98 protein-coding genes and 2 tRNA genes (2 of these 100 running past the window's edge) are annotated in these 115,343 nt (G+C 56.3%); 72 read left to right on the forward strand and 28 right to left on the reverse strand.

What is annotated here, in order from left to right; all coding sequences use genetic code 11:
- A protein-coding gene (locus OZ410_RS02185; RefSeq protein ID WP_277706267.1) for a urocanate hydratase crosses the window boundary here: on the forward strand, positions 1-956 show its end. The gene continues 1,087 nt to the left of window position 1, outside the view; only the last 956 of its 2,043 coding nucleotides appear in the window; its start codon lies off the left edge, out of view; the stop codon is at positions 954-956.
- Positions 953-1,909: a formimidoylglutamase gene (gene hutG, locus OZ410_RS02190; RefSeq protein ID WP_277706268.1), complete on the forward strand. Its 957-nt coding sequence runs from the start codon at positions 953-955 to the stop codon at positions 1,907-1,909. The genes OZ410_RS02185 and hutG overlap by 4 nt, the downstream gene beginning before the upstream one ends.
- Here the strand turns inward: hutG and OZ410_RS02195 are convergent.
- Positions 1,901-3,058 carry a homogentisate 1,2-dioxygenase gene (locus OZ410_RS02195; protein ID WP_277706269.1) on the reverse strand — a complete coding sequence of 386 codons (1,158 nt, stop codon included), beginning with the start codon at positions 3,056-3,058 and terminating at the stop codon, positions 1,901-1,903. The genes hutG and OZ410_RS02195 overlap by 9 nt on opposite strands.
- Before the next feature lie 462 nt (positions 3,059-3,520).
- On the opposite strand from OZ410_RS02195, the gene OZ410_RS02200 reads away from it, so the two are divergent.
- Positions 3,521-4,666, forward strand: a complete 1,146-nt coding sequence (locus OZ410_RS02200) for a hypothetical protein (RefSeq protein ID WP_277706270.1) — start codon at positions 3,521-3,523, stop codon at positions 4,664-4,666.
- 132 nt (positions 4,667-4,798) lie between these two features.
- Here the strand turns inward: OZ410_RS02200 and OZ410_RS02205 are convergent, their stop codons facing one another.
- Complete coding sequence (locus tag OZ410_RS02205; RefSeq protein ID WP_277706271.1) at positions 4,799-5,656, reverse strand: universal stress protein; 858 nt, start codon at positions 5,654-5,656, stop codon at positions 4,799-4,801.
- A 104-nt stretch (positions 5,657-5,760) separates the two neighbouring features.
- A complete protein-coding gene (locus tag OZ410_RS02210; RefSeq protein ID WP_277706272.1) occupies positions 5,761-6,453 on the reverse strand; it encodes a Crp/Fnr family transcriptional regulator in 693 nt (230 codons plus the stop codon).
- 140 nt (positions 6,454-6,593) lie between these two features.
- Between OZ410_RS02210 and OZ410_RS02215 the strand changes: the two genes are divergently transcribed.
- The 11 genes from OZ410_RS02215 to OZ410_RS02265 all read left to right on the forward strand — a co-directional run bounded on the left by OZ410_RS02215 (position 6,594) and on the right by OZ410_RS02265 (position 19,666).
- Positions 6,594-8,969 carry a heavy metal translocating P-type ATPase gene (locus tag OZ410_RS02215; protein ID WP_277706273.1) on the forward strand — a complete coding sequence of 792 codons (2,376 nt, stop codon included), beginning with the start codon at positions 6,594-6,596 and terminating at the stop codon, positions 8,967-8,969.
- Positions 8,970-9,043: 74 nt separating this feature from the next.
- Positions 9,044-9,238: a cbb3-type cytochrome oxidase assembly protein CcoS gene (ccoS, locus tag OZ410_RS02220; protein ID WP_277706274.1), complete on the forward strand. Its 195-nt coding sequence runs from the start codon at positions 9,044-9,046 to the stop codon at positions 9,236-9,238.
- Between the two features lie 10 nt (positions 9,239-9,248).
- A complete protein-coding gene (ccoN, locus tag OZ410_RS02225; RefSeq protein ID WP_277706275.1) occupies positions 9,249-11,450 on the forward strand; it encodes a cytochrome-c oxidase, cbb3-type subunit I in 2,202 nt (733 codons plus the stop codon).
- 3 nt (positions 11,451-11,453) lie between these two features.
- Positions 11,454-11,645: a CcoQ/FixQ family Cbb3-type cytochrome c oxidase assembly chaperone gene (locus OZ410_RS02230; RefSeq protein WP_277706276.1), complete on the forward strand. Its 192-nt coding sequence runs from the start codon at positions 11,454-11,456 to the stop codon at positions 11,643-11,645.
- Complete coding sequence (locus tag OZ410_RS02235) at positions 11,642-12,571, forward strand: cbb3-type cytochrome c oxidase N-terminal domain-containing protein (RefSeq protein ID WP_277706277.1); 930 nt, start codon at positions 11,642-11,644, stop codon at positions 12,569-12,571. The genes OZ410_RS02230 and OZ410_RS02235 overlap by 4 nt, the downstream gene beginning before the upstream one ends.
- A gap of 33 nt (positions 12,572-12,604) precedes the next feature.
- On the forward strand, positions 12,605-14,023 hold the full coding sequence (gene ccoG, locus OZ410_RS02240) for a cytochrome c oxidase accessory protein CcoG (RefSeq protein WP_277706278.1): 1,419 nt from the start codon (positions 12,605-12,607) through the stop codon (positions 14,021-14,023).
- A gap of 7 nt (positions 14,024-14,030) precedes the next feature.
- The gene (locus OZ410_RS02245) at positions 14,031-14,477 is read left to right on the forward strand and encodes a FixH family protein (RefSeq protein ID WP_277706279.1); all 447 of its coding nucleotides are present in this window, start codon (positions 14,031-14,033) and stop codon (positions 14,475-14,477) included.
- Between the two features lie 211 nt (positions 14,478-14,688).
- Entirely contained in the window at positions 14,689-15,393 is a 705-nt protein-coding gene (locus OZ410_RS02250; RefSeq protein WP_277706280.1) for a sulfite exporter TauE/SafE family protein, read from the forward strand.
- A gap of 42 nt (positions 15,394-15,435) precedes the next feature.
- A complete protein-coding gene (locus tag OZ410_RS02255) occupies positions 15,436-16,905 on the forward strand; it encodes a vanadium-dependent haloperoxidase (RefSeq protein ID WP_277706281.1) in 1,470 nt (489 codons plus the stop codon).
- Positions 16,906-16,935: 30 nt separating this feature from the next.
- On the forward strand, positions 16,936-18,201 hold the full coding sequence (locus OZ410_RS02260) for an acetyl-CoA hydrolase/transferase family protein (protein ID WP_277706282.1): 1,266 nt from the start codon (positions 16,936-16,938) through the stop codon (positions 18,199-18,201).
- A 76-nt stretch (positions 18,202-18,277) separates the two neighbouring features.
- The gene (locus tag OZ410_RS02265; RefSeq protein ID WP_277706283.1) at positions 18,278-19,666 is read left to right on the forward strand and encodes a Gfo/Idh/MocA family protein; all 1,389 of its coding nucleotides are present in this window, start codon (positions 18,278-18,280) and stop codon (positions 19,664-19,666) included.
- Between the two features lie 66 nt (positions 19,667-19,732).
- Here OZ410_RS02265 and OZ410_RS02270 read toward each other — a convergent pair whose 3' ends face one another.
- From OZ410_RS02270 to OZ410_RS02280, 3 genes are all read right to left on the reverse strand, one after another.
- Positions 19,733-20,554, reverse strand: a complete 822-nt coding sequence (locus OZ410_RS02270; protein ID WP_277706284.1) for a universal stress protein — start codon at positions 20,552-20,554, stop codon at positions 19,733-19,735.
- A gap of 16 nt (positions 20,555-20,570) precedes the next feature.
- Positions 20,571-21,929, reverse strand: coding sequence for an oxygen-independent coproporphyrinogen III oxidase (gene hemN, locus OZ410_RS02275; protein ID WP_277706285.1), 1,359 nt, complete (start codon positions 21,927-21,929; stop codon positions 20,571-20,573).
- A 101-nt stretch (positions 21,930-22,030) separates the two neighbouring features.
- A complete protein-coding gene (locus OZ410_RS02280; protein WP_277706286.1) occupies positions 22,031-23,386 on the reverse strand; it encodes a Gfo/Idh/MocA family protein in 1,356 nt (451 codons plus the stop codon).
- 102 nt (positions 23,387-23,488) lie between these two features.
- Between OZ410_RS02280 and OZ410_RS02285 the strand changes: the two genes are divergently transcribed.
- Together OZ410_RS02285 and OZ410_RS02290 are read left to right on the forward strand one after the other, a co-directional pair.
- Positions 23,489-24,376, forward strand: coding sequence for a nucleotidyltransferase family protein (locus tag OZ410_RS02285; RefSeq protein ID WP_277706287.1), 888 nt, complete (start codon positions 23,489-23,491; stop codon positions 24,374-24,376).
- Between the two features lie 9 nt (positions 24,377-24,385).
- A complete protein-coding gene (locus OZ410_RS02290; RefSeq protein ID WP_277706288.1) occupies positions 24,386-25,426 on the forward strand; it encodes a phosphotransferase enzyme family protein in 1,041 nt (346 codons plus the stop codon).
- A gap of 3 nt (positions 25,427-25,429) precedes the next feature.
- Here the strand turns inward: OZ410_RS02290 and OZ410_RS02295 are convergent, their stop codons facing one another.
- On the reverse strand, positions 25,430-26,608 hold the full coding sequence (locus tag OZ410_RS02295) for an acyl-CoA dehydrogenase family protein (RefSeq protein ID WP_277706289.1): 1,179 nt from the start codon (positions 26,606-26,608) through the stop codon (positions 25,430-25,432).
- A 96-nt stretch (positions 26,609-26,704) separates the two neighbouring features.
- On the reverse strand, positions 26,705-27,793 hold the full coding sequence (locus tag OZ410_RS02300; RefSeq protein ID WP_277706290.1) for an aromatic ring-hydroxylating oxygenase subunit alpha: 1,089 nt from the start codon (positions 27,791-27,793) through the stop codon (positions 26,705-26,707).
- A gap of 92 nt (positions 27,794-27,885) precedes the next feature.
- Here OZ410_RS02300 and OZ410_RS02305 point away from each other — a divergent pair, with 92 nt between their 5' ends.
- Positions 27,886-29,154 carry an amino acid permease gene (locus OZ410_RS02305; protein ID WP_277706291.1) on the forward strand — a complete coding sequence of 423 codons (1,269 nt, stop codon included), beginning with the start codon at positions 27,886-27,888 and terminating at the stop codon, positions 29,152-29,154.
- A gap of 15 nt (positions 29,155-29,169) precedes the next feature.
- Here the strand turns inward: OZ410_RS02305 and OZ410_RS02310 are convergent, their stop codons facing one another.
- On the reverse strand, positions 29,170-29,880 hold the full coding sequence (locus OZ410_RS02310) for a tRNA1(Val) (adenine(37)-N6)-methyltransferase (RefSeq protein WP_277706292.1): 711 nt from the start codon (positions 29,878-29,880) through the stop codon (positions 29,170-29,172).
- Positions 29,881-29,882: 2 nt separating this feature from the next.
- Positions 29,883-31,358 carry a sulfatase family protein gene (locus OZ410_RS02315; protein ID WP_277706293.1) on the reverse strand — a complete coding sequence of 492 codons (1,476 nt, stop codon included), beginning with the start codon at positions 31,356-31,358 and terminating at the stop codon, positions 29,883-29,885.
- Positions 31,359-31,453: 95 nt separating this feature from the next.
- On the opposite strand from OZ410_RS02315, the gene OZ410_RS02320 reads away from it, so the two are divergent.
- Both OZ410_RS02320 and OZ410_RS02325 read left to right on the forward strand, forming a co-directional pair.
- The gene (locus OZ410_RS02320) at positions 31,454-34,234 is read left to right on the forward strand and encodes a DUF7133 domain-containing protein (RefSeq protein WP_277706294.1); all 2,781 of its coding nucleotides are present in this window, start codon (positions 31,454-31,456) and stop codon (positions 34,232-34,234) included.
- Positions 34,231-35,271, forward strand: coding sequence for a sugar phosphate isomerase/epimerase family protein (locus OZ410_RS02325; protein ID WP_277706295.1), 1,041 nt, complete (start codon positions 34,231-34,233; stop codon positions 35,269-35,271). The genes OZ410_RS02320 and OZ410_RS02325 overlap by 4 nt, the downstream gene beginning before the upstream one ends.
- On the opposite strand, the gene rimM is transcribed toward OZ410_RS02325, so the two are convergent.
- Positions 35,268-35,804, reverse strand: a complete 537-nt coding sequence (gene rimM / locus OZ410_RS02330) for a ribosome maturation factor RimM (RefSeq protein ID WP_277706296.1) — start codon at positions 35,802-35,804, stop codon at positions 35,268-35,270. The genes OZ410_RS02325 and rimM overlap by 4 nt on opposite strands.
- A gap of 7 nt (positions 35,805-35,811) precedes the next feature.
- A complete protein-coding gene (locus tag OZ410_RS02335) occupies positions 35,812-36,396 on the reverse strand; it encodes a 30S ribosomal protein S16 (RefSeq protein ID WP_277706297.1) in 585 nt (194 codons plus the stop codon).
- Positions 36,397-36,672: 276 nt separating this feature from the next.
- Here OZ410_RS02335 and OZ410_RS02340 point away from each other — a divergent pair, with 276 nt between their 5' ends.
- The 6 genes from OZ410_RS02340 (at position 36,673) to OZ410_RS02365 (ending at position 44,535) form a co-directional block, all read left to right on the forward strand.
- Positions 36,673-37,143 carry a ferritin-like domain-containing protein gene (locus OZ410_RS02340; RefSeq protein ID WP_277706298.1) on the forward strand — a complete coding sequence of 157 codons (471 nt, stop codon included), beginning with the start codon at positions 36,673-36,675 and terminating at the stop codon, positions 37,141-37,143.
- 132 nt (positions 37,144-37,275) lie between these two features.
- Complete coding sequence (dnaE, locus tag OZ410_RS02345) at positions 37,276-41,637, forward strand: DNA polymerase III subunit alpha (protein ID WP_277706299.1); 4,362 nt, start codon at positions 37,276-37,278, stop codon at positions 41,635-41,637.
- 131 nt (positions 41,638-41,768) lie between these two features.
- Complete coding sequence (trxA, locus tag OZ410_RS02350; protein ID WP_277706300.1) at positions 41,769-42,086, forward strand: thioredoxin; 318 nt, start codon at positions 41,769-41,771, stop codon at positions 42,084-42,086.
- A gap of 84 nt (positions 42,087-42,170) precedes the next feature.
- A complete protein-coding gene (locus OZ410_RS02355; RefSeq protein ID WP_277706301.1) occupies positions 42,171-43,100 on the forward strand; it encodes a DUF58 domain-containing protein in 930 nt (309 codons plus the stop codon).
- Between the two features lie 134 nt (positions 43,101-43,234).
- Positions 43,235-43,308, forward strand: a tRNA-Asp gene (locus OZ410_RS02360).
- A 561-nt stretch (positions 43,309-43,869) separates the two neighbouring features.
- Positions 43,870-44,535 carry an ATP-binding cassette domain-containing protein gene (locus OZ410_RS02365; protein ID WP_277706302.1) on the forward strand — a complete coding sequence of 222 codons (666 nt, stop codon included), beginning with the start codon at positions 43,870-43,872 and terminating at the stop codon, positions 44,533-44,535.
- 60 nt (positions 44,536-44,595) lie between these two features.
- On the opposite strand, the gene OZ410_RS02370 is transcribed toward OZ410_RS02365, so the two are convergent.
- Complete coding sequence (locus tag OZ410_RS02370) at positions 44,596-45,573, reverse strand: sugar phosphate isomerase/epimerase family protein (RefSeq protein ID WP_277706303.1); 978 nt, start codon at positions 45,571-45,573, stop codon at positions 44,596-44,598.
- Positions 45,574-45,657: 84 nt separating this feature from the next.
- Here OZ410_RS02370 and OZ410_RS02375 point away from each other — a divergent pair, with 84 nt between their 5' ends.
- The 9 genes from OZ410_RS02375 to OZ410_RS02415 all read left to right on the forward strand — a co-directional run bounded on the left by OZ410_RS02375 (position 45,658) and on the right by OZ410_RS02415 (position 56,452).
- A complete protein-coding gene (locus tag OZ410_RS02375) occupies positions 45,658-46,383 on the forward strand; it encodes a DUF6090 family protein (RefSeq protein WP_277706304.1) in 726 nt (241 codons plus the stop codon).
- 240 nt (positions 46,384-46,623) lie between these two features.
- Positions 46,624-47,259 (forward strand): CPBP family intramembrane glutamic endopeptidase, encoded by a 636-nt coding sequence (locus OZ410_RS02380; RefSeq protein ID WP_277706305.1) that lies wholly within the window; start codon positions 46,624-46,626, stop codon positions 47,257-47,259.
- Between the two features lie 183 nt (positions 47,260-47,442).
- A complete protein-coding gene (locus tag OZ410_RS02385) occupies positions 47,443-50,271 on the forward strand; it encodes a M16 family metallopeptidase (protein ID WP_277706306.1) in 2,829 nt (942 codons plus the stop codon).
- 71 nt (positions 50,272-50,342) lie between these two features.
- Positions 50,343-50,729: a hypothetical protein gene (locus OZ410_RS02390; RefSeq protein WP_277706307.1), complete on the forward strand. Its 387-nt coding sequence runs from the start codon at positions 50,343-50,345 to the stop codon at positions 50,727-50,729.
- Positions 50,730-50,783: 54 nt separating this feature from the next.
- A complete protein-coding gene (locus tag OZ410_RS02395; protein ID WP_277706308.1) occupies positions 50,784-51,380 on the forward strand; it encodes a DUF998 domain-containing protein in 597 nt (198 codons plus the stop codon).
- 151 nt (positions 51,381-51,531) lie between these two features.
- The gene (locus tag OZ410_RS02400; protein ID WP_277706309.1) at positions 51,532-53,724 is read left to right on the forward strand and encodes a PAS domain-containing sensor histidine kinase; all 2,193 of its coding nucleotides are present in this window, start codon (positions 51,532-51,534) and stop codon (positions 53,722-53,724) included.
- Entirely contained in the window at positions 53,721-54,128 is a 408-nt protein-coding gene (locus tag OZ410_RS02405; RefSeq protein ID WP_277706310.1) for a response regulator, read from the forward strand. Before OZ410_RS02400 ends, OZ410_RS02405 begins: the two co-directional genes overlap by 4 nt.
- Positions 54,129-54,162: 34 nt before the next feature.
- Positions 54,163-54,543: a response regulator gene (locus OZ410_RS02410; protein ID WP_277706311.1), complete on the forward strand. Its 381-nt coding sequence runs from the start codon at positions 54,163-54,165 to the stop codon at positions 54,541-54,543.
- 88 nt (positions 54,544-54,631) lie between these two features.
- The gene (locus tag OZ410_RS02415) at positions 54,632-56,452 is read left to right on the forward strand and encodes a PAS domain-containing protein (protein ID WP_277706312.1); all 1,821 of its coding nucleotides are present in this window, start codon (positions 54,632-54,634) and stop codon (positions 56,450-56,452) included.
- 14 nt (positions 56,453-56,466) lie between these two features.
- Here OZ410_RS02415 and OZ410_RS02420 read toward each other — a convergent pair whose 3' ends face one another.
- On the reverse strand, positions 56,467-57,372 hold the full coding sequence (locus tag OZ410_RS02420; RefSeq protein WP_277706313.1) for a helix-turn-helix domain-containing protein: 906 nt from the start codon (positions 57,370-57,372) through the stop codon (positions 56,467-56,469).
- Between the two features lie 150 nt (positions 57,373-57,522).
- Between OZ410_RS02420 and OZ410_RS02425 the strand changes: the two genes are divergently transcribed.
- The 6 genes from OZ410_RS02425 to OZ410_RS02450 all read left to right on the forward strand — a co-directional run bounded on the left by OZ410_RS02425 (position 57,523) and on the right by OZ410_RS02450 (position 66,183).
- Positions 57,523-58,317 (forward strand): hypothetical protein, encoded by a 795-nt coding sequence (locus OZ410_RS02425; protein WP_277706314.1) that lies wholly within the window; start codon positions 57,523-57,525, stop codon positions 58,315-58,317.
- A gap of 84 nt (positions 58,318-58,401) precedes the next feature.
- Positions 58,402-58,863: a (2Fe-2S)-binding protein gene (locus tag OZ410_RS02430; RefSeq protein ID WP_277706315.1), complete on the forward strand. Its 462-nt coding sequence runs from the start codon at positions 58,402-58,404 to the stop codon at positions 58,861-58,863.
- 32 nt (positions 58,864-58,895) lie between these two features.
- A complete protein-coding gene (locus OZ410_RS02435; protein ID WP_277706316.1) occupies positions 58,896-61,154 on the forward strand; it encodes a xanthine dehydrogenase family protein molybdopterin-binding subunit in 2,259 nt (752 codons plus the stop codon).
- Positions 61,155-61,156: 2 nt separating this feature from the next.
- Positions 61,157-63,388, forward strand: a complete 2,232-nt coding sequence (locus OZ410_RS02440; RefSeq protein WP_277706317.1) for a xanthine dehydrogenase family protein molybdopterin-binding subunit — start codon at positions 61,157-61,159, stop codon at positions 63,386-63,388.
- A 118-nt stretch (positions 63,389-63,506) separates the two neighbouring features.
- Positions 63,507-63,965: a (2Fe-2S)-binding protein gene (locus OZ410_RS02445; RefSeq protein WP_277706318.1), complete on the forward strand. Its 459-nt coding sequence runs from the start codon at positions 63,507-63,509 to the stop codon at positions 63,963-63,965.
- Positions 63,966-63,984: 19 nt separating this feature from the next.
- Positions 63,985-66,183, forward strand: a complete 2,199-nt coding sequence (locus OZ410_RS02450; RefSeq protein ID WP_277706319.1) for a xanthine dehydrogenase family protein molybdopterin-binding subunit — start codon at positions 63,985-63,987, stop codon at positions 66,181-66,183.
- Positions 66,184-66,285: 102 nt separating this feature from the next.
- Here the strand turns inward: OZ410_RS02450 and OZ410_RS02455 are convergent, their stop codons facing one another.
- Positions 66,286-67,725 carry a sulfatase family protein gene (locus tag OZ410_RS02455; RefSeq protein WP_277706320.1) on the reverse strand — a complete coding sequence of 480 codons (1,440 nt, stop codon included), beginning with the start codon at positions 67,723-67,725 and terminating at the stop codon, positions 66,286-66,288.
- Positions 67,726-67,817: 92 nt separating this feature from the next.
- Between OZ410_RS02455 and OZ410_RS02460 the strand changes: the two genes are divergently transcribed.
- The 3 genes from OZ410_RS02460 (at position 67,818) to OZ410_RS02470 (ending at position 73,306) form a co-directional block, all read left to right on the forward strand.
- On the forward strand, positions 67,818-69,305 hold the full coding sequence (locus OZ410_RS02460) for a sulfatase family protein (RefSeq protein WP_277706321.1): 1,488 nt from the start codon (positions 67,818-67,820) through the stop codon (positions 69,303-69,305).
- Positions 69,306-69,577: 272 nt separating this feature from the next.
- Positions 69,578-70,918 (forward strand): toll/interleukin-1 receptor domain-containing protein, encoded by a 1,341-nt coding sequence (locus OZ410_RS02465; RefSeq protein ID WP_277706322.1) that lies wholly within the window; start codon positions 69,578-69,580, stop codon positions 70,916-70,918.
- Between the two features lie 21 nt (positions 70,919-70,939).
- The gene (locus OZ410_RS02470; RefSeq protein ID WP_277706323.1) at positions 70,940-73,306 is read left to right on the forward strand and encodes an nSTAND1 domain-containing NTPase; all 2,367 of its coding nucleotides are present in this window, start codon (positions 70,940-70,942) and stop codon (positions 73,304-73,306) included.
- A gap of 75 nt (positions 73,307-73,381) precedes the next feature.
- Here the strand turns inward: OZ410_RS02470 and OZ410_RS02475 are convergent, their stop codons facing one another.
- From OZ410_RS02475 to OZ410_RS02485, 3 genes are all read right to left on the reverse strand, one after another.
- Complete coding sequence (locus OZ410_RS02475; RefSeq protein WP_420917740.1) at positions 73,382-73,948, reverse strand: fasciclin domain-containing protein; 567 nt, start codon at positions 73,946-73,948, stop codon at positions 73,382-73,384.
- Between the two features lie 223 nt (positions 73,949-74,171).
- Positions 74,172-74,498, reverse strand: coding sequence for a TerB family tellurite resistance protein (locus tag OZ410_RS02480; protein ID WP_277706324.1), 327 nt, complete (start codon positions 74,496-74,498; stop codon positions 74,172-74,174).
- 143 nt (positions 74,499-74,641) lie between these two features.
- Positions 74,642-74,971: a TerB family tellurite resistance protein gene (locus OZ410_RS02485; protein WP_277706325.1), complete on the reverse strand. Its 330-nt coding sequence runs from the start codon at positions 74,969-74,971 to the stop codon at positions 74,642-74,644.
- A 466-nt stretch (positions 74,972-75,437) separates the two neighbouring features.
- Between OZ410_RS02485 and OZ410_RS02490 the strand changes: the two genes are divergently transcribed.
- Genes OZ410_RS02490 through OZ410_RS02500 form a run of 3 tightly spaced genes read left to right on the forward strand, consistent with a single transcriptional unit; the run spans position 75,438 to position 79,930 of the window.
- On the forward strand, positions 75,438-77,426 hold the full coding sequence (locus OZ410_RS02490; protein WP_277706326.1) for a tetratricopeptide repeat protein: 1,989 nt from the start codon (positions 75,438-75,440) through the stop codon (positions 77,424-77,426).
- Between the two features lie 10 nt (positions 77,427-77,436).
- A complete protein-coding gene (locus OZ410_RS02495) occupies positions 77,437-79,683 on the forward strand; it encodes a caspase family protein (RefSeq protein WP_277706327.1) in 2,247 nt (748 codons plus the stop codon).
- A 7-nt stretch (positions 79,684-79,690) separates the two neighbouring features.
- Entirely contained in the window at positions 79,691-79,930 is a 240-nt protein-coding gene (locus OZ410_RS02500; RefSeq protein WP_277706328.1) for a hypothetical protein, read from the forward strand.
- 21 nt (positions 79,931-79,951) lie between these two features.
- Here OZ410_RS02500 and OZ410_RS02505 read toward each other — a convergent pair whose 3' ends face one another.
- The 3 genes from OZ410_RS02505 to OZ410_RS02515 form a co-directional block, all read right to left on the reverse strand.
- Positions 79,952-80,404: a DUF4231 domain-containing protein gene (locus tag OZ410_RS02505; protein ID WP_277706329.1), complete on the reverse strand. Its 453-nt coding sequence runs from the start codon at positions 80,402-80,404 to the stop codon at positions 79,952-79,954.
- A gap of 100 nt (positions 80,405-80,504) precedes the next feature.
- Positions 80,505-81,686, reverse strand: a complete 1,182-nt coding sequence (gene uxuA, locus OZ410_RS02510) for a mannonate dehydratase (protein WP_277706330.1) — start codon at positions 81,684-81,686, stop codon at positions 80,505-80,507.
- The gene (locus OZ410_RS02515) at positions 81,686-82,426 is read right to left on the reverse strand and encodes an SDR family NAD(P)-dependent oxidoreductase (protein WP_277706331.1); all 741 of its coding nucleotides are present in this window, start codon (positions 82,424-82,426) and stop codon (positions 81,686-81,688) included. The genes uxuA and OZ410_RS02515 overlap by 1 nt, the downstream gene beginning before the upstream one ends.
- A 237-nt stretch (positions 82,427-82,663) precedes the next feature.
- Here OZ410_RS02515 and OZ410_RS02520 point away from each other — a divergent pair, with 237 nt between their 5' ends.
- Both OZ410_RS02520 and xylA read left to right on the forward strand, forming a co-directional pair.
- Positions 82,664-84,157 carry a xylulokinase gene (locus OZ410_RS02520; RefSeq protein WP_277706332.1) on the forward strand — a complete coding sequence of 498 codons (1,494 nt, stop codon included), beginning with the start codon at positions 82,664-82,666 and terminating at the stop codon, positions 84,155-84,157.
- Complete coding sequence (gene xylA / locus OZ410_RS02525; RefSeq protein WP_277706333.1) at positions 84,154-85,479, forward strand: xylose isomerase; 1,326 nt, start codon at positions 84,154-84,156, stop codon at positions 85,477-85,479. The genes OZ410_RS02520 and xylA overlap by 4 nt, the downstream gene beginning before the upstream one ends.
- A 284-nt stretch (positions 85,480-85,763) precedes the next feature.
- On the opposite strand, the gene OZ410_RS02530 is transcribed toward xylA, so the two are convergent.
- Together OZ410_RS02530 and dinB are read right to left on the reverse strand one after the other, a co-directional pair.
- Entirely contained in the window at positions 85,764-88,772 is a 3,009-nt protein-coding gene (locus OZ410_RS02530; protein WP_277706334.1) for a DNA polymerase III subunit alpha, read from the reverse strand.
- A gap of 168 nt (positions 88,773-88,940) precedes the next feature.
- A complete protein-coding gene (gene dinB, locus OZ410_RS02535; protein ID WP_277706335.1) occupies positions 88,941-90,155 on the reverse strand; it encodes a DNA polymerase IV in 1,215 nt (404 codons plus the stop codon).
- A 649-nt stretch (positions 90,156-90,804) separates the two neighbouring features.
- Here dinB and OZ410_RS02540 point away from each other — a divergent pair.
- The 3 genes from OZ410_RS02540 (at position 90,805) to OZ410_RS02550 (ending at position 92,268) form a co-directional block, all read left to right on the forward strand.
- Entirely contained in the window at positions 90,805-91,263 is a 459-nt protein-coding gene (locus tag OZ410_RS02540; protein ID WP_277706336.1) for a LytR/AlgR family response regulator transcription factor, read from the forward strand.
- Between the two features lie 5 nt (positions 91,264-91,268).
- Positions 91,269-91,394, forward strand: a complete 126-nt coding sequence (locus tag OZ410_RS02545; protein WP_277706337.1) for a hypothetical protein — start codon at positions 91,269-91,271, stop codon at positions 91,392-91,394.
- 148 nt (positions 91,395-91,542) lie between these two features.
- The gene (locus OZ410_RS02550; protein WP_277706338.1) at positions 91,543-92,268 is read left to right on the forward strand and encodes a nitroreductase family protein; all 726 of its coding nucleotides are present in this window, start codon (positions 91,543-91,545) and stop codon (positions 92,266-92,268) included.
- Between the two features lie 243 nt (positions 92,269-92,511).
- On the opposite strand, the gene OZ410_RS02555 is transcribed toward OZ410_RS02550, so the two are convergent.
- A tRNA-Leu gene (locus OZ410_RS02555) sits at positions 92,512-92,595 on the reverse strand.
- A gap of 202 nt (positions 92,596-92,797) precedes the next feature.
- Between OZ410_RS02555 and OZ410_RS02560 the strand changes: the two genes are divergently transcribed.
- From OZ410_RS02560 to pth, 3 genes are all read left to right on the forward strand, one after another.
- Complete coding sequence (locus OZ410_RS02560; protein ID WP_277706339.1) at positions 92,798-93,739, forward strand: ribose-phosphate pyrophosphokinase; 942 nt, start codon at positions 92,798-92,800, stop codon at positions 93,737-93,739.
- Positions 93,740-93,758: 19 nt separating this feature from the next.
- The gene (locus OZ410_RS02565) at positions 93,759-94,388 is read left to right on the forward strand and encodes a 50S ribosomal protein L25/general stress protein Ctc (RefSeq protein WP_277706340.1); all 630 of its coding nucleotides are present in this window, start codon (positions 93,759-93,761) and stop codon (positions 94,386-94,388) included.
- A gap of 135 nt (positions 94,389-94,523) precedes the next feature.
- Positions 94,524-95,090, forward strand: coding sequence for an aminoacyl-tRNA hydrolase (gene pth / locus OZ410_RS02570; protein ID WP_277706341.1), 567 nt, complete (start codon positions 94,524-94,526; stop codon positions 95,088-95,090).
- Here the strand turns inward: pth and OZ410_RS02575 are convergent, their stop codons facing one another.
- Both OZ410_RS02575 and OZ410_RS02580 read right to left on the reverse strand, forming a co-directional pair.
- Positions 95,091-95,783, reverse strand: a complete 693-nt coding sequence (locus OZ410_RS02575) for a hypothetical protein (protein WP_277706342.1) — start codon at positions 95,781-95,783, stop codon at positions 95,091-95,093.
- Positions 95,780-99,562: a reprolysin-like metallopeptidase gene (locus OZ410_RS02580; RefSeq protein WP_277706343.1), complete on the reverse strand. Its 3,783-nt coding sequence runs from the start codon at positions 99,560-99,562 to the stop codon at positions 95,780-95,782. Before OZ410_RS02580 ends, OZ410_RS02575 begins: the two co-directional genes overlap by 4 nt.
- A gap of 51 nt (positions 99,563-99,613) precedes the next feature.
- Between OZ410_RS02580 and OZ410_RS02585 the strand changes: the two genes are divergently transcribed.
- The 18 genes from OZ410_RS02585 to OZ410_RS02670 all read left to right on the forward strand — a co-directional run bounded on the left by OZ410_RS02585 (position 99,614) and on the right by OZ410_RS02670 (position 112,810).
- On the forward strand, positions 99,614-100,537 hold the full coding sequence (locus OZ410_RS02585) for a bifunctional riboflavin kinase/FAD synthetase (RefSeq protein ID WP_277706344.1): 924 nt from the start codon (positions 99,614-99,616) through the stop codon (positions 100,535-100,537).
- A 112-nt stretch (positions 100,538-100,649) separates the two neighbouring features.
- Positions 100,650-101,927, forward strand: coding sequence for a serine--tRNA ligase (gene serS, locus OZ410_RS02590; RefSeq protein ID WP_277706345.1), 1,278 nt, complete (start codon positions 100,650-100,652; stop codon positions 101,925-101,927).
- Positions 101,928-101,991: 64 nt separating this feature from the next.
- Positions 101,992-103,782 carry a tetratricopeptide repeat protein gene (locus tag OZ410_RS02595; RefSeq protein WP_277706346.1) on the forward strand — a complete coding sequence of 597 codons (1,791 nt, stop codon included), beginning with the start codon at positions 101,992-101,994 and terminating at the stop codon, positions 103,780-103,782.
- An 11-nt stretch (positions 103,783-103,793) separates the two neighbouring features.
- Positions 103,794-104,108 (forward strand): DUF4286 family protein, encoded by a 315-nt coding sequence (locus tag OZ410_RS02600; RefSeq protein WP_277706347.1) that lies wholly within the window; start codon positions 103,794-103,796, stop codon positions 104,106-104,108.
- The gene (locus OZ410_RS02605; RefSeq protein ID WP_277706348.1) at positions 104,105-104,440 is read left to right on the forward strand and encodes a gamma-glutamylcyclotransferase family protein; all 336 of its coding nucleotides are present in this window, start codon (positions 104,105-104,107) and stop codon (positions 104,438-104,440) included. The genes OZ410_RS02600 and OZ410_RS02605 overlap by 4 nt, the downstream gene beginning before the upstream one ends.
- Positions 104,437-105,300 (forward strand): 16S rRNA (adenine(1518)-N(6)/adenine(1519)-N(6))-dimethyltransferase RsmA, encoded by an 864-nt coding sequence (rsmA, locus tag OZ410_RS02610; RefSeq protein WP_277706349.1) that lies wholly within the window; start codon positions 104,437-104,439, stop codon positions 105,298-105,300. Before OZ410_RS02605 ends, rsmA begins: the two co-directional genes overlap by 4 nt.
- Positions 105,287-106,639: a magnesium transporter gene (gene mgtE, locus OZ410_RS02615; protein WP_277706350.1), complete on the forward strand. Its 1,353-nt coding sequence runs from the start codon at positions 105,287-105,289 to the stop codon at positions 106,637-106,639. Before rsmA ends, mgtE begins: the two co-directional genes overlap by 14 nt.
- 42 nt (positions 106,640-106,681) lie before the next feature.
- Entirely contained in the window at positions 106,682-107,617 is a 936-nt protein-coding gene (locus OZ410_RS02620; RefSeq protein ID WP_277706351.1) for a carbon-nitrogen hydrolase family protein, read from the forward strand.
- Positions 107,604-107,969, forward strand: a complete 366-nt coding sequence (locus OZ410_RS02625) for a cupin domain-containing protein (RefSeq protein WP_277706352.1) — start codon at positions 107,604-107,606, stop codon at positions 107,967-107,969. The genes OZ410_RS02620 and OZ410_RS02625 overlap by 14 nt, the downstream gene beginning before the upstream one ends.
- Before the next feature lie 5 nt (positions 107,970-107,974).
- Positions 107,975-108,913: a 2-hydroxyacid dehydrogenase gene (locus OZ410_RS02630; protein ID WP_277706353.1), complete on the forward strand. Its 939-nt coding sequence runs from the start codon at positions 107,975-107,977 to the stop codon at positions 108,911-108,913.
- A 103-nt stretch (positions 108,914-109,016) separates the two neighbouring features.
- Positions 109,017-109,541 carry a DUF4199 domain-containing protein gene (locus OZ410_RS02635; RefSeq protein ID WP_277706354.1) on the forward strand — a complete coding sequence of 175 codons (525 nt, stop codon included), beginning with the start codon at positions 109,017-109,019 and terminating at the stop codon, positions 109,539-109,541.
- Between the two features lie 13 nt (positions 109,542-109,554).
- Entirely contained in the window at positions 109,555-110,010 is a 456-nt protein-coding gene (locus OZ410_RS02640) for a DUF1801 domain-containing protein (RefSeq protein ID WP_277706355.1), read from the forward strand.
- Between the two features lie 94 nt (positions 110,011-110,104).
- Positions 110,105-110,494 (forward strand): VOC family protein, encoded by a 390-nt coding sequence (locus tag OZ410_RS02645; RefSeq protein ID WP_277706356.1) that lies wholly within the window; start codon positions 110,105-110,107, stop codon positions 110,492-110,494.
- 47 nt (positions 110,495-110,541) lie between these two features.
- A complete protein-coding gene (locus OZ410_RS02650; RefSeq protein ID WP_277706357.1) occupies positions 110,542-110,976 on the forward strand; it encodes an NINE protein in 435 nt (144 codons plus the stop codon).
- Between the two features lie 78 nt (positions 110,977-111,054).
- Complete coding sequence (locus tag OZ410_RS02655) at positions 111,055-111,378, forward strand: ArsR/SmtB family transcription factor (RefSeq protein WP_277706358.1); 324 nt, start codon at positions 111,055-111,057, stop codon at positions 111,376-111,378.
- Between the two features lie 15 nt (positions 111,379-111,393).
- Positions 111,394-111,867, forward strand: a complete 474-nt coding sequence (locus tag OZ410_RS02660) for a DUF6428 family protein (protein ID WP_277706359.1) — start codon at positions 111,394-111,396, stop codon at positions 111,865-111,867.
- 10 nt (positions 111,868-111,877) lie between these two features.
- Positions 111,878-112,366 (forward strand): GNAT family N-acetyltransferase, encoded by a 489-nt coding sequence (locus tag OZ410_RS02665; RefSeq protein WP_277706360.1) that lies wholly within the window; start codon positions 111,878-111,880, stop codon positions 112,364-112,366.
- Positions 112,367-112,384: 18 nt separating this feature from the next.
- Positions 112,385-112,810 carry an arsenate reductase ArsC gene (locus OZ410_RS02670; protein WP_277706361.1) on the forward strand — a complete coding sequence of 142 codons (426 nt, stop codon included), beginning with the start codon at positions 112,385-112,387 and terminating at the stop codon, positions 112,808-112,810.
- Here the strand turns inward: OZ410_RS02670 and OZ410_RS02675 are convergent.
- Entirely contained in the window at positions 112,807-114,618 is a 1,812-nt protein-coding gene (locus tag OZ410_RS02675) for a lysophospholipid acyltransferase family protein (protein WP_277706362.1), read from the reverse strand. The genes OZ410_RS02670 and OZ410_RS02675 overlap by 4 nt on opposite strands.
- A gap of 79 nt (positions 114,619-114,697) precedes the next feature.
- A protein-coding gene (locus tag OZ410_RS02680) for an aspartate kinase (protein WP_277706363.1) crosses the window boundary here: on the reverse strand, positions 114,698-115,343 show its 3' portion. Its footprint extends 605 nt past the window's final position; the window shows 646 of its 1,251 coding nt (coding positions 606-1,251); its start codon lies beyond the right edge, outside the window — the gene reads right to left on this strand; its stop codon occupies positions 114,698-114,700.

Below are 115,343 nucleotides of genomic sequence, written 5' to 3' on the forward strand. Positions count from 1 at the left end.
TTGAAGCATCCAACCGGATGATGGCCGAAGCACCAGACCAATTCCGTGAAGCCGTACAGGCCTCCCTGCGCCGGCATGTGGCCGCCATAAACCGGCATACCAAAAAGGGCACCTATTTCTTCGATTACGGCAATGCTTTTTTGCTGGAGGCCTCACGGGCCGGCGCCGATATCATGGATACCGCGGGCAATGGCTTCCGCTATCCCTCCTATGTGCAGGACATCCTCGGGCCCCTCTGTTTTGACTACGGGTTTGGCCCCTTCCGGTGGGTATGCACCTCCGGGCGGGAAGAAGACCTCCATACAACAGACCAGATTGCCCTGCGTGTTTTGCGGGAGCAAAGCGAAACTGCCCCGGAGGACATCTCGGGCCAGCTCCGCGACAACATTCGGTGGATGGAACAGGCCCGGGAAAACCGCCTGGTGGTGGGTTCCCAGGCCCGGATTCTCTATGCCGATGCCCTGGGGCGCATCCGAATTGCCAAAGCCTTTAACCAGGCCCTGGCCCGGGGAGAGATTTCCGCCCCGGTAGTCCTGGGCAGGGATCACCACGACGTAAGCGGTACGGACAGCCCGTTCCGGGAAACCAGCAACATTTACGACGGCAGCCAGTTTACGGCAGACATGGCCATCCACAACGTGATCGGCGACAGTTTCCGCGGGGCCACCTGGGTTTCCATCCACAATGGCGGTGGCGTGGGCTGGGGCGAAGTCATCAACGGGGGCTTCGGGCTGGTCCTGGATGGCAGTGAAGAGGCCGGGCGCCGCCTGGAGTCCATGCTCTTTTTCGACGTGAACAACGGGATTGCCCGGCGCAGCTGGGCGCGGAACCCGGAAGCCATGCAGGCTATGCAGCGGGAACTGGACCGCAGCCCGGGGTTATCCGTAGCTTTACCGCACCGGGTAAACGCAAGCCTGCTTCAAGACCTCTATCCTTCAGAAAACCAGGAACCATGACCTACGAAGCAGCCCAACCTTCCTGGTGGTCCGGTCGGCAGGCACAGCACCCCGACTACCTCTACCAGCACATCCGGTTGCTGAACCTGGAAGACAGTCCTGCCCGCCTGACAGAAACCCGCCTCCCGGCCCTTTTGGGCTATGCCTGCGAAGCGGGGGTGGCCCGTAACCAGGGCCGTGTGGGCGCCGCCGAAGGGCCAAATGCCATCCGCGAAGCCCTGGGAAAACTCCCCCTCCTGCACGGCGGCCCCGTTGCCCTTGCGGATGCAGGCAACATCAGGGAAAACACGGATATGGAAGGCGCGCAAAAGGGTTTTGCCAACTGCCTCAAAACCTTACTGGAAACGGGGTATTTTCCGATAGGCCTGGGTGGAGGCCATGATATGGCCTACGCCCACTACATGGGTCTTCGGGGCCTGATGCCCGGCAAGGGCCGCCTGGGGATGATTAATTTTGACGCCCATCTGGACCTGAGGCAACCCGTGCCCAGGGGCCATTCGGGTAGCCCGTACCATCAGATGGCCGCCGATTGCGAAGCGCGGGGCGACCGCTTTTCCTATGCATGTGTGGGGGTACGCGCAGACGCCAATACCCAGGAACTCCTGGACCGGGCTTCCCAATGGGGGGTCCTGTGCCTTTCCCGCGACAGCCTGGGAGATACCGGGGCGGCGGAAACTCGCCTGCTTGCGTTCTGCGAAAGCCTGGATGCCATTTATCTCAGCATTGACCTGGACGGTTTTACCTCGGCCTTTGCCCCGGGGGTAAGCGCTGCCTCCCCTATGGGATTTACCCCACAGGAAATCCTGCCCTTACTGCGCGCGGTTTGGGATACGGGAAAGGTGGTAAGCATGGACCTGGCCGAGATGAACCCCGGCCTGGACCGCGACGGGCAAACCGCCCGTCTGGCAGCCAGCCTGATTCATACCGCCCTGCACCACCCGGGCTTACTCTAACCAGGACTTATAGTAGTTTCCGTTATCCAGGTCCAACGCGGTTTGGGTAACCTGTAACGGCTTGAAGGTGTCGACCATTACCGCCAGCTCCTCCGTCCCCTTTTTGCCGATACTGGCTTCGTAGGTCCCCGGGTGCGGCCCGTGCGGAATGCCGGCCGGGTGGAGCGAGATATACCCTTTATCGATCCCCTTGCGGCTCATAAAGTCCCCATCTACATAGTAGAGGACCTCATCGGAATCGATGTTGGAATGGTTGTAAGGGGCGGGGATGGCCTCGGGATGGTAGTCGTAGAGGCGGGGCACAAAGGAGCACACCACAAAAGCCCCGGTTTCGAAGGTTTGGTGCACGGGCGGCGGTTGATGCACCCGCCCGGTAATGGGTTCGAAGTCGTGAATGGAGAAGCCATAGGGATAATTGTACCCATCCCAGCCCACCACGTCAAAGGGGTGGGTGGCATAAACCAGTTGGTGCAGCTGCCCCTGTTTTTTGATCTTCATCAGGAATTCCCCTTTTTCATCATGGGTCTGCAGGTTTCGGGGCAGTTTGAAATCCCGTTCGCAGAACGGACTGTGTTCCAGGTGCTGGCCAAACCAGTTTCGATAGCGTTTGGGGGTATAAATGGGATGGTAGGATTCCACCACAAAAAGCCGGTTATCGGGGCCGTCAAAATGGATCTGATAGATCATCCCCCGGGGAATCAGGAGGTAGTCCCCATATTCAAAGGGGATTTCCCCCATAAAGGTTTTCAGGGTGCCGGAGCCTTCATGCACAAATAACAGTTCGTCTGCATCGGCATTTTTGTAAAAGTAATCGGTCTGGGAGCGGCGGGGCGCAGCCAGCGCAATATGGACATCGGAGTTGAACAAAATTACTTTCCGACTATCCAGGTAATCGTCTGCCGGCGGCAATTCCAGCCCTTTCAAGAGGCGGGAGTGCATATTATGGGCCACCGCTGCCTGAGGGCTCAGGTCTGTGGCTTCCAGGATTTCCTTCACCTGGGTAGGGCGGTGCAGGTGGTACAGCAGGGAGGACATCCCATCAAAACCAATGGTGCCGAACAATTGTTCGTAATGCAGGCTGCCGTCGGCTTTGCGAAAGGTGGTATGGCGCTTGTGGGGCATCTTCCCCAGCTTGTGGTATAAGGGCATATGGACTCTATTTTTTCCACCTTAAAAATACGACATTTTCAGGGCATCGAAAAGGATGCCGGACAGAAGACGGGAAGGCGATTTTCCGCCGGGAAGGTGGAAGAGGGAGAACCGGGTGTCAACAAAAAAAGCCTCCCGTAATGGAAAGCCTTTCATTGGAAGCGGCTTTTAACCGCTGACCATTGTTCCCGGTTAAGGGAACACAACACAACAAGACAAAGATAGGAAACTTTTGGAATTTTTGCTTTTCCGCTTCCGGAATTCTCAGAGCTGCCTTCCGCAGAAATCCTGCCATTCGCCGAAAAAATGATCGGCCAGTGGTGCCCTTTTTCGGCCAGTGGCAGTCGATTTGGCATCAAACGATGCCTCGGCGGCATTAATCGATGGATAGGCGAAGCTGAGCGCAATCCTCCCCGGAAGCCTGCTTCCTTAAACTACTTTCGTCCTATAAGAATTACCGTCATGAATAAGCGTTTCTATCTTTTCCTGCTGAGTTTTGCCCTGTTCCTGGGATGTCAGAAAACCGAACTGTCCGAAGGGGTTCCTGCTTCCAGTGCTCTGACACTGGAACTCCCGGGTTCGGCAGCCCTGGCCCTGGAATGGGTACGTGGGATGCAGGCTGGCAACGGCCTGATGGAAAGTGCAGAGGGTACCGGGTTTGTATCCCTCTACGACAACGCCCTGGCGGCCATCCTCTTCACCAAAACCGGACATACAGCCCAGGCCCGCCACATTTTCGATTATTTCAACAATCGCCTGGTTTCTGAATTCGCCCAAACCGGGGGCGGGTTCTACCAATTTCGACACCTTTCAGGCAGCGAACCCTCCCATGTATGGATTGGCGATAATGCCTGGCTGCTGATGGCCCTGCGCCACTACCGCGACACCTACGCCGACCCTACTTATGATGCCCTGATCGGGGCCCTGGACCACTGGCTGCGCTCTATGCAGGACACGGACGGGTCCCTGTTTGGGGGCACTAATGCAGACGGCACCCTGATCCCCAAGGTTACCGAAGGTATGATTACTGCCTATCAGGCGGTTTCCGGCAATGATGCTTTCCACGAGCGCCTGCTGCAGTATCTGCAGGCAAATCGCTGGGATGAAACCGGATCCCAGCTGCTGGCCGAGGACCAACCCTCCCGCTACGCCAACGCCCTGGACCTGCATTCCCTGCCCGCCCTGATCTGGGCCAACACCGACCTGCCCTTTATCGAAACTGCAGAACAATTTATGACCGTACAATCCCATAGCGTTAATGGCACCCCGGTATCTGGATATTGTTTTGACCGCGACCTGGATGTAGTATGGCTGGAAGGCACCTCCCAAATTGCCCTGGCCATGGCCGAAAACGGCATGACTGCCGGTTTCCGGGAAACCCTGAAGCACCTGGAGGCCTCCCTGGTTCCCGGTCAGAAGAACCAGGACACCCTGGGCCTGCCCTATGCGGCAAACCAGGGCAGCTCCTACGGGGCGGTAAGCCTGTGGGACCATGCAGACCGCCAGGCCGCTTTGTCTTCTACCGTTTGGTTTGTCTTTGCCCACCTGCAGCTGAACCCCTTCCGGATGGATGAGCCTGCCAAACCGGCCCCTTCCCCCCTCTCCTGAAGCAGCGCTTCAGCACCCTTTTAGCCGCACCGAAGCAGGCTATTCCGGTTCTTATAAAAAATAAAAGCTTTCTGCTTTGTGCTGGCTTGCCCCTTTTTTTGAAGACCACCCGATTGGGCGTAGGCGGGCGTTTTAAAGGCTGGCCGGAGGAAGCACCAGCATGGGTACAGGCGTGTGGAAAGCCACCCGTTTGACTACCGGCTCGCGCAGGAGTTCCTCCAGGGTGCTGCGCTCATTGCGGACCATAACCAGAAGCTTGATACCGGAATCCCTGATATAGCGCTCGATGAGCTGTGCCTTTCCGGCTTCCGGGGGCAACCAGCACAGATGCGGGTCCAGGGCATCCAGTTCCAGCAACAATTGCTTGCGGTGAAAGGACTGAAGTTCGGTCTGGGTATCCGGGCGCCCGATATGCATCACCTCCAGCCCCGCTTCAAAACGCGTAACGGTAGCGTGTAGCCATTCCAGTTGCCGTACGGTATACGGCCGGTTGAAATCGGTTACAAAACCGATTTTGGGGATGCCGCGGAAGCGGGCCTCCCTGGGCACCACCAGCACCGGGGTCTGGTTGGCTACCCGCAGCATCCGCACCGTATTGCTGCCCAGAAAGACTTCCTTCAGGCCACTGGCCCCGGAGGTCCCGGACACAATCATGTCAATGCCGCGCAGGCTTACCTGTTGGCGTATTTCCTCGGTTAGCAGGTTAAAAGAGGAGGTGGTGGTGTACTGGAACCCCTGGCCATGGCTCTGCCGGCTCAGGGTATCGACCAGTTGTTCCAAGCCTTCCCGGGAGGAACGCTCCATCCGGTCTTCCCCGTAATTGGCATTATAGGTTACCGCCATCACCCGACTGTTCACAAAATCCGGGGTGTAGGTGTTCAGAAAGTGGATGGTACATGGCGTCCCTGCAAAAAACGCCAGGGCATAGTCAGTGGCGTTTCGGGCAGTATCCGAAAAATCGGTTGGTATTAAAAGCTCATGAATCTCCATGACACGTGGGGGCTATCATGGGGTAAAGATAACCGGCCGGCCAAGCGGAAATAATGATAATGATCAGGTTTCAAAAAAAATGGAATCGGCTTGTCGAATGGGCTTCAGAAGCCCTCTGCCAGGTCGCGGAGCTTGCGCTCGTCCGCAATGCGCATCCGTTTTCCGGAGGTTTTGATAAAGCCTTTGGAACGAAATTCCGAAAGGATCCGGATGCAGGATTCGGTGGCCGTCCCCACCACATTGGCAATATCTTCCCGCGAGAGCACCAGGGCCAAATAGCCCTCCTGATCTTCCCCGAAATTGTTTTTCAGGTATAACAGCGCTTCTGCAATCCGCTGCTTCACGGTTTTCTGAGACATGTTTACAATCACATCGTCTGCTTCCCGCAGGTCGTGGGCCATGTGCCGCAACACTTCGAAGGTAAAATCCGGATTCTTGTGAAGCGTACTGACAATGGCCTCTTTGGGGATAAAACAAACGTCCATATCGTTCACTGCGGTGGCACTCAGGTTGGACGTTTCCTCGGCCACCACGGAGCGCTGCCCGATCACTTCCCCCCGGGAGGCGAGCTTCACGATCTGGTCCTTGCCATTGGCGCTCAGCTTGGAGAGTTTGGAGACGCCACCGCGAACACAATACACGCCGTTAAGCTTTTCCCCCTCTTCAAAAAGGGCTTCGCCTTTCTTGACCTGTTTGGAAACTTTGGCATCCGAAACGGCCTTGAGTTCCTCCTTGGACATGGCGCGAAGGGCGTTGAATTTGCGCACAATACAGTTTTCGCAACGATTTTCCTCCATATGCTAAGCTAAGCTTAGGTAAAGGTAGCCAAAATCGGCCACTTCTGAAAGTTGACGGATGTCATCTTTTTACCCAACCGGGAACCCCATTTTTGCCGGGTTTTTAAAAACGTTTACCTTAGAATGGAACTACCTGACCTATGAAGCAGCACCCGTGTTTTCACTGCGGGGACCCCTGCGGGGCCGATGCGGTACCCTATGACGGCAAGGATTTTTGCTGTACGGGGTGTAAAACCGTCTATCAGATCCTGAGGGACCACCAGCTGGATTACTACTACGAACTGGAAGCCGGTGCCGGCCGCACTCCCGGTGCCACGGAAGGGAAATACGATTTCCTGGACGACCCTGACATGGCCGGAAGATTGCTCGATTTTCAGGACGATACCCACCAGGTCATTACCCTGAATATCCCGGCCATCCACTGCAGCTCCTGCATCTGGATCCTGGAAAACCTGCACCGGCTTAACCCCGGGGTTCTGAGCAGCCAGGTTGATTTCCCCCGTAAGGAAGCCCGTATCCACTTTAACCCCGAACGCATCGGGCTCAAGACCCTGGTGCAATTGCTGGCGGCTATCGGATACGAACCCTCCATTACCCTGGAGCAGTACAGCAGCGCCAAACCCCGTCGCAACCGCAAGCTCATTTACCAATTGGGGGTAGCCGGGTTTGCCTTCGGGAATATCATGTTCCTGTCCTTCCCGGAATATTTCGAGACCGGGGAATACTGGATCGAACAGTATAAAGGGTTTTTCCGATGGCTGATGTTTGCCCTTTCCCTGCCGGTGGTCCTGTATTCGGCCTCGGGCTACCTGACCGCGGCCTACAAAGGCCTGCGCAGCCGCCTGCTGAATATAGACGTGCCCATAGCCCTGGGCATCCTGGTCTTGTTTATGCGCAGCACCGTAGAGATTGCCATGGACTGGGGCAGCGGGTATTTTGACAGCCTTACCGGCCTGGTCTTTTTCCTGCTGCTCGGGAAGTATTTCCAGCAGCGCACCTATGCCTTCCTTTCCTTTGAACGGGACTACCGCTCCTATTTCCCGATTGCGGTTACCCGGCTCAGGCCGGATGGGGCGGAGGAAAACGTCCCGGTCTATGAGGTAGCCCAGGGAGACCGCCTGCTGATCCGCAGCCAGTCTTTGATTCCTGCAGATGCCATACTTCAAAAAGGGCAGGCCGAAATCGATTACAGCTTTGTGACCGGGGAGGCGCGGCCAGTGCACAAGGCCCCGGGAGAAAAGATCTTTGCCGGGGGCAAACAACTGCAGGGGGCTATTGAAATTGAGGTCCTCAAACCCGTCTCCCAAAGCTATCTGACCGAACTCTGGAGCGATTCCGCCTTTTCCAAAAACCACCGGTCGGCCTTCAGGAACCTGACGGACCGCATCGGCAAACGCTTTACCCTGGCTGTGCTGACCATCGCCTTTACAGCCGCGGGGGTCTGGCTCGGGATTGCCCCGGCCCGCGCCCTGGACGTGCTCACTGCCGTGCTGATCATTGCCTGCCCCTGCGCCATTGCCCTGGCAGCCCCCTTTACCCTGGGCAACCTGTTGCGCCGTTTCGGGCGGAAGGGATTTTATGTGAAGGACACGGATGCCCTGGAGCGCATGGCCCAGGTAGACACACTGATCTTCGACAAAACAGGCACCCTGAGTACCACCCGGGAAAACAGCGTATCCTATACAGGGATAGAACTCACCGAGGCCGAAGCCGGGGCATTGCGGAACCTGCTGCGCGCATCCGGCCACCCCCTAAGCCAGACCCTCTACCGGGAACTGGCCCCTTTCCGCATCGTGCCCCTGGATCATTTTGAGGAACACCTTGGGCTGGGCCTGGAAGGCGAGGCCCTGGGGCAACACCTGAAGGTAGGCTCCCGATCCTTTGTAAAAGGCGGGGCTTTGGACCCGGCCCAGGGCACTGAAGTTCATGTGAGTGCCAATGACGCCTACAAAGGGTGTTTCCACATCCACAATAGCTATCGCAAGGGCATGGGTCCCTTGTTTGACCGCCTGCGAAAGGGCTATCGACTGGCCCTGCTTTCCGGGGATAACCCCTCAGAACAACAAGCTCTGGAAAACCTGCTGCCCCCGCTCACCCCTATGTATTTTGAACAATCCCCCATGGCCAAACTGCATTTTGTGCGGGAGTTGCAGCAGGAAGGGCAGAACGTTTTGATGGTGGGCGATGGTCTGAACGATGCCGGGGCCCTGGCGCAAAGCGATGTAGGGATTGCCATTTCGGAAGATGCCCACCTGTTCACCCCGGCCTGTGATGCCATCCTGGACTACCGGCACTTTGCTATTCTGGACCGCTTTCTGGCCGTGGCCCGCAAAGGGATGGGGGTGATCCGCATCAGTTTTGCGCTCTCCCTGCTCTATAACCTGGTGGGGCTGTATTTTGCCGTAACCGGGCAGCTGCAACCTGTGATTGCAGCCATCCTGATGCCGCTTAGCTCCATTAGTATTGTAGTCTTTACCACCGTAGCCAGTAACTGGATTGCCCGAAAACTCGAATAAATGGGAAACCCTGACTTATATCATGTTTTTCGCAGCAGCATCCGGTTAGTTTTACACCAAAATTACCAAAGGGTATGGGCGTAATTTATATGTTATTGGCTATCAGCCTCCTGGTAGCCCTGGTCTTTTTTGCGGCCTTTATCTTCTCGGTCCGCAATGGCCAGTTCGACGACGCCTACACCCCTTCCGTACGCATGCTTTTCGATGACGAGCTGGTCCAGGACCCGCCGGAAGAACCGTCCGAAGAACCCACTAAACAACCCAACTAAATTCGCTTTTATGGAAGTCCAACAATTTCATTACGACAACAAAATCGTACAGAAGTTTTTGTATGCCACCCTGCTTTGGGGGGTGGTGGGCATGTTGGTTGGCCTGCTGCTGGCCTTCATGTTCCTGTTCCCGAACCTCACGGACGGGATTTCCTGGCTGAGCTTTGGCCGCCTCAGACCGCTGCACACCAATGCGGTGATCTTTGCCTTTGTGGGCAATGCCATCTTTGCCGGGGTTTATTACTCCACCCAGCGCCTGCTCAAAACCCGCATGTTTAGCGATGCCCTGAGCAACATCAACTTCTGGGGCTGGCAGCTGATCATTGTGGCGGCAGCCCTGACCCTGCCCCTGGGATACACGACTTCCAAGGAATACGCAGAACTGGAATGGCCCATTGACCTGGCCATTGCTGCTGTGTGGGTGGTGTTTGGCTGGAATTTTATCGGCACCCTGCTCCGCCGCCGCCAGCGCCATTTCTATGTGGCCATCTGGTTTTACCTGGCCACCATTGTTACGGTGGCTGTGCTCCATATATTCAACAGCCTGGAATTGCCGGTTAGCGCCCTGAAGAGCTACTCCGCCTATGCGGGAGTACAGGATGCCCTGGTGCAGTGGTGGTATGGGCATAACGCCGTGGCCTTCTTCCTGACTACCCCTTTCCTGGGGCTCATGTATTACTTTGTGCCCAAGGCAGCCAACCGGCCCATTTATTCCTACCGCCTGTCCATCGTGCACTTCTGGTCCCTGATCTTTATCTACATCTGGGCCGGGCCGCACCACCTCCTCTACTCCGCCCTCCCGGACTGGGCACAGAACCTGGGCGTAGTCTTTTCCGTTATGCTGATCGCTCCCTCCTGGGGTGGGATGATCAACGGCTTGCTTACCCTTAGAGGCGCATGGGACAAAGTGCGGACCAACCCCGTATTGAAGTTCATGGTTGTAGGCATCACCGGATACGGGATGTCTACCTTCGAAGGCCCCATGCTCTCCCTGAAGAACATCAACGCCATTGCCCACTTCAGTGACTGGGTGATTGCGCACGTACACGTTGGGGCCCTGGCCTGGAACGGCTTTATGACCTTCGGGATGATTTACTGGCTGGTGCCGCGCATGTTCAAGACGCGCCTGCGCTCTACCCCCCTGGCCAACTTCCATTTCTGGATCGGCACCCTGGGGATTGTGCTCTATGCCCTGCCCATGTACGTGGCCGGCTTTACCCAGGCCATGATGTGGAAGGAATTCAACCCGGATGGCACCCTTACCTACGGAAACTTCCTGGAAACCGTGGAACAAATTATCCCCATGTACTGGATGCGCGCCATTGGCGGCTCCATGTACCTGATTGGGATGTTTGTGATGCTGTATAACATCATTGCCACCATCCGTTCCGGCAGCAGCGTAGAAGACGAGCTGGCCGAGGCCCCGGCCCTGGCCCGCGTGTCCCGCCACCGCCAGTCCGGGGAGAAATACCACACCTGGCTGGAACGCCTGCCCGTGCGGTTTACCGTCCTCACCACCCTGGCCATCCTGATCGGGGGCGTGGTGCAGATTATCCCTACCCTGTTGGTAGATTCCAACATCCCCACCATCAGTAGCGTAAAACCCTATACCCCCCTGGAACTCGAGGGCCGGGACCTCTATATTCGCGAGGGCTGCGTAAGCTGCCACTCCCAGATGATCCGCCCCTTCCGCGACGAGGTAGAGCGCTATGGCGAATACGCCAAGGCCGGGGAATTTGTGTACGACCACCCCTTCCTTTGGGGCAGCAAGCGCACCGGGCCTGACCTGCTGCGCGTTGGGGGCAAGTATTCGGACAGCTGGCACCTGAACCATATGTACGACCCGCAGAGTACTTCCTCCGGCTCCATCATGCCCGCCTACCAGTGGCTGGTGCGCAACGCCCACGACCGCAGCGCCATCCAGGATAAGATGCGCGCCATGGTTACCCTTGGGGTGCCCTATACCGATGCCGATATAGAGGGAGCCTTCGATTCCATGGCGGCCCAGGCGGCTTCCATTGAACAGAACCTGTATGCCGACCCGGAATTTGCCCGGAGTTACGAAGAACAGAAACAGGCCGCCCAGGAAGCCGGGGAGGACTTTGTGGAGATGCGCGACCGCGAGATCGTGGCGCTGATCGCCTACCTGCAGCGCCTGGGCACCGACATTAAAGTAGAACAGAATGCGAATATCGCATCCGAAAACCGCTAAGCCATGCTGAAATTCGTAAAAAGCCACCTGGAGACCATTGACGGGGTTGCCACCTACCCCCTGATCTCCCTGATGCTCTTCTTCGTATTCTTTGTGCTGCTGTTCTGGTGGGTGGCCACCACTTCCAAGGCACACATTAAGGAAATGAGCGAAATGCCACTAGACGACCAACCCCATAAACCTTCAGACCAATGAGACATTTCATCCCGTCCTGGATCCGGGTCCCCGTATTGTTCTTCACCATCTTTGCCCTGATGGAATACTTCATCGATTCCGGGGAACAGCCCGCCTTTATCGCCTTCCCGATCACCCTGTTCTTCCTCCTGATGGTGTTGCTGCTGCTGATCGCTATAGAGCTCATCCTGATCTCTATCGAAAACATCATGTTCAACACCCTTTCCGAGGAGGCGAAGCAACGTTACCTGGAGGCCCGGCAGCGCCCGCGCGAATGGACCTGGGGGAAACGGGTGTACCAGAAACTTACGGCCAGCCGCCCCATTCAGGAAGAAGGGGAAATTATCCTGGACCATGATTACGACGGCATCAAGGAACTGGACAACCGCCTGCCCCCCTGGTGGATCTACCTCTTTTACGCCACAGCCATTTTCGGGGCCATCTACCTGGTGCGCTTCCACATCTTTGATGACTATACCCAAAAGGAGGAATTTGAGCAGAATATGGCAGAAGCCCGCCTGGCTGTTGAGGAGTACAAGAAAACAGCCAAGGACCTGGTGGACGCCAGTACTGTGGAATTGCTCACAGAAGCCTCTGACCTGAGGGCCGGGGAAGCCGTTTTTACCGCCAATTGCGCCGTCTGCCATAAACCCGACGGGGGAGGCAGCATCGGCCCCAACCTCACGGACGATTACTGGATCCTGGGCGGGGGCATTAGCAACGTCTTCAACACCATTTCGGAAGGCGGCCGCGACGGCAAAGGCATGGTGGCCTGGAAAAGCACCCTGAAACCGGGGGAAATTGCCCAGGTAGCCAGTTATGTCATTAGCCTGCACGGCACCAACCCTCCCGATGCCAAAGCGCCGGAAGGAGATCTGTATACAGACCCGAATGCCGCCCCGCCGGCGGAGCCACAGGCAGAAGAATCCCAGCCGTCCGCAGAATAAGGCAGCGAAAATGTATCACAGAAGTAACCCGTAATGACCGAGGAAAAGGAACGGTTTCGCGACTCGATCGCCACCATTAATGAAGAGGGAAAACGGGCCTGGATTTTTCCCAAAAAACCCAGCGGGCGTTATTACACCTACCGCAAGTGGGTAAGCTATGCCCTGCTTGGGTTCCTCTTCGCCGCGCCTTTTGTGAAAGTAGGCGGCAACCAGTTCCTGATGTTCAACGTGCTGGAACGCCGCTTCAACATCTTCGGTTTTCCGTTCTGGCCCCAGGATTTCCACCTTTTTGTGATCTCCATGATCATCGGGGTGATCTTTGTGGCCCTCTTTACCGTAGCCTTTGGCCGGATTTTTTGCGGGTGGATGTGCCCCCAGACCATCTTTATGGAAATGGTCTTTCGCCGGATCGAATACTGGATTGACGGGGACCGGGGCGCACAAATCCGCCTGGCGCGCCAGCCCTGGAACGGGGAAAAGATCCGAAAGCGCCTCCTGAAGTGGGCGGTGTTCTTCCTGATTTCCTTTGGCATCGCCAATATTTTTCTGGCCTACCTGATTGGCAGCGATACGCTGTTGCGCTATATCTGGGACGGGCCGGCTGCGCATACGGGTACCCTGGCAGCCCTGCTGATCTTTACCGGCGTTTTCTATTTTGTCTTTGCCTGGTTCCGCGAGCAGGTGTGCATCATTGCCTGCCCCTACGGCCGGATGCAGGGCGTACTGCTGGACAATAAATCCGTGGTGGTCGCCTACGACCACAAACGGGGCGAGGCGGAACAGGGCCGCAAAAAATTCCGCAAGGGGGAAGACCGGCACGCCCAGGGGTATGGGGATTGCATAGACTGTAAGCAATGTGTGCACGTTTGCCCCACAGGTATTGACATCCGCAACGGCACCCAGTTGGAATGCGTGAACTGCACGGCCTGCATTGACGAATGCGATACCGTAATGGAAAAGGTGGGGCTGCCCACGGGCCTGATCCGTTACGCCAGCGAAGCCGAGATTTCCAACAAGGAAAAATTCCGATTCACTGCGCGTATGAAAGGGTATTCCGCCGTCCTGCTTATCCTTACGGGGGTGCTGGTCGGGATGCTTTTCCTGAGAAACGACGTGGAAGCCACCATCCTGAGGCTGCCAGGCCAATTATACGAACGCAAGGCAGACAACATCATCAGCAATGTTTACACCTATAAACTGATCAATAAAACCACCCATAACATCCCGGACATCCATTTTGGACTGTTGTCGCACCAGGGAACCATTACCCCCGTACAGGGCAGCGGATTTCAGGTGCCGGCACAGGATCTTTCCGAAGGGACCCTTTTTATCGAAATCAAAAGCGGGGAACTCACTGGCGACAAGGACCGGCTGGAAGTTGGGATATACAGCGGGGATACGCTTATCGAAACGGCCCGGACGCGCTTTTTGGCGCCGCGGACCTTTAAATAAATACGCTATGAAATTCAACTGGGGAACCGGAATCGTATTGGCCTTTACCGCCTTTATCAGTTTTATCCTATACTTCGTCTTTGTGGCCAGCACAGACCCAAAAGCAAACCACCATATGGTCACGGAGGATTATTACCAACAGGAACTCACCTACCAGGCGGACCTGAATGCCGCCGCCAACCTAAAAGCCTTCGGGGGGGACCTGCGCATCGAGCGCACGGCATCCGGATTGGGCATCCGTTTCCCGGAAGGCATGGAACCCGCCAAAATCAAAGGAACCTTGTCCCTTTACAGGCCATCCAATAAGCAATTGGATTTTGAAACGCCCATTCAAATATCCGATACGCTATTGCTCATACCCGAAAGCCGCTTGTTGGATGGTCGCTGGGACATACGCCTGGATTGGGAATACCAGGGTACCCCGTATTTGTATCGGGGACGGGTAACTTATTAATTAGAAAATGTGCCCATTTGAAAATTTGAAAATGGGGATTCGTTCAACCATAATAATGGCTCCCTGAAATCAACTATCAGGAAACGTTCCGTTTTAAGGGCCGCGGTCAATTAAGCTCCTTTTAAAGGAATGAACCATGAAGCTTGAATGCTGCAATTTCCAAATTCACAAATTTTCAAATTCACAAATTTTCAAATTCACAAATTGAAAAATGATCGCAACCGCCTTCATATTAGGTCTGATGGGAAGCCTGCACTGCATTGGCATGTGCGGCCCCATCGCTTTTATGCTGCCCCTGGACCGGGAGCGGCCGGTTGCCCGCTATGCCCAGCTGGGGCTGTACCATGTGGGGCGCCTGCTGGCCTACGGGGCTATTGGCCTGATCTTTGGGCTGGTCGGTCGCGGCCTCTACCTTTTCGGGTTCCAGCAATACCTGTCTATTGGGGTAGGGTTGATCATGATCCTTTCGGTGGTTGTGCCGTCCCACTGGTTTTCCCGCTGGCAACTGACCCGCCCGGCCTACCGCCTGGTGGGGCGCCTTAGAAATGCCCTGGGCAATCAATTGAAACAGCGCGGGCCGGACACCTTCCTCACCCTGGGTCTGCTCAATGGGCTGTTGCCCTGCGGCCTGGTATACATGGCCCTGATCGGTGCCATGGCCCTGGCCTCGGCGCCCGAAGGCGCCGCATATATGATGCTGTTCGGGGCCGGCACCATCCCGCTGATGAGTGCCGCCGCCCTTTTGGGCAAACTCCTGAAAGGCCGGTGGGCCCCGCTGCTGAGGCGCACCATCCCTGTGCTGGTAGTGCTGATCGGGGCGTTATTTATCTTGCGTGGGCTGGGGCTGGGCATCCCCTACCTTTCCCCCCCGCCTCCGGGCCAACACCTGAGCGCGGCAGCGGCCTGTCACCCCTAAATTTGTACTTTTGCCTTGCGAAACGCCAAACAACACGAATTCATGAAATTGCGCAACTATTTCCCCCTCCTGCTCTTGTTGGTTGCAGCCTGCAAACCGGCCCCGGAAGCGGCCCCCGCAATGGCCGAACCCACCGGCAAGGAAAACGTGGCTTATCAGTGGGGCGCCATGGCCCTGGAGGCCACCGCCCTGGACACGGAGCGTTTTAAACCCCGCCCGACCATCACCTCCCGTTACCTGGCGCTGATCTTTACGGCCGTTTTTGATGCCTGGTCCCGTTACGACGCCCATGCCCTCCCGGTTTACCTGCAAGGCGTAGAGCGGGTGCCCGCAGCCCAGCGAATCCGGGAAAACAAGGAAATTGCCATCAGCTATGCGGCCTATGGGGCCATGAAAGAATATTATTATACGGACAGCACTCTGTTCCGGGGCTTTATGATGGGCCTGGGCCTGGACCCGGATAACCACAATATGGATCCGGATAACCCCATTGGGATCGGGAACCTGGCGGCCCGGGCAGTGATCGAAGCCCGGAAAGGCGACGGGGCCAACCAGTATGGGGAAGAACCGGGTTCCGACGGTATGCCCTATTTTGACTACAGTGGGTACCAGCCGGTAAACAGCCCGGAGCAAAACACAGACATCAACCGCTGGCAGCCCAAATACTTCTCGGATGGCATGGGCGGGCGCTATGCCCCAGCTTGCCTGACCCCCTATTGGCAGGATGTGGCCCCCATCGCCCTGGATTCCGCCAGCCAGTTTCGCCCGGGCCCGCCGCCCATGGTCGGCTCCGAACAGCTGGAAAAAGAGGTGCGGGAAGTGATCGAGATGCAGGCCAACCTGACCGATGCGGACAAAGCCCTGGTGGAGTTTATGCGGGACGGCCCCAAATCCGTACAGCAGGCCGGGCACTGGCTCAACTTTGCCCAGGATGTTTCCCGACGGGATCAGCATACTCTGGACCAGGACGTGAAGATGTATTTCCTGAACCAGATTACCGCCATGGATGCCTTTATCGCCTCCTGGGACTCCAAGATGTTCTACGATTTTGCACGGCCTTACGCCCTGGTCCACGATTACTTTGAAGGCCAGATGATCAAGGCATGGGGCGGCCCCGGCAAGGGGATGATCGATATGAAGGGCGAGGCCTGGAGGCCGTATTCGCCCGAAACCTTCCTCTGCCCGCCCTTTCCCAGCTATACCTCGGGCCACAGCACCGTGAGCGGCGCCTGCGGGGAAGCCCTGAAACTCTTTACCGGAGACGATTACTTCGGGGAAAAAGTAACCCTGGTACCGGGAATCCTGACGGAAATTGACCCGGCATACTACGGCGACACGGTGGTCCTGGAATTCCCCACCTTTACCGAGGCCGCGGAAATGGCTGGGATTTCCCGCGTGATGGGCGGGTACCACATCCAAGCCGACAATATCGCCGGCCTGGAATTGGGGCGGGACGTAGCGCACAAAGCCTGGGAATTCTATCAGAAACACCTGGGCATGGACGGGGAATAAACCCCGCCCGCAACTTTTAATCTGCCGCCGATGAATCTTGTTTCCCTGGAAGAAGCCGCCGCCTTTGTGGCTTCCGGCAACCGGGTTTTTGTACAGGGGGCCGCCATGACGCCCAATACCCTGGTCAATGCCATCTGCCAGCGCCACAAAGAGCTGAAACAGGTGGAAATCATTTCCATCCACACGGACGGGGAGGTGCTCTTTGCCCAGGACCCGTACCGGGCTGCCTTCCGCATCAATACCTGTTTTGTGGGCAGCAATATGCGCCAGGCCGTAAACACCAACCAGGGCGATTACATTCCCATTTTCCTGAGTGAAATCCATTTATTGTTCCGCCGGGGCATCCTTCCGCTCGATGTGGCCGTGGTGCAGGTTTCGCCCCCGGACAAACACGGGTATTGCTCCCTTGGGGTTTCGGTGGATATCACCCTGCCTGCCGTGCAGCAGGCCAAAAAAGTCATTGCCCAGCTTAACCCCCACGTGCCCCGCACCCACGGGGACGGTATCATCCACATTAGCCAGATTGACGCCCTGGTGGAAGTGCCCGAGCCCATCCACCGGTACCCAGGGGCTCCCATTTCTGAAACTGAGGCCCGGATCGGGGCCCATGTGGCTTCTCTGGTGGAAGACGGCGCCACCCTGCAGATGGGGATTGGGAACATCCCGAATGCCGTCCTTCAAAACCTGGGCGGGCACCGGCGCCTGGGCATCCATACAGAGATGTTTTCAGATGGCATCCTTCCCCTGGTGGATTCCGGGGTGATTACCGGGGAGGAAAAGCGCCTGGACACCAACAAGATTGTTACCAGCTTTGCAGCCGGCTCCCAGGCCCTGTATGACTTTGTGGACGACAACCCCCTGGTCCACTTCCGGGAAGCAGCCTATACCAACGACACCGCCCATATCCGGGCCAACCCCAGGGTTACCGCCATTAACAGCGCCATTGAAATTGACCTCACCGGGCAGGTGTGTGCAGACACCATCGGGAGCTTCCAGTACTCCGGGGTAGGCGGGCAGATGGATTTCATCAGGGGGGCATCCCTTTCGGAAGGCGGGAAACCCATCTTTGCCCTCCCCTCCACCACGGCCAGGGGCATTTCGAAAATCACCCCCTTCCTCCAACACGGGGCCGGGGTAACCACTACCCGGGCACACGTGCATTACGTGGTCACGGAGTATGGGGTGGTAAACCTTTTCGGGAAAAACCTGCAGCAACGGGCCAAAGCGCTGATCTCCATTGCCCACCCCCAGCATAGGGAAGCGCTGGAAGCCGCAGCCCGGGAACGATTCGGATAAGAAGCCCACTCCTGCAGGTTGCGCCTGCCGGGGGAATCGCGTATCTTCAGCGGGCAAACCTCAAAACCTTACCCGCATGAAACCGGAACAAAACCCCCGCAGGAACTTTCTCAAAAAAGCAGGGCTGGCCACGGCAGGGCTCGCCACAGGCCCTTACCTGATGGCTGCCCACGGGCAAACCCGCCCCCTCACCCGCCTGGCCGGACAGGCCCCGATGGCCAACGACCATATCCAGTTGGGTCTCATCGGGTGCGGCATACAGGGCATTTACGATACCCGCTCTGCCCTGGAAGTACCCGGGGTAACCCTGACTGCGGTTTGTGACCTTTATACGGGCCGCCTGGAACGGGCCACGGAACTTTGGGGGGAAGGGCTGTTCTTAACCCAGGATTACCGGGAATTGCTGGCGCGTCCGGATATTGACGCTGTAATAGTGGCCACCCCGGACCACTGGCACAAACGCATTGTGATAGACGCCCTGGAAGCCGGAAAAGCGGTGTACTGCGAAAAACCCATGGTACAACAGGCCGCGGAAGGCCATGAGATCATAGCAGCCGAACGGAAAACCGGTGGTATCCTGCAGGTAGGCAGCCAGGGCATGTCTTCCCTGGGCAATGAAAAGGCACGGGAGCTATACCAGGCCGGGGCTATCGGGGAAATTGTAATGCTGGACATGTACAACGACCGCTATTCGGCCGAAGGGGCCTGGCAGTATCCCATCCCCCCGGACGCCAATCCGGATACCGTAGATTTTGACACCTTCCTGGGCCGTGCCCCGAAACGCCCCTACGACAATACGCGCTTCTTCCGCTGGCGCAATTACCGGGATTACGGTACCGGGGTAGCCGGGGACTTGTTTGTTCACGCCTTTTCCACCCTGCACTACATCCTGGACAGCCAGGGCCCGGTACGGGCGCTTTCCACGGGCGGGCTACGCTATTGGAACGACGGACGCGATGTGCCGGATGTAACCCTGACCTTCTACGACTTCCCCAAAACGGATACCCATGCCGCCTTTAATGCCTCCTTCCGCGTAAACTTTATTGCCGGTGGCGGTGGCGGTGGCGGTTTCCGGATGGTGGGGACCGAGGGCGCCATGGAAGTGGGGCAGCGCTCGGTAAAACTCAGCCGGACGGCACTGGGCATGGCCCCTGGGGGCTACTCCATGGTGGCCCAGACCGAAGCCAACCAGCAGGCCCTCAGGGAACAATTTGCCAAACAGTTCCCGCCAAACCGGGCAGAACAGCTGGAGTTGGGCGAAACGGTATGGGAGGCTCCCCGCGATTACCAGGGCGGGCATTACGACCACTTCCACAACTTCTTTGAAGCGGTGCGTGGCAATAAGAAGGTTGTACAGGACGCCACCTTCGGGCTTCGCGCTGCCGGAGCGGCCCTGCTGGCCAACGAAAGCTACTTCAAAGGGCAGCCTGTAGCCTGGGACCCTGTTAAGATGCGGTTGGTATAAGCACCATTGAAAAGGGAGGCCATCCCGCAGGATGCGCCTCCCCAATCGTAACAGCAACTAAAATCCTTATATCTTAAAGGTCATTACCGGAACGCCGGAATGGTTGGCAATGTCTTCCCCGATACTGCCCATAAAGAAATGGGAAATGCCCTTGCGGCCATGGGTCGGGATGCCAATCAGGTCTGCATGCATGGCCTCGGCGTAATTCAGGACGCCGCGTTCCACACTGTAATCGCAATAATGATCTACCTGCATACCGGCCTTGGCACGGTCCAGGAACTTCGAAATCTGGTCGTTCATATCCGAGCTGCTCAGGAAATGGTCGCCCGGGGTATTGATGTAAACCGCCTTAAAGGCCGCTCCCATCTTGTCTGCAAAAGCCCTGGCCTTCTGGAAGGCGGGAATGCTGTCTTCCCGGAAATCACAGGCAAAAACAAAGGTGCTGATCGCAAAATTCGGCCGGTCCTTTTTCAGGACCAGGACGGGGATGTCTGAGGTGCGCACCACCTTCTCTGCATTGGACCCAAAGAAAATTTCCTCCAGGCCGTCCGTGCCGTGGGACCCCATAATAATCAGGTCTGCCTCGTGTTTCTCGGCAATGTCGTTCACTTCGGAGAAGACCTTGTAATGCTTGATTACCGGAGTAACTTTTACCCCTTCCAGATAGGACTGATCCAGGAATTCCTCCAGGCGTTTTTCTGCCGCCTTCAGCAGGAATACAATTTGTTCGGGGTGGTAGGCCTCCGAAGAAGAAATCATGGCGTAATTCAACTCCAGCATATGCAGGACTATGATCTCCGCCCCGTGCTTCTTGGCCAGGGATGCCGCGGCCTTAAGCGCATATTCGGATTGTTGGGAAAAATCAACGGGAACGATAATGGTTTTCATGGCTTGGGTTTTAAGGTTAAACCGTCATAGAGAACAACCGCGTTTCCGGGGCTTTATTGTGTAAACGCAGGTCGAAGGCCATGCAGATGTTCCGGATAAACATCCGTCCCTTTTCTGTAACAGACAGCCGGTCCGGGCCCAGAACCACCAGGCCGTCCGATTCGGGTTCCCGCAAACGGGCTTCAATCTCCGCCCGTATTGCCTCCGGCAGCTCCTTGTCCCAGGCCGTTTCAAAACGGCACATGAGGTCCAGGATATGCCGGCGCACCTGCTGGTCCTGCTCGCTTAGCGCGTGACCGCGCATCAGGGGGATGATGCCGCAGGACACCAGGTGTTCGTATTCTTCAATGCTTTTGACATTCTGCGCAAAAGCATACCAGCTGTCGCCAATGCTGGATACGCCTAGGCCAATCATCAGCCGGGTATTGCTTTCCGTATACCCCATGAAATTCCGGTGCAATTGCCCGGCCTTCATGGCGCGGTACAGGCCGTCCGACGGGAGGGCAAAATGGTCCATCCCGATCTCGGCGTAACCGGCCTTTTTCAGGGCCTGTTTACCCAGTTCGTACTGCTGCAGCTTTTCGGCCGGGGAGGGCAGGTCGCTTTCCTTATAGCCCCGCTGGCCATTGCCTTTACGCCAGGGCACGTGAGCATAACTGTAAAAGGCAATGCGGTCCGGGCGGATCTCCGCCGTCTTGCGAAGGGTCTCCGACATATGGTCCGCCGTCTGCAGGGGTAGGCCATAGATGATATCGTGTCCTACGGAAGTAAAGCCGATTTCTCGGGAAATCCGGGTGATTTCAGCCACCTGTTCAAAGGACTGAATGCGGTGGATGGCCCGCTGCACGGATTCGCTGTAATCCTGCACCCCATAGGAAACCCGGCGGAAACCGGCATCGTACAGGACCTGCAGGTGTTCCCGGGTGGTGTTGCCGGGGTGTCCTTCAAAACTGAATTCCCAGGTCTCGGCCCGGTCCGCTTTACGGAAAAGCCCCCGGAGCAGCATTCCCAGGTTTTCGGGGGAAAAGAATGTGGGGGTACCCCCACCCAGGTGTAATTCCCGGATCATGGGACGGTTGTCAAACAGCTGGCAATAAAGATCCCACTCTTTTAACAAGGCCTTGATGTAGGGTACCTCCACACTATGCTGGCGCGTAATGCGCTTATGGCATCCGCAAAACGTACACATACTCTCGCAAAAAGGCAGGTGCAGGTACAGGCTGATGCCCTGGGTTTGGTTGGATTCCTGAAATGCTCTTTTAACGGTCTCTTTCCAGTGCTGGCCGGAAAACCCGTTAGGATCCCAATAGGGCACAGTGGGGTAACTGGTATACCGCGGCCCAGGGACATTGTATTTTTGTACCAATCCACACATAGAGGTTGCTGTTTGATACAAAACTAGCCGGTGGGCCCGGTTCAAAACATGATAAAAATCAGGCCGCTAACCCTGGATCGCAGATTTCATCCGGCTCCGGGCTAAAATGTGTCCTTCAGCCAGTCGTAAGGGGTCCTGCCGATCCATCGGCCCCGGGTAAAATCCGGGACGTGCTGGGGTTCGCCACCGGCCGCAATGGATTGCTCGGATAGCGGGGTGACCGCGCTCCAGGCTGCAGCATCGTAGGCGTCAATGGGCGGGGCGATACCCCGTTTAGCCGATTCCACAAAGGCGTGCATCACAAAGAAATCCATACCCCCGTGCCCGGCCCCAGTGGCGTATTCTCCATAGCGCTGCCACAAAGGATGGTCGTAGGCCTCCAGCCAGGAAGCTGCCGGGTCCCATCGATGGGGTTGGGATTTCCCCTCTACATAAATGCGGCTGCCGTCCACTTCCCAAAGGCCTTTTGCCCCCTGTACCCGGAATCCCAGGGAGTACGGGCGGGGCAGGTTACAGTCGTGGGTCACAATAATGGTTTCCCCCCGGGCTGTGGTCAGGGTGGTGGTAATCACATCGCCCTGTTTGAATTTCAGGGCCGCATTGGGGTGGTCCTCACCCCCCTGGGCCACAATGTGGTTGTGCAAGCCTATGGCCTTGGAAGCCGAAGAGGTGAGGCTTACCAGGCGGTTGCCCCGGTTGATGTCTGCCATCACCGCAATAGGGCCCAGCCCGTGGGTGGGGTAGACATCCGCATTGCGTTTCAGGGAATGCAGGGTACGCCAGCGGGCTTCCGAGATGCCCTTTTCCCCGAACTCAGCGCCGCCTCCATAGGGTTGTTTGCCGTTGTTGAATTTTACCTCGCGCAGGTCGTGCTGGTACCCGCAGCGGAAATGCACCAACTCCCCGAATACGCCTTCCCGCACCATGCGCAATACCGCCATAATGTCCCGCCGGTAGTTCACGTTTTCCAAAAGCATCATATGGGTGCCCGTGGCCTCGTGGGTGTTCACCAGGTCCCAGCATTCGGCCAGGGTGGTGGCGGCAGAAACTTCAAGCCCGGCATATTTCCCGGCCTTCATGGCGTCCACGGCCATAGGGGTATGCCAGAGCCAGGGGGTGGAAATCACCACGGCATCCACAGCCTCCATGGCAAGCAGGTCGCGATACGAATATTCGTGGGCGCCAAAAGTAGCGGCTTTCGCCTGCCCGGCCTCTTTCAGGGCCTGGGCGGCAAGTTCCAGACGGGCCGGGTCCGTATCGCAAAGGGCAGTTACCTGCACATCGTCCCGCAATAAAAGGTTCCTCAAATGGTTGGTGCCCCGCAGGCCCAACCCGATCAGGCCAACGCGCAAGCGTTCAGTCTGGGGGGCAGCGGCCTGGAGTTGTCCCAGGGGGTAGATGCCCAAAGCGGTGGCGCCAAAGGCGGATTTTCTCAGAAAAGAGCGTCTGGATTCCATTTTTTAAAAGGTTGGATTGGATTTTGGAAGGTATGAAATAATCCCAATCCGGGAAGGAGTTCCCCCCAAAACCTTATTTTTGGGCAGCGAAATAACGAACCCATGACATTACTGCTGATGGCCGCAGGACGCGGCAGCCGATACGGCAAACTCAAACAATTTGACGACCTGGGGCCCCAGGGGGAATTCCTGATGGAATTCAGTATATACGATGCCCTGGCCAACGGGTTTAACCATATCGTGGTAATCACCCAGAAAGACAATGTGGACTACCTGCGGGAATACCTGGGCCAGCGCCTGCCCGGCCATGTAAGCCTGGACGTACTGGCACAGGAACTTACGGACCTGCCGGCCGGCGCCCAGTTTGCGGGGGAACGCCCCAAACCCTGGGGAACGGCCCATGCGGTATGGACTGCCCGTTCGGTGATCACCCAGCCCTTTGCCGTGATCAATGCAGACGACTATTACGGGCAGCCGGCTTTTGCCCGCGCAGCCCATTTTATCTCCAACGCCGGCAACCGGGATCGTTTTGGCCTGGTGGCCTACACCCTGCAGGACACCCTCTCCCCCCATGGCTCCGTTTCCCGGGGCGTGTGCAGCCAGGAGGGGAACCTGTTGATGTCCGTGGACGAGCGGGTGGAAATTGCCCGGGAGAATGGGCAGATCCGCGATGCGGACAGCGGCCTGGAGTTCACCGGGAACGAATTGGTGAGTATGAATTTCTGGGTGTGCAGCCCTCGTATCTTTCCGAAGATCGAAGCGGACTTCCGCCAATTCCTGGAAACGGCCGAAGACGCCTCCAAAGGGGAAATTTACCTGCCGTTTGTAATCCAGGACATGCTGCGCCAGGGCCTGACCGAGGTTGAAGTGATTCCGGCCCAAAGTGACTGGTTTGGGGTTACCTATGCCGCGGACCGCGAAAAGGCAGTGGGAGCCCTACAGGACCTTACCGGCAACGGGAAGTATCCCTCCCCCCTCTGGACCTCCTGACCCCGGCCCATGGATGCCGTCCTGAAACCCGTGCTGGCAGCCTTTGGGCTGAACCCGTTCCAGGTCTCACCCCTGGGGGGCGGCCTTATTAATGACACCTACCATGTTTTGGACCCCGGGCAAACAGGCGTAATCCTGCAACGGGTTAATACAAAAGTTTTCCAGGACCCCGTGGCCCTAATGGAAAACCTGATGAAGGTACTCCCTGTACTGGAAGGTCCAGGATACCAAAAAACGGAACTCCTTAAAACGCCGGCAGGCGAAGCCTGGGTATGGCAACCGGAATCGGGGTTCTGGCGGGCCTACCGGTACATCCCCAACAGCCGGACTTACGAAAATACCACAGACCCTGCCCTGGCCCGGGAAGCCGGGCGCATCCTGGGGCAATTCCACAACCTGCTGGATGGCGTGCCGGCCCGGGAACTGCATACGCCCTTGCCGGGCTTCCATGACCTGGAGAAGCGAGCCCGGGAACTGCAAGAAGCCGTATCCCAGGGCGGAACTGCGCGTAAATCCCAGGCTGCGCCCTGGCTAGAAGTGGCCGGCGGGCTTATCGATGCCTGCCGGGAAATCCCCTTTGACACCTTTCCCCTCCGGGTTTGCCACAACGACCCGGTACTGAAAAACATCCTGTACCGCAAAGACCGCCCTCAGGCACTTTGCCTCATAGACCTGGATACCCTTATGCCGGGGGTCCTGATCTGGGATTTCGGGGATGCGGTGCGCAGCGTTGTCTGTGCGTACCCTGAGGATTACGGGGGGGAGGGGGCCATGCAACCGGACCTGGACGCTTTCGCTGCCTTTGCGGACGGCTTTCTCGGCAGCGGGGTGGAGCTTACGGAGTCAGAACGGGAGTGGCTCCCCTGGGGCCTGATACTTATGCCGCTGTTGCACGGCATCCGTGCTCTGGCGGATTATCTGGCAGGAGACGTGTACTACAAGGTCAGCTTCCCGGAGCAAAACCTGGTGCGCGCAAAGAACCTGCTTGAGCTTGCCCGCGCAAGCCAGGAAGCGCTGCCGGAATTGTACCGGCGGTTTTCCGGGGCTTGATTCCTATTTAAAAGCGCTAAATCCGGTAATATCGTGCCCGGTAATGAGCAAGTGAATGTCGTGCGTGCCTTCGTAGGTGACCACGGATTCCAGGTTCATCATGTGGCGCATGATGGGATACTCCCCGGTAATCCCCATACCGCCCAATACCTGCCGGGCATCCCGGGCAATTTTCAGGGCCATATCCACATTGTTTCGCTTGGCCATGCTGATCTGGGCCGTGGTGGCCTTGCCTTCGTTTTTGAGCTGCCCCAGGCGGAAAGCCAGCAACTGGGCCTTGGTGATTTCCGTAACCATTTCGGCCAGCTTCTTTTGCTGCAGTTGGGTGGCCGCGATGGGTTTGCCGAATTGCACCCGCTCCCTGGCATAGCGCAGGGCCGTATCGTAGCAGTCCATGGCCGCCCCGATGGCGCCCCAGGCAATTCCGTACCGGGCAGAGTCCAGACACCCCAGAGGAGCGCCCAGTCCGTTCTTGCCGGGCAATAGGTTTTCCTTGGGCACTTTTACATTGTCGAAAATGAGTTCACCCGTGGCCGAGGCGCGCAGGGACCATTTATTATGCGTTTCCGGGGTGCTGAAACCTTCCATCCCGCGTTCTACTATCAGCCCGTGGATGCGGCCTTCCTCATTTTTGGCCCAGACCACGGCAATGTCTGCAAAAGGGGCATTGGAAATCCAGAGCTTGGCCCCGTTCAGCAAAAAATGATCGCCCTTGTCCTTGAAGTGGGTCACCATCCCCCCGGGGTTGGACCCGTGGTCCGGCTCGGTCAGGCCAAAACAGCCCATCAGTTCCCCGGTGGCCAGTTTGGGCAGGTATTTCTGCTTTTGGTCTTCACTTCCGTAGGCGAAAATGGGGTACATCACCAGGGAGGACTGCACCGAGGCGGTTGAGCGCACCCCACTGTCTCCGCGTTCAATTTCCTGCATGATCAGGCCGTAGCTGATCTGGTCCAGCCCCGCCCCGCCGTATTCCATGGGAATGTAGGGACCAAAGGCGCCAATCTCGGCCAGCCCGCCAATGATTTCTTTCGGGAAGGCTGCCCGCTGGGCAAAATCCTCGATGATGGGCGAAACCGAGCGCTTCACCCAGCTGCGGGCTGCGTCGCGCACCAGTTTGTGCTCTTCAGTGAGCAAATCGTCCAGCAGGTAGTAATCGGGGGCTTCAAAAAGATCGGGTTTCATGGGTGTAAAATTATCAGGTTCAAAGGTAGATAAAACCAACAAATAGCAGGCGGATCGTTATGAATTTAACGAGAAGGTTTTGCCAGGGCAGCGGGCTTAACGCATTAGGAATTCGGCCAGCAACCGGTGAAAATGATGTACCCCCTGCTCCCGCGTGGGTGAAAAGCGCCCCGCGCGGTAAAAACGGGACTGCAGCCCCTTGTGTACGCCTTCCACCACGGCCTCATCTTCCAGTTCCACGCGGTCCAGGCCGGAACCCGCACCCCGGTCCAGTTTGGAGGCATCCCAGACAAAGCTCTTAAAGGTAACCCGCGTGTGGTCCGGGCCCAGCGGATGCACCCAGTTGACCGAGACCCCCCAGGGGTAAAAATTAAACATGGTATTCGGGAAGAGCAAGAAATAATAGGCGGCTACCTGCCGCCCGGCATCCGGATGCTTTTCGGGCAGGGCAAAGACCTCCTGCTCCCCGTCCGCATAACCAATCTGCAGGTTGCAATGCTCAAAAAGTACCGTTTCGTAGTCCCCGTAATCCAAAACTGCATCCAGGGCCTTATGCACAAAGGGGATATGGAACCCTTCCAGGAAATTGTCGCAATACAGGGCCCAATGGGCCTTCACATCGTACACCTGGGTGCGCGACGGGTCCGGCCGGAGTTGGTCCAGGGGCAGGAACCCGATGCGGGCCTCCATGGCTTCCAGGACAGGTCCTATTTCAAAGGCCGGGTCCAGGCCGGCAAACAGGAAGGGGCCCCATTGACGCAGGGGCAGCTGGGCGAGGTGGTCGCAGGGCGAAGGAAAGTCTTTGGTCTGTTCAAATTCCGGCATATGCTCAAAACTACCATCCAGGCCAAAACGCCGCCCGTGGTAGCCGCATACAAGCTTACGCGCCGGGCCGGATTCTTCCACAACCAGGTTGCCCCGGTGGGTGCAGACATTGCTCAGGCAATAGGGGTTACCCCCTGCATCCCGGGTCAAAACCAGGGGTTCGTCCAAAAAGCCCTCCAACAACATTAACGGGGTTGCAGAACCCGGATCCCCAAGCATACCGCTATCCCCGATGCATTGCCAGGATTGGTAAAAAACCTTTTCTTTAAGGGCCTGGTACACTTCCGGGTCCCGGTAAAAGGATGCCGGCAGGGTCTCGGCTTTCCGAATGTCCGGATCTATATGGAAGGATGGTATCACGCAAACCGTTTCTAAGGAATTAAAGTTATGGATTTCTTTCCGATCGCTCCATGGGAATAACTTCAAAAACAGGCGGCGCACTCGGCTTCTGGATGAGTATTTCCCTGGTGGTCGGCAACATGATCGGGGCGGGGGTTTTCCTGATGCCCGCCGCCCTGGCCCAATACGGGGGGATCAGCCTGGCCGGCTGGGTGATATCCGCTGCAGGCGCCTTGCTGATTGCGCAAATGTTCAGCCGGCTCAGCCGATTGCTTACGGGGCGCGGCGGGGGGCCTTATGCCTTTGCCCGCGCCGGCCTGGGAGACTATCCGGGCTTTTTGGTGGCCTGGGGCTATTGGAACTCCATCTGGATTGCCAATGCCGCCATTACCATTGCCTTTGTGGGAGCCGCCTCGGACCTGGTTCCGGCCCTGCAGGCCCGTCCGCTGCTGGCTATGGCCATGGGGATGGGTACGCTCTGGTTGCTTACCGGGGTGAACCTGCTGGGGTTGCGTCGTTCCGGCTGGCTGCAGCTGGTCAGCACCGCCCTCAAACTCCTGCCCATCCTGGTGGTTATTGCCGGTGGCTGGTTCTTTTTCAGGCCGGAACACTTTGTTCCCCTGAATGCCAGCGGGCAATCCGGCCTGGAAGCCATTGCGGCTTCCGGGGCCCTGACCCTGTACGCCTTCCTGGGCCTGGAAAGCGCCACGGTACCCGCAGACCACATCCGCGACCCAGGCCGTAATGTTCCCAGGGCTACCCTGGTAGGCACCGCCCTCACCACGGTGGTCTACATCCTGGGTACCGTAGTGGTAATGGGTATGGTTCCCATGGGAGAACTGGCCGCATCTACCGCCCCCTTTGCCGATGCCATGCGGATCATTTCCGGGAAGTGGGGCGGGGTACTGGTAGCCGGGGGCATGGCCGTAGCTGCCTTTGGCGCCCTGAATGGCTGGATCCTGATCCAGGGGCAGGTGGCGCGGGCCACCGCCAGGGACGGTCTTTTTCCTGCAGTTTTCGGGAAGGAAAACCGCTTTGGCGTGCCGGGTTATGGCCTGGTCCTGGGGAGTGTACTGAGCTCCCTGCTTGTCGGGATGCATTATACAGAAGGCCTGGTGGAGCAGTTCCGGTTTATGATCCTGTTGTCCACCTTCTGCACCCTGGTGCCCTATGTGGGCAGTGCCCTGGCCTATTTGGTTTTGTCGCGCAGGCAACGCCTGGGAACGCCGGGCGTATGGATCCTGGGCGGGAGCACCCTGGCCTTTTCGGCCTGGGCCATCTATGGCGCTGGCGGGCCTGCAGTCCTTTGGGGACTGGCCTTACTCCTGCTGGGCACCCCGGTGTATTGGGCCGTCAAACGGGCCCGCCGTACCAACTCCTGATCTGGGGTTGCAACCTCACATTTTCAGGTAGTAATCCCTGGTAAGCGCCCGGAATTCGGTGCTGGGCTCCCCCGCAATTTGCGCAATGATCAACTCGGAAACTTTGGGCTTCCCGGCGGTCCTGCCCAGGTGGAGCAACATGCGCTTGCACGGGACGTCGGGCAACCCGCGTACCCGGCAAAGCCGCAAGGGATAAAGGCTATGGGCAGCGGCCAGGTCCATAAACCCAGGGGCTTCTCCCACGGGTAGGATCAGGGAAAGGGTGCCCGCAGGCCCCAGGAGCCGGTCCGCACCCTCCAGCAAGGTTTCAAATGGGAGGGAGCGCAGCTGACGGGCCTGGTCGCGGCGGGGTTCCCCGGAAGACACCATTTCCCGGTAAAATGGGGGGTTGCTCACCAGGGCATCCCAATCTTTAGCAGCATCACGAGCATACGTTCCAAAATCCGCCGCGTGGGCCCTGAGCCTTTCGGACCAGGGGGAGGCTGCCATGTTGGCTTTGGCCTGTGCTGCAGCCGAAGGGTCCCGGTCAATTCCCGTAATATGGGCCAGGGGGCAGCGTTGCGCCAACATCAGGGCGATGAGCCCGTTGCCGGTACCGACGTCCAGGATCCTGCGCGCCTTTCCGGGAACAGGGGCCCAGGCCCCCAGCAAGATGCCATCCGTCCCTACCTTCATGGCCGCTCCGGCCTCGTCTACCTGGAATTGTTTGAACCGGAAAACCGACACCGTCAGGGTTCTGGTGTTTCCCCTGGCGCAAGCCGGCCCGGGGGGCGGTTTTCCACCCCTTCACTCCCGGTCAGTGCATCGCCCAGGCGGTGGCGCATCCCATCGGCCAGGGCAGAAAGCCGGCCGACCACTTCCGGGTTCTCGGAGGCTACATCCCGCGTTTCGGAGGGGTCCCGGCCCAGGTGGTATAGCTCCGGGGTTTCCAGCTCAAAATAGGTATACGGCCCCGGAAGCCCGTCACGCCCCGGGGGTTGCCCCTCCATGGAGCGATAGCTGTGGGGGAAGTACATTTTCCAGGGGCCGCTGCGCACCGCGTGCATCTCGTTTACGCGGTAGTAATAAAAGTAGGCGTCCTGGGAGCTCTCCTGCTGCAGCCCGGTTAGCAGGGGCCAGATATTTTTGCCGTCAATGGGGTTTTGGGGCCTGGGGGCGCCCGCCAGGTCCGTGAGGGTAGGCAGCAGATCAATGGCCATGGCCGGCACCTCCACCCGTTGCCCGGCCGGGATCCGGCCCGGGAACTTCAGGATAAAAGGTTCGCGCACCCCCCCTTCCCAGGTAGTGCCTTTCCCTTCCCGCAGCGGCCCGGCACTCCCGGCATGGTTCCCATAGGATAACCATGGGCCGTTGTCCGAGGTAAAGACCACCAGCGTATTTTCGCTAAGGCCGTTGTCTTGCAGCGCCTGCAGGATCTGCCCTACCGACCAGTCAATTTCCATGATCACGTCTCCGTAAAGCCCACGTCCGGATTTTCCGCGAAAGGCTTCCGAGGCAAATAGCGGCACATGGGGCTGGGGGTGGGGCACATAGAGGAAGAACGGCTGGTCGCGGTGCTCCCGGATAAAGGCCACACTTTTGCGGGTGATGTCCCGCGTCAGGTAGGTCTGGTCGTCCAGGGTATCCACCACGGTTTCCTGTTCGTAGAGGGGAAGGGGGTCAAAATGGAAGACACTCCCCTGCTGGGGGTGATGGGGCCACATGTCGTTGGAATAGGGAATACCGTAAAACTGATCAAAGCCGTGGCGGGTCGGAAGGAATTCCGGCGCATCGCCCAGGTGCCATTTCCCGAAAATACCAGTGCTATACCCCCGGGCCTGCAGCAGTTCTGCCAGGGTTTCCTCTTCCGGGTTCAGCCCCACCGGGCTGCCGGGCATCAGGGCATTGTGGATCCCGATCCGGTTGGGATAACACCCGGTAAGCAAGGCGGCCCGGGAAGCCGAACATACGGGCTGGGCCGCGTAGAACTCGGTCAGGACTACCCCTTCTGCCGCCATCCCGTCCAGGTTGGGGGTCGGGATATCCGCAGCCCCGAAGACCCCTACATCCCCGTATCCCTGGTCGTCTGTAAAGATGATAACGATGTTGGGGCGGTCCGGGTCTCCCCGTTCCGGGACTTCGGACCGGCACCTGGCCAGGGTGGAAAACAGGGCAGCCAACAGCCCCATTCCGGCGGCCCCTAGCGGTGAAAACTTGGGTTTCATACTGTTAAATCCTTGATAGATGATCGTAAAGTAGTTAAATTTCTGTCGCCTTGCGACCCTGGGGCTACCCCCGGGGGCGCAAAACCCAGTACCCAATGAACCGAAGCCTATACTCTGCCGGGGCCCTGACGGGCATCCTCTGCCTCCTGTTCACGGCCGCCTGCCGCGAGCCGGGCCCACACCCTGTAGACCAGGTTATCGGGAGTTTTTCAGATACCCTGCCCCAGGTGGCCCCGCCCGAAGGCACAGACCCGGAAGATCCCAACTGGAAAGGGGCAGACCTGGAGCCCAAAGCCCCGGTAATACCCCTTTACGCCTCCGAAGCCGCTAAACACTTCCTGCTGCCCGAAGGCTACCAAATCTCCCCGGTGCTTACGGAACCGCAAATCCAGCAGCCTGGCGCCATTGCCTTCGACGGCAACGGGCGGATGTACGTCCTGGAACTACGCACCTATATGCTCAATGCGGATTCGGAAGGCACCCTGGATCCGGTAAGCCGGATTTCCCGATGGGAAGACCGGGATAACGACGGGATCTACGAAACGGGGGGCGTCTTTGTGGACAGCCTGGTCTTCCCCCGCTTTGTACTCCCCTATGGAAAAGACTGCATCCTGGCCATGGAAACCAACCAGGACAACGTATACCGGTATACGGATACCGACGGAGACGGCAAGGCGGACCGCAAGGAATTGTTCGCCACCCAGTTTGGCCGGTTCGGCAATGTGGAACACCAGCAGGCCTTCCTCTATTACGGGATGGACAACTGGCTGTACAGCACCGTAAATGCCTTTAGGGTGCGGGAAACCCCGGGCGGCCTGGTGCGCCAGCCTACCGGGTATAACCGGGCCCAGTGGGGCATTACCCACGACGACGATGGCAAGCTGTGGTTCCTGGGCGGGGCCTCCGGCCTGCCCTCCTACTTCCAGTTCCCCATCCATTATGGGAACATTGAGGTGGAAGCATCCTTTGCGGAGGGGTTTGAAGTCCCCTGGGGTGCGCCCATAGGGGTGGCAGACGTGCAGGGGGGCATGGATGCAGTGCGCCAGCCGGACGGCTCCCTGAACCGCGTAACCGGTGCCGCCGGCAACGACATTTTCCGGGGAGACCGCCTGCCCCCCGAGCTGTATGGCAAACTTTTTTACGGGGAACCGGTGGCCCGGATCATCCGTCAGGCCAACCCCGAGGTGCGCGAGGGCCTCACCACCCTGCACAACCCGTATCAGGAATCGCGATCCGAATTCCTGCGATCCACCGACCCCCTGTTCCGACCCGTAGACCTTACCACGGCACCGGATGGCACCCTCTATGTAACGGACATGTACCACGGTATTATTCAGGAGGGGGAATGGGCGCAACCGGGGAGTTACCTCCGCGCCAAGATTGAACAATACCAGCTGGATAAGGTGATCCGCCTGGGCAGGGTCTGGCGCATTTCCCACAACAGCCTGCCCCGCAACCGGGAACAGCCGCGCATGCTGGACCAGGCGCCCGCCGAACTGCTGCAGTACCTGAGTCACCCCAATGGGTGGTGGCGGGACAAAGCCCAGCAACTGATCGTACTTTCGGGCGACCGTTCCTTAGGCGCCGCCCTGGAGCAACTAACCCGGCCGGGGCATCCTGTGGAAGCCCGCATCCACGCCCTCTGGTGCCTGGAGGGCCTGGGTACCCTCTCGGAGAGCCAGATCCGGGCGCTAGCTGCAGATCCCAACCCCCGCATCCGGATTCAGGCGCTCCGGGCCGGGGAGTCGCTGGCCGGACAGGGCAGCACTTCCCTACACCCGCTTTACCTGAGCGCCCTGGAAGACCCGCAGGTGGATGTAGCCCTGCAGGCCATGCTGAGTATGGCCTGGCTGGAACTCCCAGAATGGCGGGAGCACATCGCAGCAGTGCTGGAGGCCAATCCATCCCGGGGCATACAAACCGTAGGTGCCCAATTGCTGGCCCGGGAACCCGAAAAAAAGGAAAATGCCCCCTTCCCCTTAAGTGAACCTCAAAAGGAATCCCTGGCCCGGGGCGCTGCCATCTTCAATGAACTCTGTGTGCAATGCCACGGCCCGGGCGGCCATGGCAAACCCCTGGGCAACGGCAGCTATATGGCCCCGGTGCTGGCCGGTTCCGCCCGGGTTCAGGGCCACCCGGCCTATGTGGTAAAAACCGTAATGCACGGGCTGCAGGGACCCCTGGACGGCAACACCTTTGCCGGGGGCGTCATGGTAGGCAATGCCGAACAGCCCGACCGCTGGATTGCAGACGTAAGCTCCTACATTCGCGTGCTCCTTGGCAACGGGGCCAGCATGGTTTCCGAAGCCGAAGTATCCCGCATCCGGGAAGAAACTGCAGCACAATCCCAGCCATACACCTATAAGAGGCTCCGCGAAGAAGTGCCCCTGGCCTTGGAATTCGGGCCGGATTGGAAAGTAACCGCCAGCCATTCGGGGCCCGTGATTATCGGGGGGTCCGAAAACCCGGAAAGCGGCTTTAATTTTGAGGGGTGGACCACCGGGTCCGCCCAACAAAACGGCATGTGGTACCAGGTTCGCCTGCCGCGCAGCGCCCGCCTGTATGAACTGGCTTTTGATGCTCCTGCCAATGGCCTGCCCTGGCAGGCTGACAAAAAACCCCCGGCCTATCCGCGGGGGCTCCGGGTCCTGACTTCCGCAGATGGCACGGCCTGGGAAGAAGTAGTCCGGGCGCATCCCGAACAGCAGCAGGTACACCTGCCCCTGGACGGCCAACCCGCCCGGTACCTCCGCCTGGAACTGGAGGACATCCCGTCAGACCTGGGCGATATCCCCTGGTCTATCCGCAACTTAAAAATCTACGGGCAATATGAGAACCATATGCCACAAAACCCTTCAAACACCCAATCGCCATGAAAAACAAACAAAATCCGAATCGTCGCCAATTCCTCAGTACTGCTGCCCTTGGGGCGGCGGGCCTGAGCCTGACACCCTCCGGCCTCTTTGCCGGGCCGGCTATCCTGAAAACACCGCGGAAAGCCATATCCATGATTAACGGGGTACAGGTGGGGGTCATAACCTACTCCTTCCGCAGCCTGCCGGACCAGAGTGCGGAAGCCACCCTGGGCTATATAAAGGCCTGCGGCATAAATGCCATCGAACTGATGGGAGACCCGGCCGAGGCCTTTGCCGGCAAGCCGGAAAACCCCATAGACCGCAGGGCCATGTTCAGCCTGATGCGCGCCCAGCGCGAGGGCGGCCTGAGCACTAACCAGGAGAAGGAACTGGAAGAAATGCGGGAGCGCATGGCGGCCTACAACCAGGAGGTTGCCGCCTGGCGCGCCCAAACCTCCATGGAACCCTTTGAGAAAATACGGCAGATGTACGCAGATGCCGGGGTTTCTATCTATGCCTTTAAGCCCAGGGCCTTTGGGCAGGATAATACCGATGCGGAAATCGACTGGGGCATCCGGGCCGCCAAAGCCCTGGGGGCGAGCCATGTGACGCTGGAGCACCCCTCGGACGACGCCCATACCCTGAAGCTCGGTAAAATGGGAGCCAAACACGGGATCTTTGTGGCCTATCACGGGCACGAACAACAAACCCCCACCTTCTGGGATACAGCCCTGCGCCAGTCCACCTTCAACGCCCTGAACCTGGACCTGGGGCATTACGTGGCTGCCGGGAATGCAGCCCCCCTGGATCTGATCCGCGATAAATTTTACCGCATCCGCAGCATGCACGTCAAGGACCGGCAGACCCCCGAAAACGGGAAAGGCAATGTAGTCTGGGGTACGGGGGACACCCCCATTGGAGCGGCCCTGCAACTCATGCGGGACAACCGGTACGACTTCCCGGCCACCATAGAACTGGAATACGCCATCCCGGACGGATCCGACCCCATTGCGGAGGTCCGGAAATGCCTGGATTACTGCGCGGGGGCCCTGGGTTAATCCCCAGCCCCTAAATAAAGGTCAATAAGGCCTTCAGGGGTCGTAATTTCAATGCAGCGGGCCTTCCGGTCTACCCGGTGGATAAAGTTATCGCTAATGGGGATCAGGAGCTCCTTTCCATCCTTCTCGGCCACAAACAGGGCCTGGGAGGCCTGGTCGTTCACGGCCCGGATTACCCCGACATCCCCGTGCTCCAGGTCCTTTAAGGTAAAGCCGATGACCTCGTGGTAATAGAAGCGGTTTCCTTCCAGGGGCGGTAAAAGGTCCAGGGGCAAGTAAAGTTCCGCACCGATCAGGTCGGTGGCGTCGGCCTCGGAGGCCACGTCTTCCAGGCTCAGGCGGAGAAGCTCCGACTTATGCAACCGGCTTTGGCGCACAAAAAAAGGAACCAGATGGTTCCCGAGGGCAACCAAAACTGATTCCAGATTTTCGTAGGCACCGGGCTCGTCCGTGTCCAGCTTGGCGAGCAGGTCTCCTTTGTAGCCGTGGCGGGAGACGATCTTACCGAGGTAAAAACAGTCTTCCTTACGCATGGCCGGTTTATTCTTCTTCGGTGCTGGCAGCTTCCTCTTCCTGAGCAGGAGCTTCCTCGGCCGCTTCGGCAGCAGCTTCTGCCTCAGGGGCAGCTTCGGCTACGGCTTCTTCGGCCGCTTCGGCAGCAACCTCGGCCTCAGCCTCGGCAGCGGCAGCCTGGGCACGCTTCTCGTTCACCTCTTTCTCGGCTTCCAGAGCCTTGGCTTTGGCGTCGGCCTTGGCTTGTGCCAGCCCCTGGGATTTGGCCTCGATCTTCTGGGCCTTTTCATCCAGCCATGCCTCGAATTTCTTCTCGGCCTCCTCTTCGGTGAGGGCGCCTTTGCGAACCCCGGCTTTCAGGTGGTGCTTCAGCAGCACTCCCTTGTAGGAGAGGATGCGGCGGGCGGTTTCGGAAGGCTGGGCCCCGTTGTCGAGCCACTGAACACTCTGGTCTACGTCCAGGTCAATCGTAGCGGGGTTGGTGTTGGGGTTGTAGATTCCCAGTTTCTCCAGGAATCGGCCATCGCGCTTGGAACGCGCATCGGCGGCAACAATCCAGTAAAAGGGTTTTCCTTTCTTACCGTGTCTTTGAAGTCTGATTCTAACGGGCATATCACATTAATTTAGATGGGGTACCCGACCCCGGTTATTAATTCCGGTTACAACGCGGGTAGCGTTGTTCACCCTTCTGGCTTTCAATCAAAAGCGGGTGCAAATATAAGCTACTTTTTTGAGTTCTTCAGACCCTCCGGCCGAAATTTTGGACCCACCACAGCGCCCCAGGTTGTTAAAGCCCTATTAAAAGATGTTAAATATTTGATTTTCAGCTTTTTATTTCTTATACTATAGATGCGTTGCCGAGAGCCGGCAACCCTGTAGACTTTAAAAATGAAGCGAGATAATATGACGTATTCTGAAAAAATTTCGAACCAACTCAACGACTTACTGGAAAAAACATATGATGCGGAAAAAGGCTTTGGCCTGGCCGCGGAAAAGGTGGACACCCCCGAGGTCAAAGCCTTCCTGCAGGACAAGGTAAAGCAGCGTAATGCCTTTGGCCACGAGCTGAAGGACGAAATCCGCGAATTTGGCAAATTGCCGGAAAAAGACGGCAGCCTGAAAGGAGACGTACACCGCAGCTGGATGCAGCTTACCGCCGCCCTGAGCAGTAACCAGACCTCCCGGATCCTGGAAGAGGTAGAGCGGGGCGAAAAAGCCAGCCTGGAACAGTACAATGAGATGCTGAAAGACACCGAAGTCACCTTGCCACCCAGCACCGAACGCATGCTGGCCCGCCACCGGGATGCCATTCAGGCTTCCCTGAACACGGCGCGGATGTATGAAACCCTGACTTCCTAAACCGACAAATTCCAAGAGAAAGAACCCGGCTCCGGCCGGGTTTTTTTATTCGTTGATAACTCCTGAAAAAATGCCCTTTACTCCATGGGGGCATTTCCATATTTTTAACCCTCATTAATCCCGCCTCAGCAGATGTACCTGATTTTCGATACGGAAACCACCGGCCTTCCGAAACGCTGGGACGCCCCGGTGAGCGACACGGACAACTGGCCCCGCTGTGTGCAGATTGCCTGGCAACTGCACGGCCCGGACGGCGCATTGCTGGAGCAGTACGACGCCCTGGTACAACCGGAGGGGTTCAACATCCCCTACGATGCCGAACAAATCCACGGCATCTCCACCGAACTGGCTGCCCAACAGGGACTCCCCCTGAACGATGTCCTGGAGGCTTTCCGCGAGGCCATGAGCCGCACCACCTACCTGGTGGGGCAGAACGTGGGCTTCGACATCAATATTATGGGGGCGGAATTCCTGAGGGCCGGGCGGGAAAACCCCCTGGAATCCATGCCGGTGCTGGACACCTGTACAGAAGATACCGCCGAACTTTGCCGCCTGCCTGGTGGCCGCGGGGGCAAATTCAAACTGCCCACCCTGACAGAACTGCACCAGCATCTCTTCGGGGAGCCCTTTGAGGAGGCGCACAACGCTACGGCAGATGTGGAGGCCACAGCCCGTTGTTTCCTGGAATTGGTGCGCCAGCGCGCGTTCAGCGCAACGGACCTGGGTGCAGGCCCCGAGTACTTCCGCGAATTTGAAGCCGCCAACCCGGGGGTGATTGCCCCCATCGGGCTAAAACACCTTAACCTGAAAGAGGCCTCCCGCAAATTGCAAGCCCAGGCCGCTTCGGACCAGCCGGATGTAAGCCGGGAAGAGTTGCGGGAAAACGAAAAAGTGCTGGCGGACGCCCCCTTTGCCCACCTGCACAACCACAGCCAGTTTTCGGTATTGCAATCTACCATCCGCATCCGGGACCTGGTAGGGGCGGCAGCCCGCCACAACATGCCTGCCGTAGCCCTTACGGACCACGCCAACATGATGGGGGCCTTCCATTTCGTGAAGGAGGTAAAGGCCTACAATGCGGGGCTTACCGAAGAAGACCGGGCAGCAGGGAAAACCGGGCTGGTGCCCATCCTGGGATGCGAATTCTTTGTGTGCGAAGACCGGCACAACAAATCGGTCAAGGATTACGGCTACCAGGTAGTGATGCTGGCCAAAAACAAAAACGGATACCAGAACCTGGCCAAGATGTCTTCCATCGCCTATACCGAGGGGTTCTATTACGTACCCCGCATAGATCGGGACGTGGTGGAAACCTACAAGGACGACCTGATTGTCCTGACCGGGAACCTGTACGGGGAAGTGCCCTCCAAGGTGCTTAACGTGGGGGAAAAACAGGCGGAGGAAGCCCTGCTCTGGTGGAAGGAGCGCTTTGGGGAAGACCTCTATGTGGAACTGATGCGCCACGGGCAGGAAGACGAAGACCGCGCCAACCAGACCCTGGTGGCCCTGGCCCGTAAACACGGCGTTTCCCTGGTGGCCACCAACAATACCTATTACTGCGACAAGGAAGACGCGGAAGCCCACGACATCCTGCTCTGCGTCAAGGAGGGCGAGAAACAGGCCACCCCCATTGGCCGCGGCCGGGGGTACCGCTTTGGCCTGCCCAACCAGGAATACTACTTCAAGTCTTCCCAGGCCATGAAGGAGCTCTTCAGCGACCTGCCGGAGAGTATTCTCTCCGTGGCCGAGATTGTGGAGAAGATCGAACCTTTTGACCTGGCCCGTGATGTGCTCCTGCCCAAGTTTGAAATCCCGGACAATTTCAAGGTAGCCCAAGACGAAAAGGACGGGGGGAAACGGGGGGAAAATGCCTACCTGCGCCATATTACCTACCAGGGGGCCGAACGGCGTTACGGGGATATCACCGACGCCATCCGCGAACGGGTGGACTTTGAGCTGGCCACCATTGAGAATTCCGGCTACCCGGGCTACTTCCTGATTGTGGAAGACTTTATACGGGAAGCGCGCAATATGGGCGTTTCCGTCGGGCCGGGGCGGGGATCGGCCGCGGGATCGGTAGTGGCCTATTGCCTGGGCATCACCAACATTGACCCCCTGAAATACGACCTGCTTTTTGAGCGCTTTCTGAATCCGGACCGGGTGTCCATGCCCGATATCGACATCGACTTCGACGACGAGGGCCGCTCCCGGGTAATGGATTACGTGATCGGAAAATACGGTGCCAACCAGGTGGCCCAGATCATCACTTACGGCACCATGGCCGCCAAGTCTTCCATCCGGGATACGGCCCGGGTGCTGGACCTGCCCCTGGGGGATGCGGACCGCATTGCCAAGCTGATCCCGAACATGTCCAAACTGGGCAAGATTTTCGGGGTGCCCGAGGCAGACCTCAGGAAAAAATTCCGTTCAGACGAACTGGAAAAGGTAAACCAGCTGCTGAATATTGCCGAAGGGGAAGACCTGGAGGCCCAGACCGTAAACATGGCGCGGGTGCTGGAAGGCTCCCTGCGCAACACGGGCATCCACGCCTGCGGGGTGATTATTACCCCGGACGACATCACCAATTTTGTGCCCGTGGCCACAGCCAAGGATTCCGAACTGTATGTGACCCAGTTCGACAACTCCGTCGTGGAGAGCGCCGGGCTGCTCAAAATGGACTTCCTGGGGCTGAAGACCCTGACCCTGATCAAGGACACCGTTAAGATCGTGAAGGCGCGCCTGGGCATTGAACTGGTGCCGGACGACTTTCCCCTGGACGACGAAGCCACCTATGAGTTGTTCCAGCGGGGGGAGACCGTAGGGATCTTCCAGTACGAATCCCCCGGGATGCAGAAGTACCTGAAGGAGCTCAAGCCCTCGATTTTTGACGACCTGATAGCCATGAATGCCCTCTACCGCCCCGGGCCCATGGAATACATCCCCAGCTTTGTGGCCCGGAAGCACGGGCGGGAAGAGATCACTTACGACCTACCGGAGATGGAGGAATTCCTGAAGGAAACCTACGGGATCACGGTCTACCAGGAGCAGGTGATGCTGCTCTCCCAAAAGCTGGCCGGGTTTACCAAGGGCGAGGCGGACGTACTGCGCAAAGCCATGGGGAAAAAGATCTTTGCCCTGCTGCAGAAACTCCAGCCCAAATTCCTGGACGGGGGCGTGGCCAACGGCCATCCCAGGGACGTTTTGGAAAAAATCTGGAAGGATTGGGAAGCCTTTGCTTCTTACGCCTTCAACAAGAGCCACTCTACCTGCTACGCCTATATTGCCTACCAGACCGCCTACCTGAAGGCCCACTACCCTGCCGAATATATGGCGGCCGTACTTTCCAACAACATGAACGACATCAAGCAGGTGACCTTCTTTATGGAAGAATGCCGTCGCATGGGGCTGGATGTACTGGGGCCGGACGTAAATGAATCCTACTACAAATTTGCCGTAAACAAGGAAAACCAGGTGCGCTTCGGCATGGGGGCCATCAAAGGCGTGGGCCGCTCTGCCGTGGAAGCCATTGTGGAGAAACGGAAGGAAGACGGGCCCTACCGCTCCATCTTTGACCTGGCCAAACGCGTAGACTTAAGGGCGGCCAACAAAAAAGCATTCGAAAACCTGGCCCTGGCCGGGGGCTTTGACTCCCTGGGGGAAGCCCACCGCGCCCAGTTCTTCCACACCGGCCCGGACGGGGTGAGCTTCCTGGAAAAAGTGATCCGCTTCGGGGCGCGCTTTCAGGAAAGCGAGAATTCCTCCCAGGTGAGCCTTTTCGGGGGCAATAGCGAGGTGCAGATTGCCGAACCGGAAATCCCGCCCTGCGAATCCTGGGGCACCATGGAGACCCTAAAGCGGGAAAAGGAAGTGGTGGGCATTTATATTTCCGGCCACCCCCTGGACGACTTCAATACGGAAATGCAGTGCTTCTGCAACGCCCAGGTACAGGACCTGCAGGACCTGCAGCCCTTCATTAACCGCGAGCTTTCCCTGGCCGGGGTCATCACCGATGTGCAGCACCGGGTTTCCAAGAACGGAAAGGGGTGGGGGATTTTTACCCTGGAAGATTACTCGGACAGCCGGGATTTCCGGATTTTCGGGGAGGACTACCTGAAATTCCGGCATTTCTTCACCATTAATGCCTTTGTGTACCTGAAGGTCTTTATCCGGGAGGGGTGGACCAACCGGGATACCGGGGCCACAGGCGAGCCCCGCCTGCAGTACAACCAGGTGATGCTGCTGCAGGACGTGATGGAGGCCTACGCCAAAAAGCTGACCATACAGCTGGACATCAACCAACTGCAGGAAGGCCGCATCCAGACCCTGAAGGATACCCTGCGCTCTTTTAAGGGGCAGCACCCCCTGAACTTTGTGGTCTACCAGCCTGAAGAAGCGATCAAGGTAAACCTGGCCAGCCGTAAACAAAAAGTGCACATCACGGCCGAACTCCTGGACAACCTGAAAGCCCAGGAAGTACACTACAAACTGAACTGATTTGCATCCGGCTGATACTCCGGGGCTTGAATAGTTTACCTCGATCTGCGGATAGGGAAAACGAATGCCGTATCGGTAAGGTTTCGGTGGAAATATTGACTAACTTTGCACGAAACAAAATCTGATTTATAATGGCTTTAGAAATCACCGATGCTACTTTTGACGAAGTAGTACTGAAAAGCGATAAACCGGTCCTCGTGGATTTTTGGGCAGCCTGGTGCGGCCCCTGCCGGATGGTAGGTCCGATCATTGAGGAACTCAGTCAGGAATACGACGGCAAGGCCGTAGTCGGGAAGGTGGATGTAGACGTCCACATGCAGTTTGCCGCCAAATACGGCGTGCGCAACATCCCTACCGTACTGGTATTCAAAGACGGGGAAATCGTAAACCGCCAGGTTGGCGTCAGCCCCAAGAAGGTCTATGCGGACGCCCTGGAGGCGGCCATGTAAGCCTTTGAAAATATACACCTCCCAAACCCCGGCATGGCCGGGGTTTTTTCATGCCCACCGCCCCGGCTTTTGTATCTTTAAGGCATGGACCTGCAAGGCGAACTCCATAAAGCCCCCCTCTTTGAAAACCTGCCCCTCCTGGCGCGGCAGGTAGTGGAGGGCTATATCAGCGGCATCCACAAAAGCCCCTTCCACGGGTATTCGGCAGAATTCGCCGAACACAAAATTTACAACCCGGGCGAAAGCACCAAGCACATCGACTGGAAACTCTTTGCCAAAACCGACAAGCTCTTCACCAAACGGTACGAAGAGGAAACCAACCTGCGCTGCCACCTGGTGGTAGACCATTCCGCTTCCATGTACTACCCTTCCGTGGCCAACCAGGGGCTGGACCACCTCAACAAAATGGGCTTTTCCGTACTGGCAGCGGCCGCCCTGATGCAGCTGCTCAAAAAACAACGGGATGCGGTGGGGCTCAGCGTCTTTTCGGACACCTACCCCTACTATGCCCCGGAAAAAGGGAGCGAACGCCACTACCAGATGCTCTTTAACGCCCTGGGGCGCATTGGATCTGAACCCCAGCACAACGCGGGCACAGACCTGCATACTCACCTCCACCTGATTGCCGAAAAGCTCAAGCGCCGCAGCCTAGTGGTCCTCTTTTCCGACCTCTTCCAGGACCGGGTAGAAGACGAAGTGCTCTTCGATGCCCTGCGCCACCTGAAATACAACAAGCACGAGGTGATTGTCTTTCATGTAACCGATAAGGCCTCCGAGCTGGATTTCGACTTCGAAAACATACCCCGGAAGTTTGTGGATGTGGAAAGCGGGCAGGCCGTAGATCTCTACCCAGAAGCGGTTCGGGACGCCTACCGCGAGGCCCTTGCGGAGTATGTGAAAAACCTGAAACTGATCAGCGCCCGATACGGTATCAAGTACGTGGGGGTAGACATTGCGGAGCCCTTTGCCCGGGTCTTCAATACCTTTTTGGTGGAGCGCCAGCGCTTTGTCTGAAATCCGGCCCTAAAAATGCCGTTTTTGTTTGCGGGATTGAAATAGTAGCGTATATTTGCCCACGCTTTTGAAGAAAAAGCGCCGACAATTTCCTTAAAACTAACTGTCGTTAGTCACCTTCGGGTTGGAAACTTGGTCTGGTAGTTCAGTTGGTTAGAATACCTGCCTGTCACGCAGGGGGTCGCGGGTTCGAGTCCCGTCCAGACCGCTGAGAAGCAGAGCCCTTCGCACGCAAGTGCGGAGGGTTTTTTCATTTAGCTGCGTGCAAGCTCGCTTGCTGACGCAGCTAAAAGAAAAGGAACCGCCGGCTGCAAAGCAGCCGGAAGGGCTCGGCCACGCTTCTCAGCTGGCCACCCCTTGGGCCGATTTCCGAGCAAAGCGAGGAAATCAATCCCGTCCACTGCACACAGACGCTCTATCCGACCTCCAGGTATTCCCCTAAAAATGTTTTAAGCGGTATATTTGAAAGGATCCATCCCTAAAAAATAATGCCCTTCCTGAAATCCCTTAAGATCATTGCATTATTTCAAAGGCGAATCCTTCCCCTGGCCCTTGTACTTTCCATCCCTGTCCTATTCCTGTCCGGCGGCCATTTCCAATTCTCTGGGTACTCGGTTTTATTCCTGTCCCTTGGTCTTCACTACTGGACTTATAATCACAAACGGCCTGAAGCGTATTATTACTATTACAACCTGGGGTTCAGCCCGGTCTTGCTTTGGGCCTCCACTCTGGGGCTTGGCCTGATTCTGCTGCTAATCTCCTATCTGGCATGAAAACCCTACATGTAGATTCTATACGGAAGTCGTTTCAAAACAGGGTTATTCTTAGCGACATCTACCTAACCTGTAACCAGGGGGAGATCGTGGGCCTTTTAGGACGGAATGGCATGGGTAAATCCACTTTGCTCAAAATCATTTTTGGATCCGAGAAAGCGGACCAGAAATTCGTTCGCGCAGGAAGCCGGATTGTCCGAAATATCACCGACGGCAGAAAGCTTATCAACTACCTCCCTCAGGAAAACTTTATGCCCAACGGGGTACGCATTCAAAAACTCATAGACTTATTCCTGGAGCCGCAGCACCGCCAAGGCATTTTGGAACACGATTACATAAAACCCCTGCTGTACAAAAAGAATGGTGACTTATCCGGGGGGGAGCGCAGAATTGTCGAGATCCTTTTGCTCCTCCACTCCAAAGCCGATTTCTTACTCCTGGATGAGCCTTTCAATGGATTGAGTCCTGTCTTACGCGACTATATCTGTGAGTATATCCGTCAACTCACCCCGCAGAAAGGGATCATTATCTCAGATCACGATTACGTCAATATCATCAAACTTTCCGACCGCATGCTCCTTTTGAAAGATGGGCACTTGCGTGAAGTTAAAGCCCATACAGAGCTTGTGGAATTAGGTTACCTCCCGAAGAGCCATTCCTAGTTTTCAGAGTACCCTGAATGAATCTTAGCGCTCCAGGAAATAGGCACCTGTACGTTCCTCTTACCGATTCACCCCCTCCATCGCCTGCGCCAATACCTCCACGGTACGGGCATAGCTCTGTGCCAGCATTTCGCGGGCATCCCATTGGGACCAATAGCCTTTGTTGAAAAGCTCCACTGAAAACGCGCCCCGGAAGCCGGCGTGGTAAAGCTTGGGAATAACGGTTTGGAACGGGCATGAACCCTCCCCGGGCAGGACCCGGTCTGCATCCGTAAGGGCATCCCAGGCCGGGGTGGCCGGGTAGTCATTCATATGGATCACAGGCATGCGGGCGCCATTCAGCATATCTACGGTGTCCCAGGAATTCCCGCCCCGGTGTACGTGGTAGATATCCAGCAACAGGGCCGCCCGGGGGTGGCCAGTTGCCATAGCGATTTGGGCTGCGTCCGAAACCCGGTGTAAAGCACCCATGCCCCAGAGTTCCAGCAGGGGGTACACCCCGGTCTGCTCCCCCAGATCCAGAATGCTGCGGTAGCGCTCCGCATAGGCATCAAATCGGGCCGGGTCAAGCTGGGGCACCCCCATCACCGGGGTGGCAATGTACCCCCCGCCCAGGGCGGCAATGACCTCCATTTCCTTTTGCAACACCTCCAGGGCTTCCTTGCGGATCTCAGGGTCGTCATTACACCACTGGGAAAACCCGATGATGTTCTCCAAAACCAGGTTCCCGGCCTCCAGTTTTTCCTTCAGGTCTGCTGCCTTCCCGCCCTTTTCCAAATAAGCCTGGATATCCCGCATCCAGAGTTCAGTGCCGTCAAAACCCGCTGCGGTTATGAGGTCTATCTGCTGGTCCACCGGCAATTCATAGGCCATCAGGGTAGAGGTGTTCAGGCTTACCCGGAATGGCAGGGTATGCTTAAACCCTTTTCTTACGGGCCGGGAATCCGAACGGGAAAAGGCCAAGCCGGAACTCAGGCCCAGGGCAGCTGCAAAACCGGTCTTTAAGGCATTTCTGCGGGTATGGGATCTGGATGTCATAGGCGGTTGGATTGGGTAGTTGCTTGTTTTACCATCTCCTTCCAAAGTACTAAAATTTCAATCGGAATTCTGTACCTTCCTCTTATGCTTTCTTTCTTCCGCCGCCTCCGAAAACAGCTCCTCACCGAGAACCGCTTCTCGAAATACCTGCTCTATGCCATAGGGGAAATTGTGTTGGTGGTCATTGGGATCCTGATTGCCCTGCAGATCAATGAATGGAACGAAGCCCGCAAAAACCGGGAATTCGAAAGGGAAATCCTGGAGCAGATCCAGGCCAACCTGGTTAAGGACCAAGAGAACCTTACGGAAATTGCCCATAATTTTAAGCGTGCCGTTGCCTCCTCGGATAAACTGCTGAATGGCAACTGGGATGAAGCGCAGGCGGACAGCCTTAAATTCTGGCTGGGCGATATTGTGCAGTTCGATCGTTTCCAACCGTTAACCAACGCCTACGAAGTAATCAAATCCAAAGGCCTGGACCTGATTTCCAACAAAAAGCTGCGCATTGACCTGGGCACCTACTACGACGATCAGGCCCAGCATGCCAAAAAATCCATCGCAGATTTGGAAGTTACTTTTAATTCCGATTGGAACCCGGTGATGCTGGAACAGGCCAGGGACTTTAAATACAAAAGTTATGTAGTGGTCAAGGATTTTCAAATCTTCCTGCAGGACACCAAGGCCCGTAGGATTCTTATCATGAATCGCGACAATTACGGCAGTGGTCTGGAGCGCATCCAAAGTATCCTCGCAACCATTGATAACATTCAAGCCCAGATCCGGCAGGAGCTTCAGGGCATTGGAAACTAAACCCTGAGGGCAGGCTACATCCCGGCAGGTATTTCCGCTAAGAGGTGGCTGGCCAGAAATAACAGAGGCGTAACTCCGTGAAGGGATTCAAGTCTTTAATCATAAGCCCACTTATACCTGCCCCGAATCCGTGTAAGCGCACACTATTAATGGCCCTTTTTTGGCATTAAATCACAGATAAATGGGCATTTTGGCAACAGAATGGACATATTTACAAGAACCTAACGCCTTGGAATTCGTTTGAAAAACCTCCTCCGCTTACTCGTTATGCTCACCGCTGTGGTCCTGCCACATCTGTGGCCGCTGCCGTTCAATACGTATAGTCTGGTTGTACTCCTGATGGTTTGGGGTTTCCTGAAAATGGATTCGGACACTTTTGCGAATCAGGGCTTTGCATTTTCCCGGTTCCGCTGGAGGGCCATCCCCTTCGGCTTAGGGGCTGCCATAGCTATTGTAGCCTTTATGCAACTCCTCTTCTTCCCCCTGCTTGAGACCTTCATCGATTTCCCGGAAACGCGGGTTGAATTGTATGACCAATTGCGGGGGGACACGGCGTTTTATATCCTGATCCTGATCATGGCATGGATTATAGGCGGACTGTACGAAGAAATCATATTTCACGGGTTCATATATACCCAAATGCAAAAGTTCTTTAAAGGGCGTTACAGGCAAGGCATAAGCTTTCTGCTCACCGGGATCCTCTTTGGCCTGTATCACCTACAGCTCGGCCCCGCCGATGCCCTGAATGCCTTCGTAGTGGGAATGGCCTACCATGGCCTTGCGCTTTACTTCAACGGGAATCTCTGGTATGCGGTATTTTGCCACGGCTTCTACAATACCATCATTGTTAGCCTGTTGTACCTGGGATATATTTAGTCTGAACAGTACTCCGATGGTTGCCACATAAGCACATTAGATAGGCATCACTTTAGGGATATTTCTACGGTAACCTCCAATTTCAGGCACCTTTCTTCCTCTAGCGATTTAGTAAACTTTCACATTTTACATACTTTTCTTACAAAATGAATTTTTATATTCCCGGTTCAAGAACCTGACAGCATGAAAAAATTCGCATTTCTGATCGCCCTTGCCTTCCTCGGAATAACCCCGGTAGTGGCCCAGACCGATGGCCTGGGCAGTGGCAACATCCCGGAAGAAAACATCCCGGTGGACCCCCAGGTTAAAGTGGGGACCCTGCCCAATGGGCTTACTTACTACATTCGGAACAATGGAAAACCGGAAGACAAGGTAGAGCTTCGGCTGGTGGTCAATGCCGGTTCCATTATGGAGACGGAACGCCAATTGGGGCTGGCCCACTTTATGGAGCACATGAACTTTAACGGGACCACCAATTTTGAGAAGAACGACCTGGTGGATTACCTGCAGAGCATAGGGGTAAAATTCGGGGCAGATTTAAATGCCTACACCAGCTTTGACGAAACGGTCTACATCCTGCCTATCCCCAGCGACGACCCGGAGAAACTGGAGAAGGGATTCCAGATCCTGGAAGACTGGGCACACCAGACCACCCTTTCCGAAGAAGCCATAGACGGGGAACGCGGAGTAGTTTTGGAAGAGCTGCGGCTGCGGCTGGGGGCCGAAGAGCGTATGCAAAAGGTAACCCTGCCCAAGATCATGTACGGCTCCCGCTATGCCGAGCGGTTACCTATTGGCACCAAAGAGAACCTGGAAAATTTCTCCTACTCGGATGTACGCGATTACTACCACACCTGGTACCGGCCGGATTTAATGGCCGTGGTGGCCGTGGGCGACCTGGACGTAGCCACCCTGGAGGCTAAGATCAAGGAACACTTTTCCGGGATCGACAAACCGGAAAACCCGGCCAAAAGGGAATCCTATGAGCTCCCCAACCACGAAGAAACCCTTATTGCCATCGCCGCAGACCAGGAAGCGGCCTTCACCAGCGTGCGCATCCTCTACAAAGACCCCTTTCAGGCCCCGCAAATCACCACCGTGAATGACTTTCGCGACCGGTTAATCAGAAACCTGTTCTCCACCCTGATCAACAACCGCCTGAACGAACTGCGCAATGGGCCCAACCCGCCTTTTGTGTTCGGGTTTTCCTATTACGGGGGTACCCTGGCCCGAACCAAAAACGCCTATCAATCCTTTGCCCAGACCAGCCCGGATGGCCAGATGAAAGCCCTGAATGCCCTGCTGGAAGAGAATGAACGCGTAAAGCGATACGGCTTTCAGCAAGGGGAGTTTGAGCGGGCCAAAAAAAGCCTGATATCCCGGCTGGAAAAGCAGTACAACGATCGGGATAAAATGGAGAGCAACCGCCTGGTTGGCGGGTACATCAACCACTACCTGGAAAACAACCCAATCCCGGGCATTGCCTGGGAGTTCGATATGACCCGGCAGTTATTGCCCACCATTAACCTGAACGAGGTCGGGGCCCTGATCAATTCCTTCCTGCACGACAACAACCGGGTAATTGTAATGACCGGCCCGGAAAAAGACGGCGGGGCTCCCGTCTCGGAGGCCGAGGTCAGGACCCTGTTGGAAACGATGAAAACCCTGGAGATTGCCCCCTATCAGGACGAGGGCGTCCGTGCTGCCCTGCTGGAAGAGGAACCCGTGCCAGGAACCATTGTGGACACCGAAAACAATCCGGCACTGAACACCACCACCTACACCCTCAGTAACGGGGCCAAAGTCACCTACAAGAAAACCGATTTTAAAAACGACGAAGTGCTTTTTGAAGCCTTTAGCCCGGGAGGCAGCAGCCTGTTGAGTGACGAAGTCTATCACGCCACTGTTTTTGCCAACAACGGCCTCTCCGAGGCCGGCATAGGCGGGTTATCCGTAACGGACCTGAGTAAGTTTATGAGCGGGAAGATTGCCCGGGTAACGCCCAGAATCAGCAGTTTCAGCGAAAATTTTACCGGTTCGGCCGCCCCGAAGGACCTGGAAATCCTCTTCCAGATGGTGCACCTGTATTTTACGTCCCTGAACAAAGACCGGGAAGCCTTTGACTCCTTCCTGATCAAACAGAAGAGTTTTTTGGGGAACCTGATGGCCAACCCCCAGTTTTATTTCCAGGACCAGTTGGGGCAAATCCGGAATGAAGGCAACCCCCGGTACACCGGGTTCCCCACGGTAGAAAAACTGGATGCTTCGGACTACGACCTGGCTTATGAAACCTACCAGCAGCGCTTTGCCGATGCCGGGGATTTCCATTTTTATTTTGTCGGCAATGTGGATGAAGCCCAGCTGAAGGAGTACGCCGTTACCTACCTGGCCTCCCTGCCCGGGTTAAACAGCAATGAAGCCTTTGTCCCCACAACATTCCGGAGAAAGGACGCCTACCAGAAACACATTGTAAAAAAGGGGACAGATCCCAAAAGTAGTGTCAGCATTACCTGGGAGGAAGAGATCCCTTACGACAGCCACACCGAAATGGCGGTAAAGGCGCTGGGCGAGGTACTCACCATTAAGCTCGTCGAAAAACTCCGGGAAGAGGAAGGGGGCGTTTATGGCGTAGGGGCCAGGGGTTCCCTCAGTAAGATCTCATTCTCCAACCTCACCTTCAGCATCGGTTTCCCTTGCGGGCCGGAGAATGTGGATAAACTGGTAGCCGCCGCACTGGCCGAAGTAGAAAAAATAAAAACAGATGGGGTAACCCCGGAAGACATGGCCAAGGTCAAAGAGACCTATCTGGTAAAGCACAAAGAAGACCTGAAGACCAATGTGTTCTGGATTCGCAACCTGATGAGGGCCGATCAGGAGGGGCGGAACCTGGAGGAACTGGTGGGCCTGGAAGGCCAACTGAAGCAGCTTACTGCAGCAGACCTGCAGGCCGTAGCCCGGAAATATCTGGATGACCAGTACTTTATAGGGATTCTGATGCCGGAAACCGAATAGGCCACTGCCTGAAATTTTGGCACCAAACGCAACCTTTTACCCCAAGGCTGGTCTATATAGAAATCTTTGAAATGAAAAAAATCTGGCTCTTACTGCTGATCCCCTTCCTCCTCTCCACCCAGTGCGAAGAAGATATAGTGCCCTACGGGTATGAAACCGGGTATATTCTGGAAAACCGCTCCGGGACAGACCTGTATTTGAAAACCCAGGATAATACGTTTGTGGAAGTGAAGAGCCAGGCCAAACTGACCCTTGGCACTACCCTGAACTCCAATACCCAGGCTATTGCGCCATCAGATTCCTATCTTTTTACGGGTATCAATCTGTATCAATCCGAAAACGAGAATTTTATCCTGGTGTACAGCCAGGACCCTATAGACGATGCCGTATGGGGCTTTATGGAGCCCGAGGAAAACCGGTATGAATACACCCTGACGGTAACCGATAACGACCTTTAGGCCTTAAAGGAAGGCATCCTGGCTTGCTGGCATTCCTTTTTTAAAAAGCGCCCAATGCAATGGAGTATCAAATTTTATGTGGGAGCCTATGCCCTGATGCTGGCGGTCATTTTCATTCTTCCTTTTTACAGCTCAGAGAACTATTCAATACTGGAGCACACTACCAGTGAACTGGGCGGGCAGGGCATGCCGCATGCCTGGGTCATGAATGTGGTTTTTGTCCTGCTGGGGGCAAGCAGCATCCTGGGCAGTTGGGCCTACCTGAAATCCTACTGGATTCCGAAGCTCCTGATCCTTGTATTCGGACTGGCATTAACAGGCACGGCCTTTTACAGCCATGCCCCGACGGACCCCGCCATGCCCTTTAGCGCCTGGGAAGACCAGGCACATTCGCATCTGGCGAAGGTCACAGGGTTTGCATTTACCTGCTTCGCCATGACTATGGCCTTTATCCTGAAGCAGCGGCAACAGGCGCTCCTGGCCGCGCTGGTGGCAGTCTGGGACACGGTCCTTTCTGCAACTATGTTCGAATTCCCCATGGTTACCGGCCTGTTCCAGCGCCTGATCTTTATGGTATCCTTTGGATGGCTGGGTTATATCCTCCTAAGTGAAACCGCCCTGAAAGACTACAGGGAAACTTCAGGAAATTAGCGTTCCAACCCTTTCCCGGATGGGGTTTTACCAGGGTATTCGGTAAAAACAGTACTCCACGACAATGATTTTAACAGAATTATCTGTCATGATGCGCATCTAATTCCTTAATTTGTACGTTTTTACTTACCTTAAATAAAATTTTAGTCCCGTGGTCGTTACCCAGGAACTGCTTAAGCGCACCCCATTACCCATTGCGGTTCTAGATGCCAACCTTCGCTTTCTGGCCTGTTCGGATTTCTGGAAACAGCATGTGCCGGACACCGATTCCCTTTTAGGTAAACCTTTTAAGGAAACCATGCCAGAACTCCCGGAAGAACTCTACCTGGATTTTCATTACTGCCTGGAAGGGGTGGAACATCGCACTGATACCCTGCGCTTTGTGGATAGCCGGGGCCATGCCTTCTGGTATGAGTGGAAGGTGAATTCCTGGCTGGGCGATGCCGGGGAGGTGAACGGCCTGATCGTGATCCTGGAAGATCGCACCGCCCAAAAGCGTAACGAGGAACTGCTGGAGCGCGCCCAGGAAGTGGCCCGGATTGGGGGCTGGGAAGTGGATTTGATTAAGGGTACCATGTATTGGTCCCGCATCACTAAAGAAATACACGAGGTACCGGAAGACTTTGAACCCAACCTGGAAACCGGCATTAATTTCTACAAGGAAGGGGAAAGCCGGGATACCATCACGCGCCTGGTGGGGACAGCTATGGAAAAGGGACAGGGCTGGGACACCGAGCTGCAGATCATCACCGCTACCGGCAAAGAGCTTTGGGTACGGGCCAAGGGGGAAGCGGAACTCCTGGACGGGAAATGTGTCCGGCTAACCGGCACTTTCCAGGATATCGATAAACGCAAAAAAGCCGAGCTGGAATTCAATGCCCTGAGCCACCGCCTGCAAATGGCTACCCAAACTTCCGGGATTGGCATATGGGAGCATAACCTCTCTACCGAAGAGGTAATCTGGGACGCAAATATGTACGCCATCTACGGCATTCGTCGGGAGGACTTTGCCAGCGCCCGTGAGGCCTGGGATGCCGTGGCTTTCCTGGAAGATAAGGACCCTACCGTTAACAAAGTCCGGCAGGCTATGGAACGGGGAGAAGACGTAAGCACCATGTTCCGCGCCCAGCGGCCGGACGGGGATATCCGTTGGATCAAGGCCTTTGCCACCACGGTAAAGGACACCTATGGGAAACCGGTCAAGATGCTCGGGGTAAACTGGGATATTACCGAATTGCGCAATACCCAGTTGCAGTTACAACAGAGCGAAGCCTCCCTGAAAGGGGCCTTCGAGAATTCCCGCGTAGGGATGGCCCTGGTAGGGATGGACGGGCGGTTTATGGATGCAAACCCCAGCCTGTGCGATAGCCTTGGGTATTCCCGGGAAGGCTTGCTGGCCAAAACTTTCCAGGAGATCACCCACCCGGAAGATCTGGATGCAGACCTGGAAATGCTGGGCGAAGTCATGGAAGGGAAGCGGGAAACCTACCAGATCGAAAAACGCTACATCCATCGAAACGGAAATATAGTCTACGTCTACCTCACGGTTACCGGGGTTAAAGACATCCATGGGAAATTGTCGCATTTCATCTCACAGATTGTAGACATTACCTCCCGTACTGAGGCCGAGAACCGGCTGAAACACTTACTGGACCTGACGGGGAAACAAAATGAAAGCCTGGTAAACTTTGCACACATTGTGTCCCACAACCTCCGCAGCCATGCCACCAACCTCTCCATGCTCACCCAGTTGCTTATCAACGACAAAATTGAAGAGGGACAGAAAGAATATGCCCTGAATATGCTGCACAAGGCCGCAGACGGGCTGCACGAAACCATTGAACACCTGAATGAAGTGGTACAGGTAAAGGTGATCCGCAACGAGAACCTGAAGGCCCTTAACCTGTCCAAAATTGTGGAAAAGGTACTGGTAGACCTGAACACCCAAATCCGGCAGAGCCAGACCACTCTCCAAATGGAAATCCCTGCCGGCCTTAAAGTCAGGGGGGTATCCGCTTATGCGGAAAGCATCCTGCTGAACCTGATTTCGAATGCCCTTAAATACCGGCACCCGGACAAGGCCAATCGCATTGAGATCCGTGCCGTGGATACGGGGGAAACGGTAACGGTTACCATTGCCGACAACGGGCTGGGGATTGATATGGCCCGGCACCAAAGAAAGCTGTTCGGGATGTATAAAACCTTTCACAACAATAAAGATGCCAAGGGAATTGGCCTGTTTATCACCAAGAACCAGATCGAATCCATGGGCGGTAAAATACATGTAACCAGCATGGTTAACGAGGGCTCCACTTTTACGGTTGAATTTTTAAAATCCAAATGATGTCTGCAGCGTTTAAAGAAGTATGTATTATCGATGATGACCCGATCTACCAGTTCGGGATGAAGATCCTGATGAGTGAAGTGGATTTTTCCGAACAAATCCTGATTTATCAGGACGGGCAGGAGGCCATAGACGGGTTGCTTCAGAAACTGGGGCGGGGCGAGGCCCTGCCACCTGTCATTTTCCTGGACCTGAATATGCCTATCAAGGACGGCTGGGATTTCCTGGACGACTTTGTACAGATTCCCCACAACAACCGGGAAAAAGTGACCATTTACGTGATCAGTTCCTCCATTAATCCGGCAGACCGGGAACGGGCCCGCCAATACGAAGTGGTAGGGAATTACATCGTTAAACCCATTAGCAGCGAAAACCTGAAGGAAATTATTGCTGCACACGGATGAGGCCATGAGATATAATCCCCTGGGAAATCCCTGAATGAAGACCATTATCCTTATTGACGACGACGACCTGGGTGTCTATTTGAATTCCATGATCCTGAAAGAAGCTTTGGGCACCGTGGAAATCGTGCATTACCCCTCTGTGGAAGCGGCCCTGGAGTACTTTCTGGGCCCGGACTACTCCCACCCCAACCTCATCCTGCTGGACATAAACCTCCCGGCCATGGATGCCTGGGACTTTTTACAGGAATTGGAACAGCGCCAGGTGGCCATTGGGGAACTTCCGCTGGTTCTGCTCAGCTCCCATATCAGCCCCAGGGATGAAGAAAAGATTGCACAGTATGGAATGGAAGGAGCCGTCATGATTAAGCCCCTGCAGATGGAAATCCTGGCGGAATTGGGCATTTTACGTCATTGATCGGATTTTTGATGCCCTTTGCCGATTCTGATACCCATCGGTTCATGATTGGATTTTTTGTTATAAATTGTAGGATATACCTTACGTTATGAAGCTGCGTTCCACCTCCATCCCTTCCCCGGAAATCCTTGACCAGCTCCCCTCCCCCGTTGTGGTACTGGACAAAAACATGAAAATCCTTCAAGCCTCCAAGGCATGGCTGGGGCAATTTGAACTTAAACTGGAACAGATTGAGCACAAGCCGTTTTTCGATTTTTTTGACGACCGGGACGGGGACTGGCTTACCAAGTTCCAATACGCCCTGGACGGGTTACCGGGCATATCCCTGCTCGACAAAAAAACACTGGAAGGCGAGATACTGGTCTGGCAACTCTCCGCCCTTAAGGATGGGTACGGCACCATATCGGGCCTGATGGTACAGGCCGAAAAGCTGGATGATGCAGCCCAGACCAAGTTGGAAGAACAGCAAGCCCAGGACCTGATCATGGAAAACCAGAAGATGGTTAAAATCGGGAGCTGGGAATACCGCGTGGCCGAAGATACCCTGGAACTGACCCCAGCCCTGCAGGAACTCCTGGGCATTACCCGGGCTACACTTTCTCTCGAGGATTTCATCAAGCAACTCGACAAATCCCTGGAACATTCACGCATACACTACCTGATACAGGAGGGTATCCGCAATGGCAAGCCCTGGTCCGAAAAAATACGCGTGCAGCTGGAGGGGCGGGGCACTACCTTCCTGCAATCCATTGGCCGGCCCAAGTTCAAGGACGGGATGTGCTCCCGTATTATCGGCACCTTCCAGGAACAGTCCGAAGCCATTCCTTCCGGGAAGTTTGCCTGGTCGCCCATCAATAAGGTAGACTCCGACCTGCTTATGTGCCTTCCGGTTTCCCTCATGGTCCTGGAGCTGTCCAGCGGGCGGGTTACCCTGGCCAACGAAATGGTATGCCAGCTCTTGGGCATACCCGAGGAAGACCTCCTGGCCAAGCCTTTTTTTGATTTCATCCGCCTTTCGAACGAGCGCAAACGCAACCTGCTGGGGGAGCTGGAAACCCGCGGGCATTTTGACCTGAGCGAGGTATCTTTAAAGCTGGCCAGGAAGAAAGACCGGACCTTTAATCTGCAGGGGCAGACCTACACCGCCATTAACGGGGTGCAGCACCTGGTGCTTACCCTGCAGGAAAGCAATAAATCCCTGAAGCTGCAGGCCGACCTGGAAACCCGCAACAAAGAGCTGCACAACATCGTAAACTTTACCCACCTGATTTCCCACAACCTGAAAGGGCACGTCTCCAACCAGCAACTGTTGCTGCAGATTCTTACGCGGGAAAAGGACACGGAAAAGAAAAAGGTGCTGTTGAACTACCTGCAGACCTCCTGCGACAACCTCACCAAAACCATCAAAGATTTGCGGTATATGGTGAGTATAGAGGAAACCCAGCATAAAAAGGCGGCTCAGGTGGCCCTGGGGGACATTATCTACAATGCAGAGGCCAAGCTCTCCACCCTTACCCGCAGCGTTGGCGCCAAGATCGTCAATGAAATCCCGGACGACCTGGCCGTGCGGGGTAACCCCATTTACCTGGAAAACATCATGGTGTTTATGATACAGCTGGCCTGCGAAAACCGGCAGGAAGACAAACCCCTGGTCATTATTCTGGGCGCCGATAGGGACGACCTCCACACCTATATGACCATAGAAGACAACGGCAAAGGGTTTGAACCTAAAACAGTCTCCAAATGGATGGAACAACCCTATCAATCCCCGCTAAAATCGTCCAGGGTGGACGATGTGGGTCTGTTTTGGGTAAAGCACCAGATGGATTTAATGCAAGGCAGCATCCACTGCAAAAGCCAGAAAGGCCAGGGCACCACATTCACCCTGGGCTTTAAGCACCCGGCGTAAACCAGTTGCCTTTTTCAGATAGTGGCACGGTACGCTTGGGGCGTTGCCCCTACCTTTTTCTTGAAGAGGCGGGTAAAATGCTGGGGATATTTGAAGCCCAGTTCAAAGGCCACCTCGCTTACCGACTTTTCGGGGTCAAATATTTTTTCCTTGGCCACCTCAATGATTTTATCCTGGATAAACTCCTGGGCGCTTTGCCCGGTCTCCTTTTTTATCAGGTCGCCAAAGTAATTGGCAGAGAGGTTCAATTGCCCCGCAAAATACCCCACCGTAGGGGTTCCTATTTCCTGGGGTTGTTTCGAGTTCAGGTAGGCTTCCAGAGCAGTTGAAAACTGCTCAACCACCCCCTGATGCACATCTTCCCGGGTAATAAACTGCCGGTCGTAAAAGCGGTTGCAATAGTTCAGAAACAACTCGAGGTTGGAAACGATCAGCTTTTTGCTGTGGGGATCCACCCCCTGCTCCAGTTCGTAATCGATCTTGTCCAGGCAATCCAGTACAATGTGCCGTTCTTTCCGGGAAAGGTGCAGGGCCTCGCTCACTTCATAGGAGAAAAAATGGTACTGGTTCATCACCTGCCCCAGGTGGGTACCGCGCAATAGGTCCGGATGGAAGAGCAGCGCCTGCCCGGAAGGAATATAGGCATTCCCGTCATTCATAAGGGTAACCACCTGCCCCGGGCCGATAAAGACCAGGGTACCGTCCTGATAGTCGTAATTGCGCCGTCCGTATTTGATGGTGCAATGCTTCCCCTGCTTGAGGAAGACCGCGTAAAAGTTAAACCGCAGCGCTTCAATCCCCTCCTGGGACCTGCGGGTGAGGTCCTTCAGGTCCAGGGTGGTTACCAGGGGGTGCTTGGCGGAGGTGTAAAACCGTTCGCAGTAATCGTTTACGGTTTCCAGGTTGCATATCTTGCCCATACCGGTTTGATTTTGAATCAAATGTACTGATCCCGGCCCAGTAAACCCCTATGTATGCCAGACGACCGGTAAAAGTGGTAGGCATTGCCGTAATACAGGTTGGTTACGCAGCCAAAGTCCGGGTATCTTTGTATCAAACACCATCCTTTTATGAAACCCAACCCGAACCCATACCATTACTTCCTCCTGTTTCTGCTGTTACTCCTTACCTTTTCCCGGGTTCATGCCCAGGAAGAAAACCGCCGGTTCCTGGACGATTTCCGGGGCACGGCCAGCATAACCCACAACGGCATCTCCCTGGTACCCTCCTTTAGCCTGGGCGACCCGGCCCTGCTTTTCGATCTGAAATTCACCAAAGGCCGCCTGAGTTTTGAACCCGATATGCGGTTTGCCCTGGAGGGCAAGCCCTGGTCCTTCATATTCTGGTTCCGGTATAAGGCTATACAGAAAGAACGTTTCTCCCTGCGCGTGGGGGCGCACCCGGCCCTGAACTTCCGGACCGTGGAGATTCTCCGCGACGGACAACCGGAAGAACTGTTGGAAGCCCGAAGGTATCTGGCGGCGGAACTGGCCCCCAATTACAGGCTGACGGACAAGATTAGCGTAGGCGCTTACTACCTTCTGGGAAAAGGCTTTGACCAGGGGGTAAAGACCACCCATTTCATAGTTTTGAATTCGGCCTTTTCCAGACTGTACCTGGCAGAAAAGGTGCATATGAATATCTCGCCCCAGCTCTATTACCTGCAGATGGACCAGGCCAGGGGCGTCTATACCGTTGGAATGGTTTCCCTGGTTCGGGACGGCTTCCCCCTCTCCCTTTCGGCCATTTTCAACAAGGCCATCGACACGGAAATCCAGCCGGAAAAGGATTTTATCTGGAACGTTTCCCTGGTGTACAGTTTTCCGAACCCGGGCCGATCCAAAGGTACGCGTATCCAACGATGACCCCATAAGGCCTTCTTCCCGGCCACCCAATTTAAATCCGTTCTTTTTCTTAAAACACTTATCTTCAAGAGCATATTCGAAATCATGGCACAATTCACCCTTAACATCAACGGAAGCAGCCACACGGTAGAGGCAGATCCCTCTACCCCGCTGCTATGGGTCCTGAGGGACCACCTGAACCTGGTCGGCACCAAATATGGATGCGGTATTGCCCAATGCGGGTCCTGTACCGTGCACCTGGGGGACGTGGCCACGCGTTCTTGTATGTTGCCGGTAGCCTCGGTCGGCAATCAGGAAGTCACCACCATTGAGGGCCTTTCCGAGGCCGGAGACCACCCGGTTCAGGAAGCCTGGCTGGAGGAAGACGTACCCCAGTGCGGATACTGCCAGGCAGGGCAGATCATGACGGCTGCTGCCCTGCTCAAGCAAAACCCCAACCCGTCGGATGCCGAAATCGAAATGGCCATGAATGGCAATATCTGCCGCTGCGGCACCTATGTGCGAATCAAAAAGGCCATTCGCCGCGCGGCCGATGCGAATGCCTGAACCTTATTTGCTGACATAAAAACCCCGGACAGATGACCCGAATAAAAACGACCCTGGGAAGGCGCGCCTTCATCAAAAACACCAGCCTGGCCGGTGGCGGCCTGGTCCTGGGATTCAGCTGGCTGAATGCCTGCAAACCCGAACAGGCCAAAACCATGGCCGTCCTCGAAATGCCCGAGGAATGGTTCGAGATTAACGCCTACCTGAAAATTGGGGATAATGGCCTGGCCACCATCTTTTCGCCCAACCCGGAATTCGGGCAGAATGTGATCACCTCCATGCCCATGATAGTGGCCGAGGAACTGGGTATAGCCTGGGAAAAGGTACTGGTGGAACAAGCGCCCTTCCATGTGGAAAACTACGGCCGCCAATTTACTGGTGGCAGCCAGGGCATCCGCCGCGCCTGGGAAGGCCTGCGCATGGCGGGAGCCTCTGCCCGGCATATGCTGCGGCAGGCAGCCGCCAACGCCTGGGCGGTGTCCATGGATGAAATCACCACCCAAGGTGGCATGCTGCACCACGCGGGCAGCGGCAAATCTGCCCATTATGGTGAGATGGCCGCAGCAGCAGCCCAACTGGAAGTACCTGAAGAAATTGAATTGAAAACCCCGGCGGATTTCAATATTATCGGCCATTCCAAAAAGAACGTGAGAGGTCACGACATCGTAACGGGCAAACCCATATTTGGCGTGGATTATACCCGAGAGGGCATGCTCATTGCCATGCCGGTATTCCCGCCGGCGTTCGGGATGACCTTTAAATCCATGGATGCCGAAGCCGTGAAAGCCATGCCCGGCATTCGCGATGTCTTTACCATTGAGACGCTGGAACCGGACTACCAGCGCAGTATGTTCGATACCACCACTTTTGAGCAACCCATTATCATTGTGGGGGAAACCACCTGGGCGGTGATGCAGGCCAAAAAAGCCCTGCACGCCCAATGGGAACCCTTTGAAGCCCGCACTCATACCGTAGCCGGCTGGGGCGGGGCCCAGGAAGTAACCATCCCGGCCGGGCTGGAAAACACCCGGACCCACCGGGAACAAATGGAAGCCATGGATGCCAAACCCGGCAAGGTTGCCCGGAAAGACGGAGACCCGGAAACGGCTTTTAAAAACGCCGCCAAGGTAGTGGAACGCACCTATTCCTGTCCCTTTCTGGCGCACAATTGCATGGAGCCCATGAATTTCTTTGCCCATGTAACGGAAGAAAAGGCCGAACTGGCCGGCCCGCTCCAGGCCCCCGAATTTATAGAAAACACCCTGGCCGCCCGTCTGGGGATGCCCAAAGAAAATATAGACATTCACATGACCCGTATGGGAGGCGGGTTCGGACGGCGGGCCTACAGCACCCATGCCGTAGAGGCCGCCCTGGTTTCAAGGAAAATGAACGCCCCGGTCCGGCTCATGTACAGCCGGGAGGACGATATGGGCTTCGGTATTTACCGGCCATCCTACTTTGCCCGGTTTAAAGCGGCCCTGGATGCGGACAACAATCTGGTGGGATATACCGTGAAGGCCGGGGGCATCCCGGAATCCCCCCTCTTTGCCAACCGCTTCCCGGCAGGAGCCGTAGACCATTATCTGGCCGAGGAATGGGACATCCCCTCCAACATCACCATTGGTGCCTTCCGGGCGCCCCGCTCCAATTTCATGGCCGGGGCGGAGCAGTCTTTCCTGGACGAAGTGGCCGAAACCGCGGGCAAGGACCCGATCGCCTTCCGTCTGGAATTACTGGAAAAGGCCAAAACCCAACCCGTTGGCGAAACCAACGATTACGATCCGGAGCGGTACGCTGGTGTACTGGAGCTGGTGCGTGAAAAATCCGGCTGGGACACCCTCCAAAACAAAGGCAACCGGGGCGTTTCGGCCTATTTCTGCCACAACAGCTACGCCGCCCACGTGCTGGAGCTTTCCATGGAAAATGGGAAACCCCGGGTAGAAAAAGTAACCTGTGCCTTGGATTGTGGGATCGTTATTAACCCGGACGCCGCCGTCAACATGGCCGAAGGGGCCATTGTAGACGGGGTAGGCAACACCATGTTCGGCGAAATGACCTTTACCGACGGCCGGCCGGATAAGCGGAATTTTGATACCTATCGTATGATCCGCATGACCGAAGCACCCCGGGATATCCAGGTGCATTTTGTGCAAAACGAAATTGCCCCCACAGGGCTTGGTGAACCGCCCTTCCCGCCCATTTTCGGGGCATTTGCCAATGCGCTTTATAAAGCCACCGGGCAGCGGCAGTACCACCAGCCCTTTGTCACTGAAAGACCCTTAAAGACTTGATTATGAAGCATCTCGAGGTTTCCGAAAGCCGGCGGCAGTTCCTTAAGGCCTCCAGCCTGGCCGGGGGCGGGCTACTGCTCTCCTTCAATTGGCTGGCCTCGTGCCGGTTTTCCGCAGAGGAAATGGGTGAAATGCCCAAGGAATGGTCCGAACTGAACGGATTCCTCAAAATTGCGGACAATGGGCAGGTGACCATTATGTCGCCCAACCCCGAAGGCGGGCAGAATGTAAAAACCTCCATGCCCATGATCGTTGCCGACGAACTGGATGTGGACTGGAAAAGCGTCCGTGTGGAACAGGCCCCCCTTAACCTGGATGCCTTTTCCTTCCAATGGCTGGGGGGTAGCCAGGCCATTCGCCGCGGCTGGCCCGGCCTCCGCCAAGCCGGGGCCTCCGCCCGCCTGATGTTGCGCACCGCAGCTGCACAGGCCTGGGAGGTAGACCCCGTTGAGGTCACCACCCGCAGTGGAGTCCTGGAACACCAGCCCAGCGGCCGGTCTGCCGGATATGGCGCATTTGCCGCAGCCGCTGCACTGCTACCCGTGCCGGAGGAGGTCCCGCTGAAGGAGCCCGGGGATTTTCATATTATCGGGAGTTCCCGTAAAAATGTAGATGGGCCGGAAATCGTAACCGGGAAACCGCTTTTTGGCTCAGACATCTCCGAGGAAGGCATGCTGATTGCCATGATTGTGCACCCAACCGCCTTTGGCCTGAAAATTAAAAGCGTGGACGACTCCCAGGCGCGGAACATGCCGGGCATCCGGGATATTTTCACCATTCAAATTTTGGACGAGGCCTACCAGAAAGAGTATTTCGACACCCTCACTTTTAATGAAGTGGTGGCCATTGTGGGGGATTCCACCTGGCAGGTGATGCAGGCTAAAAAGGCCCTGCGAATTACGTGCGAACCTATAGCAACCCGGGAAGAAACCCGGCTGCGTTTTGGCCAGCCGTATCCTTTTGTAACCCCTTCCGGCCTGGAATCCTCGGCCGGGCACGAAAGGCAGATGGAGGAAATGGCGGTCCGCCCGGGTGCCATCCGCCGTAAGGACGGAGACCCTGAAGCTGCCTTCCGGCGTGCCGCCCGGATTGTGGAACGGTCCTATACCGGCCCGTTTCTGGCACATAATTGCATGGAGCCGATGACCTTTTTTGCCGATGTCTCCCCTACGCATGCCCGGCTGAAAGGCCCCCTGCAGAAACCGGAACTCACGGAAAAGGCCCTTTCCGCCCGCCTGGGGATGCCTTTGGAGCAGATCGATTTTGAAATGACCCGCCTGGGTGGCGGGTACGGCCGCCGATCCTATGCGCATTGGGCTATAGAAGCCGCCTTGATTTCGCAGCACATGGGAGCGCCCGTTAAACTGACTTATAGCCGGGAAGACGACATGACTGCCGGTATCTACCGGCCAGCCTACCATGTACGGTTCCGCGCCGGTCTGGATGCGGAGAATAACCTGATTGCCTTCCATGTAAAAGCCGGGGGCATCCCGGAAAGCCCCCTGGCCGCCAATCGTTTTCCGGCCGGGGCCGTGCCCCACTACCTGGCCGAGGAATGGACCCTGGACACCAACCTGACGGTAGGGTCGTTCCGCGCCCCCCGTTCCAACTTTATGGCCGCCTCAGAGCAGTCCTTCCTGGATGAGGTGGCCGAAGCCGCAGGAAAAGACCCCATCGAATTCCGTCTGGAACTATTGGAGCAGGCACTAACCAACCCCGTAGGCGAAACCAACGACTACGATGCAGCCCGGTACGCCGGCGTCCTGGAACTGGTGCGTGAAAAATCGGGGTGGGCCAATCCACCCGATGGCTTGTACCGGGGCGTATCGGCTTATTTCTGCCATAACTCCTACGCCGCCCAGGTCCTGGATCTGGTGATGGAAGATGGGAAGCCCCGGGTACAAAACGTAACCTGTGCCCTGGACTGCGGCATCGTCATTAATCCGGACGCCGCCCGCAACCTGACCGAGGGCGGGATCGTAGACGGAATTGGCAATGCCCTCTTTGCCGAACTCCCCTTTGTGGATGGGGTGGCCCAGAAGGACAACTTCGACCGCTACCGCATGATCCGCATGGCGGAAGCACCTAAAGCCATAGACGTCCATTTTGTGGAAAACGGGATGGATCCGACCGGGTTGGGAGAACCCATGTTCCCCCCCGTATTTGCAGCTTTGGCCAATGCCCTGTACCAGGCTACCGGCCGCAGGCATTACCGCCAGCCTTTCCTGGGCTAAAGCTCCCGGGCAATTGGAACCAACCCCCTGATGCACAGCTGGCACCGGCCGGCAAGCGTTTCTATTTAAAACGATTCTTAGGGGTATATTCTTTACTTTCAGGGCAAGAATCCGAATTATGGCACAATTTACCCTGAACATCAATGGCACATCGCGGGAGGTGGACGTAGACCCCACCACCCCGCTGCTCTGGGTCCTGAGGGACCACCTGAACCTTGTTGGCACCAAGTACGGATGCGGCATTGCCCAATGCGGGGCGTGTACCGTACATGTTGGCGATGTGGCCACACGCTCCTGTATGTTGCCCGTTTCCTCGGTAGGCAACCAGAACGTCACCACTATAGAAGGCCTTTCTGAAACGGGAGACCACCCGGTGCAACAAGCCTGGCTGGAAGCAGACGTACCCCAGTGTGGGTACTGCCAGGCCGGGCAAATCATGACCGCTACGGCCCTGCTCAAGCAAAACCCGAATCCCTCGGACGCAGAAATCGAAATGGCCATGAATGGCAACATTTGTCGCTGCGGCACCTATGTGCGCATCAAGGAAGCCATTAAGAACGCGGCATCCCAATCCTGAACCTTAATATCCCTGAAACATGACACTGGTCAAAACACAATACAACCGCCGTTCATTCCTAAAGGTTTCCACTGCTGCTGGCGGGGGTATGCTGATCGGATTTAACTGGCTCATGAGCTGCACCCGGTCCGATGAAAAACCGGCTGTTGCCATCCCGAACGAATGGTTCGAAATTAACGGCTATATCAAAATAGGGGATACCGGGATGGTAACCCTCTATAACCCCAATCCCGAAATTGGCCAGAACGTAATGACCTCCATGCCCATGATTGTAGCGGAAGAACTGGATGTGCCGTGGGATCATGTCATTGTGGAACAGGGCATGCTGGATTCGGATGCCTTTAAAAACCCGCAGTTTGCCGGGGGAAGCCTTTCGATAATGCTGGGGTGGGAGCCCTTGCGTATGGCCGGGGCCACCGGCAAGCGAATGCTGCTGGAAGCGGCTGCAAAGGAATGGGGCGTTAGCGTTTCTGATCTTACGGCCAGCCAGGGCATCATCAAAGAAACCCAGGGCACCCGGCAAATCGGATATGGGGAAATTGCCTCCAAGGCCGTGGGCATGGAGATTCCGGAGGAAGTAGCCCTGAAGGACCCCAAGGATTTTACCCTGATCGGAACGCCGCAAAAAAATGTGGTAGGGACGGAGATTGTAACCGGGAAACCCCTCTTTGGGCTGGATTACCAGCGCGAAGGCATGAAACTGGCCATGATTGTACAACCACCTGCCTTTGGGCTGACTCCTACCGGGTTTAACCGGGACGAAATCCTGGCCATGGCCGGGGTGCAGGATGCGTTTATGATCGACACGGGCCTGGAAAGCGAACTCTTCGGCAATGTGAATGCCTTTCCCAAATGCATTGCCCTGGTGGGGGATACCACCTGGGAACTCATGCAGGCCAAAAAGGCCGTGCGGGCAACCTATGAAACCACCGGCGCATTGGAGGATTCCAGTATGCACGACCGTAGGTTGCAAGAGGCCCTGGCCGCCGGGGAACCCAGGGATACCCGCCGGGATGGCGATCCGGAAGCCGCCTTTGCCGGGGCGTCGAAAATCATCGAACGGACCTATACCTCTCCCTTCCAGGCCCACAACACCCTGGAGCCGATGAACTTCTTTGCACATGTAACAGAGGGTCAGGCCGAACTCTTTGGGCCAACCCAGACCCCGAATGCCTTACGCGATCTGGCAGCCTTATTGCTGGAAATGGACAAAGAGCAAATCAGCGTGGGCATGACGCGCATGGGAGGGGGCTTCGGCCGCAGGCTGTATACGCATTTTGGCCTGAGGGCCGCCGCCATTTCCAAACAGGCCGGTGTTCCCATTAAACTGATTTATACCCGCGAAGACGATATGACCAACGGCGTGTACCGACCGGCCTATCGCTCCACCTACAAAGCCGGGCTGGACGCGGACAACAATCTGGTTGCCTTTTCGGTTCGGGGTACCGGCCTGCCCGAAGGCGCCATTTTCCCGAACCGTTTTCCCGCCGGGGCCGTAGATCATTATCTGGCGGAAAACATCATGTCCGAAACTAATATTTCCACCGGCGCCTGGCGGGCGCCGCGTTCACATTTCACTGCCGGGGCGGAGCAGTCCTTCCTGGACGAAGTCGCAGAGGCCGCGGGGAAAGACCCCATTGACTTTCGCCTGGAACTGCTCTCTCGCGCTGCATCGGACCGGGTTGGTGAGCAGTTCGAATACGACGCCGAGCGCTATGCCGGAGTCCTGAAACTGGTCAGGGAAAAATCTGGCTGGGGCACCCAGACGCCCGGGATTTACCGGGGGGTGGCCGCGTACTTCTGCCACAACAGCTATGTGGCTGAAGTCTTTGACCTGGCCATGGAAGACGGGCAGCCCAAGGTGAAAAAAGTCTGGTGTGCGGTAGACTGCGGGATTGTAATCAACCCGGAAGGTGCGGTCAATATGATCCAGGGGGGCGTGGTAGATGGCATAGGCCATGCCATGTATAGTGAGCTCACCTTTGAGAACGGGGCACCCCAACAACAGAATTTTGACCGTTACCAACTGATCCGCCACCTGCAGGCACCGGAGGCCATCGAGGTCTTCTTTGTGGAAAGCGACGTGGCGCCCACAGGCCTGGGCGAACCCGGATTACCGCCCGCCGTGGGAGCCATGGCCAGTGCCCTTTACAAGGCTACCGGGAATCGGGTATACCATGTGCCGTTTGCCACGGACAAACCACCCCTGGTGGGATAGGCCTGCAAGGCCACAAAGCACTAAAAAAGGCAGCTGGTGCTGCCTTTTTATATTTGTACGCATAACCCCGTGTCGGTTGCGTTAATCTTCCGGGCATTAACCCTATCCCCGGTCCTTTAACTGGTCCGGCTTGCGGACCATTTTGGCCCGGTGCTCAGCAGTCAGCTTACGGATGGCTTCCAATACCTCCGGGTGGGCTTCCGCAATGTTGAAGCGTTCCGAAGGATCCTCTTCCACGTTAAAGAGCAGGGGTATTCCATGTTCCTCCCGCGTATCCCTACGATATCCCGCCTCGGTAATAAAGTGGGCCTTAAAGGGGCCCAGGCGCACAGCATACAGCTCACTTCCGCGGTAATAGAACATGGTATTCCGGGCACTTTTCCCGTTGCCGGCCAGTACCGGAGTCAGGTCTACTCCATCCAGGATGCGGTCCTGGGGCAAGGGCACCCCGGCCATGGCGCTAAAAGTAGGCAGCAGGTCCATGGTACTGCCCATCTCCATCACCACGCCCGGGCGAACATAGGCCGGGCCCCAGAATATGGTAGGTTCCCGCATCCCCCCTTCCCAGGTGGTCCCTTTGCCCTCCCGCAACATTCCCGCGGTACCCCCGGAAATTTCGGTAGGCAGCCAGGGGCCGTTATCCGAGGTAAAGACCACAATGGTGTTCTGATCCAGGCCTTCTTCCCGAAGCATTTCGAGCAAAAGCCCCATGCCGTGGTCAATTTCCTCCACTACGTCTCCGTACAGGCCCCTGCGGCTGCTGCCCAGAAAGTCTTCCGAAGCAAAGAGGGGCACATGCGGAAGGTTGTGTGCCAGGTACATGAAAAACGGGCCCTCCTTATGGTCACGGACCCACCGGATGGCCTCCTCGGTATAACGGCGGGTGAGGGTGCGCTGGTCTGCGGGCCGTTCCACCACTTCGGTGTCCCGGATCAGGGGGACATTGAAATCTGCAGGGGTCAGGTTTTTATATTCCCTGGTCCAGAGTTCCCAATAGCCGCTAGCAGCCGTCAGCTTGCGGGTCAGATCCATGTCGTTGGAATAGGGGATCCCGAAATAATCGTCAAAACCATGGTTCACCGGCAGGTACTCCGGTTGGTGCCCCAGGTGCCACTTACCCACCATGCCGGTAGCATATCCGGCGGCCTTCAGTTGTTCGGCCAGGGTCACCTCCGAGGCCGGCAGGCCGCCGTGGGAATCCGGGAAAAGCACCCGGTTCACGGACGAGGCCATCCCACTGCGGATAGGCAGGCGGCCTGTCATCAGCCCGGCCCTGCTGGGCGTACACACACTGGCTGCAGCATAGAACTGGGTCCATTTCTGCCCCTCAAGGGCCATGCGGTCCAGGTTGGGGGTCCGGATGGTCGGATGGCCAAATACCCCCAGGTCTCCGTATCCCAGGTCGTCTGCAAAGACTACAATCACATTGGGAGGGCGGGTAGCCGGGGCTTCCTGGGCATAACCGACAGGACCGGCCAACAGGGCCGCCAGAAATAAGATAAAGGGGATCGATGGAACCGAAAAAGCGGGCTGTACGGGCATGGGCTGGTGGTTTTGCAAGGTGCTGGGGCCGGGATAAGCGTAATGTACACACAATTCCTTACATTTAAACGAAAACCACCTAACCCCAGCCTATGCGCCCGTTCCGCCTTTCCCTGCTTGGTTTCGCCTTTATGCTGGCCCTCCCGCTACCTCTGCTGGCCGGGAACCCGGGGCCGAAGCCCGCGAAAAAACAAAGAAACGTCATCTTTATCCTAACGGACGACCACCGCTACGACTATATGGGGTTTACCGGGAAAGTCCCCTGGCTGGAGACGCCGAATATGGACCGCCTGGCAGCCGAAGGCGCCTACCTGCCCAACACCTTTGTGACCACCTCCCTTTGTTCCCCAAGCCGGGCCTCCATCCTCACCGGGATGTACTCCCATACCCATACCATTGTGGACAACCAGGCCCCCAACCCGGGCAACCTTACCTATTTTCCGCAGTACCTGCAGAAAGCGGGGTACCAGACCGCCTTCCTCGGGAAATGGCATATGGGCAGCCATACGGATGAACCCCGCCCGGGGTTTGACCATTGGGAGAGCTTTTTTGGGCAGGGGGTGTATTATAACCCCACCCTGAACATTAACGGAGAACGCATACAGTATGGGGATTCCACCTATATCACCGACCTGCTTACCGAACATGCCATAGATTGGCTTAAGGAGCGGGACCGGAAAAAACCATTTTTTCTATACCTCTCCCACAAGGCCGTACATGCCGAATTCCAGCCTGCACGCCGTCATAAAGGGAAGTACGCCGGGAAAAAAATCGCCCTGCCCCCTACCTACGACCAGACTAAAACCGGGGAATGGCGCAAACTGAAATGGCCCAAATGGGTAGCCGAACAGCGCGTGAGCTGGCATGGCGTGGACTATATGTACCACAGCAATACCGATATGCAGGAGCTGGTACAGGCCTATTGTGAGACCCTGCTGGGGGTAGATGAGAGCATTGGGTCGGTTATGGCGTATCTGGAAGCCGAAGGCCTGGACCAGGAAACCCTGGTTATCTACATGGGCGATAACGGCTTCAGCTGGGGCGAGCACGGGCTAATCGACAAGCGCCACTTTTATGAGGAATCCGTAAAGGTTCCCCTGCTGGTGCGCTGTCCGGAACTCTTCTCTGGGGGGCAGACCCCCCAGGCCATGGTGCAGAACATCGACATTGGTCCAACCATCCTTGCCGAGGCCGGGGTAAAACAGCCCTCAGATATGCCGGGAGTTTCGTTTATCCCCATCCTGACCGGGGAGAAGCCTGAGGGCAACCGGGATAAGATATTCTATGAGTATTATTGGGAAAACGACTTCCCGATGACCCCCACCGTTTTTGGGATGCGGACGGATAAATACAAGTATATCCGCTACAACGGGGTTTGGGATCAGAACGAGCTCTACGACCTGGAAAACGACCCCCATGAGATGTACAACCTGATAGCCCACCCGAAGCAGCAGGAGGTGGCCAGGCAAATGCTGGACTCCCTGTACACCTGGCTGGAAAGCACTGGGGGCATGCAGATCCCGCTCAAACGAACCGGAAGGCCACGGTTTGGGGATTTCAGGCACAAAGGGGAGTACTAACTTGCGCTTTCGGACCAAAAGCAAGGGGTTTCCTACATTTTTTAGTAAAAATTGAAGCTTTTCATGCATACAGGCGATGATTTTGCCCGTTTGGTGTGGGCTGTTACCCGAAACTTATTAAATTGGAGGGAACGTGGCCAGGGTGCCGCTCCCCCATCATCTTGCCAGCAACGCCGGAGGTGCCCTGCGCCAACGGAGTACGGACGTTTTAGTTACCGGTACGCAATGAAAACAACGGGAAGCCAACCCCATACCAAATCCTTCAAAGACTCATGAACGAGGCCACGTTGCAACGCATTATCAAGCGGATCAATGAGGGCCAGTGCCTGGTGATCCTCGGGCCGCAATTATTGAGTCCGGATGGCACCGGCATCCATACCCTGCTGAACCAGCACCTGACCGAAACCCTGGGTAGCAAGGTGCGTTGCTACGACGACCAGGAATTCATCAGCTTCGATGCCAAAACCCGGGAATTGCTCATAGAAGATGAGGTCTCGGACTTCTTCGAGGGCCTGCAGGCCAACGACCTGTACCGCAAGATCGCGGACATCCCCTTTCCCCTGATCATCAATACTGCCCCGGATGTGACCCTGAATCAGATCCTGAAGGAAAAGGGCATAGGGTTCGACTACGACTTTTACCATAAGGGAAGGGCCCCCAAGGAACCAGCCAAAACCCAGGCCCGTTACCTCTACAACATTTTTGGCGACCACCGGGAACTGGATTCCATGATCCTCACCTACCGGGACCTCTACGAATACCTCCACAGCATTATGGGAGACAACGGCCTGAAGATCAAAAGCCTGCTTCGGGAATCCAAAACCGTCCTCTTTTTCGGCTTCAGTTTCGACAAATGGTATTTCCAGCTGCTGCTCTGGCTGATGCAGATTGAAGACAAGCTGCTGAATTCCCACGACATCAACCAGGAGAGTATCAAACACCTCTACCACGAAGAATTCGATGTGGAATTTTTCGAGAACAGCACCGCGGCCGAGATTATAGACGCCCTGCACAAGGCCCTGGAAGCAGGGCAGATCCAGGAGCCCGAAGCCCAGAAAGTGGCACCGACTGAAATCTACATTTCCTATGCCTGGAAAGGCGCCAGCGAGGAAATGGCCAACCTGATCGAAACCACCCTGCAGGCCAATGAAATCCACTTGGTACGGGACAAGAACGACCTCGGCTATAAAGGCGGGATCACAGAATTCATGAACCGGATTGGGCAGGCCAAGGGAGTAGTGGTGATTGTGAGCGACAAGTACCTCAAATCCGGGTACTGCATGTACGAACTCTCCGAGATTTACCGGCATGCAGACTTCGAGGGCCGCATTTTTCCCATCGTGCTGGAGGATGCCATGATCTTCGATGTAAACAAGCGCCTGGAATACAAACAGGAATGGAAACAGAAGCTGGATGCCCTGGATGAGGAAATCAAACGTTCCGGGGCTGAGGCCCTGCAGACCATAGGGGCCGAGTACGAGAAATTCAAGCGCATCTACGACGATTTTGACCGCATCATCAACAAGGTGTCCGATATGAATGTACTGACCCCGGACATCCATAAAAGCACCCATTTCGAAGACCTGATCAAAGCCATCCGGCAAAACACCTAAAACCCGCGAACCGCAACCACCTTGGAAAAGCAATTCAGATATCCCGGCGCCCGCCCCTTCTCCGCAAAGGACGGCAACCTGTTTTTCGGACGGGAACAGGATATCCGTGCGCTTGCCAACCGGATTGCCCTGGAACCCCTGGTGGTGCTTTTCGGAAAATCGGGCTATGGAAAAACCTCCCTGCTGCAGGCCGGGGTATTGCCCATACTGCGGGAACGGGAGAACCACCGAACCATTGAACTGGACCTCAAGGAACCCGAAGCCCACCCCATAGACCTGGTGATCCACCAATTGCAGGAGCATCTGGGCGGGGCCCCATACCTGGGCGATCGGCTGAATATTGCGGCCGAGCTCCCTGACGACCTGGTGGCCGTACTTTGGTGCACCCTGAAATCCATACAACTGGCGCACCCGGAACATACGTGGAACACCCTGGTCTTTGACCACTTCGAAGACCTTTTCAACAGTCACCAGCCCCATGTGGAATCCCTGGGCCGGGCCCTGTCCGAAATGCTGCAAAAACAGCCCCCGAAGCCCATCCGGCGGATCATCAAAACCCATATGAAATCCGGGGCGGACAGCTTTAGCGAAGCCGAACTGGAGGCCTGGTTTGCCCCCCTGAACCTGAAAGTGGTCCTCTCGGTCCGCCATGACCACCTGGGGTCCCTGGACGGGCTGAAACCCTATATCCCCTATATCTTCAGGCACACTTACGAACTCAAGCCCCTGAGCAGTTTGCAGGCCCTGGAGGCCCTGGAACGCCCGGCGGCCCTGGAAGGGGACTTTGCTTCGCCTGCATTCACCTATCAGCCCAAAGCCCTTGAAAAAATTGTCAGCAGCCTGAGGGACAAACGCACCCAGCGCATCGAGACCTTCCAGCTGCAACTCATTGCCCAGCATGCGGAAGAGGCCATGATGGCCCAGGCCGCGGCCAACCCACAGGCGAAAGCCTTCACCCTTTCCGCCAAAGACCTGGGCAATCCGGATGAAATCTTTGAAAACCACTACGAGGAAATTATTCTGGGGCTGCCCCGCAAAAACCGGGGCAAGGCGCGCAGCCTGGTTGAGAAACGACTGATTCTGAACGGGAATCGCATTCCCCTGCCGGAGCAGATGATTACGGAACAATACCACATCCCCCTGGGGCTGGTTAACACCCTGGTAGAGCGACGCCTGGTGCGGTCCCAGCTCAATTCGGTGGGCACCACCAGCTATGAGCTCAGCCACGACACCCTGGTGCCTCCCATCCTGAAAACAGCTCGGCGCCACCGGCAGAAAGTCCTCTGGAGGCGGCTGCGCATTGCCGGGTTACTACTGTTGCTGGCCATTATCGGGTTCGCTTCCTGGGGCACCTACCAGATGTCCCGGGCAGACGACCTTGCCAAAGATGTAGACAGCCTTCGCCAGGCACTGGACCAATACAAGGACAGCATACGGGTGGTGGAAGTGCCCGGAGAGGTAGAGGTCATTGACCGATTAAATATTGAAATCCAGCAACAGCGGGATACGCTGGACAGCCTGCGCAACCGGCTTGCCGAGGCGGCAACGCCCACCACGGGCATTGGGCCGGTTATCGGAACAGACCCTCCGGATACGGAGGTAATCACAGGCCCCGTTGGCCCGCCTATAGACGACCGCATTTTGGTGAGGCTCCCTGCCCAGGTGCATTCGGAATGGATCGAAAAACTGGACCGGCTAAGGACCAAGCTCAGCGCAGACCCGGATGCGGAGTACCGCAGCATTGACGGTTTTTCGGGAAGTTCAGACACCCGCCCACCGGAGGGCTGGGACCTGGACCCCGAGGCCACCCACCTGTTGGCCATCCGGGTAAAAACGGGAAGGCGGGTCTTTGACGCCCGCAACCCCAAAGCCTTCTTTGTCTTGCTCGCCCAGGGCAAGGCCTATAAATTCCTGGGGGGCACGGGCTTTTATCAGACCGAAGGCGACCTGGCCTTTTTGCCCAAAGGGCAGCACCGCATGAAACTGGGCACGCCCAGGGCAGACCGGGTTCTGGTGCCCTATTCGGAAGGAGTACTGCTGATCCGGGATATGGACCGCAATGGCGAGCTCTCCGAAACCGATGCCCGCAATGGCCTGGTTAGAAACCCGGTATCGGACCTTTCCATCCGCTGGTTTACCGGCGGCAACGCCATAGATAAAGCAGGAGAACAACTGATTTTTAACCAGTACTACATCAATTCGGACGACCGCATCCGGGCTCTGGCAGGTGGGTCGCAAGGCGCTTATGACCGGTTTGTCGGGATCCTTTGGGGGCAGCCCCAGGGCCGCCCCATCTATTACACCGTCCTGGACCTGGATGAATTCGATTCGGTAGACCGGCAGGAAATAACCCGCGATATTGACCGCCTCACCACAGGTTCCCGCTAATTCCCAATTGCTTTCAAAAAACAAAGCGACACCCAACGGGTGCCGCCTTGCACAAATCAACAACCAAACGACTCCCTAGGAAGCAGGGAGTATTACCGTATCTACCACATGGATTACGCCATTGGACTGGTTTACATCCGCAATGCGCACAGTGGAAGTGTTGCCGGAGGCATCCCGCACCACCAGGCTTTTGCCCTGCTGCATCACGCTGAGGCTGCCGCCCTGGGCTGTGGTAAGGGTGGCCTTACCCCCTCCTTTACGGACCAATTCCATAAGGGCTGTGGCGGAATAACGCCCCGGGACCACATGATAGGTCAGCACGGCCTGTAATTTGGCCTTATTCTCCGGAGCCAGCAGCATGGGAATAGTTCCCTCGGGCAACTTATCAAAAGCTGCATTGGTAGGGGCAAAGACCGTGAAAGGGCCCTCGCTTTGGAGGGTGGGCACCAGGTCTGCCGCCTTTACGGCAGCCACCAGGGTGGTGTGATCTTTGGATTCCACGGCATTGGCAACAATATCCTTGGTGGGGTACATGGGGGCACCACCCACCATTTTTACCTGGGCCGAAGCCAGATGGCCGGCAAACAGCAGGCCGAAAAGCATAAAACAGGTACTCTTTACTTGTGGTTTAAAGGAAAACATAGGTTTTTGTTTTAGGATTACATCCTTACCTACGCAGCTTTCCGGTACGGGTTTGGTTTCCGGTCAAAAAAAAAATTTCCGACAAAGGGTGCGCATAGCCACCCCCTTTCCGTTTTGGGAGTAAACACCTAACACCAATCAAGGAAAGAAGTCAGTGTCCAGATTTAAGAATATGGAATCCTGCCGCCTGGGGCTGGATACCGGATAGGTGAATTGCCTCGGATTAGATATCGACGTCGATGCCGGCTGCGGAAAATACCCTGTAGATAAACTGGATCTCCTTTTCGTCCACATCCCCATCTGCATTGGCGGCCTCGTTCATCAGGCGGGCCAGGGCTTGCTTCTGGGCGTCCGGCATGGCGCGCAAGACCCCAAGCGCCTCCCCGGGTTCGGCCTTGCGGGCCTCCAGGATAAGTTCCGGCTTAAAATCCAGGGCGTCTGCCAGGCGGTCCATAAACCGCACTTCACCCCTTTTGATCTGATTATCCATTTGAATGACCTCGTCGATAGCTTTGAGGACGGCCAATTTTTCCAGGAGATTGAATTGCATAAATAGAAGACTAAGGTTAAGGCAGGCGCAAGCAGGGCCTGCGCCGGACACGAAGATAGAACTTTCCCCGCTACCGGAGAAGCCATAAAGGCAACCCTGCCGGACTGCAATGCGTTTCCAGGGTATCCTTTGGGCGAAAAAACCTAGAGGCGCTCCGTTTCGATGCCCACCCGCTCAAAAATATTCGCAATCAGCTGCAGCTCCCTGTCGGAGACCCGGCCATCAGAACTGGCTGCTTCCTGCAGCATAACCCCCAGGGCGTATTTTTTACTTTCCGGCATGGCCTTAAGGGTGGTATAGGCCTTCTCATGATCCAAATCCCGGGCTTGCTTCAGGAGGTTGAGATCAAATTGCAGGACCGCGGCAAGCTGGGTCAGGAACCGGGCTTCCCCTTCATATACCCGGTCATCGGAACGCATAATGGTATCGACGGACTTTAGGACGGCCATTTGTTCGGCCAGATTGAAATCCATAGGCGAGGATTTAAAGTGTACACGTAAACATCCGAAGGCCCATATTTCGAGGCTATCGGTAAGGAATATCGGCCCCCTACTTCGATTTTACCCCTGGGCCGCCCTTGGATTTAACTCCAGGGCCGCTCTTAGATTTCACCCCGGGACCACTCTTGGATTTAACGCCCGGACCAGACTTGGACTTCACTCCGGGGCCGCTCTTGGATTTTACTCCGGGACCACTTTTGGACTTGACCCCCGGGCCGCTCTTGGATTTTACTCCGGGGCCACTTTTGGATTTTACCCCCGGGCCCGACTTGGATTTCACCCCCGGACCGGACTTGGACTGGAGGCTTGGTTTTGGTTGTTTTGATTCAGACATGAGTTCCCCAATTAGTTACTATATTCACTATATTAGTTAAAATAAGGGAGGCAACCAAACAAATCCGGGGGTTTTAGACCCTCAAATTCAGCTTTTAACGGGGACATGAAATTTAAAAAATTTATCAGGGAATGCCGGGAGCACAATGTCCTGAAAAACCTCTCAATTTACATCGTATCCAGTTGGGTCCTGCTGCAGGTCATCGCCCTGATCGCTGAGCCACTGGGGTTTTCCACCAAGGCCGTTGCATACGGCCTGATCCTGCTGCTTATCGGGTTCCCCCTCTACATCTACGGGGTCTGGCGTTTTCAACTGGCGCCCCAACTTTCCCAGGCCGGGCCGGAGCCTGAAGACGGAGCCGCAACCGCTGGCAAATCCCCGAAATCCCCTTTCCAAAAACTGTATTTCTCCTTCCTCGCCATTATTACTCTGGTCTGTACGGGAATTGTGCTGGCCCTGGTGAATCAGAACCTGGTACGGCCAGGGGTTTCCCTGCAGGCCCCTACGGGAAACAAGATTGCCGTACTGCGTTTTGAAAACCTTACGGGGGACCCTTCCAAAAATCTTATAGGGGAAATGGCCGTAGACTGGATTATACATGGCATTACCCGCAATAAACTCGGGCAGGTGATCTCCCCGGAGATTATAGAGGATTATTCCAAAGTACTCCGGGCGAGTATGGTGCCGGATCCCTCCCAGGTGCAGGTGACCGAATACCTGAAACCCTCCAAAATCATTGAAGGGGATTATTACCTGAGCGAGGGACGGATGCTCTTCCAGTGCTCCATCACGGACGAAGTAATGAACCGCACCCTGGTATCCTTCGAACCCGTTTCCTGCGATGCGGACACCCCCTTGGAATGTATAGAGGCCCTTAGCCAGCGTATTCTCGGTTTCTTTATCGACGAGGAACGGGCCGCCGAAAGCCTGGAGGAACACCCCCCTAAATACGAGGCTTATGAGTTATTCAGCAAGGCCAAGACCTGGTGGAATGAAGACGACCAGCAATACCTGAAACTCCTGAACGAAGCCATTGCGGCAGATCAGGATTTTTTTGAACCCAAGGCCTTTCGGTTTATGTATTATTTCAATCGGGGAATCTATCCAACGGCAGATTCCCTGTTGCGGCAAATGAAACAGGAATCCGGCCTGTACTTTCGGCAACAAATCCTGCTGAACCTCTACGAAGCCCTGCTGGAAGGCAACCACCGCAATGCCTATAAATACCAGGAGCAGGAATACCACATTACCCCCATGCATCTGGAGACCAATTCCAATATGATGGTCTTTTCCCTGCAGTTCACCAACCGGCCGGAGGCTATCGACAGCCTGTACCGGGAGATCGATATGTCCGAAATGGACCTCTCCCAATGTGCTTTTTGCGTGGAGCGCTACAAGATCAAGGCGATGTCCGATATTGACCTCGGCAACGAACAAGCAGCCATCAGGTTACTGGAACCCCTGGCCCGGCAGGATGGTTTCTGGATCCTGAAAAAAATTCTCCTCAGGGCCTATGTCCGCTCCGGGCAGTGGGAAGAAGGGCGCCGCCAACTCGAAACCTGGCGCATTGTCGCCCCGGTGGATACCCAAAAGGACCTGATGCTTTTCGGGGCCAGGGAGTTCCTGAGGGAGGGGAGATCAAAGGAGGCTCGTGAAATCCTGAAGCAGGCTCTGGAGCTGCCTTTTTCGGACAATCCCGTCGATGCCTATCTGAAGGGGGAATTGCTATTTTACAATGGAAACTACCAGGAAGCCCTGCCTTATCTGGAAGAAGGATACGGGGCCGATCCTGCAGATTTCAATTACGGGGCCCTGCTGGCCATCAGCCTCGAAAAACTGGGGCGGGCTGCCGAAGCGCAGCAGCAGTTGCAACAAATGGAAAGCCTGAAGGCCCCATACCAGTATGGGGAATTGCCCTATTCCCTGGCCATGTATTACGCGGCCACAGGGCAGGTTGAAGCCTGCCTGGACCAGTTGCTAAAGGCCATTGCGGAAGGCCATTGGTACGAGACCAGTGCCTTCCAGAATGATCCGCTGCTCCGACCGGTTTACAACACCCCCGGATTTGAGGCCGTAATGAATTATTGGAAATAAACACCCGCATATGACCCTCCTGCAAAACGCCTATGCCCTGCTGATCGGCATCTCTTATGAAGACGGCCTCGATACCATTGGAGACGCACAGGATATTGCGGCCCTGCTTCAGGACCCGGCCCTTTGCGGGTATCTCCCGGAGAACGTAATTCTGGTAACGGGCGAGCAGGCGGATCGCAACGGCATCCTGTCTGCCTTCGACCAGCTGATCGAAAGGACCGATGCCAATTCCTCCGTTTTCCTTTATTATTCCGGCCACGGCGATGTACTGGATGGGATTTTTCATTTTGTGCCCCATGGCATCGTGGCCGGTATGGAGTACGACGATTATACTTCCGCCTGGGTAACCGCAGAGGATATCCGGGACAAAATTGACCGCCTGCAAACCCGCAGGCTGATCTTCTTTATGGATTGCTGCCACGCCACCGGAATGGCCGTTGGCGGTTTCAGCCCGCGCCTGGGTCCTGGACAGCCGGAGGAAGCCCCCCAGGCTGCTTTCGACAAACTGGAAGGCCTGGCCCAAAAGGTAGATAACGAACGCGGGATATCCGTGATAGCCTCCTGTAAGGAAGAACAGGAATCCTACCAGCTGGACGGAGACCGCAACAGCTTGTTCACCAAGCACCTGCTGCTGGCTCTGAAGGGGGAACACCTGGAACAGGTCCGGGATCCCTACGTCCGGATCCTGGAGGTGGCCGGGTACCTCTTGCGCGTTATCCCAGAAACCATTGAGCGGGTGGCCGCCGAATGCGACCCGCCTCTGGATATCCGCCAGGAACCCTACGTAAACCTGGAGATGTACGACAACTTTGTCCTGAGTTACCTTCCGGAAGCCCTGAGAAAGCGGACAACACCGGAGACCGCACCGGTAGTGGCGGAGGCCCCGAGGCCCAAAGAGGTCAGACAGGTATTTCGGGAAAGCGAGGGCGCCAACAACCTCATATTGTTTGTGCATGGTTTCTCAGGGGAATCCACGGAAACCTTTGGCCGTTTGCCGGACCTGCTCATGCAGGACCCCGAGCTGGATGGCTGGGACATGAAGCCTTTTGGCTATTCGCGCTTTATTCAGCCGGAACACGGTAAACACGTCTGGGGCGGGATTAAGGATATCGGCAGGATTTCCAGTTATCTCTGCACCTCCATGAAATACAAATTCGAGGCCTACGACCGGGTAGCCATTGTAGCCCATGGCATGGGGGGACTGGTAGCACAGCGAGCTATCCTGGAGATGCCCGAGGCACAGCGCGAAAAAATATCCCACCTGATCCTGCTGGCCTGCCCGAGCAATGGCATACCGGAAGAGGACCTGGCGGCCCAGTGGCAGCAGGAGTATTCCGAAATGAGCGCCTCAGGGCCCTTTATAACCGGCCTGCGTTCGGCCTGGAACACCGCGTTCAAGGATAACCCTCCCTTTAAACTGGGACTGATCGCCGCAGCCGACGATCCCTTTGTGCAACCCGCCTCCTGCCTGGAGGCTTTTCCGGGGGTAGAAGGCTGGTTGCTGGAGGGCAATCATTTTTCCCTGGTCAAACCGGAAAACACTTCAGAGCCATCCTACAGGCTGGTGCGGGAATTGCTCACCGCCTCCGAAACCCTGGGGGAATTCGGGGACGCCCGCACGCGCAACCTGGCCCTGGGGCAGTACGATGCCGTGGCACGGGAACTCCTGCCCATTGCGGAGCACCTGGATTTGAAAGGTCTTCGCCAACTGGTTTTTGCCCTGGAAGGCCTGGACCGAAGGGAGGAGGCGCAGGCCCTGCTGGAAACCCACCCCCTGGCGGAAGAATCCACAGACTTGATGGGCATCATTGGAGGCCGATACAAACGGGAATACCTCAAACGCCCGGATCGCCGAAACGGGGAAGCCGCCCAGGTCTATTACGCCATCGCCCTGGAACAGGCGAAGGAGGCCGCAGACCAGGAGCAGGTATACTACCACGCCATTAACCTGGCCTTCCTGGCATTGGTGATGCAACAGGACCCGGAACACATGAAATCCTATGCCCAACAGGCCCTGGAAGCTGCCCAGGACTCCGAAGACGGCCTTTGGACCTTTGCTACCCTAGGGGAGGCCCACCTCTATCTGGGCAACCTTTTTGCATCCAAAAGTTTTTACGAAAAGGCGGCAGCAACGGCCGGGATACGAGAAAAGATATCGATCTACACCAATGCCCACGCAGCCTACCTGGCCCTGCATACCCCCGCCGGGGGGGCAGACGATTTTACCGCCTACCTGAAAACCCTCTTCCTACAATAAAAGCGCCATGGCCCATTTCAAAAAAGGCGAAATCCCTCCCCTGCACTTCCGGCGTGCCATCAAAAAACCTATTCCCCTGCGGTGTGTACAGGTAGGCGAAGCTTTTACGGTGGAGACTATGGAAGGTACCCTTTCCGGCAAGCCCGGAGACTGGCTCATGGTAGGTATCCATGGCGAAATGTACCCCATAGACCGGGAAATTTTCGAAAAGACCTATACCCTGGTCCCCGAGGATTCGAATCCGTGAAAGGGCAACAGGGTGCAGTCCTCACGCTTCCTGCCCCGGGGTAGTCGTTACCAACCCGCGCCATCCCTGATTTTCCTCCCCAAGGAGCTGTTCAATACGTGTCACAAAAACAGGGTAGGCGGCCGCCCCGGCCTGGTAGGGGGCCGTGGCCGTTTGAAAGAGGAATTTTTCCCGTTGCAGGGCCTCGCAGGTGATGCGGTAGGTTGCCCATTTTTCCTGAAACTTCATCAGGGCTGTAATCCCGGTGAGGGTTGCCGTCAAGACACCCAAAAGCCCTGCCAGCACCTGGGAATTTACAGGGACAAATGGGATGGGTGAAGGGTGGTCAATCCCGGTAAAAAAAGGGATCAATGAACTGAAGAGAATAATGCCCCCGCTGCTCCAGATGTGCAGCTTTTTATTGCGGGCGCTTTTTTTTCCGTACCAGCGAATCTGGTCGTCCACCCGTTCGGACATATAAGTTTCTACGGTCATGCGGTTTTCGGTTGTTTGGTGGCGGGATGCGTTAGCTAACCTCCCTCAAGGTACTAAATTTACCGTTCCGGGCCACTTCAACCCTTTTAGCCACACAGGCTTACCCCTCCAACAGGCCGGCTTCCATCCCACGTAACTCCGCAAGGCCCTTCAGCCTCCCGAGCAGGGAATACCCCGGATAATGGCGGGAACCGACTTCCGAAGTGTGCAAAAATCCGTGATCGGGCCGCATGGGCAGGCGGATATCCCGCTGGGCCATGATCCGGTGAAGGCTTCTCAGGACTGAAGCCATGGGTACATGGCCGTACAGGTGGTCCGACTCCCGGAAAATGCCGGGCCGTTCATGCAGGACATTGCGCAAGTGCAGGAAATGCACCCTTGGGCCAAAAGCCTCAAGGATGCCCAGCAAATCATTTTCGGGCCCTGCCCCCAGTGCGCCCGTACAATAGCAAAGTCCATTAGCCGTGTCCGGGACGGCACTAAAAAGGAAATCCAGATCTTCCTGGGTAGAGACCACGCGGGGCAGCCCCAGCAGGGGATAAGGCGGATCATCCGGGTGAACCGCCAGCACCACCCCGTGTTCGCGGGCCACGGGGACTACCTCCTGCAGGAACGCCACCAGATGAGCTCTCAGTGTTTCCTTGGGGATCCGGGCATATTGTTCCAGCAATTCCAGGAGCTGGGCTTCGGTGAAATGATCGTCACTACCCGGAAGGCCCTGCAATACGGTGCGACGAAGGCGCTGCCGGGCTTCCTCCCCCATGGATTCGAATCGCTCTTTTGCAGCCGCTCGGGTGGCAGGATCGTAATCGGCCTCCGCCCCGGGACGCCGTAGCATAAAAAGGTCAAAACAGGCAAATGCTGTCCGGTCGAATCGCAGGGTCCGGGTTTGGTCCGGGTTCAGGTAATCCAGTTCGGTCCGCACCCAATCCAGCACCGGCATGAAATTATAGGTTACCACTCGGATCCCGCAGGCGGCCAGGTTCACCAGGCTTTGCTTGTAGTTTTCGATATGTTGGCGAAATTCCCCCTTCTGCTGTTTGATGGCTTCGGAAACGGGCAGACTTTCCACCACCGTCCATTCCATCCCGGCCTCACGCACTTCCTTTTGTCGGGCCTTGATGGCATCAATAGGCCATACCTCCCCTACGGGGATCTGGTGCAGGGCCGTTACGATCCCCTCTACCCCCGCCTGGCGGATTCCCGTAAGGGCAACCCCATCGTTGGGGCCGTACCAGCGCATGCAGGCCAGTAATTTCGGTTGTGTCTCCGGGGTCTTCATCAGAATCCGATACTATTGCCGCCATCCACAGGCAAGACAGTGCCGGTAATAAAACGCGCCTCCCGGGAAGCCAGGAAATACACGGCATCTGCAATGTCTTCCGGGATGCCCATTTCCCCCATAGGGGTACGGGCATACACCCGCCCCTTGCGTTCAGGGTCGCTGTCCAGGGCCTTCGCCGTCATGGGAGTCTTGATAAAGCCGGGGGCCACGCAATTCACGCGGATCCCCATAGGCCCCATTTCCACCGCCATGGCACGGGTCATCCCTTCTATGGCCGTTTTACTGGCGGAATACGCAATCACATAGGGCAGGCCATACTGAGCCGCCATAGAGCTAATGTTGATGATGGAGCCGCTACCAGCAGCCTGCATCACCTTCCCCACCTCCCTACTGATGGCAAAGACACTCAGCAGGTTGGTCTGAATGATCTGAAGGAAATCTGCATCGGTTACCTCCAGCATGGGCTTTTTCATGTTGATACCCGCATTGTTCACCAGGACGTCAATTTGGCCGGCCTCCTGCGCAATCCCGGCAATAACCCCGGGAATGTCTTCCAGGCGGGATAGGTCCAGGATAACAGGAATGGCATTATGCCCCAGCTCCGTACAGGTGGTTTTTGTTTTCTCGGGGTTGCGCCCCACCACATAACAGCGGTAGCCGGTCTGGCAGAATTTACGGGCGGTGGCCAGCCCCAGGCCCGAGGTACCACCGGTAACAATACTAACCTTATCTCTCATAACTGCAAGGTAAGAAACCCCGGGGAGGGAAGCGACAGAAATCCCAATCTCCCGGAATAAAAAACAAAAAGCAGGTTAAAGGTGTGAAATTTACACCAATTTTTACGCAATCGTTTGCATGAATCTGTTATTTTTGGCTCAAAGCTTGCGGAATTGCCCAGATATCCGGACTTTAAGGGTCTGAAACCACAGGGGTTCCGCAGAGGACCCTTTTGCCTGAACGCTGCTGACTAACCTATGTACTGGATCGGATATGACATTGGAAGCTCTTCGGTAAAGGCCTCCCTGATTGACGGGGCCACCGGGGCCGAAATGGCACGGGTACAAAGCCCGAAAAAAGAGATGCCCATCCACTCGCCCCAACCGGGGTGGGGGGAACAACCCCCTGAAATCTGGTGGGAAAACCTCCTGCTGGCCACGGGTGAGCTCCTGGAAACCGCCGGGGTACCCGGGGCATCCGTACAGGGCATCGGTATTTCCTACCAGATGCACGGCCTGGTGGCTGTGGACCGCCACCAACAGGTGGTGCGCCCCTCCATAATCTGGTGCGACAGCCGGGCGGTAGCCACCGGAGACGGGCTTTACGAAAAAATCGGAGAGGCGAAGTGCCGGGAGCGACTGCTGAATGCCCCCGGAAATTTTACGCTCTCCAAATTGGTTTGGGTCCGGGATCACGAACCCGAAACCTTTGCCCGTATCCATAAAATTATGCTGCCCGGGGATTACATCGCCATGAAATGCTCCGGCCAATGTACTACAACGGCATCCGGGCTCTCCGAGGGCATCCTCTGGGATTTTAAGGATAATACCCCCGCCTGGTGGATGCTGGAAGCCGCAGGGATATCCCCGGAGGTACTGCCCGAACGGGTACCGACCTTTGGGGAACAATGCACCCTCAGTGCCGAGGCTGCCTCGCAACTGGGCCTGAAAACCGGAACGCCCATCCTGTACCGGGCAGGGGACCAACCCAATAACGCCCTGGCCCTGAACGTGATGGAGCCCGGCGAAATTGCCGCCACCGGAGGCACCTCCGGGGTGGTTTATGCCGTTACCGAACAGACGGCCACCCGAGAACTGAACCGGGTGAACCACTTTGCCCATGTAAACCACCAGGCACATACCCCCAGGATCGGAAAATTATTGTGCATTAACGGAACGGGTATACAGTACAGCTGGATGCAACATCAGGCCTCCCGTGATTTGGGATACCCGGAAATGAATGAGATGGCCGAGCGTATTCCCGTAGGCTCGGAAGGCCTCCGTGTTTTTCCCTTCGGCAACGGGGCAGAACGCATGCTGGGCAATGTGCATACCGGGGCTGCCATACAACACCTGGATTTCAACATCCACAAACAGGCCCATTTGTATCGTGCCGCCCTGGAGGGAATTGCTTTTTCGTTTGTGTACGGCATGGAGATCATGGCCGCAGACGGGGTGTCCCTGGGACGCATCCGGGCCGGGAACGACAACCTGTTCCGCGCCCGCCCGTTTGCCGAAACCATCACCACCCTAACCGGGGCCTCTATAGAAATGGTGACCACGACCGGGGCCGCGGGCGCTGCCCGGGCAGCAGCGGTAGCCGGAGGCGCCTTTAAAAATATGACGGAAGCCACTTCCACGGACCAGATCCCCCTGCGTTATGCCCCGGGAAACAACCCCGAACCCTACCGGCACGCCTATGGTAGCTGGAAAAACGAATTGAATCAACTGCTTAAAAACCACATCGGATGATCACTACAGGAGACAAGGAATATTTCAAAGGGATTGGAAAAATCGCCTTCGAAGGAAAGGAATCGGACAACCCCCTGGCATTTAAATATTACAATGCCAACCAGAAAGTGGGCGGAAAGACCATGGAAGAACATTTCCGGTTCGCCATTGCCTATTGGCACACCTTTACCGGGGTCGGGGCAGACCCCTTTGGGGCCCCTACCCAGGATTTCCCCTGGCTGGCCTCAGCAGACCCCATCCAGCAAGCCCGGGATAAAATGGATGCCGCTTTTGAATTTATTACCAAAATAGGGGCGCCTTATTATTGCTTCCACGATTTTGACCTGATTGCGGAAGGGGCCACCCTGGCCGAATCGGAAAAACGCCTGGACATCATTACGGACTACGCCGCAGAAAAAATGAAGGCCTCCGGGGTAAAACTGCTTTGGGGAACAGCCAATTGTTTCAGCAACCCCCGCTATATGAACGGGGCGGCCACCAACCCGGATTTCAATGTGGTAGCCGCCGCCGGGGCCCAGGTGAAGAACGCGCTGGATGCCACCATTAAACTGGGAGGCGAAAACTATGTGTTCTGGGGCGGCCGTGAAGGCTATATGTCCCTGCTCAACACCGATATGGGGCGGGAGCTGGACCACATGGCCCGCTTCCTGCACATGGCTAAGGACTACGCCCGCAAACAGGGCTTTAAAGGCACCTTCTTTATTGAGCCCAAGCCCATGGAGCCCTCCAAGCACCAATACGACTTTGACTCGGCCACCGTACTGGGCTTCCTGACCAAATACGACCTGCTGGACGACTTTAAACTGAATATCGAAGTAAACCACGCCACCCTGGCCCAACATACCTTCGAGCACGAGTTGCAGGTAGCTGCGGACAACGGGCTGCTGGGCAGCATTGACGCCAACCGCGGAGATTACCAGAACGGCTGGGACACGGACCAGTTCCCGGTAGACGTGTATGAACTTACCCAGGCCATGCTGGTGATCCTGCGCGCCGGGGGCTTCCAGGGCGGGGGCGTTAATTTTGACGCTAAAATCCGTCGGAACTCCACGGACCTGGCCGATATCTTCTATGCCCATATTGGTGGGATGGATGCCTTTGCACGAGCGCTTTTAACCGCACACGCCGTCATGACGGAATCCCGGATCCCGGAAATGCGCAAAGCGCGGTACGCCTCCTTCGACAGCGGGGCCGGAAAGGATTTCGAAGCCGGGAAACTGAGCCTGGAAGACCTTCGGGCCTATGCCGGAAAGCATCCGGACATCGCAAAAATCAGCGGGCAGCAGGAACTGTACGAAAACATCCTGAACCAGTACCTCTGATCCCCAAGGGCCAGGACCTGTGATCGCAACAGGGCCACCCCGAACAACCCCTTTAAACCCGAGCCTCACAGCCCGGGTTTTTTTGGGATTATTTTCCCGGGGCAGGCCCCGCGATCAACAATAAATAGGGACATACGGAAAAACCTCCGCATGGCTTTTTCAATTTCGGAAAATTGCTCCCAAACCGGCCAAAAACCGGGCATTTTTACGAGGGAGGAAGGGTAGGCTTCCCCTTTTTGACAAACCCGTAATTTTAGGGGCACAAAATTCAGAGGATGCAAAAGCTACCGGGCGGCCTGGTCCCGGCCCAGACGCAACCGCTGGCTGGTCTTCATGTCCGAATATCGGGGGTCCGGGACCAGGTCCTGTTTTTCCATCCGCGCCACTTCGATACTGAGAAACCCAAACTCGCTTACCACCTTCCCATAAGAACGATAGATGCCCCGCCCCCGGAAGCGATACCTGGCGGCCACGGGCGGAAACAGCACCGTGTCGAAAACCGCCCCGTCCTGGTCGATAAAGGTGGCAAAATACATGCGGTCCCCGCGGTGGGTACGGGTATTCTTAACGGTCACCAGATAACCGTAAATGTCGATGTTGCGCCCCAGATAGTCCGGCAGGTGCCGGCTCCCGTTCCCGTTAGCCGGGGGCTGGGCCAGCAGCTCAAAAGGGCTACACAGGCAAAACCCCAGCAATTCCAGCTGGGTGAAGGCCGTTTCCAGGGCCGTGCCCTCCAGCCGGGGAATTTGGAAGTGCCTGTGCTGGGGCGGGAACAGGCGGGGGTGTTCCTTCTTCGGACTCCCGGACAACAGCAGGTGGGCCTTCCATAACAGCCGGTGCTTCTCCTTTCCGGTACTGCGGAAGGCATCCACCCGGACCAGGATGCTCAACTGCTCCACGGCAATGGGTACCCGATCCAGGAAATCCTCCAGGCTGCGGAAAGGGCCGCCCTGTTCGCGTTGGCGCACAATGCGCTCCATCACGCGCTGCTCCAGCTCCCGCAGGTACATAAACCCCAGGTAAATATCCTTTCCGTATATGCAATTGGCTATTGCGGACCGGTTGATGCAGGGGGGGTGAATGCGCGCACCCAGCATACGGGCCTCGTGTACGTAGTGTTCCGGCCGGTAGAAGCCCCCGCCGTTGTTCAGGACGGCCACCAGGTATTCCAGCGGGAAATACGCCCGCAAAAAGAGGCTTTGGTAGCTTTCCACCGCATAGGAGGCCGAGTGGCCCTTGGCAAAGGCATAGCCCGCAAAACTGGCCACCTGGTTCCAGATCTCGGAGACCAGGGATTCCGGGTACCCCTTCTGCCGGCAATTGCGGATAAAGACGGAACGGATACGTTCAAATTCGCTCCGGGACCGGAATTTCCCACTCATCCCCCGGCGCAGCACATCCGCCTCGCCCAAACTGAGCCCTGCAAAATAATGGGCTACTTTGATCACATCCTCCTGGTAGACCATCACCCCGTAGGTATCCGGCATAATGTCCAGCAAAACCGGATGGGCCTGCTTTACCCGTTCCGGGTCCCGGTGGCGCAGGATGTATTCGCGCATCATCCCGCTCTTGGATACCCCGGGCCGGATAATGGAGCTGGCCGCCACCAGGCCCAGGTAATTATCTACCTCCAGCTTTCTGAGCAGCATCCGCATGGCGGGGGACTCCACGTAAAAACACCCCATACACTGGGCGGTCCGGATCATCTGGTTTACCCGGGTATCGGCTTTGATGCGGCCTATGTTGTGGATGTCTACCTCCCCGGCATCCCCGGGGTGGTTGCAGCGGATAATCTGGAGGGCTTCCTTGATCTTGGCCAGCCCCCGCTGCCCCAGGATGTCGAACTTGTACAGGCCCACATCCTCGGCAATGACCATGTCGAACTGCGTGGTGGGAAACCCCTTGGGCGGCAGGTGGGTGGCTGCAAACCACTGCAGCGGCTTGTCTGCAATGAGGATACCCCCGGAGTGCACGCTCAGGTAGTTGGGCATCCCCTTGATCAATTGGCCGTAACGCACCACCAGGCGGGCTACCCCGTCCAGGCGGGAAGGCTCGTACTGCCCCTCGCATAGAGCATCCACCTCTGCCTTGGGCAGGCCAAAAACCTTACCGAGTTCCCTCAGGATACCCCGCTCCCGGAACGTCACATAGGTGCCCAGCAGGGCTACGTGCTCAAAACGCTCAAAGATGTAGCGGGTAATGGCATCCCGGTCCCGCCAGGAAAAATCGATGTCGAAGTCCGGGGGGTTGGCCCGGAATAAGTTGATGAAACGCTCAAAGTACAAATCCAGTTCTATGGGGTCCACATCGGTGATCCGCAGCAGGTAGGCCACAATACTGTTGGCCCCGCTGCCCCGGCCCACATAGAAAAACCCCCGGCGACGGGCCTCGCTTATAATATCCCAGTTGATCAGGAAGTAGGACACAAACTCCTTCTGCCGGATCAGGCCTAGTTCCTTCTCCAGCCGGGCCCGGATTTCCGGGCCGGGATTGGGGTAGCGGTAGGGCATGCCCTCCTGGCATAGCCGCTCCAGCAGGGCCTCGTCTTCTTCCCGGCTGCCGGTGTAGGTCTGCAGGTTCTGCGGGCGGCGGGCCTCGGAAAAATCGAAATGGATGCTGCAGGATTCCATAAGGACCCGGGTATTCTCCAGAATAAACCGATGCTCTGAGAAAGCCGCTGCCAGGTTGGGCAGGGGATACATACCATCTTCCGGGTGGGCTTGCTGTTCCTCCGGCAACTTACTAAGCAGCACGTTGTTGTCTATGGCACGCAGCAGGCGGTGCGCATTAAAATCCCGTTTGTTGCGAAAGGTAACCGGCTGCAGGACCACCAGGCGGTCCCGGTATTCCACCAGGCGGGAAAAAGGCAGCCGCCTCAGGTCCCGCACCGATACCCCGATGAATTCCCCGGGGCCAAAATCCTGCATTTCGGCCAGCAAAACCTTCTCGAAAGGGTAAATCACAAAGGCGTCCGAAAATTCAGGGGCGCGCTCGGGCAGGGGCTTTCCCTGGTGCAGGTGGGAAGACAGGAAGCGGTTCAGCTCCATATAACCCGCATTGTTTCGGGCCAGCCCTACAAAACAGGGATCTATCCCATTGCGGAAATCGATGCCCAGCAGGGGGCGCAGGTCAAACTCCGGGGCCCTGCGCACAAAATTCAGGCCGGCGGAGGTGTTGTTGATGTCGGTAAGGGCCAGGCAGCGCACCCCCTGTTCCCGGGCCAACTCCAGCAGCTCCACCTCGGAAAACGTCCCGTACCTGAGGCTGTAATATGTATGGCAGTTCAAATACACGCGTAACATTTCATCGGCCCCTGCAAGGCAATGGCAGGGTACCCCTTTATCTTGATTCCCGGGGGGGAGGGTGCCCCCCAAAATACCCCCCTTAAACCGGCGCCTTCCGCACTTCGGCGCTTAACCCCATCGAATAGGCCCATCCGCCCCTCCCGGCCTTCCATACCCCTATTGTTTTCGGTGGGCCAGCACCACTGGCGGGCGGCCGTCAAAGGGGTTATGCATGCGGCCAATGGTGCGGGCCCCCATCCCTGCGGCCCGGATTACACTCTTATCCCCAAAGCGTTCCCGGATCCGGTCCATGGCAGCATAGAGGCGTAGGGCTTCCTGCGTATCCTCAAACAGGTTAATCTGGTAATTCCCCGGTACCAGGTGGCTGAAGCGCACCCCGATAAGCCGCACCAGCAACCGCTTGTCATACAGCTTTTCAAACAGGTCCAGCACCTGGGGGATCAGTTTATGGTCTGCAGAGGTGTACGGGATACGCAACTGGCGGGAATAGGTGTTAAAATCCGAATAGCGGAGCTTTACCGCGATACAGGCGGTAAGCTTCCCGCCCCGGCGCAGCTGGAAGGCCAGGTTTTCCGTCATGGCGATCAGGATGCCCCGCAACCGGTGAACGTCTATGGTATCCCGCTCGAAGGTGCGCTCGGTAGAAATGGATTTGCGTTCGCAAAAGGGGATCACCGGGGTGTTGTCAATGCCGTTGGCACGCCTCCAGATCACCCCCCCGTTGGCCCCCAGTACCTGCTGCATCACTTCCAGGGGCATTTCCTGTACTGTGCGAATCTGCCGGAGCCCCAGGTTCCGGAGCGTCTGGTAGGTCTTATCCCCCACCATCGGAATCTTTTTGATAGACAAGGGGGCCAGAAAGGGCTTCTCGTAGCCGAAGTCGATCTTCAGCTGGTTGTTGGGCTTGGCCTCTCCCGTAGCCATTTTCGAAACGACCTTGTTCACCGACAGGCCAAAAGATATCGGCAGGCCGGTTTCGCGGATAATGCGCTGGCGGAGTTCGGTGGCATAGCGGTAGCTCCCGAAAAACCGATCCATCCCGGACAGGTCCGCATAAAACTCATCTATACTGGACTTTTCAAAGACGGGTACCTGCTCCCGGATGATGTCCGTAACCTCGTCCGAATGCCGGCTGTAAGTGCCCGCATTCCCGCGGATCACCACCGCCTCCGGGCAGAGTTCCCGGGCCATCCGCATGGGCATGCCCGAATGTACCCCGTACCCCCGCGTTTCGTAACTGCAGGCCGCCACTACCCCGCGGTCGCTGAGCCCGCCTACCAGGATGGGCCTCCCCTTGAGGCGGCTGTCCAGCTTGCGTTCCACCGACACGAAAAAGGTATCCAGATCCAGATGAAGAATGGTTTTTTGCATGCCTTTTTAAAAAAGAGGGATGCTAAGTTATGGATTATTTCCATTTTTATGGAATTTTTCCATTAAACCTGATGTTAAAATTTTCAACCCGCCACAGGGTGGGCTGCAAGGGGAAACCCGGACAGTAAAACGGATAAAAAGGGAGGCTAGAAATAAAGGAAATACAGGGTGGCCATCCCCACAATGTATGCGGTTATGGCAACAATCACGATAATCCCCAGGCGCCGTTGGTGCTTCTCCATAAACCTGGACATCTTCCGCATATCAGAAATATTAAAAATGGAATTAAAATACATATAAGTGTGGTGTGCACACCAAAATATGTGCGGGCAAAAATAATACAGAAAATACATTCGGCTTTTCGTATTCGATCAGTAACCTGCAGAAACCGACCAAGAGCGAAACACCAACATTTTATCCTGATATTCAGTTCGTTCACGGACTTTGCTCCCCAGGCAGTCTCCGCTCTCCCGGCCTGTTTGTGGCAGTGGGTAGCGCAGCTCAGGAAACCTCCGGATAACCCGTATCAAAAACCCGCCCTTCGGAAACCTGGAGGCCGGATACCGAGTAATTGGACCCCAGATCGAGAATGCAACCGATTTCCCGTATTGCAGGGTAATTTTACACCCTAATTCCCCCAACCGAGCCCATGAAACCCATGCTCCAGACCATCCTTGTGGATGACTCCAAAACCCAGTTGGCTGCCCTGGCCAAACTGGTTTCCAAGTGCCCTGGCATCCAGCTTGCCGGCACTTTTACAGACCCCTGGGATGCCTTGCATTACCTGAAAAACCAAAAGGTGGACCTGCTCATATCCGATGTGGAACTGGGCGGTATTTGCGGGTTTGAATTCATCAGCCTGATCCCGACAGAAACCGAGGTGATCGTAACCTCGTCCAAGGGAAAATACGCCCTCTTCGCCTTCGATTTTGGCTGTACCGACTTCCTCCTTAAAAACGTACGCCTGGACCGGCTTAAAAAGGCCATTGCAAAAGTGGTCGAAAACCGGGCCCGGGCTGGCTTATCGAAACCCGCTTCCCAAAGCGCCCCGGCCCCGGAGCGCGTCTTCCGAATCTCCCCTTCACTGAACACGGACCTTAAATTCTAACCCCCATGGACCGCTCACATACCCAAACCGACGAACTGGAGCCTGCCAAAATAAACCAGCGAAACCTGTTCCGGTATTTCCTGGTAATCCTGGCCGTCTATCTGGCCAGCCTGCTGATCTTCCTGCTATGATCTAAGGGTTTTCTCCCATCCCTGCCATGGGAAATGCCGATGCGCTTTTGAAAGATCTCGGACGCCGGCCGGCCCTGCTGTATCCGGATGTGCTAACTTTGCCTGAGAACGTTGCATTTCGCACTGCATATACCAGAAAGCCATCAGCATGGAAAAGACCGTAACCGAAGCCATCCATTACAGGCGTTCCGTTAGAATTTACCAGGAGGAACCCATCGATTCCGAAAAGGTGAAAGCCTCTATTGAGAATGCCGTTTTGGCGCCAACCAGCTCCAATCTGCAGTTGTGGGAATTCTATCAGGTAACCGACCCGGATATAAAGGCCAGGATTGTTCATGCCTGTATGGACCAACCTGCTGCCCGGACCGCCCGGCAACTGGTAGTAGTTGTAGCCCGCAAGGACAAGTGGCGCGATCGCGTCAGGGCCAACCTGGGCTTTCTGGAAAAGAGCTTCGGAAAGAAGCCGAAAAGCGACTATACCCAACGCGAAAAATTCGTCTTTTCCTACTACAGGAAGATCATGCCCTCCCTGTATACGGATTTCCTGGGCATTTTGGGCTGTCTGAAATATATCGCCTTTAGCATTATGGGGGCATTCCGCCCCATGTACCGGCAGGTGCGCGCATCGGACATGCGTATTGTGGCCCATAAAAGCGCTGCCCTGGCCGCAGAGAATTTTATGCTCTCCATGGCTGCCATTGGATATGACACCTGCCCCATGGAGGGGCACGACAGCCTTCGGATCAAAAAAGCACTGGGGTTGCCCTCCGGTGCCGAAATCAATATGGTGATCGGGTGCGGAATCCGCAAGCCCGAAGGCGTATACGGCCCCAGGTTCCGGGTGCCTTTTGAGGAGGTGTACAGGCGGGTGTAGTAGGAGAAAGGCAAGCTTCCCTTCGAGCTCGCTTTGAAAGCCGAAAAAAGAAGCACGGCGCTACAATAAGCAGGAATGGAGAAGCAAACCTCGCCCTCGGGTGGGATTGCTTGCCTGAAGGCAAGCTTCCCTTCGAGCTCGCTTTGAAAACCACAAAAGGAAGCACTTCGCGGCTTCAAAAAAAAGAAGCGAGCTTCATTTTTTGAAGCTCGCTCGTACTTCCACTCTTTTGTGGTTTATTCGTACCTCGGGTGGGAATCGAACCCACACGATATTGCTATCACTGGATTTTGAATCCAGCGCGTCTACCAATTCCGCCACCGAGGCATAAAATCCCGAAGCACTACAGCGCGTCTACCTCCCGATAACTATCGGGACCGCCACCGAGGCAATAATGGGGAGGCAAAGCTATAAAATATTTTCCATGGCCGCATCCAAAAATGCCCGTTTTTGGCTTTAGCAACTGAAATAATTGTGTAAATTTGCACCTCCTTTCGGGCCAGGGAGTTAGGCCCGCAAAACAGCACTGATGTCGTATACCGTACCGGAGCCGAAAATTTTTGCCTGCACCCAGAGCCAGGAGCTCGGGCAGAAAATTGCCAAATCCTATGGAGCTGATCTGGGGAAGGTGATCTTTTCCAGGTACAGCGACGGGGAGTTCCAACCCTCATTCGAGGAGTCCATCCGCGGGGCGCGCATCTTCATTATCGGGTCCACCCATCCGGGGCCGGAAAACCTGATGGAAATGCTGCTGATGCTGGATGCGGCAAAAAGGGCTTCTGCCCGCCACATTACCGCTGTGATGCCTTACTTCGGTTGGGCACGGCAAGACCGCAAGGATAAGCCGCGGGTACCTATCGCCGCCAAGTTGGTCGCCAAAATGCTGGAAACCGCAGGGGCCACCCGGATCATTACCATGGACCTGCACGCAGACCAGATCCAGGGGTTTTTTGAAAAACCGGTAGACCACCTTTTTGCCTCTACCCTGTTTTTACCCTACCTGAAAAAACTGAAACTCGACAACCTGACTATCGCCTCCCCGGATATGGGCGGCTCTAAACGGGCCTATGCCTATTCCAAAGCCCTGGGAAGCGACGTGGTGATCTGTTACAAGCAGCGCGCCAAGGCCAATGTGATCGAACACATGGAGCTGATTGGGGAAGTGGAAGACCGCAATGTGGTCCTGGTGGACGACATGGTGGATACGGCCGGTACGCTAACCAAGGCAGCCGACCTGATGATGGAACGCGGCGCGCGCAGCGTCAGGGCCATCACCACCCACGGCCTGCTCTCCGGCAACGCCTTTGAGCGGATCGAGAATTCCCGCCTGGAAGAACTCATCATTACGGATTCCATCCCGGCAAGGCAACAAAGCGATAAGGTACGGGTACTGAGCTGTGCAGACCTGTTTTCGGATGTAATGCACCGGGTACACCACAACACCTCCATCGCCTCTAAATTTTTAATGTAGTATATATTAAACCATTATAATGAAATCAATTACAATCCAAGGATCCCAAAGAGAAAGCGTGGGCAAGAAGGCAACCAAAGCCCTACGTAATGCTGGAAAGGTCCCTTGCGTAGTTTACGGGGGGGAATTGCCTTTGCACTTTTCGGCAGATGAAATGTCGTTCAAAGACCTCGTGTACACCCCCAACGCGCACACGGTGGTAATTGAACTCGACAACGGCGAGAAGATCAGCGCAGTAATGCAGGACATCCAGTTCCACCCGGTATCGGACAGCATCCTGCACGTGGACTTCTACCAGCTGTTTGACGACAAGCCGGTAACCATGGCCATCCCGGTACAACTGGAGGGGAATTCCCCCGGGGTACGCAACGGTGGACGCCTGTTGTTCCGCAAGCGTAAACTCAGCATCCGCGCCCTTCCGGCCAACCTGCCGGACTTCTTTAATGTGGACATCTCCAAACTGCGTATTGGCGACCTGATTGCGGTTTCCAGCGTAAAGAGCGATGACTTCACCATCCTCCACCCGGACACCACCGTAATTGTACAGGTGAAAACTTCCCGTACAGCTATTGTGGATGCCGACGAGGACGAAGAAGAAGGCGAAGAAGGAGCCGAGGCTGCAGCCGAAGCCCCTGCTGCAGAGGAATAAACCTGCTGGCCTTACCCAACCGAAAGCACCCCTGGACGGTAACCCTCCACGGGTGCTTTTTGTATTTTTAGAAAAAGGAACCCTGTGTGGTGTTTGTCAAAATTCTTTAGGAAACGTCCCGATCAAACGGAACCCATGAAGAAATTCCTCATTGTAGGCCTCGGGAATATCGGGGCAGAGTATGCCCATACCCGGCACAATATCGGCTTTAAGATTCTGGACCACCTGGCTGCTGCAACAGACATGGAATTCCAGCCTGCCCGCCTGGGCGATGTGGCAGCCTTCCGGCTCAAAGGGCGCGCCATCACCTGCCTGAAGCCCTCCACTTATATGAACCGTAGCGGGAAGGCGGTCAAGTACTGGCTGGAGAAGGAAAAAATCCCCGTTTCCAACCTGCTTGTGGTTACCGACGACCTGAACCTGCCCTATGGCACCCTGCGCCTGAAAACGAAGGGCAGTGATGGCGGCCACAACGGCCTGAAAGACATACAGCAGGTACTGGGCACCACTGCCTATGCCCGATTCCGGTTCGGGATCGGCAATACCTTTGGCAAAGGTCAGCAAGTGGATTATGTGTTGGGCGAATGGTCAGAAGAGGAAGGTGAAACCATGGGCGAACGGCTGGACCGCAGTGTGGAACTCCTGAAATCCTTTGTCCTGGCCGGGGCTTCGATTACCATGAACCAGTTTAACAACACCTGATCAGAGTACCCGGAAGGACCCCACACCCGACCGCGAGGTATTCCCCAGACTGTCCCGGGACAAAATTTCCCAATAGACTACTGTGCCTGCGTTTACCGAAACCCTGTAGGTATTGCTGTTTGCGGGCTGGGTGGTTTGCCGGGTAAGGGCATTGGGCTGCAAGCCCACATAAACCTCAAATTCCTGAAGGTCGTTATCCGGGTCGGCACCGCTCCAGCGCAGGAGAACCTCCCCATTGCCGTCCGAAGCCACCGTACTGCCGGAGGCCGGAAGTTCCAGCCGGGCTGGAAAAGGGGCATAGCTTTCCGAAGCGCCTGCATTGTAGAACTGCCAGGTTAGGCTGGCGGGGCCGACATCCCCCTGGGCATTGCGGGCAATAACGCGCCAGGTGAATGCAACTCCCCTGGCCAATACCACAGGTGCGCTGGTCCCGCTGGTTGCCAATTGCTCTACCAGGCTGCCCCCGTCCCGGTACACAGAAAGCTGGTAGGTAGCCGCATGCGCGGTGGCCTCCCAGCGAAATACCACTTCGCTGGAGGTCGCCCCAACCGGGGTGCCGGTTACACACAACGTATTGTCCCCCGGATAGGTGAGATTTACCGCACCGGGAATTTTCGGGCCTTCGTCCTTACTGCATCCGCCCCCGGCAAATCCCAGCACCAACAGAAAAATCATTAAGCGGGCTATTTTCATTTCCGGAACATTTTTAGGGTTTGTACCCTTCCCGCCTGGGTGAGGCGAAGGAAATAAATTCCGGTAGGCAGGGGTGGCAGGGAAACCCGCTGCAATTGAGAACCCGGGCCATAAGCTTTTGTGAACACCAGTGCCCCGGAGGCATTGAACAGCTCCAGATACACCGCCTGGTCGGGGCGCGGCGCATAAATATCCAGGTAAGTCGAAAAGGGGTTGGGCGATGCCACCGGGCGTTCCGAGTAGAAATAGGAAGCTTCGAAAACCCCCTTACAGGCGGGCACAGCTTCCACTTTTAGGGCATTGGACCCCTGGCCCAAAACCAGCTCCAGAGCACCGGAGACCACCTCCTGTACCTGGCCGTTCAGCGTCACCACATACCGGTCTGCACCTTGCAGGTCCAGCTGCAGGCTGGCCCCGTCCGCCGAAGGCGCAGCCGTTACACTTAAGGGGTCGGGACTGTCTATTTGCAGGTCGAAGCACAGGGCTTCATATACAATGGTACCGTCCGTGCCTTCCAGGCACAACAGGTACGTACCTGCAGCAAGGCCGGTTAAAGTGGTCGCGCTGGTAAAGCTCCCGGACTGGTTTACGCCACTGCCGGTCAGGCTATAGGTGTAATCCATCTCCGTGGCCGCGGTTATGACCATCTGTCCATCCCCCTGCCCGATACAGCTCTCGCTGCTCAGGGCAATGCGAAACTGGTCCTGGGGAAAACGGTACACCGGGCAACCGCTGGCGTCCACAGTAGTCCCTGGCGGGGTGCCCAGGCACAGGTCATCCCCGTCGTCAAAAACCCCATCCCCATCTGCATCGGGACGTAAAGCCCCCTCCACACAGAGTTCCAGCCCAAAGGCATTCAGACGCCCGCCATCGGCCGGGGCCGTATCCCGGATGGTGAGAATCCATTCGCCCTGGGAAGGCTCCCCGGCAAAGGAAGCCAGGTTGCCCAGGGGCTTAACCGTACCCGAAATGGCCGGGTTATTACTACAGATAAACGGGGCGCCAGCATTGTCAAAGGTGGCGTTCACATCATTGGCCTCTGCACAGGAATAGGCAAAAAGGGTCACTTCCGTCCCGGCCGGGGAGCGCAGGGTTACCACCAGGTCCGAAAGATAGCTGTGATCCAGGTCCAGGGACACCCTGGCGCTAGCCACAGGTAGATTCTCCGGGAAGGTGATCGCAGAGGTCACCGTAGGCGTTCCCACCGTGGAGATTGTGACAGGCATGCCCTGGGCAGAGAGGGTCCGGCAGTCTGTGGTTATGGTCTGAAAACTGAAGGGGCCGCCGTAGGCACCTTCCCCGCAGGCATTCAAGGATTTTACACGCCAGAAGTACGGGGTGCCCGGGTTAAGAACGGGCGTTGCGTATTGAGCTGTCGTTACCGTTTGGTCGGCCAGGATACTGGTAAAGCCCGCATCGGTAGCCAACTGTACCCTGTACCCGGTGCTTCCCGGGGTTGCTGCCCATTGTAACAGGGGTTTCAGGGGCGCCTGGGAGGCTCCGTCCGCAGGAGACTGCAAAACCGGGGCTGCCAGGGAGGCATCGCCTACCTCCAGGGTAACCGGCAGGTTGAAGGTGGTAGGGCCAGATGTGGCCCGAACCGTAATACCATACGTGCCCGGGGCCAGGTTTCCGGTCCCGGAAAGAGTAAGTGTTACAGGCGAATCTGAAGTTTGGACCTGGGCTGGAGCAAAGACAGCCGTAAGGCCGGGCGGGAGGTTTATTGCGGTAAGGTCCACAGGATCCCCAAAGCCTGAAAAGGAGCGATATACCAGGTCAAAAACGGCATCCGCCGGGGGGCAGGCTTCGGCCTGAAGCGTTGCCGCCTCCAGGATAAAGGGTACCTCCACCACACTGAAATTCCCGGCGTTTACGGCAAAAAAGATGTTATCCGAAGCTTTTACCATCAGGCGGGCGGCAGAAGTGGCTGTACCCGGCAACTGCACCTGGGCCGTTCCCGAATTCGGGATACCCGACGCCAGGAGCAAAGGAAAGGTCTGCCCCCCATCGGCAGAGAAATACACATCTACCTGCGCGCAATTCACAGGGCTTCCCTGGGTGCCGGCCACATCCCAGGTTATCGTTTGCACGCTGCCGGCCGGATAACTTTCGCCCCCAGCCTGCGAAAGGACCTGAAAAGGTCCGCCGGGCTCAACACGTACCCGGACCACCGCCGCAGCGGTTTGCCCACCACCGATGGCATTGTCTCGCACGGTAACGGCAAAATTCAGGTCACGGGCTATATTGGATACCGTTTCCCAGGCATCGCCGGTTGCCGGGCTGGTCTGGGTCAGGTTGCCGGAAACCACCCGGTCCAGGGCCGGGAAGTACCTTATGGGCGCTGCCGTGGGCGGCAGAGAGCGGAAATTGGCACCAACCGGATTTTCAGGGCCAAAAATTTCGGTAGTCACCACCCCGTCGTCCACCTGTTCCCAGGTATAGGTCAGCACATCTGAAGGGTCGGGGTCCGTAGCTGTCCCTTCCAGCACAAAAGCTGTGCCCGGGGGAATGTGATAATCCGGGAGGACGCCCAGTACCGGAGGGGTATTGGACATCGGGGTCTGGTTACCGCAGGAAATTCCGGCCACATAGTCCCCGATTTGCATCACGCTGAAATAGTGGAAATAATCGTCCCCCGTGTTGGCCACATTGTTGCCCTGCACAATCCCGGCATATCCCATGATGGTAGTACCGCTGGCCGGCTCGGCCTGTACGCCGGTACCCTCCGTATCGAAGGACCAGGTATGGTTGGCGCCGAACTGGTGGCCCATTTCATGAGCAACGAAATCCAGATCAAAACGATCGCCCTCCGGGATGGGGGTAGCCGCGTAAGCGCTGCCCTTTCGGCCGTCCTGGCAAACCGCCCCGATAAACCCGGCATTGCCCGCTTCGCCTCCCTGGTGGAACAGGTGGCCTATATCGTAATTCGCGGCGCCAATCTGGCCATCGAGGGTGGTTTGTACCTCTGCACTCAGGTTACCCCCAAAAGGATCTGTAGCAGCATCGGTGTATATAACCTGGTCTGTGTTGGCCACCAACTCCAGTTGTATAGCCAGGTCCCGGCTGAATACTTCGTTGATCCGCGTAAGGGTGGCGTTGATAGCAGCCAGGGCGTCCGCCACCGTTCCTCCGTGGTATTCGGTGTATTCCCCTGAAGCCGCCACCGCAAGGCGATAGGTACGCAGCAGCTGGTCGTCCGCCATTTTGGAAGCCCCGGCCCCAGCCGATGCCTGCTTTTGGAATACGGCTTCCGTTGCGCATTTCCAGGCCGTGGGCAGCCCTTGCTTATCCGCGCCGGAAAAGAGCACATACCTGTTGGCGGACCCGGGTACTTTTTCAATAAAATGTGCCCCCGGCTCCTCCGGATTATGCAGGATGGCCTGAAAGCCGGAAGGGGCCATACTAAAACGGATGCGGAGGCCGGGGTCCGATACGCCTACGCCCAGATAAGAGCGGATATCCGGGTAACGCGCCTGCAATTCGGGCGCCATTACGGATTGCTCCCGCACCCGGTAACCCACCAGGGTGCCCCGGGCATCGGGAAGCCATATTTGTGTTTCGTTTTCCCCGCCCTGAAGGGTGGCCAGGGCCCAGCGCAAGGCCTCCTCCTCCAGGAGAAAAGCCCTGGAGTCCTCTACGCGGAGTGCTTCCCCTGCACCAGTGTGCCGGGGGTCCGGGGCATGGTCTTCCCTCCAGATGCCCTGGGATTGCTGGCCGTAGGAAGAAAAGATGGGAAAGAGCGCCAGTATTGTTAAAACTAGCCGTAATTTTGTCGACATCCGTGGGGCTTTGACGCTCCAAAATACGCCTTTTTTGATTATTTTGATTGCGTGTTAACCGTTCAAGGCCTTTCAGATTACCAAAGTCAGCGGCCCAGCGTGGTTACCATCGGGACCTTCGATGGGGTCCACATTGGTCACCGGAGGATTCTGGAGCGATTGGTATCCAGTGCCCGGTCCATGGAGTTGCAAGCCACCCTCCTTACGTTTTACCCCCACCCCCGAATGGTCCTGCAAAAGGACACCGGCATCCGGCTGCTGAATACCATTGGCGAAAAATCCGACATCCTGGCCGGGCTGGGGCTGGATTGCCTGGTGGTACACCCATTCAGCAAAAAGTTTTCCCGCCTTTCGGCCACCGAATTTGTGCGCGACGTTCTGGTGGATACCCTGCGTGCCAGAAAAGTGATTATCGGGTACGACCACCGCTTCGGACGCAACCGGACAGCCAATATCCAGGACCTGATTGCCTTTGGCAACCTCTACGATTTCCAGGTGGAGGAAATCCCGGCCCAGGAGGTGGAAGCCGTTTCGGTAAGCTCCACTAAAATTCGCCATGCCCTGGAAACCGGAGACCTGGAAACCGCAAACCGGTACCTGGGCTACCCTTACCTGTTAAGCGGGGTGGTAGCCCCCGGGAAACAACTGGGGCGAACGCTGGGCTACCCTACAGCCAACCTTAAACCGGAATCGGAGTATAAACTCATTCCCGGAAGCGGGGTTTACCTGGTTCGCAGCCAGCTGCAGGGCCGAACGGTACACGGGATGATGAACATCGGTTCTAACCCTACCGTAGGCGGCAGCGGCCGCCATATCGAAATCCACTTTTTTGACCTGGAGGAAGACCTGTACGGGCAACCCGTTCGGGTGGAGCTGCTGGCCAGGCTCCGGGACGAGCAAAAGTTTGATTCCCTGGAAGCCCTGCAGTCTCAGCTAACCCAGGACGAGGCGCACGCCCGGGCCCTGATCCGGTAATTCCCTGCCGCGCCCGCCTTTTACCTCCGGATAACATATTGGAATTCCCTTCCCGCCTCCGCTGGCGGATTCGCCAATTTCGCCTTAAATTTGCGGTCTTAAGCCAATACCTATGTTGCCACTGCAGCTACTGCGCGAACAGACCGACCGGATTGCCCAGGCCCTTTCCAAAAGGGGGCTGGACGCCGGACCCATGCTGGAGGAAATCCTCCGCAAAGACCAGGAGCGCCGCAGCCTCCAGGCCCAATTGGACGAAACCCTGGCCGAAGCCAACCGTAAATCGAAGGAGATCGGGGAGTTGTTCAAAGCCGGGAAAGGCGCCGAAGCCCAGGCCTTAAAGGCCGAGTCTGCCCAACTGAAAGAACAGTCCAAAACCCTGGGGGAATCACTCTCCCGGGCAGCCGATGCCTTGCAGGAAGCCTTGTACCAGGTGCCCAATGCCCCGCACGAAAGCGTTCCGGCCGGGCAGGACGAGGCGGATAACGAAGTGGTGGCCGAAGGCGGAAAGCGGCCGGATTTACCCGAAGGTGCCATGCCTCACTGGGAACTGGCCCGGGAATACGACCTGATCGATTTTGAGCTGGGGGTGAAGATCACCGGCGCCGGATTCCCCGTTTATAAAGGAAAAGGCGCCCGCCTGCAACGGGCGCTTATACAGTTCTTCCTGGACCGCAATACAGAGGCAGGATATACCGAAGTACAGGTGCCCCACCTGGTAAATGCGGATTCCGGATATGGCACCGGCCAGCTTCCGGACAAGGAAGGGCAGATGTACGAGCTTAAAGAAGACCCCCTGTACCTGATCCCGACGGCCGAAGTCCCTGTGACCAACCTTTTCCGGGACGAAATCCTGGAGGCTTCTCAGTTGCCGGTTCGGTATACAGCTTACTCCCCTTGTTTTCGAAGAGAAGCGGGAAGCTACGGGGCCCACGTTCGCGGCCTGAACCGCCTGCACCAGTTCGACAAGGTCGAGATCGTGCGCGTGGAGCACCCGGAGCGTTCCTACGAGGCTTTGGATGGGATGGTAGCCCATGTGAAAAGCCTGCTGGAAGCGCTGGGCCTGCCTTATCGCATTTTACGCCTCTGCGGGGGAGACCTGGGCTTTACTTCTGCACTAACCTTCGATTTCGAGGTGTGGTCTGCGGCACAGGAGCGGTGGCTGGAAGTGAGTTCGGTTTCCAATTTTGAGGCCTTCCAGGCCAACCGGCTGAAACTGCGATTCCGGGACGGGAACGAAAAGCCCCAGCTGGCCCACACCCTGAATGGCAGCGCCCTGGCCCTGCCCCGGGTCCTGGCCGGCATCCTGGAAAACTTCCAGGAAGCGGACGGCATCCGCATTCCTGAGGTGTTGGTGCCCTATGCCGGATTCGACCGGATTCAGCTCGGATAATTACCCATTTTCTGATCGCCGGTGACGGCCCGTTCAAGTTCGTATCTTTGTGAAAAGAACGACCATGAAATCGCTTTTCGCCTTCCTGTTTTTACTGCTGGCCCTGGTGGCCCGCGGGCAGGAAGATTTCCTGGCGCGACAGTACTTCAGCGACGGGGCGTTTGAAAAGGCCGTTGTCTTCTACGAAAAACTGGCTGCGGAAAACCCGCGACGCACGGATTACACGGAACGCCTGGTACAGTGTTACCGGCAAATGGAAGCCTTCGACAAGGCCATAAGCTACCTGCAGGGGCGCATCGAAACCGGTACCGCCTATCCTACCCTCTATATTGACCTGGGTTACACCTACCTGATGGCCGGTTATTCCGAACAGGCTCAAAACTGGTACCGGAAAGCCCTTGACCTGGTTGCCGACAATCCCAACCTGGGTTATGGTATTGGCAACAAATTCCAGCAGTACACCCTGCTGGACCAGGCCCTGGAAGCCTATCGGCTGGCCATGGAACGCAACCCGGAGCTGGATTTCAACTTTCAGATTGCACGTATTTATGGGGAACAGGGGAAGATAGGGGACATGTACGAGGCCTATGCCAACCTCCTGGCACAGCGCCCTTCGGCCATGCCCAATGTCATCCGGGTATGGGAAGCTTTTATTTCGCCGGACCCGGCCGCCAGCAACAACCAGATGCTCAGGCGCGTTTTGCTGACCCGGGCCCAGAAAAACCCGGATCCTCTTTGGAATGAATTGCTGAGTTGGCTCTTCCTGCAACAAGGGCAGTTTACAGCTGCTCTGGTTCAGGAAAAAGCCCTTTTCAAACGCAGTGAAGGAACAGACCTGGAACGAATCTCCAACCTGGGGCGCCTGGCCGAAGAAGCCGGGGACCTCGGGGCGGCCAAAGCCGCATACGACTATGTTGAAGCCGAAAGCGGGGACCCCGTAACCCGGCTCAATGCCCAGTTGCGGCTCATTGAGATCGGGATGCGCATGAACCCGGAAACGGACCTTCAAAAGGTGCGGAAAACCTACGAGACTCTGCTGCAAGCCTATGGATATGCGGCCCCAACCCTGCAATTGCAGGTTGCCTATGCCCGTTTTCTGGCTTTTGAACTGGGCGAAGCCGAGCAGGCGGTAACCCTGCTGAAAAACAGCCTGGACCTGCCCCTGCCCAACTATACCCAGGGCTACCTGAAACTTACCCTGGGCGATATCCTGGTCTTTGATCAGCGCTTTAACGAGGCCCTGATTCTCTACACCCAGGTGCAGCGCCTCCTGAAAAATGACGTGATGGGGCAGGAAGCCCGTTTCAAGGTGGCCCAGACCAGTTTTTACAAAGGGGATTTTGACTGGGCGCTTACCCAGCTGAAGGTCCTGCGGAATTCCACCTCCCAACTGATCGCCAACGACGCCATGCAGCTAAGCCTGACCATATCGGATAATTCCCTGGAGGACAGTACCCGGACCGCCCTGGGCAAATACGCCAGGGCAGACTTACTGGCCTACCAGAAAAAACCGGAACAGGCGCTGGGGGTGCTGGAGGATTTGCTCGAAATGCATAAGGGCGAACGCATAGAAGACGAAGCCCTGCTTATGTATGGCCGGTTGCTGGAAGCCGCCGGGGACTTTTCGGGGGCCCGGCTGAGTTACCTGAAAATTGTGGAGTTCTACCCGGGGGACATCCTGGCAGACGATGCCCTTTTTGCCCTGGCCGAACTTTACCGAACAAGGCTTCAGGAGCCGGAGCAGGCCATGGAGTATTACCGACGCATCATTTACAATCACCAGGACAGCTATTATTTTCCCCTGGCCCGAAGGCAGTTCCGCATACTCAGGGGCGATACCATAGAAGACCTCTAAACGCTAAAGACATGTATATCTATAATGTGACCATAAATGTGGAGGATTCCGTCCGCGACACCTGGCTGCACTGGATGGAACAAACCCACATCCCGGACATGCTGGCTACGGGAAAATTCAGGAGTGCCCGCATTTGCAGGGTCCTGGTGGAAGAACAAACCGGAGGTACTACTTACGCAGTACAGTATACCGCGTATAGCCGGGGCCACCTGGAACAATATTACCAGGAAGACGCGCCAAGGCTGCGGGAAGACAGCCTCCGTCGGTTCGGGGATAAATGCCTGGCCTTCCGGACCGAACTGGAAATCCTGAGCGAACACGCATGAAACCCGAAGCGGTGCGCCTTTTTGTATATGGGACCTTGCTGGAGGCCGATGTGTGCCAGTGGGTCTTTGGCCGGCAGCCGGAAGGGAAACCGGACGTACTGCCGGGCCATGTTAAAAAAGAACGCTCCGTGGCAGGACGTTATCCAGAGGTTTGTCCAACGGACCAACCCGGGCAGGGCGTTTCCGGGCGGTGCCTTGAATTAAGCCCGGAAGACCTGCAACGGGCCGATGCCTATGAAACTGCCCTGTACTACCGTGCGGAGCGTACCCTTGCCTCCGGCAGCCGCGCCTGGGTGTACCTGGCGGCAAGGGAACAAAACCAAACCAAATGAGTAGAAAGAAACCCCGCAAAAAGGATTTTCCAGGTAAAAAAGGGATGGTTCAGCGTAACACGGGGGTGCGTGCCAAGAAAAACCTGGGGCAGCATTTTCTGGCCGATGCCGGGGTGGCCGCACGGATTGCCGGAGTCATGGAGTTGGATGTAATAGACCGGGTCCTGGAAATCGGGCCTGGCACGGGGGTGCTCACCGCCTTCCTGCTGGAACGTCCCATAGACCTGCTGGCCGTAGAACTGGACCCGGAATCCGCCACCTACCTGCGGGAGGTCTTTGCCCCACTTATGGAAAGCAGGGAATTGCCCTATAAGCACTTCGAGGTCCTGGAAGCGGATTTCCTGAAACTGGATCTTACCCCCCTCTTTGGCGGGCAGCCGTTTGCCGTGACCGGTAATTTCCCGTATAACATTTCTTCCCAGATCCTCTTCCGCGTGCTGGAGGCCCGGGACCGTATTCCTGAATTTGGCGGGATGTTCCAGAAGGAGGTGGCCGAACGCGTTTGTGCGGGGCCCGGATCCAAAGCCTATGGGATTCTGTCGGTCCTGGTGCAGGCCTATTACGAAGCTTCCTATTGCTTTACAGTGCCGCCCGAGGTCTTTGACCCGCCGCCCAAGGTAGCCTCGGGGGTATTGCACCTGAAACGCCTGAAGCAAACGCAGGACTGGGATGCCCAAAACCTGAAAACCCTGGTAAAGGCCGCTTTCAACCAAAGGCGCAAAACCCTTCGCAACAGCTTAAAGAACCTTCCCCTGCCCGATAATCTCAGAGAAGATGCTATCTTTGACCGACGCCCGGAACAACTATCCGTAGCCGAATTCATCGCACTCTCTAAGCACCTGAACCATGACGCCGTTTAAACTTACCGACGAGCTGCTGGAGCAAATCCGGGAGCTGATCGAAACCCGTCAGGATGCAGACCTCCACGCCCTGATGGAGGAGGTGCACTACGCCGATGTTGCGGAGATCATCAACGAACTGAACAATGAACAGGCCACCTACCTGATCAAGCTGCTGGACAGCGAAAAGACCTCGGACGTCCTGACCGAGGTGGATGAGGATATCCGGGAAGGCATTCTGAAAAACCTGTCTTCCAAGGAAATTGCCGGCGAGCTGGAAGAACTGGATACGGACGACGCGGCGGACATCATTGCCGAACTCCCCAAGGAAATTGTGCAGGAGGTCATTTCCGAAATTTCGGACCGGGAACACGCCAAGGACATTGTAGACCTGCTGCGGTACGACGAAAATTCGGCCGGGGGATTGATGGCCAAGGAACTTGTGAGCGTTAATGAGAACTGGAACGTACTCACCTGCGTCAAGGAAATGCGGCAGCAGGCCGAGAACGTGACCCGGGTACACAGTATTTACGTGGTAGACGACGACGGCCTCCTCAAGGGACGCCTTTCCCTGAAGGACCTGCTGACCGCCTCCACGCGGTCGCCGATCCGTGAGGTCTACATTCCCAAGGTGGACTCGGTGAACGTCAACGAAAAACCCGAAGAGGTAGCTAAAATCATGTCCAAGTACGATCTGGAAGCTATCCCCGTGGTAGACGAAATCGGGCGCCTGGTGGGGCGGATCACCATCGATGACATTGTGGACGTGATCCGGGAAGAAGCAGATAAGGATTACCAGTTGGCAGCGGGGATCTCCCAGGATGTGGAGGCAGACGACAGCATCTGGGAACTGACCCGTGCACGGCTCCCCTGGCTGTTTCTGGGCCTGGTAGGCGGCCTGGGTGCCGCAGCCATCATGGGCGGATTCGAAACCATGATCGCCAAACACGCCATCCTCTTTTTCTTCACCCCCCTCATTGCGGCCATGGCCGGGAATGTAGGGGTGCAGTCCAGCGCTATTATTGTACAGGGCCTCGCCAACGACGACCTCAAAGGGAGTATAGCCAACCGCCTGGTCAAGGAAATGATGCTGGCCACCTTGAACGGGGTAATCCTTGCTGCCGTTTTGTTCTTGTTTACCTGGGCCTGGCAGGGAAGTTTTCCCACCTCAACCGCGATTTCAGTCTCCCTGATCGCTGTGATCATTGTAGCCGGAATTGTCGGCACTTTTATCCCGCTCTTCCTGCATAAAAGGGGGATTGACCCGGCCATTGCCACCGGACCTTTTATTACTACCAGCAACGATATCTTTGGGATCCTGATCTACTTCTGGATCGCCAGGCTCGTGCTGGGAATCTGAAGTCTAACCCGGGGAACCCTGGTTCCCCAAGACCCCTGAAATATGAAGGTAAAAGTTGCCGTTATTCAGGAAAGCCCGGCATTTTTCGATAAAGAAGCCGGCCTGCAACAGGTGGCTCACCTCTGTGAAACCTATGCAGCCCAGGGTTGCCGGTTAATCCTGTTTCCCGAATCCTTTATCCCGGGATACCCCAGGGGGTTTACCTTCGGCGCCCGCGTGGGCAGCCGGTCAGAAGCAGGGAGGGTCCTCTATGCGGAATACCATCGCAGCAGCTTTTCCACTGAAGGTAAAGAACGGGCTTTTCTGGAAGAGGTAGCCCGGAAAAATGGGATTTACCTGGCCATAGGGGTTACCGAAAAGGTCCCTGAACACGGCAGCCTGTATTGCTCCCTACTCTACTTTTCGCCATATACCGGATTTATGGGATCCCATCGAAAACTCAAACCCACGGGTTCTGAGCGCCTGGTCTGGGCCGAAGGGGATGCCAGCGGTCTGCTGACCTTCGACACCCCTGTTGGGCGTATCGGGGGACTTATTTGCTGGGAAAATTATATGCCGCTGGCCCGGCAGGCTATGTATCGCAAAGGGGTACAGATTTACCTGGCGCCCACGGCAGATGGGCGCCCGGGATGGACGGCCACCCTCCGGCACATTGCCCTGGAGGGAAGGTGTTTTGTGCTGGGATGCAATCAGTTTATGCGCAAGGACATGTATGCGGACGCCTACCTACCCTACCTGGAGGGAGAACCGGAAGTGATGTGCCCTGGCGGCAGCGCCATAATATCGCCTTCAGGTGAAGTACTACAAGGCCCCCTGAATGGAGAGGCCGGGGTGTTGGTAGCTGACCTGGACCTGGAGGAAACCGTCCGCACCAAGCTGGATTTTGACCCCCATGGGCATTACGCCCGCCATGATGTGTTCCAATTCGATGCCCCCGGGCAGCCCGAAATAAGAAAAGACCCCGATGAAACCGATTAACCTTAAGGAGAAACTTCAGCAATTTTCAGCCCACTGGCACCCCCACCGCATAGCTGAGGTGGACGATATGCAGGTCCTGCTGGCCAAAATAAAGGGGCCCTTTGTATGGCATGCCCACCCGGAAGAAGACGAATTGTTCCAGGTCCTGCAGGGTACGCTTTATATGCGCTTCCGCAACCGGGTAGAAACCGTCCGGCAAGGCGAACTTATTGTAGTGCCCAAAGGGGTGGAACACTGCCCCGAGACCCGAAACGACGAAGAGGTCCACCTACTGCTGTTCGAACGCAAAACCACCCGGCATACCGGGGAGGTAAACAGCGCATTAACCCAAAATCACTATCCCGAAATCTGAGCCCGATGAACGTACTGCACCTGGACGAAAACCACCCTATCCTGATCGAACGCCTGGCCGCCCTGGGCTATGAAAACCATGCGGACTACACCAGCAGCAAGGCCGAAATCATGGAAAGGATACACCAGTACGAGGGGATCATCATCCGAAGCCGCATCCCCATAGACAGGGCCTTTCTGGAAGCTGCCTCCAGGCTAAGGTTCATTGGACGGGTAGGCGCGGGACTGGAAAATATCGACACCGACTTTGCCCGCGAACGAGGGATTTACCTGGCTGCCGCTCCGGAGGGGAACCGCAATGCGGTAGGCGAACACACCCTGGGGATGTTGCTGGCCCTGCTCAACAAGCTCCATACGGCAGATGCCGAAGTGCGCAACGGGATCTGGCAGCGGGAAGCCAACCGCGGCTGGGAACTGGACGGGCGCACCGTGGGGATTATCGGTTACGGGAATATGGGGAAAGCTTTTGCCCGCAAACTCCGCGGCTTTGACGTTGAGGTGATCTGTTATGATATCCAAGGCGGGGTGGGGGACGAAAATGCCCGGCAGGTTGGCATCCTGGAATTTTTCCAGAAAGCGGATGTGGTAAGCCTGCATGTACCCCAAACGCAGCAGACTACGGGGATGGTAGATACAGCCTTTTTGGAACGATTCCACAAGCCTATCTGGATCCTAAACACGGCCCGTGGTAAATGCATCCGCACCGCGGACCTGGCGGAGGCCCTCCAGACCGGGAAGGTGCTGGGCGCAGGCCTGGATGTGCTGGAGTATGAAAAAGCATCCTTTGAGTCCCTGTTCGCGGCCGATTCCCTGCCGGAACCCCTGCAATACCTGATTCAGGCGCCCAATGTCTTACTAACGCCCCATGTGGCGGGTTGGACTGTGGAGAGCAAGGAGAAACTGGCGCAAACCGTTGCCGATAAAATCAAAGCACATTTTTCGTAAATTATCGACAGAATCCAGAACAACCTGGGTTTTCCGAACTCATGGCAAGGGGATAACCGGTTGATGCGTGCTCCGGACCTGCCACCTATTTACCACCTAGGATATGAAAGATACCATTCTTAAATACGGCGGATACGGAGCCCTGGCCATTTGCCTGCTTTTTTTGTTGGCATGGTACGCCGGTTCCGGCCTCTCCTTCGGGGCGCAGGAGGTTATTGGTTATGCTTCCATGGTCCTTGCGCTTTCTTTTGTGTATTTCGGGATCCGCCATTACCGTGAAATCCACAACGATGGGGCACTGACCCTGAAGCAGGGCCTTCGGGTGGGCCTTGGGATTACGTTAATCACGGCCCTGGCATTCGGGTTGCTGGACGTGGTTTATGTAACCTGGCTGAACCCGGATTTTATGGACACCTATTACGCCACTGTTCTGACACAGATGCAGGCAGAACTTCCGGAGGCAGAATTCCTGCAGCAGAAGGCCGAGATGGAGGCCCAGAAAGCACTTTTTACCAGTCCGGCAGTAAACTTTCTTCTGATGTTCTTCACCGTATTTCTGATTGGGTTTGTCATCACCCTGTCTTCGGCGATGATCCTGAAACGCAACCCCGGTACACCTGCCGCCTAACACCACCATTGCCATGAAATCGGAAGCCACCACCCCGGAAGCCTATCTGGAACAACTTCCCGAAGCGCGCCAAGCCGTTGTATCGCGGTTGCGGGAGGTGATCCTAGAACATTTGCCCGATGGCTTTCAGGAAACCATGAACTACGGCATGCTCGGCTATGTGGTGCCCCACAGCCGGTATCCCGCAGGCTACCATTGCAACCCGAAATTGCCCCTTCCCTTCCTGAACCTGGCCTCGCAGAAACAGTATGTGGCTCTGTACCACATGGGAATTTACGCAGACCCGGAACTCCTGCAGTGGTTCAAGGAGGCCTATGCCGCTGCCGGCGCAGGCCGGCTCGATATGGGCAAGAGCTGCATCCGCTTTAAAAAACCGGAAGAAATCCCTTTCGAACTTATCGGGGAACTGTGTACGAAAATAACCGTAGACCAATGGATTGAGCGGTACGAGCAGGCCCTTAAAAAATAATACCCGGGGCATGGAAGTTTGCTGCCTCAAGTGATGGGGGGCACCCCCCGCCCCCCAAAATCCAATTTACCCGCACCCTCTGAAATACACAATCATGAAAAAACGCGTAACCGGCCTGGGCGGCTTCTTCTTTAAGACCAAGGATCCCGATGGCATTAAAACCTGGTATAAGAAACACCTGGGTATCCCCACGGACAACTACGGCTGGACCTTTTGGTGGAAGCAGGAAGACGGCAGTCCTGGAAGTACCCAATGGAGCCCATTTCCTGAAAACACCCCCTATTTCAGCCCCAGTGCCAAGGACTTTATGATGAATTTCCGGGTGGCAGACCTGGAAGGATTGCTACCGGTCCTTCGGGAGGAGGGGGTACAGGTAATAGGCGAAATGGAGACCTACAGTTACGGAAAATTCGCCTGGATCCTGGACCCGGAAGGCAACAAGATTGAACTCTGGGAACCGGTGGACCAGGCGTTTCTGGAATAGGGAATTATTTCCTACCTTGAGGAGTCTATCAACCAATACCCATCAGCATGTCAGAAGACCATAAAGATTTAGGCGACAAGGCAGAGGAAGCCTTCGACAAAGCCAAGGAAAAGGCCCACGCCATGGGCGAGGAGGCCAAGGAAGCTGCAGGCGAATTTAAGGAGGAAGCCCAAAAGACTGCCCGGGAATTCAAGGAAGGCCTGGAATCCGCCGGAGGGGATAACAAAAAAATCCTGGCCGGAATCCTGGCTATCATTCTGGGGTCCTTGGGGATTCACAAATTCGTGCTGGGATATCAGAAGGAAGGGATCATTTTGTTGGTGCTGACCATTATCGGATTTATCCTGACCTGTGTGGGTATCGGGGTATTCCTGGTATGGGGCACCGGGGTCATCGGCCTTATCGAGGGAATCATCTACCTGACCAAAAGCGACGAGGAATTCTACAACACCTACCAGGTAGGGCGCAAACCCTGGTTCTAGAAAAAAAGGGCTGGATTTTCGTTCCGGCCTTTTTTATTTCAATTACAAATCGTAATATTGCGATATATAAATTTGACCATGGGGGTAACCAAGAGCGAACTCTTCAATCCGCAACAGAACGAAATGGCGCAGATCGCCAAGGTACTGGCGCATCCGGCCCGGGTGGCCATCCTGCAATACATCTCCCGGCAGGATGCCTGTATCTGCGGAGACCTGGTGGAGGAAACCGGTTTGGCACAGGCCACCATTTCACAGCACCTGAGCGAAATCAAGAAGATCGGGTTGCTCAAGGGGAACTTCCAGGGGAAAAACCTGTGCTACTGTATTGATAAGGAACGCTGGGAAGCCATCCACGACCTATTTGAATCCTTTTTTACCCGCATTGGCCAACAATGCTGTTAATCTAAAACCCTCAACATGACCACTCGAGAATTCTTGCAGGTATTACGCCTGCACCCCGGAAAAAAACTTCAATTCGAATACCGGGAGGGGGCACAACTGCGCCCGGATTACCATATCACCGAAGTCAAGAACGTGCTCATCAACGCCACAGATTGCGGCGGGCGATCCGACCAGTGGGAAGAAACCGTGATCCAGTTGTGGGAAGCCCCACAACCCGAACCGGACCACGGCCCCATCACCACGGAAAAAGCCCTGGCCATCCTGGAGCGCGTAAACCAAAGCCAACGGCTGATGGCGCAGAGCCTGCTGAAATTCGAATACGGCAATGCCGGGTTCCACACGGCCCAACTGCATGTGGGACCCGTATCGGTAACGGACAACACCCTGCTGATCGGCTTACAGCCGGAAGCCACCCAGTGCAAGGCACAGGACCTTTGCGGCGTAGTCCCGGAAACCGAAGGCTGCAGCCCGGGCAGCGGTTGCTGCTAAACCTATGGCCATGGAGATCCGACCTATGCTAGCTACAGACTGGCCCGAAGTGGCCCGGATTTACCGGGAAGGCATCGCCACGGGATTTGCCACCTTCGAAACCGAAGCCCCGCAGTACGAGGCCTGGAACCGGGCCCACCTGCCCGAATGCCGCCTTGTGGCCGAACAGAAGGGTTCCGTACTGGGGTGGGCAGCCCTTTCCCCCGTATCCGGGCGATGTGTATATGGGGGGGTGGCCGAAGTCAGTATCTATATCGGGGACGGAAACCGCGGCAAAGGTATCGGGATGCGCCTGATGGAACACCTGATCCGGGAAAGCGAGGCAGCCGGCCTCTGGACCCTCCAATCCGGGATTTTCCCGGAAAATGAAGCCAGTATCCGCCTGCACGAAAAGGCAGGGTTCCGGCGCCTGGGTTATCGGGAAAAAGTAGCTTTGCACCAGGGGGTATGGAAAGACAATGTCCTTTTTGAACGCCGCAGCCCCACGGTTGGACTTTAATCCAATAAAGAAAAAAACATGAAGAATATTTTAGTGCTGTGTACCGGAAATTCCTGCCGCAGCCAGATGGCCCATGGTTACCTGAAGGCCCTGCAGGCCAGCCCTGTGGCAAATGTGTACAGCGCCGGCATCGAAACCCACGGCCTGAATCCGGATGCTGTGGCCATCATGGCCGAGGACGGGGTGGATATATCCGCCCATACCTCCAACCATGTAGACGAATACCAGGGCATAGCCTGGGATTACATCATCACGGTTTGTGACCACGCTTACGAAAATTGCCCGTATATCCCGGCCCCCGGGGCCAGGAGGCTGCATCACAATTTTATGGATCCGTCTAAAGTGGAGGGCACTCCGGAAGAGCGGCACCAGGCCTTCCTGGAGGCCCGAAACCAAATCCGGGATTACTGTAAGGATTTCCTGGAGCGCGAGTTTAAGGGCTAATCCCCGTTCTGGCCTTCCGCAAGTTTGCGTTCCAGTTCGGCCTGGAACTCCTCCATTACCGGCCGCACGGTATCCTCCGGCAGGTCGGCTATGCGGATATACATCAGGCCGTCCACGGAGTTGTTAAAAAGGGGGTCCACGTTAAAAGCCACAACCTTCGCATTCTGTTTGATGTACTTTTTGATCAGGACTGGCAGGCGCAGGCTGCCGGGTTCCACCTCCGAGATCAGGCGGTCGAATTTATTGAGGTCCGCTTCGGTTTCGTCGAAGACAAACTCCTTATCCGCATCATTGAGTTTAACCTTGAATTCCTTTTTGGGACGGATGTACTGGGCCACATAGGGGTCCCAGTAATTAGACTTCATAAACTCGATCATCAGCGATTTGGAGAAATTGGAAAACTGGTTGCTGATGCTCACCCCCCCAATCAGGTATTTGTGCTGGGGAAAGCGCAGGGTGGTATGCACAATCCCTTTCCAGAGCAGGAAAAGGGGCATGGGCTTCTGCTGGTATTCCTCCACGATGTAAGCGCGCCCCATTTCGATGGATTGTTGCATCATCCCGTATAATTCGGGTTCAAAGCGGAACAGGTCCTGCAGGTAAAACCCATCTATACCAAAGTTCTCAAATATTTCTGCCCCCATCCCCATGCGGTAGGCCCCGACAATTTTCTTTTCCTGCCCGTCCCACAAAAAGAGGTGATGGTAGTAGTCGTCAAACCGGTCCAGGTCTATGGACTTGTTGGTGCCCTCACCTATGGCGCGAAAGGTGGTTTCCCGTTGCCGTCCGATTTCCTGCAGGATAAAGGGCATATCTTTTTTCTGGGCCAGGAAAACTTCATAATTCTTGCTCTGCAGCAGTCGGCAATCCTTCTCCCTCAGCTTCCCGATTTCCCCTTCTATGACCTCCGTGCGCACGGCCGAGGCAATGCGCCTGGGGGGCTTGGGTATTTTGATGGAACTCGGAATCTGGTCAATTAGCCGTTCCTTTTCATAGGGATTGGCCAGCAGGTAAGTCTTCCGCCGGAGCAGGTCTGCATATTCCTCCAGGGTTTCCTGTTCCTTCTGGGCCGCCACCCCAATTGGCTGACCAATACGCACCTTGATGGGGCGGTTGCGCTGGGTTACCAGTTCTGTAGGCAAACGGGCGGTACGGAACTTTTCGTCTATACGGGATAGCTGGTAGAACAACCGGCTATTGCGGGCGTGAAAATACACCGGGACCACCGGGACCTCTGCCTTGCGGATCAGTTTCAGGGCGCCATCCTCCCACGGGCGGTCCACAAAATGGTGGCCTTCCCGGTAGGTAGAGACTTCCCCGGCAGGGAAAATCCCAAGGGGGTGGCCACTCCTTAAATGTTCCAGTGCCTGCTTGACCCCGGCAATGGAGCTCTTGGCATCCTGCCGGTCCTCAAAGGGATTCACCGGCATGATATAGGGTGCCAGAGGGGCAATGCGCTGCAGCAAAAAATTGGCTATGATTTTGTAATCTGCCCGGTGGGCCAGCAACAGCTTCAGCAACAACACCCCGTCAATCCCACCCAGCGGATGGTTGCTGATGGTGATAAAAGGGCCTTCCTTGGGCAGGCGTTTAAAGTCTTCCTCCGGAATCTCGAAGTCGATTTCGTAGTGTTCCAGGATGCGTTCCAGAAGCTCCGGGCCGGACAGGTCCTGGTGTTTTTTGTAAAACCGGTTCAGGTTGCTGATGCGGGTCAGGCGCATCAGGATCCAGGCCATAAAGGTTCCCAGAAACCCATAGCGGTCCAGATGGATGGCCTGCGCCACTTCCCGTGCCGTAACTAAACTCATAACGGAACTTCTGTGGTGTTAAAGATAGAAAAATGGGCACTCCTCCGGGGGAATCGCGGAATTTTTTGGTGCAGTAGGATTATTTGACCACCAGCTGAACAGTTTCCTTCCCGCGCTGTTCCAGCAACACTTCCCGACCATTTTGCAGGGACTGTATGGCCTGCTGGTCAAAATGGCGTACGGTGTAGAGAGATACCCCGGTGTGGTGCACCACCTTAAAACGCCCGCGCAACTGGGCCAGTAGTTCCTCCAGCCTCCCGTATTTATCGTCAAAGCAAACCGAGAAACTGATGGCAGAATTCTGGATCAGGTCTACCTTCATCCGGTGGGCATGCAGCAATTTGAACAGGTCACTGATGTTATCTTCCACAATGAAGGAAAAATCCAGGGATGAGAGTTTCATCAGCACCTGGTCTTTCTTCAGGATAAAGCAAGGGATTTCCGGCGATATCCCTTTGCCTTTCCCCACCACCGTACCGGGGTCGGCCGGGTTCAGGAAAGACTTTACATGGAGGGGGATTTCCTTGCGCTGCAGGGGCTGCAGGGTTTTGGGGTGGATTACCGATGCCCCGTAAAAAGCCAGTTCAATTGCCTCCCGGTACGAGATGTGATGCAAGAGGCTGGCCTGGTCAAAATAGCGCGGATCTGCATTGAGCACCCCGGGAACATCTTTCCAGATGGTCACCGATTCCGCATTTAGGCAATAGGCGATAATGGCCGCGGTG

Source organism: Robiginitalea aestuariiviva (assembly GCF_029537735.1).
GTDB lineage: Bacteria > Bacteroidota > Bacteroidia > Flavobacteriales > Flavobacteriaceae > Robiginitalea > Robiginitalea aestuariiviva.

Bases quoted from the DNA above. Each gene is read 5' to 3' on its own strand.
- hutG (WP_277706268.1), top strand. From the start codon at position 953: ATGACCTACGAAGCAGCCCAACCTTCCTGGTGGTCCGGTCGGCAGGCA.
- OZ410_RS02195 (WP_277706269.1), bottom strand. From the start codon at position 3,058: ATGCCCTTATACCACAAGCTGGGGAAGATGCCCCACAAGCGCCATACC.
- OZ410_RS02200 (WP_277706270.1), top strand. From the start codon at position 3,521: ATGAATAAGCGTTTCTATCTTTTCCTGCTGAGTTTTGCCCTGTTCCTG.
- OZ410_RS02205 (WP_277706271.1), bottom strand. From the start codon at position 5,656: ATGGAGATTCATGAGCTTTTAATACCAACCGATTTTTCGGATACTGCC.
- OZ410_RS02210 (WP_277706272.1), bottom strand. From the start codon at position 6,453: ATGGAGGAAAATCGTTGCGAAAACTGTATTGTGCGCAAATTCAACGCC.
- OZ410_RS02215 (WP_277706273.1), top strand. From the start codon at position 6,594: ATGAAGCAGCACCCGTGTTTTCACTGCGGGGACCCCTGCGGGGCCGAT.
- ccoS (WP_277706274.1), top strand. From the start codon at position 9,044: ATGGGCGTAATTTATATGTTATTGGCTATCAGCCTCCTGGTAGCCCTG.
- ccoN (WP_277706275.1), top strand. From the start codon at position 9,249: ATGGAAGTCCAACAATTTCATTACGACAACAAAATCGTACAGAAGTTT.
- OZ410_RS02230 (WP_277706276.1), top strand. From the start codon at position 11,454: ATGCTGAAATTCGTAAAAAGCCACCTGGAGACCATTGACGGGGTTGCC.
- OZ410_RS02235 (WP_277706277.1), top strand. From the start codon at position 11,642: ATGAGACATTTCATCCCGTCCTGGATCCGGGTCCCCGTATTGTTCTTC.
- ccoG (WP_277706278.1), top strand. From the start codon at position 12,605: ATGACCGAGGAAAAGGAACGGTTTCGCGACTCGATCGCCACCATTAAT.
- OZ410_RS02245 (WP_277706279.1), top strand. From the start codon at position 14,031: ATGAAATTCAACTGGGGAACCGGAATCGTATTGGCCTTTACCGCCTTT.
- OZ410_RS02250 (WP_277706280.1), top strand. From the start codon at position 14,689: ATGATCGCAACCGCCTTCATATTAGGTCTGATGGGAAGCCTGCACTGC.
- OZ410_RS02255 (WP_277706281.1), top strand. From the start codon at position 15,436: ATGAAATTGCGCAACTATTTCCCCCTCCTGCTCTTGTTGGTTGCAGCC.
- OZ410_RS02260 (WP_277706282.1), top strand. From the start codon at position 16,936: ATGAATCTTGTTTCCCTGGAAGAAGCCGCCGCCTTTGTGGCTTCCGGC.
- OZ410_RS02265 (WP_277706283.1), top strand. From the start codon at position 18,278: ATGAAACCGGAACAAAACCCCCGCAGGAACTTTCTCAAAAAAGCAGGG.
- OZ410_RS02270 (WP_277706284.1), bottom strand. From the start codon at position 20,554: ATGAAAACCATTATCGTTCCCGTTGATTTTTCCCAACAATCCGAATAT.
- hemN (WP_277706285.1), bottom strand. From the start codon at position 21,929: ATGTGTGGATTGGTACAAAAATACAATGTCCCTGGGCCGCGGTATACC.
- OZ410_RS02280 (WP_277706286.1), bottom strand. From the start codon at position 23,386: ATGGAATCCAGACGCTCTTTTCTGAGAAAATCCGCCTTTGGCGCCACC.
- OZ410_RS02285 (WP_277706287.1), top strand. From the start codon at position 23,489: ATGACATTACTGCTGATGGCCGCAGGACGCGGCAGCCGATACGGCAAA.
- OZ410_RS02290 (WP_277706288.1), top strand. From the start codon at position 24,386: ATGGATGCCGTCCTGAAACCCGTGCTGGCAGCCTTTGGGCTGAACCCG.
- OZ410_RS02295 (WP_277706289.1), bottom strand. From the start codon at position 26,608: ATGAAACCCGATCTTTTTGAAGCCCCCGATTACTACCTGCTGGACGAT.
- OZ410_RS02305 (WP_277706291.1), top strand. From the start codon at position 27,886: ATGAGTATTTCCCTGGTGGTCGGCAACATGATCGGGGCGGGGGTTTTC.
- OZ410_RS02315 (WP_277706293.1), bottom strand. From the start codon at position 31,358: ATGAAACCCAAGTTTTCACCGCTAGGGGCCGCCGGAATGGGGCTGTTG.
- OZ410_RS02320 (WP_277706294.1), top strand. From the start codon at position 31,454: ATGAACCGAAGCCTATACTCTGCCGGGGCCCTGACGGGCATCCTCTGC.
- OZ410_RS02325 (WP_277706295.1), top strand. From the start codon at position 34,231: ATGAAAAACAAACAAAATCCGAATCGTCGCCAATTCCTCAGTACTGCT.
- rimM (WP_277706296.1), bottom strand. From the start codon at position 35,804: ATGCGTAAGGAAGACTGTTTTTACCTCGGTAAGATCGTCTCCCGCCAC.
- OZ410_RS02335 (WP_277706297.1), bottom strand. From the start codon at position 36,396: ATGCCCGTTAGAATCAGACTTCAAAGACACGGTAAGAAAGGAAAACCC.
- OZ410_RS02340 (WP_277706298.1), top strand. From the start codon at position 36,673: ATGAAGCGAGATAATATGACGTATTCTGAAAAAATTTCGAACCAACTC.
- dnaE (WP_277706299.1), top strand. From the start codon at position 37,276: ATGTACCTGATTTTCGATACGGAAACCACCGGCCTTCCGAAACGCTGG.
- trxA (WP_277706300.1), top strand. From the start codon at position 41,769: ATGGCTTTAGAAATCACCGATGCTACTTTTGACGAAGTAGTACTGAAA.
- OZ410_RS02355 (WP_277706301.1), top strand. From the start codon at position 42,171: ATGGACCTGCAAGGCGAACTCCATAAAGCCCCCCTCTTTGAAAACCTG.
- OZ410_RS02365 (WP_277706302.1), top strand. From the start codon at position 43,870: ATGAAAACCCTACATGTAGATTCTATACGGAAGTCGTTTCAAAACAGG.
- OZ410_RS02370 (WP_277706303.1), bottom strand. From the start codon at position 45,573: ATGACATCCAGATCCCATACCCGCAGAAATGCCTTAAAGACCGGTTTT.
- OZ410_RS02375 (WP_277706304.1), top strand. From the start codon at position 45,658: ATGCTTTCTTTCTTCCGCCGCCTCCGAAAACAGCTCCTCACCGAGAAC.
- OZ410_RS02385 (WP_277706306.1), top strand. From the start codon at position 47,443: ATGAAAAAATTCGCATTTCTGATCGCCCTTGCCTTCCTCGGAATAACC.
- OZ410_RS02390 (WP_277706307.1), top strand. From the start codon at position 50,343: ATGAAAAAAATCTGGCTCTTACTGCTGATCCCCTTCCTCCTCTCCACC.
- OZ410_RS02395 (WP_277706308.1), top strand. From the start codon at position 50,784: ATGCAATGGAGTATCAAATTTTATGTGGGAGCCTATGCCCTGATGCTG.
- OZ410_RS02405 (WP_277706310.1), top strand. From the start codon at position 53,721: ATGATGTCTGCAGCGTTTAAAGAAGTATGTATTATCGATGATGACCCG.
- OZ410_RS02410 (WP_277706311.1), top strand. From the start codon at position 54,163: ATGAAGACCATTATCCTTATTGACGACGACGACCTGGGTGTCTATTTG.
- OZ410_RS02415 (WP_277706312.1), top strand. From the start codon at position 54,632: ATGAAGCTGCGTTCCACCTCCATCCCTTCCCCGGAAATCCTTGACCAG.
- OZ410_RS02420 (WP_277706313.1), bottom strand. From the start codon at position 57,372: ATGGGCAAGATATGCAACCTGGAAACCGTAAACGATTACTGCGAACGG.
- OZ410_RS02425 (WP_277706314.1), top strand. From the start codon at position 57,523: ATGAAACCCAACCCGAACCCATACCATTACTTCCTCCTGTTTCTGCTG.
- OZ410_RS02430 (WP_277706315.1), top strand. From the start codon at position 58,402: ATGGCACAATTCACCCTTAACATCAACGGAAGCAGCCACACGGTAGAG.
- OZ410_RS02435 (WP_277706316.1), top strand. From the start codon at position 58,896: ATGACCCGAATAAAAACGACCCTGGGAAGGCGCGCCTTCATCAAAAAC.
- OZ410_RS02440 (WP_277706317.1), top strand. From the start codon at position 61,157: ATGAAGCATCTCGAGGTTTCCGAAAGCCGGCGGCAGTTCCTTAAGGCC.
- OZ410_RS02445 (WP_277706318.1), top strand. From the start codon at position 63,507: ATGGCACAATTTACCCTGAACATCAATGGCACATCGCGGGAGGTGGAC.
- OZ410_RS02450 (WP_277706319.1), top strand. From the start codon at position 63,985: ATGACACTGGTCAAAACACAATACAACCGCCGTTCATTCCTAAAGGTT.
- OZ410_RS02455 (WP_277706320.1), bottom strand. From the start codon at position 67,725: ATGCCCGTACAGCCCGCTTTTTCGGTTCCATCGATCCCCTTTATCTTA.
- OZ410_RS02460 (WP_277706321.1), top strand. From the start codon at position 67,818: ATGCGCCCGTTCCGCCTTTCCCTGCTTGGTTTCGCCTTTATGCTGGCC.
- OZ410_RS02465 (WP_277706322.1), top strand. From the start codon at position 69,578: ATGAACGAGGCCACGTTGCAACGCATTATCAAGCGGATCAATGAGGGC.
- OZ410_RS02475 (WP_420917740.1), bottom strand. From the start codon at position 73,948: ATGTTTTCCTTTAAACCACAAGTAAAGAGTACCTGTTTTATGCTTTTC.
- OZ410_RS02480 (WP_277706324.1), bottom strand. From the start codon at position 74,498: ATGCAATTCAATCTCCTGGAAAAATTGGCCGTCCTCAAAGCTATCGAC.
- OZ410_RS02485 (WP_277706325.1), bottom strand. From the start codon at position 74,971: ATGGATTTCAATCTGGCCGAACAAATGGCCGTCCTAAAGTCCGTCGAT.
- OZ410_RS02490 (WP_277706326.1), top strand. From the start codon at position 75,438: ATGAAATTTAAAAAATTTATCAGGGAATGCCGGGAGCACAATGTCCTG.
- OZ410_RS02495 (WP_277706327.1), top strand. From the start codon at position 77,437: ATGACCCTCCTGCAAAACGCCTATGCCCTGCTGATCGGCATCTCTTAT.
- OZ410_RS02500 (WP_277706328.1), top strand. From the start codon at position 79,691: ATGGCCCATTTCAAAAAAGGCGAAATCCCTCCCCTGCACTTCCGGCGT.
- OZ410_RS02505 (WP_277706329.1), bottom strand. From the start codon at position 80,404: ATGACCGTAGAAACTTATATGTCCGAACGGGTGGACGACCAGATTCGC.
- uxuA (WP_277706330.1), bottom strand. From the start codon at position 81,686: ATGAAGACCCCGGAGACACAACCGAAATTACTGGCCTGCATGCGCTGG.
- OZ410_RS02515 (WP_277706331.1), bottom strand. From the start codon at position 82,426: ATGAGAGATAAGGTTAGTATTGTTACCGGTGGTACCTCGGGCCTGGGG.
- OZ410_RS02520 (WP_277706332.1), top strand. From the start codon at position 82,664: ATGTACTGGATCGGATATGACATTGGAAGCTCTTCGGTAAAGGCCTCC.
- xylA (WP_277706333.1), top strand. From the start codon at position 84,154: ATGATCACTACAGGAGACAAGGAATATTTCAAAGGGATTGGAAAAATC.
- dinB (WP_277706335.1), bottom strand. From the start codon at position 90,155: ATGCAAAAAACCATTCTTCATCTGGATCTGGATACCTTTTTCGTGTCG.
- OZ410_RS02540 (WP_277706336.1), top strand. From the start codon at position 90,805: ATGAAACCCATGCTCCAGACCATCCTTGTGGATGACTCCAAAACCCAG.
- OZ410_RS02545 (WP_277706337.1), top strand. From the start codon at position 91,269: ATGGACCGCTCACATACCCAAACCGACGAACTGGAGCCTGCCAAAATA.
- OZ410_RS02550 (WP_277706338.1), top strand. From the start codon at position 91,543: ATGGAAAAGACCGTAACCGAAGCCATCCATTACAGGCGTTCCGTTAGA.
- OZ410_RS02560 (WP_277706339.1), top strand. From the start codon at position 92,798: ATGTCGTATACCGTACCGGAGCCGAAAATTTTTGCCTGCACCCAGAGC.
- OZ410_RS02565 (WP_277706340.1), top strand. From the start codon at position 93,759: ATGAAATCAATTACAATCCAAGGATCCCAAAGAGAAAGCGTGGGCAAG.
- pth (WP_277706341.1), top strand. From the start codon at position 94,524: ATGAAGAAATTCCTCATTGTAGGCCTCGGGAATATCGGGGCAGAGTAT.
- OZ410_RS02575 (WP_277706342.1), bottom strand. From the start codon at position 95,783: ATGAAAATAGCCCGCTTAATGATTTTTCTGTTGGTGCTGGGATTTGCC.
- OZ410_RS02580 (WP_277706343.1), bottom strand. From the start codon at position 99,562: ATGTCGACAAAATTACGGCTAGTTTTAACAATACTGGCGCTCTTTCCC.
- serS (WP_277706345.1), top strand. From the start codon at position 100,650: ATGTTGCCACTGCAGCTACTGCGCGAACAGACCGACCGGATTGCCCAG.
- OZ410_RS02595 (WP_277706346.1), top strand. From the start codon at position 101,992: ATGAAATCGCTTTTCGCCTTCCTGTTTTTACTGCTGGCCCTGGTGGCC.
- OZ410_RS02600 (WP_277706347.1), top strand. From the start codon at position 103,794: ATGTATATCTATAATGTGACCATAAATGTGGAGGATTCCGTCCGCGAC.
- OZ410_RS02605 (WP_277706348.1), top strand. From the start codon at position 104,105: ATGAAACCCGAAGCGGTGCGCCTTTTTGTATATGGGACCTTGCTGGAG.
- rsmA (WP_277706349.1), top strand. From the start codon at position 104,437: ATGAGTAGAAAGAAACCCCGCAAAAAGGATTTTCCAGGTAAAAAAGGG.
- mgtE (WP_277706350.1), top strand. From the start codon at position 105,287: ATGACGCCGTTTAAACTTACCGACGAGCTGCTGGAGCAAATCCGGGAG.
- OZ410_RS02620 (WP_277706351.1), top strand. From the start codon at position 106,682: ATGAAGGTAAAAGTTGCCGTTATTCAGGAAAGCCCGGCATTTTTCGAT.
- OZ410_RS02625 (WP_277706352.1), top strand. From the start codon at position 107,604: ATGAAACCGATTAACCTTAAGGAGAAACTTCAGCAATTTTCAGCCCAC.
- OZ410_RS02630 (WP_277706353.1), top strand. From the start codon at position 107,975: ATGAACGTACTGCACCTGGACGAAAACCACCCTATCCTGATCGAACGC.
- OZ410_RS02635 (WP_277706354.1), top strand. From the start codon at position 109,017: ATGAAAGATACCATTCTTAAATACGGCGGATACGGAGCCCTGGCCATT.
- OZ410_RS02640 (WP_277706355.1), top strand. From the start codon at position 109,555: ATGAAATCGGAAGCCACCACCCCGGAAGCCTATCTGGAACAACTTCCC.
- OZ410_RS02645 (WP_277706356.1), top strand. From the start codon at position 110,105: ATGAAAAAACGCGTAACCGGCCTGGGCGGCTTCTTCTTTAAGACCAAG.
- OZ410_RS02650 (WP_277706357.1), top strand. From the start codon at position 110,542: ATGTCAGAAGACCATAAAGATTTAGGCGACAAGGCAGAGGAAGCCTTC.
- OZ410_RS02655 (WP_277706358.1), top strand. From the start codon at position 111,055: ATGGGGGTAACCAAGAGCGAACTCTTCAATCCGCAACAGAACGAAATG.
- OZ410_RS02660 (WP_277706359.1), top strand. From the start codon at position 111,394: ATGACCACTCGAGAATTCTTGCAGGTATTACGCCTGCACCCCGGAAAA.
- OZ410_RS02665 (WP_277706360.1), top strand. From the start codon at position 111,878: ATGGAGATCCGACCTATGCTAGCTACAGACTGGCCCGAAGTGGCCCGG.
- OZ410_RS02670 (WP_277706361.1), top strand. From the start codon at position 112,385: ATGAAGAATATTTTAGTGCTGTGTACCGGAAATTCCTGCCGCAGCCAG.
- OZ410_RS02675 (WP_277706362.1), bottom strand. From the start codon at position 114,618: ATGAGTTTAGTTACGGCACGGGAAGTGGCGCAGGCCATCCATCTGGAC.